Source organism: Vibrio sp. A1-b2, from assembly GCF_021726015.1.
Lineage (GTDB): Bacteria > Pseudomonadota > Gammaproteobacteria > Enterobacterales > Vibrionaceae > Vibrio > Vibrio diazotrophicus.
The window spans coordinates 173,015-284,865 of the sequence record NZ_JAKKCI010000003.1 but is presented as its reverse complement, the minus strand read 5'-3'; the positions used below and the strand labels follow the sequence as shown (position 1 = coordinate 284,865).

Below are 111,851 nucleotides of genomic sequence, written 5' to 3'. Positions count from 1 at the left end.
GGGCTTTTTTATGTTTTAACCATCTATGTTTTAAAGATGTACGTGAAGATGCTTTGTCTGCCGCTTTACGTATATAATCCGCCGCGTACTTTATTGAGGAGAGATTTTATGCAGCAAAACGAATTTGAAGCTTTAGTAAAAAGCTTATGTGAGAAAGAGAACCTGCCTCAGGCTCTGGAGCTGCTAAAAGCGAGCGAAGATAAAGAGGTTGCGGAAGCGGCTCAGTCGTTAACTGGTCAGTTTGCATTGGCGGAAGTTGATGGTGAGCAACGCATTTATCACGTCTTTTTGCAGCAGGATGAACAAGGCGAAGAGCAAGAGTTTGTCGAGCATATTATGAATGAAGGTGACGATGTGATTAAGTTTGTCGCTTGGTTCTTTGATATCCATTTTGATGTTAAACATAAAGATACTTACCAAGCAGCAGGAAAAACCTATCAGCAGCCGAAAAGAAGCTAACTGAGTTTTCGCAGACAGCTATGAATTTTCAATTAGCATCAGCCTATATGGTGGCGGGTGAAGTGGTTGTTAAACAAGTGATGAAAGAAACGCTTTACGGAAAAGCTAAAGCGAAGAAATCATCGCGTATAAAGATGTTTGTTAAGAAAATCTTTCAGTAATTAAAAAGCCCTGAGGTTAATAGTCTCAGGGCTTTTGCTTAATCGATTGGAGATGGTTTTAGCCAATCTCTTTGCGATGAATCGGATGAACATTTTCTCCGTTCGATAGGCCTTCTTGATTCAAATCTCGCTGCGCTAACCATGTTTCTAAATCGATGCATCCACCTATGTAGTTGCCTTCAATCCAAATTTGCGGAACCGTCACGGGCGTTTTTTCTCCGATAATGGCTTTCACCTCGGGAATCATTCTGTACAGCGCCGCGCCGTCTTTTACCACATCATGGTACTGGTAATTGATGCCAGATTTGTCCAGCAACTGTTTTGCTTTGGCACAGTAAGGGCAGGTCTCTTTACCAAACACGATATTGCCCTTCAACGAGTCACGCTTTGTCCATTCTTTAATCGCAGCTTGTACCAGCAGACCTCGGTTTAGGGCTTCTCCTTGGCTCACGACTTGCCCTTCAAGGATAACAATTGGCGCATGCCAAGCTCCGTGCTTCAAAGGTTCCCACCAATGCGATAGCCAGTCTTTCACTTCTAATTCAACAGGAACGTCTGCGAGTTCGTTTTTAAACGTATCGAGCAGTATGTCTTTTGTCAGTGTGCATTCACCGCACGGAATGTTCACTTTAAATGGGCCGAAGCTGCCTGCCCATCGATATAAAGTTATTTTAATTGGCTTTGTCATGGCTGATAGATACCCAGTTAACCTTCGTTTGATCACTTACAACATAAGAACGAACTCAGGCGGTTTTTATTTCAACGTGGCTCTTTTTTGCTTCCCACTGAGTAATGAAGGCGACAGACAAGATGATAATGATTGCCCCAAGCCATAGTCTACCCGGTGGAACCCAACCGAAAACCATCCAGCCAGCAAGAACATTCAACGGCAGTTTTGCATGGTCGAAAGGCTGTACGAAGGACGCATCCGCTACAGAGTATGCTTTAACTATCGACCACTGAGCTAAGGCTGTCATCGCGCCAGCAGCAATAAGTAATACCCATAACGTACCGCCGACAGGTGTTTGCCATTCAGGAATCGCCAAAAGTAAGTTAAAGGGTGTAATTAACAGCAACAGGTAAACAACCATAGTGGACGGGTTATCGACGGAAGAGAGTTTCTTTACCATCAGTGAATAACATGCCCAAAAAAACGCCGCGCCAACAGGAAGCAGTGTTGCCCAGCTAAAGTCTTCAGCCCACGGTTCAAGAATGATCATTGCGCCGATAAATCCTGTCAGCGTTGCACCCCAGCGAGCGATTCCTACTTTTTCTTTCAGAATTAAGCCAGAGCCGACGGTGGCAAATAGTGGAGATGTCATCAGCAAAGCAATGCCTTGCCAGATAGGCACAGGGTAGGCGAGTGCCCATAACCACAACTGAATACCGATTACGGCTAGGAAAACACGAAATACGTGCCAGCCAAAATGTTGGGTACGTAAAGATCGGCGAATGCCCAGCGTTTTGAGATAGGGAAGGATAACCACAATAGCGACTGCGTATTGAATCAAAGCCACCGTAGTTGAAGTAAGTCCGAACTTGATGGTCGCAATTTGCGTCACGCTGTTCACAACAGCAAAAGCTAACCCCGCTGTTAACATCCAAAAAGCGCCATGGATCGGCTGGTGTTTTCCGTTCATTTGAAATGCTTATACAAAGTAGATAATAGGGTGAATCATACGTTCTATTTATAGTGAAACCAATGTCGATTATCTGTTGAAGCTGTTCAGAATCTTTGAGGTAAGTTACAGATAAAAAAAGACCTCCTAGAAGGAGGTCGAAAGAACATGAAGTGACCAGTGATTTCTGCCTTATCACTGAAAAGAAGCACAAACGCTGCCTGCATTTGTATTTTCTATATAGCATTTACTGTGCCAACAATTATTTTTATTAATTTACAATAAGTTATGAAAATGTTGCGTGTTTGAGCAAGAACGTTATGTGCATCTTCATGGCGCACAACGCTGTGATGTGGTGCAAAAAAAAGACCAAACGAATGTTTGGTCAAAAGGATTTATCTTGGGAGTATTTAAACCAAGCAAACATTATGAGTGACAAATACATAGAGTATCTGACCCAATTTCATTGCTGCGTCTAAAGGTAGACGGATTACGTGACGGTTTGATTTCAACTTGTTGTCATTATTGTGACTTGCAAAAAAAAAGCTCGCACTTGGCGAGCTTGTTGAATACACATGCAAAAAATTAAGCGATTTTTATGCCATTCGCTGTCAGACCAACTGCGATATTGCCACGAGTTGCGTTTGAGTAAGGACATACTTGGTGAGCCGTTTTCACTAGTTCAACCGCTTGCGCGTCTTCAAGATCTAACTGAACATCTAGGCTAACAGTTAGAGCGAAACCACCAGTTTCGTTAGGACCAATACCCACTTCAGCGGTTACAGGAGCGGATTTAAGCGCTACTTTTGCTTCGCGAGCAACATGAAGAATCGCGTTTGAGAAACATGCTGAGTAGCCTGCTGCAAATAGTTGCTCTGGGTTTGTCGCTGTACCGTTACCGCCCATTTCTTTTGGGTAGCTCAAGTCTACAGACAGTAAACCGTCATCTGTTGAAACTTTACCGTTACGGCCTGCTAGTGCTGTTGCTTTAGTTGTGTAGATAGTCGCCATGTTTATCACCTTAATATATGTTGTGTGCAATCTAATTGTTTGCAATATTAAATCGATCTTTAGGTCGAATGCAAGTATATTGTGCACAATTTATTTTTGAGAGAGAGAAACATGAGTCATTGTGGAACAGGCAAGAGTACGGATTCACTTGCTACAGAAGAGCTGTTACTGCTTGATAAACAAGTGTGTTTTCCTTTGTATAGCGCAGCCAACGCTGTGATTCGTGCGTATCGACCATTGCTTGATGCTCTCGATCTTACCTATGCGCAATACTTGGTGATGATGGTACTGTGGGAGACAAACGGTATTAACGTAAAAATTCTTGGCGAGCGATTGCACCTCGATTCAGGCACATTGACTCCGCTGTTAAAGCGTCTTGAAAACAAAGGTATTGTGCTGCGCAAACGTGGTCAGTCTGACGAACGTGTGCGAGAGCTTTTCCTAACGGATGAAGGTTTTGCGCTAAAGCAAAAAGCATTATCGGTACCCAACGCTATGCTATGTAAGTTTGACCTTGAACTGGATGACCTGATTTCGTTAAAAACACTTTGCGAAAAGGTCATTGCGAAGTTGTCCTGAACTTGGAAAATCGGGTCAAAGATCTTAGTTCTAGTAACAGATCCATCAATTTAGTTGTTGAATTGTATGGATAAGATAAAATTTGTGCTCATTCAATGTTCAAGGAAGAAAAATGAACTCGGTTCGATTAGATGAGCAACTGATTTACCCGTCAAAAGTGGTGTGCATTGGACGTAATTATGTTGAGCATATTAAAGAGTTAAATAATGCCATCCCTGATCAAATGGTGGTGTTTAACAAGCCCAACAGCAGCGTAACCTCGATACTGAACTCTTTCCATCAGGAGACTCTGCATTACGAAACAGAGATCTGTTTCATGATTAAAGATGGTCAGTATGCTGCGGTTGGTTTGGGTTTGGATCTCACCAAGCGTGAACAGCAATCTGTATTGAAAAAACAAGGCCTACCTTGGGAACGAGCAAAGGCTTTTGACGGATCAGCAGTGTTCAGCCGTTTTATACCGCTAGAAGGGATTGATATCGCTTCTCTGCATCTGGAGCTACTGATCAACTGCGTTCGAGTACAGGCGGGTGGTGTTGAACAAATGATGTTCAAACCCGATGTCATTTTGCAGGAATTAAAGTCTTACACCACTTTATTTGATGGTGACATCATCATGACAGGCACTCCACAAGGTGTGGGAGAAGTTCATCGCGGCGATGTTTTTCTAGGTCGTCTAAAAAGCGGTGATACCACACTTATCGAGATTGAATGGCCTGCTGAATAATCGGCAGTTGATTTCCTTCTTACCTCTTATTCATATCGGTGATGTGAGAAGGGAAAACAGATTTCGTTTTCCCTTTTCTGGTTTATCCCCAAACAACCAAGTTAAGCACCAGAAATACCGCCATACTCACCACAGTAGTGAGCAGTACGTTGTTCGTTTTCCAAGCAATAATGCCAGCTAGAACCGCAGCCCAAAGATAGGGGTTGCTGACTGAGGTATTAAGCTGACTGTCGTGTGTAAAAACGATCGGTGCCCAAATTGCCGTTAATACCGCTGGGCTGGAATAGCTAAGTAGTTTCTGCACGCCCGGGCTAAGTCTTAGTGGCAGTCTGGGTTCAAGAAATAAATATCGACTGAGAAACACCAAACAGGTCATTGCCAAGATGGAGATAATAATCATGCTTTATCTCCCGTTTCTTTGTTGCTTGGCGTCTTTTTCGTTAAGGCTAGTTCGCTGAAATATCCGGCTAGCATAGCGCCAACGCTGGCATACATTAAGCTGCCGTTTACATTAAAGATTGTCAGAGTGACAGACAGTATTAACGCGGTAATTACGGAAATAAGAATCGGAATGCTCTTAACGTTTGGGATAACAATTGCAATAAAAGTCGCTGCAACTGCAAATTCTAAACCAATAGAATTGAGCGACGGAATGTAACTTCCCGCTACAATGCCGACCAAAGTGGCTAAGTTCCAGATTAAATAGAAACTGAAGCCAGCCCCCAATGCATACCAGCGGTTAAACTGTTTTTCACTTTGTTGACCACATAATGCAAACAGTTCATCAGTAAGCAGAAACCCGAGAATCACACGCCAACGGGTAGGTAGTGGGCTGATTTTTTCTCTCATCGAGACACTATAAAGAAAGTGCCGCGAAGTAATGAAGAAGGTGGTGATCAGCATGGTCATTAAGCCTGCGCCCGCTTTTATCATGCCTGTTGCGACCAATTGAGCGGAACCCGCAAATAAGATTGCCGACAAAGCTTGGCTTTCAAAGGGGTTAAGCCCAGCCTCAATTGCAAAGGAACCTGCGAGCAAGCCCCAAGGCAGAACCGCGACACTGAGAGGCAGCATGGCAACTGTGCCCTGCCAAAAAAGCCGTGGTTTGGAGTCTACTGCGTGGTGCGGCATCGCCGTACTATTCATAAATCGTCCTTAATATCATGGTTCCCCTGATTTATTTGAGTAGGTTGGGGAACCGTTAAATTCCATCTTATTGGTTAATGATCATTCGTCGAACAAAGGCGCTTCTTTCGGCTCAATCATGAGTGTGCGAGTTGGGTAGGCGATATCCGCACCATTTTGATGAATGATATCCATCACTTTCAGCATCACGTCCTGTTTCACTTCGTGAAAACGAACCCAGTTAATGGTTTCCGTGAAGGTATAGATAAAGAAATCGAGGGATGAAGCGCCAAATGCATTGAAATTAACTATTAAGGTTTGCTGCGCATCGATATCTTCGTGGTTTTCTAACATTTCACGAACTTGAGCCACAATCGTTGCCATCTTATCGGCATCTTGATAACGCAAACCGATGGTTTCATAGATGCGGCGGTTCTTCATGCGTGACGGGTTTTCAACAATAATGTTGCTGAATACAGAGTTCGGTACATACAGTGGTCGTTTGTCGAATGTACGTATGATGGTCATACGCCAACCAATACGCTCAACAGTGCCTTCAATTTCGCGGTCTGGAGAGCGAATCCATTCTCCTACTTTGAAAGGGCGATCGAAGTAAATCATCAGCCCGCCAAAGAAGTTCGAAAGTAGATCTTTTGCCGCAAGACCGACGATCAAACCACCTACACCACCAAAGGTTAGTAAGCCTCGTAAGCTCACACCCAGCGTTTGCATCACCGTGAGTAAACCTATCGTCAAGATGATGAGACGAGCCACTTTACTCGCGGCTTGTATGGTTGTTTCATCACGACTCTTGTCTTGAAGGAGGTATTGCTCGATATTGATGGCTAAGCGAATCAGAACCCAAATGAAAACAGCTGCCAGCATGAGCTTTTTACTTGTTGCTAACCAACTGAATTTACTTTGAATGTTATCATCCAGCAGCAATCCGAGAGATATGGTTGCAGGCCAGCACCAAATCAAAGTACTGATTGGGGTTTTTAAGGCATGTAGTATTAAGTCGTCCCAGTGAAACTTGGTTTTTTCACTGATATTGGATAGGTGGTTATAAACGAATCGCCAAATCACCCAAGCAATTAAACTTGCTAACGTGATGAAAATTACGCTGTTATCCCAGCCTTTGAGGTACTGTGAAGTTTGAAGCTGTGTTAATAATTCGTTCATAACCATCCAAATTTGATGTCATTTTTCTCATCTAAATTAACAGAAAGTGGGTTTGTTCTCTAGATTATGTGAGTTAAGTGGCGAATTTTTAAAGGCATTCTATGCTAACTAAAAAGTCGTCCAATAGTATTCAACAAGTTTGGTAATGGTTTAATTTGTTTGGTTAGCGCCAATAGCGCAGAGTAACCCTTTGAGTCAGTAAGGCCATAAAATGAAAATTCGTGATAAGCAATTTGCCGTTATCGGCTTAGGGCGTTTTGGTTTATCGGTTTGCCAAGAGTTGGCAGACGCTGGTGCACAAGTGCTGGCTGTTGATGTAAATGAAGACAAAGTCAAAGCTGCAACGCAGTTTGTCACTCAAGCGGTTGTCGCTAACTGTACGCTTGAAGATACCGCGGAAGAGTTAAAGCTCAGTGACTACGACATGGTGATGATTTCAATCGGTGAGGATGTGAATGCATCGATTCTTACCACGCTTGTGATGAAAGAGTCGGGTGTGAAGTCTGTTTGGGTAAAAGCGAACGACAAGTTTCACGCTAAGATTCTGCAAAAAATTGGCGCTGACCACATCATTATGCCCGAGCGCGATATGGGTGTTCGCGTTGCTCGCAAGATGTTGGATAAGCGAGTCTTAGAATTTCAGGAGTTAGGCAGCAATCTTGCCATGACCGAAGTGGTGATTGGTTCTCGCTTGATGGGTAAAACTCTTGGGCAACTGAGTTTATGTCAGAATGATGAGATTCAGGTTCTAGGCTTTAAACGTGGCCCAGAAATCATCAAAAATCCCGACCTTGATAAAGTGATGGAAATTGGGGACATGCTAATTGTCGCCGGCCCTAAAGACGTATTAATGGCTAAGTTGAAATCTTTATGAGTCTATTTCGCAGCGGTGTTTTCTATCCTCTAGATAAAAAACATAATGAAAAGAAAAGTTCTGAGCCGAAGATTATCTTGCTCAGCTTCCTTTGGGTTCTGATACCTTCCGCTATTTTGCTGACTCTCCCTGTCTTTTCTGTTTCCGGCTTAAGCTTTGCCGATGCGCTGTTCACCGCAACTTCGGCAATCAGTGTGACCGGTCTTGGTGTGGTTGATACAGGGCAACACTTTACCTTAGCGGGCAAAATTCTGTTGATGGCGTTAATGCAAGTTGGTGGGCTGGGGCAGATGACTCTGTCTGCGGTACTTCTGTATCTATTCGGTGTGCGCCTGAGCTTGTACCAACAGGCGTTGGCGAAAGATGCGTTGGGACAAGATCGAGCTATCAACCTACGCAGACTTGTGACCAGAATCATCACATTTGCTTTAATCGCAGAATTTATCGGGTTTGTGATTCTATCGTTTCGCTGGGTTCCCGAGTTAGGGTGGTCAACAGGGCTGTTTTACGCGCTTTTTCATGCCATATCAGCGTTTAATAACGCCGGTTTCTCCTTGTTTTCGGACAGCATGATGGGCTATGTGGGCGATCCTTTAGTGATTATTACTCTTGCCAGTTTATTTATCTTTGGCGGGTTGGGATTCACTGTTGTTGGTGATGTCTGGACGAATTGGCGTAAAGGCTTACATCGACTGAGTTTGCATACCAAAATAATGCTAACTGCAACGCCGACCTTGTTGTTTATAGGCACCGTGTTGTTCTGGTTGTTAGAACGGCACAATCCAAACACCATGCAAAATCTGGATTTAGAATCGCAATGGTTAGCGGCTTTTTTCCAGTCTGCAACCGCTCGAACCGCAGGTTTTAACAGTGTCGATTTAGCTCAATATACTCGTCCGGCATTGCTGGTGATGATCATTTTGATGCTTATTGGTGCGGGTTCCACATCAACGGGAGGCGGGATTAAAGTCTCGACTTTTGCTGTAGCGTTTGTCGCTACGTGGTCGTTTTTACGTCAGAAGAGACATGTAGTGATGTTCCGACGTACAGTTAACTGGCCAACGGTAACTAAGGCATTAGCGATTATTGTTGTCAGTGGTGCACTACTGACCATTGCTATGTTTCTATTAATGATTACTGAAAAAAATGCCAGCTTTGATCATATCTTGTTTGAAACGATTTCAGCTTTTGCCACCGTCGGGCTGTCAACAGGGTTAACGGCTGAACTTTCTGAAGCGGGTAAATACATTATGGTGGTAGTGATGATCATTGGTCGTATCGGGCCGCTAACATTGGCGTATATGCTTGCGACACCACAGCCAACGCTCTTGAAATATCCGGAAGATACAGTGTTGACTGGTTAGTTCTGATCGAAGTGACTGGTGATTGCGCTGCGTCGCGTTTCCGCTGCACTTTCTGAATCAACGGTATCTTCAAAGCCTTGTTTAATAAAACGTTGGATTGGAGATGCCGGCTGAATTCGCTTTAATTGTGGCGAGTTCTCTGTTCCGGCCAACGCATAAACAGAACGGCCTTTCCCCGTTTCTATCTTGATGTTTTTACCATCATATTCAAAACTTGTGCTGATTAAGCGGTGATTGCGGAACACACCTTGGTCACTCAATGTGAGTACTTCAGTACGATAGCCTGGTGCGTTAATTTCAATCCAAGAGCCATATACTTGGGATGGATTGGTATAAGCTTGGTAGCCAAAGTAAATGAGTGCCCCACACAGCAAAGCTGCGACGCCTAAGGTAGTGGCAAATACTGACTTAAATAATGCTTCTTTTGACATATGATTCTTAGGATCAACCGATCCTTACGACTCCGACTGCTTGTTCATTTTGTAAGTTCATTCTTACGGCTTGCTAAAAGTACCATCAAATAGCATGAGTTTGAAAGTGTGTGAACGGATTTCGCTTTTTCACTATTGTGGTTGGCGTGTATTACAGCACAGACAATAACCAAAAGTCACAACGTGGGTGACCAAGTGTGACACGTGAATGCGAGCTGGGTGACGCGCTTATTTATAATTCAATAAAAATAATCTGGGTATTTTGCGTCTTGAATCAAAACAGGTAATGCGTTAAAACAATACGCTGTCGCTGGATCAAGCATCAATTGATAATTTACAAGGAAGAACGATGATTAAGGAAAACACTTATTTTGAAGGCTCTGTTAAGTCTTTAGGTTTTACGCACGCAGATAAAGATGTCACTGTCGGAGTTATGTTGCCGGGAAGTTACACGTTTAGTACGGGTAACCCAGAATGTATGACAGTGGTAAAAGGCGCTCTCACAATTAAGCGAATTGGTGACAAAGACTGGACCACTTTTGAAAGTGGTGACGCATTTGAAGTGGCGGGCAATGCTTCATTTGAAGTCAAAGTTGACACTGATACTGCTTATCTGTGCGAATACTTATAATCAGAAAAAGCCACACTAGTTAAATCACTAGTGTGGCAAAGCAAAAAGGAATGGGCAGTGGATTATTCTCTTTTTGTTTGGGCGCTCGTTGCTTACAACACAAATTGCGGTAACCAACGAGCCATCGAAAAACCAAAGCAGTCTTTCAAATTGAATCATTAATAGGTTTGGAATAAGCCTGAGTTGTAATCATTAATCGCTTGTTCAATTTCTTGAATTGAGTTCATTACAAATGGGCCATAGTGAACCACAGGTTCATTGATTGGTTCGCCGCTGAAAATCAACACACCACTCGTATCGTTCGCCGTCATAGAAAATGATTCCCCGCTAGACAGTAACGCAAACTCGCCTTGCATTAGAACTCGTTCACCCACTTTAATACTGCCTTTGTAGGCGTAAAGCATAACATTGTGATGCTTAGGTGTTTGCAGTGTAACTGCACTGCCAGCATTTGTTTGCCAATCAGCAACCGTAGCTGGTACACCCGTTCTGGTCAGTGGGCCTTGCAAATCGGTACCATTAGCGGTGATATCACCTGCTAATACTCGCAATAAACCTAATTCTTCATCTCTGAATTCTGTAATGGTTTCAGGTTGGAAATCATGGTATTGCGCTGGTTTCATTTTGTCGCGCGCTGGCTGATTAATCCAAATTTGGAAACCGTGTAAATCGCCATCTTGCATAATAGGCATTTCACTATGGATCACACCTTGTCCTGCTGCCATCCATTGAGCGCCACCCGAGCGAAGCGAACCTACATTACCCATATGATCTTTATGCTCAAAATGGCCTTTTAGCATATAGGTCAGTGTTTCAATTCCGCGATGTGGGTGTGGAGGAAAGCCTCCGACATAATCTTTACGTTGGTCTGATTTAAGCTCATCCACCATCAAAAACGGAGAAAAAGAGGCGTTGTTGAAACCAGCTACGCGTTTGATTTTTACGCCATCACCGTCTGAAGTTGGTTGCGCTGGAATGATTTGGCGGATTTCACGTTGTGTACTCATAATTTTTATACCGTAACTTTATAGGGTAGATGAGGTCGGTTGACCTTTTGTTTCTATGCACGAATTGTAGTAGAGGATTAAACAAAGGATGAGAGGTGTTAGTCGAGGATGTCATTCAATAATTTCGAATGAGTGTTATATGGCCTCGCACTTTTCTAGTCGGTTTCACGTTTGGTCTATACTTTGATTGTAAGTGAAATGAACGAGGAGGTTGCAATGGCAGTTCTTCCTAAACATAACGACCAGAACCCTCGCTACGACCCTGATGACGACCTTACCGTCGATCAGTTACACAGATACACTCGTGCAGCAAATAAAGCACAGAAAAAGCGAGAGGCTATAGAAGAAAGCGAAGCGCCTTCTGTAATTGAAGTTGCTCGCAGAGCGCGTTTTGCTGAACAGAGAAAAGAAGCCAAACCGAAAACGGGTAAAAGAAGCTCGCATCAATATGCGATGTTTATGGTTCTTGTTGCGCTATTGGCGCTGGGGGTTATGTATTTAACTCAGTAGCTCTGTGTATCGGAGTGACTTTTCCATCTGGGTAGTTCAACAGCTGTGTTTGATAGTTACCGACATTTTGGTAGTAGCAGTATTGGTTTTTGCCATTGTGTTTGGCGGCATACATTGCTTTGTCAGCACAGCGGGTTAATTCTGAAAGGTTGTCTGCGTCTTGAGGGTAGAGTGCGGCACCCACGCTAATGGTTACATTACTAAGTAATTGTTTATCTTTGTATTTGCTATCAAAAAGATGGCATATCCGATACAGAATGTTATCGAGATCTTTTAGCGATTTCACATCATAAAGCAGTAATACAAACTCATCGCCAGCAAACCTCGCTATGGAGTAATCGACTTTGTGGGTTTCCCTGTCACGTGTACGGACGTTATTCTTGATTCGGTGTGCAAAGTTCTTAAGAATTTTGTCTCCCATTTCATGTCCATAACTGTCATTGATGTGTTTGAAATTATCAATATCCAGAAAAACTAATGCTGTAACTCTCCCGTCTTTGGGGATTTCTGATAGCTTCATTGTTGCCCAATTTTCAAAGCTCCAGCGATTAGCTAGACCTGTTAAATGATCTCGATAGGCGAGTTTTTCAATCCCTTCTAAGTAGAGTGAGGTGATGTAGTTTATGGCTTTGGAATAGAAGTAGGATGAAGTGTTACATACTGCGCACATGGCAATAAGGCTGATGAAAAAACGTTCAGCAGCTAGCATGTCACTGCTTACTAAGACAAGATGGCCGTAAATGGCGATGCCTGCCAATGTGCAGCAGGTACAACTAATGATCAATCCCACTACAAAGGTATTGATGAAGATAATTGCCGCAAGTATCGGATATACCCACAGTAGACGATTTTCTAGTTCTGCCCCATAGACAAAAACCATAAATGCCTGCGTCAACAACACTGAAGTGAGGATAACGTCTGTATATTTAGCGTCCTTTGCAATTAGCAGATAAATCAGATTAGTTGTTGTGACGAATAGACTAGCTACACACAGAAAACCAAAGATAAAGTTATTGTTCGTTAGATGGTGATAACCGTAAAGAGTAAAAACAATCATTGATAAAAGCGAACTTAATAATATTACTTTGTGTTTTCTGACTGAACTTATCTCCGCCATCTCCTTCAACTGATTTCCCATCAGTTTATTCATTATTAGAATCGTCCTAGATGCAAACCAACTCGGTTAAAGTCTAGGAGAAATAAATGGAAGCAAGGCCAAAAGAGTGAAAAATCTTGTGATGGCTTTCACTTTTCTAGCTAAACTTGGTTGTTTTAGCTCATCCTAAAGTTTGGGAAGGTCGCTACTCGCTGTCCAAATCTGTTTTATACATACATGAAATGGAAAATAAAAAGTACTTTGTTGAGCGGCTGAGTATGTGAAAAAAGGCGCAATAACTTGCGCCTTGGGTTGCTAGCTCTAAACCACTGCCTTGGGCGGTGGTGATTTTTATTTTGATACCAACCCGTATGGTAGGCTGGCAAATATTTGCGGCTGTTTTTCGATTGTTGGAATGGCGTTCACCTGTTGCCAGTCAAGTAACATAATAGCCAGCACATTGCGGTGTTCTCCATAACTCAAATCGAAATCACCGGAAGTGGAAGGAATCATGCCTTGATCGCGATTGATGGCATCTCTGATGTGCTGTCTGGTTTTTTCTACCACTGGGTCATTGTTTAGCCCTGCGAGAAGAAAAGATATCCCAACTTCCGCAATGATATCTTCTTTGGCCTTCAACAAAATCGTATCGATGTTGTTGCGAAAATAATCGTAGATCCATTGATACTCTGCTTCGGGGACAGCATGTTGATAGTACTGTGAATCAGCAAATATAATGTGTGTCATACCGTAGAGCTTATTGCCGAACTGTTGATTGGTGAGGTGTTCATCTTCACTGTCCGGATAGGTATTGCGGAAAGCTTCAATAAACGGCGCTACAACATCCTGCTCACCCAGTTGCTTCAGCCAGTACACCTGATTGGCGAGTTGCGCTGCCCACGCTTTGATCATGCCTTGGTCTGTCACATACTTGGTAAAGTCGTAACGACGAATAATTTCACGCAGTTTCGCATCTTGTTTGTGTTTTAAGCCATATTCATCAGCGCGAGCCATAGAGCCTAGGAGGCCAACACCCAAATAGAGGTATTCAGGATTGTGTTTGGTGACGGTATAGCGCAATTTTGATCGTTCATCTGTTTCGTCTAAGTAGCCGGTAAGCTTCTTTTGACTATGCATATAGATCTGTTCCGGAGTGTGAATTTCTTCTGCATAGCGGTTTAACCGACTCGCGACTCTAGCCAGATCACTCCATATCGCCGCTTGGTATTTTTCGTTGGAAGTTTGGCGATACATTCGCAGTGCATAGTGACCTTCCTTAAAAGCGGGCAATGTATAAAGCTGACTTTCGTAAGTATCTCGAATAACGTCGGCGAAATACTGATAGCTTTTTTCTTCTTGCTGAGTTTGAAGCTGTTTGGTTTCTGTGCAATTGGACAGAGCAGAAAGTAGAAGTAGTGAAGCACCGATACTAAACGCTATGTATTTCTTCCGTAATAACATGATGATTATGAAGTTGAAAAAATGATTGTCGCTAGTATCAATGGTGGCTAACCAATTTGTGTGAGCAATGAGTCAGTTGTATGTGAATTCCTAACGCAGTTTAACGGATGTGACGAAAAGTGAGATTAATGCGTTCTTCTTTGGGCTTTGCTGTTTTAGGAACGCTGTGCTGCCAGTAGTGTTGAGTTTCACCTGCCATAATCAATAAAGAACCGTGTCCAAGTTCGACTTCGTATTTCTCTTTGGTGGAGAGGTGACGCAAAACAAATCGGCGAGATTCACCCAGAGTAAGTGAGGCAATAACTGGATTGGTGCCCAACTCAGTTTCATTATCCTGATGCCAACCCATAGAGTCTTGTCCATCGCGATATAAATTGGCCAGCACAGAGTTGAAGGTATGTTTAGCGACGGCTTCACAACGAGATTTCAGTTCCAGCAGGGTAGGTGTCCATGGTTGAGGCTGCATAGATAATCCAGAGTAGGTGTAGGATTTGTCTCCATGCCAAGCCTGTAATCTGGGTTGTAGAACTTGTTTACCGAACAATTGGATCTTCTCTTGCTGCCAATCCAGTTCATTTCTGAGGTTGAGAAAACTTTGGTCTGCCTGTTGTTCCGATAGAAAATTGGGTGCATAAAATAGGCGCCCATTTTGCAGCTCTATCCAATTGTTGTCACTTTCGTTTAGGGGAAACAACGCAAATTCCATAAGTTATATCCATAATATTATTATTAAGATGTACGATTATTTGGCTTGGGATTGGTCAAACAGTATTACATTTAAAAGGCTCGTCGTCGTATCTACGTGCGACGTAATAATACTGTAGTTTTAATCACTGCACAGTTGAAGGAACGTTGCATGGGAGCTATCTCAGGCAAGCTATGGATAGTTAGAACGCTACTACTGACTTTTCTTTTGATTTTTGCTGGTTTGATTGAATCTTTCAATGTTAGCCAACGAAATTTCATGAGAGAAGGGCTGTACACTCGAGCTAAAGAAGAGCTGTTGTCGATTCGATTTCGTCTCGAGGCTTCTATTCTGTCCGACATATACGCTACCAATGGCCTACAGGCATTGGTCACATTGCGTCCAGATGCTGATATTGTTGATTGGCCTCAGGTCGCTGCGAGTGTGCTGCGTAAAGGGAAGCACGTTCAAGTTGTGGGTTTGGCGCCCAACGATGTCATTAAGTACATTTATCCGTTAGAAGGCAATCAAGCGGCTCTTGGCTTGGATTACAGAACGGTACCGCAACAGTGGGAATCCATAAATAAAGCCAGAGAAATCCAAGATATCTTCATTTCCGGACCGGTGAATCTAGTACAAGGTGGCAAAGCCATCGTAGCTCGCGTTCCAATCTTTACCGACCCGCCAATCAATAGCGAATATTGGGGGGTATGCAGCATTGTTATTAACTGGGATTCACTTTTTTCAGAATCAGGTGTTGAGACTTTCGGCTATTCCTACAATTTTGCTATTCGTGGCATTGAAAGTTCTGGAGATCAAGGTGACGTATTCTATGGTGAATTGAGTACTTTTGATAATGCGTTTGCAACAGAAGTAGTGAACTTTCCCTACGGAAGTTGGGTGATCGCAGCTTCAGAAAAGAGAGATTTCCTTGATCAGCTCCCTTGGTATCAAAGCAATATCATTCGTTTACAAGGTTACCCTTTCTTGCTGATATTGATAATTCTGGCATTCATCATTTATCGCCTTTACACAATTGCAAATGAACGCGCCATGTTTGACGAGCTGACCAAGTTACCAAACCGCCGTTATTTTATGTTCACACTACAACACTTTTTTGAGTTGGCAGAAAAATCGAAAGGGAAGAACAGCTTTGCCATTTTGAACATTGATTTGGATAAATTTAAATCCATCAATGATAAATACGGCCACGATGCGGGAGATAAAGTTCTTATTGCTTGTTCTGAGCGAATACTATCGGCGCTTCGCGCTTCGGATATTGTATCGAGAATGGGGGGAGATGAGTTCTTAATACTCCTACCGCGCATTAATCGGGTTTCAGATTTGGAGAGCATCAGCAAGAGCATAGAAAAGGCGATATCTGATTCTCCAGTTATTTACGATAAAACGCTTCTAAACATTCATGCCAGCGTTGGCTATACACTCTATCAGTCCAAATTTGTTGATATTGACGACATGCTCAAAGCGGCCGATGAAGCCATGTATGCTGTCAAGAATAGATTGGTTTAATCATTCGATTCTTACATCAATTTGCGTAACGTCTTACGTTGCAAATTGCAAAATTTCGCATTATGCAATTTCGTTATGACATTGGTTGTAATGAAACGGCATGTTTTATGTACTAAATGGGTTATTTTTGGTCAAAATAAAGTTGGCACACTATCTGCATTATGTAGTGTGATCCTTTTAAGCCAAGGATCACCTAGCCAACTGACGTTGTTAGTGAATTTATTTTGTTCACACATATCTATAGCCAATCACGGGCATTGTGATTGGCTTTTTTTTATCTGTTTTTTCATGTCGGAAGAAGAGATTTCATATCAAGTCTTCGTCTGAATCAGCGCATTTGGCATAACAGCTGGGTTTTCTAGGACACACTGCACCTCGTGAACAGATTAGCCTCGCATCTCCTTCAATACCTCTCTCAATCCAGTTTATATTGAGGATACGAGCGATAGTTCTTAAATCCTTTTTAATATGTGTTGGAATAATGGTTGTACCGCCTTGGCTGACACAAGAAGATTTCAACTCCTCCGCTATGGCGTTTGCATCTCCGCCCTGCGCCGCGATTGCTGGGTTTAAATCTACTCCGGCACAGAGCACGCGTGTATTTCCTGCAGCGTCTAACACGTTGATTGACTCACAGCAGTAGATTCTTGGTTCGTCACCCACATTGAGGATAGAGATCTGCGCGGAACTCCCTTCTTGAGGCTCGGCTAGACGTCTGAATACTGCCCAGTGCTGACAAGGGTCGTGAACCTTGCGCATGTTTCCCCAAGGCAGTGGAATACCATTACCGCGATAAACAGCTTTGAGTTTGCCCGGACCATAAGCATCAAAATAATGCCAGTGAGGGTATGGAGAAACCACCGTCATACGGCGCATCGCTACAGAAGGCGACACTCCCGCTTTCTTGTGCACATCGATTTCATAACCATTTCTATCCAGTAGCTGACGAAAAGGGACTTTCGGGCAAAGCAGTGCGCCAGCGAAAAAGCTGGATTCAAAATCACGCCATGCCTGAAGGATATCTTGAGAGTTAAGTTCAGAGCTGGACTGAGAATTAGGCTGCTCTTCCCAACGGTTTGAATGTCCGACCGACAAGACGTTTTTCAGCCCATCTTTGCTGTGCAGCACGTTATGACCGATATACACCGCTAAGTCGTATTTGAGGCGAGTCGGGTATTGTCGTAAGACTTCGTTGAGGTAAATGGTATCTGGTGGCTCAAAAAAAGAGGTAACGAGTTGCTTTGCGCTCACTCCAAGTTCATCAACAACGTCATGAGGTGTTCTCTTCACCCAGCGAATGTTGAGTCCTAAACTTTTGGCGATATCAAACAGGTCTTCAACCGCGAGATTAAGACGTTTCTGGCCTATCTCTTCTGCGGCTCTTTCTAAATCAGGGAAGTGGTTTTGTAGACTTTCCTGATGAGCTCGAATAAGCAAATGGGCGAACTGTTTGCCAGTTATCCCGGTTTGAGAAAGCATCTCTGGAATCGCAATCTGTAAAATATCGTTGGAAAACAAGAAGCTGGGCTCCAGAGCCATACCACTGATTCCACCTCGATTGCCTTTTTCTGGGGTGATGTCGGTTTGCTCGGGCTCATCATCAAGAAACCAAGCGGGATCTTTTTGGAAAACTTCCGCGATGACTTTCAACATTTCTACACTCGGAACACGCTTTCCCCTTTCAATCATTGAAAGGTAGGAAACCGAAGGCGCGTATTCTGAATTGATGCGAATACAGCGTGCAGAAAGATCTTCCATGGTTAAGTGGTTGCGTTTTCTCAGGTTTCTCACCTTGGTACCCAAAAAGTGAGATTGTCTAACTAAGCTTTTTGACACGGCCATTTTGTAAAATTCACATTGTAAAATTTTTGTTGTGAAATTGTATGTAAAATTGCGCTAGTCTACAAATTAACCCAGTCACAAACTTGAATAAAAATTAAACACAAGTTTGAGAAATATGAACTGGGACTATTTTTGAACAAAGACACCCAGTCGATTGGTTATCGCTAGCGAAAATAGGTAATAGCGTTGCCAAGCAGGAAGGGCTTAATCCAATAAGGAAAAGACGATGAATATGCTGACATTTGATAAAACTGAAATTCAAAAACAACATAAACCATTTATCGCTGAAGCAGTGTTCGCCGTCGAAACCGTCAGTGCGCACCAATCACGAGAGAAACAAGTGAAAGCGAAACAGTTGCTTGACCGTTTGTTCCCTCTGGAAAGTGGTTCTCACCAAGACGTGACCAGCTACATGATCGATTACAACCATGTACTGGCGTACTTTAAAGATGGCCGCCATAGTGGCTTGAAGCACCCTAAACATTTTGTTGCTTATATCGGCAACAAAGAAAAACCGTGCTCAATATTGTTCCGTGATGGCAGCGGTAGCCATGTAGAAGTGACGTTAGGTTGTCATCGAGGTACGGGTTGTATTGAGCTGGTGGAGATTGAAGATATCCAATTAGAAACATGTACAACGTTTATGCAAACCGACGAGACTTCTATTCCAACTGTAGCGATGCGCCACTGGATTAGTTTGGTAAAAGGTGATGAGCGTGGTAAACCTCAAGCGTGCAGTGAGGATAAAGAATACGTTTCGAAGTGTGGTGAAGAGTACGTATTGAGTTATAGCTTCAGTCTTTAACTCACCCAATCTCACTGTACTCTATCCAACCTGTCTTAAGCTCTGCGAGCACCTCCCGCTGTAACTCGGGAGGTTTTTTTTTGACTTAATGACTGGTTGCCTTTTTAGAAAGGCATGACTCGGTTTCTACCCATTTTTTTCGCTTCATAAAGCTTTCTGTCTGCACGCTCAACCAGTGTTTCAGGCGTGTCCTTGGACATTTTTTCTGCAACACCAAAAGAGGCGGTAATACTACTTACTTGCTCGCTTGTGCGGCGATCTTTCACGTTGAGCCTTTCAATCGATGTTCGAAGCATTTCAGCGAACTGACGCGCTACGCGCAAAGATTTGTGTGGAACCAGTAACGCGAACTCTTCGCCACCGTAGCGATAGGCCGTAATGCCACCCTGACAACTGGTTTGCAGCCGTTTTGCAATTGCGCGAATCACAGTATCGCCGAACAGATGACCATATTCATCGTTGAATACTTTGAAATGATCAATATCCAAAAAGATAAGACTGAGTGCCTGTTCAGACTGCATCAATGACGCCAAATCATCATCGAATGCTCGGCGGTTATATAAACCGGAAAGGCTATCAAACAAAGCCGCTTTGTGTACTTGAGCTAACTGTGATTTCAAACGAGAAATCTCTTGGCTAGCGCTGTTTAGCTGTTTATTGAGGAAGCGTGTCGAATGACGAATATCTTCGGATTCATTGACCAATTGACGAATAACGCCCATGACTTCATCAATGGAAAGGTTCTCGTTTTGCATTTTTTCTAAGTTAGAAAAACTTTTATCGATGACTTGCGAAAAAGCGCTCGCATCGGACAAGGTATCATCCATTGAGCTAGAAATTTCATGTACCAGCAATTCGACGTTTTGTCTTAGCTCGTGGATACTCGTTTCTGCTTTTGAAGCAATATAATCTTTATACAGCTGATCACCCGTGGCGGCTGGGCAAAACCCAAAACTCTCCAGAATATAATCCATTTCTTGGTTCAACTCTGGAATCGTATTATCCGCGTAGGTATACCACAAGGCGTAGTTCGATGGCGTCGCAGCGATGCGATGCTTCATCATAAGTGGTACTGCCTTTTTAAGATTAGAAGTGGCTCTTTTAAACTCGTCTTCGTTCATTTCTTAATATAAATAAATGCGTCGAAAGTAATACGCTAAGAGTAGCGGAATTCAACGCTTTGCGCTCCAAAAATAACGCCTATTTGAGCCTTTCCGCATAGAATACTTTAAGTATTTATTACTGAGGCAATGCACTTGTGTGATTGTTCATCAAATGGTTATAAAACAAGATGCAAGGCTCTGTGAATGTTTCTTAACGATTTATTTTTGTAACGCGAGTTGTGTGGCGTGACGTTTTTTCAGTAACACCACGAGTTGAGGCAGCAAAGATACGATAATCATTCCGCCCATAAGACCGTATTGATGAATTGAATACAGTTCATTCATCAGCAATCCACCACAGACAATTCCTGCAATTGGGTTAGCAATACCACCAAAGGTAAAATCGACAATCGACATACGCTGCAACAGCCACACGTACAAACTATAACTAAATGCGGTGTTAAGTAACGTTATCCAGACTAACCCACCAAGATTGGTTGTGGAGAAAGACTGTATTGCATCAACGTATGGCTGTGGATGCACGCTCGCGTGAATCAAGGCCACAATCGAGAGTGCTATGCCGCCTATGACGAGTTGCCATGTCAGTACTGTCCACCAGTCAATTTTCCCGCCCAAGGTTTTTGTCAGAGAGGAACCGTAAATAATACATGAGATAGCCGCCAACATGGCGATCAAACCAATGGGGCTTAATGTAATGGATTTCGGGTCAAACAGCAGCCATGCGAGAAACACCAACAATGCGCCGCTAGTTAACTGAATTTTCGATGGCGCACTGTGGTTAAACATCCAATGAAATGCCATAGCAAATACCGGTACTGAGATCATCCCGACACCAGCAATAGCAGAAGGTAGCGTCAGTGCCATAACAAATATCAGGCTAAAGAAAGCCGCAATATTAACAATGCCAATGGTAATCAAAGGCTTCCAGCTTTCTTTGGCCGGAAAAGTTGGCTTTAGAGCAAGCAAGATTAACCCTGCAGGCAAAGCTCGCAGAGCACCGAGCAGCAGCGGAGGCCAACCTGCTAGGGTGTATTGTGTGACAGCGTATGTGGTTCCCCAAAAAAAAGCGGGAATCATGGCAAATAAAATGTTCATGTTAAGTATCTTTATATCAAGATATCAATGGGAGGAAATCTAAAACAAAAATTAGTTATTGTAAAGTATCTTTACATTGAAGTATTTTAAGGCAATGAAAAAGAGAGAGTTATAAACAATGGATGCAATTGATAGAGCCGTATCCCAGTGGGGTAAAGAGAGGCCGGATCTCAACACGACGCCAATGGCTATGATAGGACGCCTGATGCGCCTGTCTAAGATTCTTGAAGGCCGGATAGCGGAAGTTCACAAGAAATATGATCTGAAAATGGGTGAGTTTGATGTTCTTGCGACTTTACGCAGAGCTGGTGCTCCTTATCGGCTAACACCTTCTGAGTTGCTTAGTTCTATGCTTTTAACATCGGGAGCTATGACAAACCGATTGGATAAGTTGGAAAGTAAAAACCTTATACTTCGCCAGCACAGCCAAGCCGATCGACGTAGTGTTGAAGTTGAATTGACCGAAAGTGGTTTGGCTTTGGTTGAAGCGTTGGTCACTGAGCACGTAACTGTTCAGGAAGAGCTTGTGGTTGGTTTATCAAAGGCAGAACAACAACAAATAGGTCAATGTTTGAAGCTGTGGCTCAAAACATTTGAAGAGTAACAGGATGGCTAAACCGATGGATATACGGCAATTAGAAGAGTATTTAAACAACCTACCGCAGGCTGAAGCGAGTAATCCTTTCGGGCCGGATCCTTTAGTTTTTAAGATACGCGATAAAATGTTTGCGTATCTAGCCTTCGATACTGAAAAACCGTTCGTTACCTTAAAATGCGAGCCTCAAGACGGCGCGTTTCTTACTGACCAGTTTGATGCGATTAAACCGGGTTATCATATGAATAAACGACACTGGATTTCTGTCATTTTGGACGGAGATGTTGAACCTGAAATGATAGAAGATCTGTGTTTGAGATCATTCCGATTAGTCGTGAGTAAGCTGAAAAAATCAGATAGGGAAGCGCTTCAATTATTGATGCCTTAATGTTTCCCGCTTTCTCTTTGACCAATAAAAAATGCAACGCACAGGTTGCATTTTTTATCTGTCTTTAGCATATCGGCGTATTAAGCCATTTGAGATTCTAACCGCTTTGCGCCTCGCAACATCGCCTCAATCAGTTCTGTTGCATTAAACTTCTCAAGTGCTTCATGTGCGCCAACCTGATGAGCTCTGTCGACACAAATTTCACTTGATAGTGAAGTGTGCAGAATGATGTAGGCATGGCTTAGTGATTTATCATTTTGTACTTCAAACGCAAGCTCATAGCCATCAAGGCCTGGCATTTCAATATCACTGACGAGTAGGTCGATAGCGTTGTTTTCGTTCGCCATCTTCTTCATAAACTCAGCCGCTTCATTTCCGTTCTTGCACACGTAGTATGGGATGTTAATTCGGTCTAACGCATCCGATAACTGTTTGCGGGCAATCGATGAATCGTCTACAAGTAAAATATTTAGTGCTTTAAGACGTTCACGTTCTACGTCTGTCAGCATTGGTACCTTGGTCGATTCATATTGTGGGTAAATTTTTGAAAGCAGTAATTCGACATCGAGCAACTGGACAATTTTGTCTTCGTAACGTGTAATCCCAGTAACAAAAACATTTTTACCAGCAGTGCTTGGCGCTGACTCAATAGCGCGCCAGTTACAGTCAATGATTTTTTCAATGCTGCGAACCATAAAAGCAACGACGGTACGTAAACAATCAGTAACGATTAAATAACTTTTTTCGTACTCGTTTGGGGCAATAGGTCGAAAACCAATCGCAGCAGCCATGTCGATCACTGGTATCGTTAAATTACGAAACGTGACCGTACCTATCACATGGTGATGTGAATAAGGGATCTGAGTCATCGGCATATAGGGCACAATTTCGCGAACTTTTAATGTTCCAATAGCGAACAGCTGCTTTTGCAGGTTCAAAGTGAACATTAACATCCCTTGTGACTGATTTGCCTTACTTATTGTCTTAGCCATAGTGGTACTACTTCAATAACTTTACTGGTAACTATACTAACGCATATTGCCATATCATCAACGGGTGGCATTGATTTAGACGCTTATTTTCTATTTTAGTTTTCAAAAAGTGGGGTGCGTGTCCCTTTAGCTTAGGTTAGACTTCGCGCTTTAGAAATGAGGAGAGAATGAAATGGCAAGAACCGCAGCAGCCCTTCACATTTTGGTTAAGCACAAAGAGCAAGCGGAAGATATCATTCAGCAGCTTAAAAAGGGCGCCAAATTTCAGGTGCTGGCAAAGAAGCACTCGCTATGCCCATCAGGTAAAAAAGGTGGAGACCTAGGTGAATTTCGTCAAGGGCAAATGGTGCCACAGTTTGATAAAGCTTGCTTTCAAGGTGAAGTTCTCACCCCTCAGCTAGTAAAAACGAAGTTCGGTTGGCATGTCTTAAAGGTGCTATATCGTACTTAAACAAGCATATGCCATGCATTATCGAGTGAACGAGCCCAGAATATTTTGTGTGATATTCTGGGCTCGTTTTTTTCAGTTGCCGCTTCTAAAGCTAACCTGTTTGCACGCTTAATCCATGTTGGAAAATTTTATTAATAACTAACGGCTTGGATTAAAACTGGTAGTTATATTCAATACGATGATCGCCATCGCCAAAGTTAACCTTCTCATTCCAGTTTGCAAAATAACGAATATTAGAACGAGGTGTGAGCTGGTAAGAAATGGCAAATTCGTGAGTCAGGATATTGTTGTCTCCAGCAAAGTTACCATTCTTGTAGGTATCCGAACCCGACAGTGTGTGCATATACATTGGGTTGTAGTTGATCCAAATTTTATCGGTTAATGCCACTTTAGAGTACATACCGACGACAGTAAAAGTCCCAGGGATTTCATAACCGTCATCTTCGGTGTTTTGAACCGTCACACCCGCACCTGCAAGAGGGTATAGGTTCAAAAAACCACCAATTTGAGGAAGTGCTTGAAGAATACTGTATGAGGCATTTAACGTTTCACTATCAACGTCATATGTCATGTCTAACTGACGACCTTGACCATTTTTGATGTTTGCTTGGAAGTTGCGTAGACGGAAAGAGTCAATACTGTCGTCAAGAGAACCATACATAGGTTCGTCGTTATCTCGAAAACCTAACATCTCGCCACCGATGCCTTTAAGCTCAAACACATTCATTGCGGCAACGTTTTCTTTACCAGAATCGTAGGTTTGACCCACTTTAAGGTTTAAACCTTTATCAGTAATACCAACACCACCTTGGGTAAACACCGCGAGTGGGTCTGACATATCTTGGACTTCACTAGCTTGCTCTTCTGCGATAGAGCTGAATGAGGTGATGGTGGCAACTAAACTGAGAAGAGAAAGAGGTAGCGCTTTGTTCATAGTTAATGTACTCGATAAATTGGTTTTCAGATAACTAGTAAGCATTGTTTTTGTATAAAGATATAACAACTCGCTTATAGGATGGATTGGATTTATTAGAACATCATATTTTATATATTAGCTTAAACGTGGGAGTATTAGATTAGGGATGTTGGGAAAGTCGCTCTTTCCTAATCGGAAAGACTAAAGAAGTAATTTTCTATTAAGTGATATTTTTAATTTTCCAATTTGGAATACCTTTTTATATTTAAGCGTACATCGCTCTTTAAACTACTCAAATGCATTCTTAAAAATAAGACAGATAATTAACCTTATGAATTTATTAAATTAATTGTCAGATTTTTATGATTATTAATTTAGGCGGATTTTGTCCCATTGACTTATTCTCTATCAACGTTAGTTTTACATAAGTCAGGTCTATGGTTAGGAGTTTTTATAATGACAGAAAGCAAAAAACTAAACGTACGATTACTTTCTGATGTCTGCATGCAATCACGTTTACTTAAAGATGCGCTGGAATCTAAGCTTCCAATAAAGATAGAAATTTCTCCTTTTTGCGATATGTGGATGCAGGAAAACAATCCTTCCTGTCAAGATACTCAGTTAGTCCTTATCGATTATGCTCGACTCGATGATCACGCTCTTTCTGACTATGCTTCTTTCAAGCACTTATGTTGTACGGAAGCTCGAGAAGTTGTACTAAATTGTCCTAGTGAGATTGAAGCCAAAGATTTATTTAAGTGGCAGTGTTTGGCGGGGGTGTTCTACGCTGATGATGACATTGATGTGTTAGTTAAGGGAATGGGGAAAATTATAAAAGGCGAAATGTGGTTAACTCGTCGTTTAGCACAAGAATATATTCTGCACTATCGTTCTGGAAACTCAGTTGTTACTTCACAAATGTTTTCAAAATTAACCAAGCGTGAACAGCAAATAATTAAGTTACTTGGTAGTGGAGCATCAAATATTGAGATAGCGGAACAGTTATTTGTTAGTGAAAATACAGTAAAAACACACCTTCACAACGTATTTAAGAAAATTAATGCCAAGAATCGTCTTCAAGCGTTAATTTGGGCAAAAAACAACATTGGAATTGAAGAAGTTAGTCAATAATAAAAACGTTTAATGAATTAAAAATAATCTAATAAAAAAGTTTATATTTTAGAAGGCAGCTAAGCTGCCTTCCATTTCTTAAACCACCATCTATGAAAATGGATTTTTACTCTACAGATATCTTATTCTACAAACACTGCCGTTCCGCTCACGGAAACCATTAACATTCCGTTAGTTTTACCAAAGGTTTCATAATCTAAGTCAATTCCGACAACAGCGTTTGCACCAAGCTCTTTTGCGCGAGCTTCAAGTTCGGCTAACGCTATAGTTCGTGCTTTTTGCAATTCGTGTTCGTAGGTCGCAGAGCGCCCACCAACGATATCACGAATGCCAGCGAATAGGTCTTTAAATATGTTAGCACCAAGAATGGCTTCACCAGCAATAACGCCGCAATAACGAACGATACGCTTGCCTTCTACGTTAGGCGTAGTAGTTACGATCATAGGAAGCTCCCAATGAATAATCTTGTGATCTGTTTTTGTTATACCACCTTCAACGTATTAATGCTTGACTATTTGGATTTATCACTTAATAACTTGATTTATAAGTAATAAGTTTAATAATTAATTTTGTTCCTTAAGATTAAGATGTTGATTTGCTGTTGTGGCAAAGGCTGGTTATAACGCTTTCTTTTTGCTCGTAGTGAAAAACTTATGGCGCTAGAACAGTTGTTAGACTCCATTGCCGAAAAAGGTTGGTACGTCTGGGATGATTTTCTACCCCTTGAACAAGTTAAGTTGCTCAAGAACTGTGCTTCAGATGATTGGCAGCGTGCGCGTATTGGTAGAAATGAAGATACTCAAAGAGCCAGTGAAATTCGTCGCGACAAAATTCAGTGGCTAGATTCCGATATGGGACAACCCGTACAGGATTACCTAGAGCGAATGGAGTTTATTCGTCGAGAGGTTAATCGGTCTCTATTCCTAGGGCTGTTTGAATATGAGGCTCATTTTGCACAGTATGAAGTTGGCGATTTTTACAAGAAGCATTTGGATGCTTTTCGGGGAAATGAAAGTCGTAAGCTGACAACCGTTTTCTATATGAACGAAGATTGGCGTGATACCAACGGTGGTGAACTGAAAGTTTATGACTTGAACGACCAACCAATTCAAACCATTGCTCCAATCGCTGGTCGGTTAGTTGTGTTTCTTTCAGAGCAATTCCCACATGAAGTACTTCCTGCTCATGCGAAACGTTACAGTATTGCAGGCTGGTTTCGAACTAATGGTGTCAGCGAAAGTCGGTTTGATATTCTCTCCTAAATAAAAGACAGGCATTTGCCTGTTTTTTATTGTCATCCCTAAACCACCGCCTTAGCGGTGGTGATTGTTTTATACAAGCGCCAATTAACTTCTAGTTTGTTTTAGGTACTGAGGTTGCAGTATATACATGCGTTTTACATCTCGGTATTGCCCGTTGATAAAGAATTCTTCGACCAAGTGTCCTTCTTCAATAAAGCCGCACTTTTGATAGAGGTGAAGCGCTTTGTCATTCTCAATCGCCACATGCAAGTAAATTTTGTGAAGATTAAGGATAGTGAATGAGTAATCTAACGCTTTGTTAATTAGCGTATTTGCGTACCCTTTTCCTTGGTGTTCAGGTGTAATAATGATCTGAAATTCAGCACTACGGTGAATGTAGTCAATTTCAATAATTTCAACCAAACCAATCAGGGATTTATTCTCATCTTCAACGACAAAGCGTCTTTCCGCGTTATCGTGAATGTGCTTGTTGTAAAGTTCTTCTAGCTCATCAAAAGACTCATATGGCTCTTCGAACCAATAAGACATGATGTTTCTGTTGTTATTTAAATTATGGATAAATCTAAGATCGCCACGTTCTAGCGCTCGAAGTGATAAATTCTGTTTCATGTTGATGTCTCGTACAGGTGATACGGATTTATATCATTGTTTTATTACAGTTTAATCTTCTACTCTTTGTCAAAACTATCTACCACAATCGCGCCCATGGAGGCGGGCATAGTGATAACGATGATGCGCTTGAACGCTAATATGGGATTATCGATGATGGGCAATTTGTTCAAGGCAAATAACACCAAACCGACCACTAAAGCAGCAAGCAAATAAGCGATAGCAATGCGAAAAATAAATACAGAGATTCGATGTTTAATATCTCGTTGAAACACGCTTTGATATGCGAATACGCCCAGAAAACACAAAGAAAGGCTCATTAGAAACAGCAAATTGGTCGTTGGCAATGTCGTACCCAGTTGCCAGGCTTCTTCTGAGAAGGAAATGGGAACGGCCAATGCGAAAGCTCCCACACACACTTGACTGGCATCTTCCATATTGAAGCTAAAATTCTTCATTCAAACTCCTTCTGTTTTAACTAACTGTACGCTTTGCCTAGCGTTTGTCCACGGGGATTTTATACAACACTAGGAAATTGCGTAACTTTTGTCATTGTTCTGCCCTGAAAACGTAACGGGTCTGACATATGCAAATTAAATACTGTTGTAAATGAATGGCAATAGCGGACAGTTGAATGAAAGTAACCATATTTGGCACTGGATACGTGGGGTTAGTTCAGGCCGCAGTACTGAGTGGTGCTGGACATAATGTGTGTTGTGTGGATGTTGACGCTGAAAAAATAGACAAACTGCAAAGAGGTGAAATCACCATCTATGAACCAGGCCTAGAGCAACTTGTTAACAACAACATTGCTGGTGGACATCTATGTTTTACCTCTTCTGCAAAAGAAGGCGTTGAGTTTGCGGATGTAATATTTATCGCTGTTGGAACGCCGCAAGACGAAGATGGTTCAGCAGATCTAAGCTATGTATTGGACGTGGCGAAAACAATCGCGACATTTTCTTGCCATAGGAAAATCGTCATCAATAAATCCACTGTCCCCGTTGGTACAGCACAACAAGTGAGCGATGTATTGAGGGTGACTCGAGGGAATTTAGGTTTACCGCCAATACATTTCTCAGTCGTATCCAATCCTGAATTCCTCAAAGAGGGAAGCGCCGTAACTGACTGTATGCGTCCAGATAGGATTGTGATTGGGCTCGATGAAACGGACAGACATTTCGCAGAAGTGAAAGATCTGATGCGAGAGCTGTATGCACCTTTCAATCGTAACCACGAGAAAATTCTGTTTATGACCGTGAAATCGGCGGAGCTCACCAAGTATGCAGCTAACTGTATGTTAGCGACCAAAATCAGTTTCATGAATGAAATTGCCAACATTGCTGATAAGCTTGGTGCGGACATTGAACAGATACGCAAAGGAATAGGCAGCGATGAAAGAATTGGTTATCACTTCATTTATCCCGGTTGCGGTTATGGTGGTTCTTGCTTTCCCAAAGATGTTCAAGCCCTGATCCGCTCGTCTGAGAAAATAGGTTATGAAAGTGAAATTCTCAAGGCAGTTGAAAACACCAACTATCATCAAAAAAGAAAACTCTTTGAGAAAATCTGTGCCCATTGGGAAGGGGAGGCCAACCTAAAGGGCAAAACGTTTGCACTATGGGGACTGGCTTTTAAGCCTAAAACCGATGATATGCGAGAAGCGCCCAGCCGTGTACTAATGGAAGCCTTGTGGTCTGCTGGAGCGACTGTACAAGCCTATGACCCCAAAGCGATGGAGGAAACTCAGAGGCTTTATTCTTTACGTAACGACCTTCTATTGATGGGAACCAAAGAAGCGACATTAAAAGGTGCAGATGCTTTGATTATTTGTACAGAGTGGCAGAATTTTAAAGCGCCCGACTTCAATTTAATTTATTCAGAGTTGAGTGAGCCTGTAATATTTGATGGGCGAAATCTGTTCGAACCGAGAAGGATGTCGGCGAGGGGATTCACTTATTGGTCTATTGGTAGAGAAGTTGCCCGCCCAGACTAACAAAGGCGGGCATAGATCTGGCTGGTTTAGAGAATCGTTGTGCTCTCTTGCATATAACGCTTCATTACTGGGCTCTCCATCTGTTTTTTATCGGCTGGTTCCCATAGACCTTTCTGTATGCCGTCAATAATCATATGTATTACAGCGGAGTCGATGGCTGACATTACAGCGATATTGACGGGTTCGTTATTGGTATAACCCGATTCCATTTCGAGTAAGTCTTGGTAAGCGATGTAACGGAAAACACTACCACTTAAAGCGTGAGAAAAAATGGTTTTGCTGGTAGTGACACTAAGTAAGATTTGTCCCGTTCGAACATCGACTGCACGTAAGTTAACGGTCACCTGATCCATGCGATACTCGCCATAAGTAGCAAGTCCGAAATAGCCGATACCGTGACCACCACTTTTCAAGTCGGACTCGTATCCAATAATGCCACCCTCAATGACTAAGTTTGCCGATTTTAACGCAGGTAAGTCGTCTCCAATATTAACCGGGGCTTCATCTTTCTTTTGCGCGGCTCGAATGATTTTCCGTTCTGTAAGTAAGTTCTGTAATCCCTCTCGCTCTAACGGCAAAAACCACTTGGAGTCCAACAATGAAGAGGTCAGCATTGATGTGCCTCCCTGTGGTACCGCAGTTGCAAAGGTACTTGAAGGGTAGTCTTTATATTGACCTGTTTGGTCGCGAAAATCATACACGGAGACCATAATCTTCCCTTTAGGGAGAGGGAGATTAATAAGGTCTTTGTATATAGCCCCTCTAGGCGCTAGTGTCGGATACTCCTCTGCATCGGGAGTATCCATAAAGTTTGAGCACCCTGTAAGTAAGAGCGCTAGAGTCACTGCTAGGTAAAGTCCTTTTTTCATTTTTTATCTTCCTGAACTACAAACCTGTAACTTCGATTGTGGTGGATTCACCCGTCGATTTATCTATAACGGTGATGGTTAAAAATCCGTCATTGTCGGTGATGGTTAGTGTGTAATCGTCGGTTTCTAGACTTCCCGGTTCTCCGCTGGAAATTAATTCACTTAACAGCCGTGATTGTAATGAGGAGAGGAGTGAAGATACCGATGAAGTACCGTTTTTCGTTTTATCGGGATCTTCGTAATCATTGATTGCTTCCGCTCTGGCAAACAAATGTGAAGTGTTTAGAGGGTTGCCGCCAAATGTTGGGTTTATCGGCTTGTAAGTCAGTTTGGATGCAAATACAGGTGAAGCCACTAAACTGCAACTGATTAAGCTAAGACTGATTATGAGTGCTTTTTTCAACCTGAAATTTGAATGTTCAGGCTGAAAACACTGTTTAGAAACAACCAGAGTTTTCATAATTTTCCCTTGTAAGCATTTATTATATTTCGTCATGTGCGAGATCGAATGTGTCGGAATACATCCGTTGTATTCTCCACTTGGTTAAATAGTCCTGTACGGTTCTTACCGCTTTTGCTGCCTGCTCTTTCGACTCCTTCATTTTTGGCGAAAGGCTGGTGCGAAAAACAACCTTTTGCGAATGCCAAATTGTCATGATGGTTCCAAACTTGGCTGTCGTTTTTTCGGTTATGGTTAAATTCTCTTTTAGGTTTTCTTCACTCTCGTTGAGCTGTTGTGCGAACTCTGAATAAAACATATTTCCGATTCGAGTCATGGTTCTGTCTATGATGAGGCCATTGACTTCATCTAAAGAGTCATGTTCTCCATCTTCTAATTGTTGCGAGTCTTCTATCGGAGATTGGTCGCCAGCACTTTCTTTTGCATGCAAATAGGAAGCATGCAATGAGAAATACACAAAAAAAATAATCAGAAACGTATTAATTTTAAGCGTCATAGATGACTCTTATAAAAGTGATTAAGACGAATTAATAATAAGAGTTAATTGTCAGTAATTGTATAAACCAAAGTATTAGAATTGCACAAATAAATTAGTATTTTTGTATTTGGCTTTACATAAATATAACAACCAAAAAATTAAAAAATAAATATCAATTTTAATTTAAAGTTGATGGTTTAAAATCATAGGCAGCTCTAACCTAATTAACGAGAACACGGTGTTCTCTAATGAAGGAGGAGTTATGTCCATCCGGAATAATGCCTGCTTCAGTATGCTAGTGATGGGTATCGCTTTGTATTTGGCAATGTCGAACCTAGCTTGGGCGAACAAGGATCTTGGTGGTCAAGCTTATTATCAGTCAGAGAGTAATCATGGAGGCGATGATCGTCACCATGAGAACTTTAACAATAGAAGACATACTCAAGTAGGTAAGTTCGGTTACGGCTTGGACTTAAGTAATTTCAACGAGTTAGACTCTATTCCAACTGACGATAATTATGCTGAAGTCGTCTTGGAAGACTCGATATTAGGAAATGTCTATATCGAGCAGGGTAGTTCTATTGCAGGTAATAAAGCGAAAGTAGTCCAGTCAGACGGCGTAGGGAGTGAGGCTGGGATTTGGCAATATGGTGGGGATAATACTGCTTTAATAACTCAAACGGGTAAGTTTAATAAAGCTTACATTGCTCAGTATGGTTATGGAAATAAAGCTTGGATTAATCAAGCTGGAAATAATAACACTGCAGCAATTATCCAATATGGATATGGAAGTTCTTTGAGTATTAATCAAACAGGTAGTAATAACAAAGCCATTATTGTCGACAACGGAGGTTCTAATTATGGCATTAGTCAAAATGGTAATGACTATGTGGCCATAGTTGGGGGCTATGGTATCAATGTGTATGTTACTCAAAATTAATCGACAACACATTTAGATACTTGTCTATTCAAATGTAACAATATGATATAAAGGAAATTGTCATGAAAACTAAATTGGCATTAATAATTGCAGCAACGTTGGCTTCAGGTAGTGTTCTTGCAAACAACACAGCAGACGTAGATTTATTTATGACTTCAGATTCTGAAGTCACTGTAGTCCAAGTGTCTCCTAACGCAGGTAACGCAGCCGTTATTGGATCTTACGGTGTAGATGACTCTACATTATCTATCTCTCAGGTCGGCGGTGAAAATGACGCCAAGATTTTCGCAGTAGGTGTGGATGACGGTAATTTCAGCATCAGCCAAACAGGTAACAGTAACGAAGCTCTTATTAAAACTGATAACAGTCCATGGGAGCATTATTCTTATGATCACGATACTGTTTCTATCACTCAAAATGGCGATAGCAACAATTCTAAAGTGTTATTGAAAGGTGGTACTGATGATGCAAATGTTTCGCTAGATGTTACTGGCACATTTAATGAAACTAGCGTTGTGTTGAACAGAGGCGATGGCAGCATCGTTACTGGTACAGTAAACGGAGCAAGCAACATGGCTGACGTTTACGTTGATGATAGCTTTGACAATAACATTACCTTTAAACAAACAGGCGACTCCAACAGCATTGATCTTGATGTAACTGGATGGAGTGACAACAACACCATTGATATCGACCAAAGAGGCTCGCTTGCGGCAGCTAATGTATCTGTGTACTGGGGTAGTACAGAAAACACTATCAATGTTACTCAGACATATGGTGATGTTGCGAATGTTAATGTAGGTGCTAGCACAAATAACACTGTTACCGTTGCTCAATACTAACCGTTGGTTATGTTAGTACGTTATTTAGCGGCGCTTTGCGCCGCTTTTCTAGTCTCATTAAGTGCGATAGCAATGGATAGTTCATCATTGAGTCTTTATGGTGGAGCGCTTCAGTTCGAATGTACTCAGGACGCGCAACGAGTCAAACTTATCGCGAAAACGGGCAAACAGTTTGCTGCAAAAATCGTAGCGAGTGCGGCTTCCGGTAACAAAATGAGTTATGGATTCTCTAATCGTAGTTCCTTGAATTTAGGCTTTGGCGTTAATGATTTACCCATTCGTTTTGAAGTGATTAGTGAAAGTGAAGGAACTGAATCTTTTACGCTTGAAGCTGGATGCCAACTGAAATCAAATACGTCCTCTTAAGATCTAATCGCCATAATTGAGTTTGCTCACTCGACATGCGTTGTGACCAAGTTGTTCAGATCTTCATTTGTGGATATCCAAATAGCACTATTACATTGGAGAATCGAGATGAACACACTCGAACAAACATTACAGGGTGTTGGGGCTGGCTTGATAACACTTTCAGTGTTTCTTGAATTCAACGTGTCAGCTCACGCTTTGCAATTAGTAGAACTAATAAAGTCAGTACTGTAATCGTTGCATCTAACCTTACTAGATAATTGTCGGCTGATGATAAGACTGATGATGGGGAAGATTACGCGTTAAAGCGCAGTTTTGTCTATTAATAGGCTTGTTGTTTTAAATATTCGTTATCCAATTCGCTCTACATGCCAAATAAAAGCGTCCTCTTAATGAGTAATTAAGAGGACGCTTAATAAGTCTGTCTTTAATGCATTTTATGCTTCTGGAAGCTCAACGCCTTTTTCTTTAAACAGACGGCGGCATGCGCGGCCATCACTATGGAACAGGTGACAACGGTGCGCTGGAATACCAATCGACAGCACATCATCTGTTTCAACATCTAGCGTATCTGGCTGACGATAGATCACATCTGAGTCAGAGCCTTTGAGGTTCATGTAAACCTGAGTTTCATTACCCAGCTTCTCAACCATCATCACTTTACCTTCAATGATAGCGTCACCTTCACTTGCAGTGAGCAAGTGTTCTGGGCGAACACCTAAAGACATGCGCTCACCACGGTTTACAGTTGTTCCATCTACAGGAATCCAGAATGTCGTGCCATTAGAAAGTTGGACCATTACTCGGTCTTTCTCTACCGCTTCAATGAATACGCTCATAAAGTTCATTTTTGGTGAGCCGATGAAGCCTGCGACAAAACGGTTTCTAGGGTAGTGGTAGAGCTCAAGAGGTTGACCTACTTGCGATACATATCCCGCATCAAGCACAACAATTTTGTCAGCCATTGTCATTGCTTCTACTTGGTCATGGGTAACATAAATCATGGTGCAACCCAGTTTGCGTTGCAGCTTAGTGATTTCTGAACGCATTTGCACTCGAAGTGCTGCGTCTAGGTTTGATAAAGGTTCATCAAGCAGGAATACGTTAGGTTGAGACACCAAAGTACGACCAATTGCAACACGTTGACGTTGGCCACCTGACAGTGCTTTTGGTTGGCGGTCAAGCAAATGTGTCAACTGTAGAATGTCTGCAGCATGATCGACACGTTTATGAATTTCTTCTTTATCAGCTTTTGCCAGTTTCAAACCAAAAGACATGTTGTCATAAAGGTTTAGGTGAGGGTAAAGAGCGTATGACTGGAACACCATACCCACCCCACGTTTAGAAGGCTCAACATCGTTCATGCGTTGGTCGCCGATGTACAAGTCACCGGATGTGATGTCTTCTAAGCCTGCAATGCAGCGAAGTAACGTCGATTTACCACAACCAGATGGACCTACGAATACAACGAATTCGCCTTCTTGAATGTCCAAATCAACATTCTTAGAAATCACTACATCGCCATAAGCTTTACAAACATTTTTTAACGTGACATTCGACATCTAGCTCGTCCTCGATCAACACTTTTTAATTACTATTGCTCATCATTGTACGACATTGTTTTGTGCAATGAACTACTAGCAATAATAGTAGGAATACATTTAAGTTTATGATTTCTCGACTTTGAGAAGAATCATTTAAGTGGCTAATAATTTGGTGTAATCCCAATTCGCTTTTAGCCTTTATCGGTAAGAAAAGAAAGGGTGATGTATTTTAGTAATATTTGGGTAAACGCTGCTCGAAATCATACATCACCCCTCATAGCCAAAATTAGATACTTATTAATGCAAATATGTGTTCCCCCCGGAACGACGAACTTGCGTCGTATGCACATTTGCTTAAGCAATCTAACCGGCAATGTAAACACCTAATGTTCGGTGCTAATAAAAGACTCTTACCATCCACTTTGGACGTAGTTAGTCTCTAAGATGTGAACCAAGATGACATCCTCCTAATCCATTTTTTTGTGGGGGTAGTAGACAGGGATGAGTAGGAGGAGGGGGAATAGGGCGTAGTTAGATCAAGCTCAAATAATTGATGCTTTTGAAGTTGAGCTCGCTCACAACAAAATACCTTTTTGTGACTTTCGTCTACCACTTGTGACGATGCAGATCACGAAAATAGTCCATAATAGCTAGGGCGTAGTGCGCAGGAGGATGAGTCGTAGTCTGTTTTTTCTGATGATATGTGACGAAATACGGCAAAACCTCTTGGTTAGCCCTACAACATAAATATTAAAAGGATATGAACATGAAAAACGCCCTAAGTACCGTAGCGCTTAGCACATTAGTAGCTCTTGGTTCATTTGGAGCTCACGCTGCAATCGAAGAAGGCCAACTGACTATCTGGATCAACGGAGACAAAGGCTACAATGGATTGGCTGAAGTTGGTAAGAAGTTTGAAGAAGACACGGGTATTAAAGTAACTGTTGCACACCCAGATGCGCTTCAAGATAAGTTCCCTCAAACCGCTTCAACTGGTGACGGTCCTGATATTGTATTTTGGGCGCACGACCGTTTTGGTGGCTATGCTGAAGCAGGTTTGCTAGCAGAAGTGAAACCATCTCAACAAGTTAAAGATGGCATTATCGATTTCGCTTGGGATGCGGTTAACTATAACGGCAAGCTTATTGGTTACCCAATCGCAGTTGAATCACTATCTCTTATCTACAACAAAGATCTTGTTCCAAATCCACCAAAATCTTGGGAAGAAGTTGCAGAGCTAAATGCTGAGCTTAAGAAACAAGGCAAATCTGCAATCATGTGGAACCTAAAAGAACCGTACTTCACTTGGCCTCTAATGGCAGCTGACGGTGGTTACGCGTTTAAATACACAGCTCAAGGTTACGATGTTAAAGATGCTGGTATCGCAAACAAAGGCGTTTCGGATGCTATGAACTTTGTGAAAGGTCTTGTTGATAAAGGCGTTATTTCTTCTGATATGGATTACTCAGTTTCTGAAGCTGAATTCAACAAAGGCAATACAGCAATGACAATCAATGGTCCTTGGTCATGGGGCAACATTGAGAAATCAGGTATTAACTACGGTGTGACTACTCTGCCTAAATTTAATGGTCACTCATCTAAACCGTTCGTTGGTGTACTAACTGCAGGTATCAGCACTGCATCTCCTAACAAAGACCTAGCAGTAGAGTTCCTAGAGAACTACCTACTAACTAACGACGGTCTACGTAAGATGAATGATGACAAGCCACTAGGCGCAGTTGCTTTGAACTCATTCCAACAAGAATTGGGTAATGACCCTCGCATTGCAGCAACAATGGATAACGCAATGAACGGTGAAATTATGCCAAACATCCCTCAGATGAATGCTTTCTGGGGCGCAGCTAAGAACGCAATCGTCAACATCGTTGATGGTCGTCAAACTGTAGATGCAGCACTTGCAGATGCAGAAAAGCAAATGGTTAAGTAATTTTTTAGTTCTACTTTTGGGGAGGGGGTAACTCCTCCCTACTTTCTCAGTTTATTTCGCTAGCAGGTTGTACTATGCAGTCAGTTCAAGGTTCAGAAGCGATGCCAACACCATCAACACCGTCATCTTCTAATAAGCGTGCACTACTTAAGTGGGCTGCGTTAGGGACTGTTGGTGTGGTCAATGGTTATGCATCCATTCTTATGTATTCGCGCGGTGAGTCTGCCTTTGCGTTACTTACTCTCTTTCTTACCGCATTAGCACTCTATATTTTTGGCAGTAAGAAAACTTACGCCCATCGCTATATCTACCCAGGTGTCGCGGGGATGATTCTGTTCATCCTTTTCCCTTTGGCGTACACCGTTAACTTGGCTTTCACTAACTATAGCGCTAAGAACCAACTCTCTTTAGAACGTGCTCAATCTGTATTGATGGATAGAACGTTCCAGAGCGGTCAAAGCTACTCATTTGACCTATATGAGACCGACTCAGGTTTTCAAATTACGATTCAAGATGGTGATACTCAATATGTGACGGAAGCATTTTCGTTGAATGCTGCAAGTCGAGAGTTAAACCTTACGCCTGCTGAACAGCCTGTATCAGGTAAAAAAGCACCAATTAAAACCATCATTAGCAATCGCTCTACTTTGAGTGAATTCGACCTCCATTTCCCTGATGGTAATGACATTCGCATGAGCGGCTTACGTAAGTTCGCTGCGGTATTACCGCTTTACAAAATGCACGAAGACGGCGTTACTCTGACTAACCAAGAAACTGGTGAAGTACTGCGTCCAAACATGGATGTCGGTTTCTACCAACCTGTAGATGAGAGTGGCCAGTTTGTTGGCTCAACGGTATCACCAGGTTTTGTTGTCTCTATCGGTACTCATAACTTTGAACGTGTATGGAAAGATGACGGTATTAAAGAACCCTTTATCAGCATCTTTATTTGGACGGTGATTTTCTCTCTATTGACTGTCGTGTTCACTCTGCTTATCGGCCTAGTGCTTGCGAGCGTTGTACAGTGGGAAGCGTTGAAAGGTCGAGCGATTTACCGAGTTCTATTAATTCTTCCATACGCAGTACCTGCTTTCATTTCGATTCTGATTTTTAAAGGTTTGTTTAACCAAAGCTTCGGTGAAATCAATATGGTACTCGAAGCGATGTTTGGTATCAGCCCGTCTTGGTTCTCTGAGCCGTTACTTGCTAAAACTATGGTGTTGATTGTTAACACATGGCTAGGTTTCCCTTACATGATGATCTTATGTATGGGGCTTCTAAAAGCAATACCAGATGATTTATACGAAGCATCGGCAATTGATGGTTCAAACTTTATGAGCAACTTTACTCGTATCACATTGCCTTTGATGATTAAGCCAATGACGCCGCTTCTCATTGCGAGTTTTGCATTCAACTTCAATAACTTTGTGATGATTCAACTGTTAACGCAAGGTGGTCCGAATATGATTGGTACTTCAGAGCCTGCGGGTTATACCGACCTATTGGTAAGTTATACCTATCGTATCGCGTTTGAAGGTGGCGGCGGTCAAGATTTCGGTCTGGCGAGCGCAATCGCAACATTGATCTTCTTGTTAGTAGGTGGTTTAGCACTACTCAACCTTCGTTTCACTAAGCTTGAGCAAGATTAAGGAGTCGCACAATGGCTATGGTTCAAGGTAAAACCTTAAAATACAGAGTGTTGGCGACGCATATTGCGTTGTGTACATTCTTAGCGTTAATCATCTTCCCACTGTTGATGATCGTGGCGATTTCTTTCCGTGAGGGTAACTTTGCAACAGGTAGTTTAATTCCTGAGAATCCGTCACTTGAGCACTGGAAACTGGCGCTCGGTTTCGCGGTAGAAAATGCGGATGGAACAGTAACACCGCCTCCATTCCCTGTTCTAACGTGGTTATGGAACTCAGTTAAAGTTGCAGCAATCAGTTCAGTGTTGATCGTCGCGCTATCTACAACTTCTGCTTATGCATTTGCTCGTATGAAGTTCAAAGGTAAGAGCACTATCTTGAAAGCAATGATGATTTTCCAGATGTTCCCTGCAGTATTGGCGCTGGTGGCTCTATACGCATTGTTTGATAAGTTGGGTCAATACATTCCATTCCTTGGTTTGAACACTCACGGCGGTTTGATTTTCTCTTACTTGGGCGGTATCGCGCTGCATGTTTGGACTATCAAAGGTTACTTTGAAACGATTGACCTTTCATTGGAAGAAGCGGCAGCACTTGACGGCGCAACACCATGGCAAGCATTCCGCCTAGTACTTTTACCGCTTTCCGTACCGATTCTGGCAGTTGTGTTTATTCTCTCATTTATCGGTGTTGTGGGTGAGGTTCCAGTGGCATCTTTGCTACTTTCTGATGTAAACTCATACACACTTGCGGTTGGTATGCAGCAGTATTTGTACCCTCAAAACTACTTATGGGGAGACTTTGCGGCAGCGGCAGTTTTATCTGCTTTACCAATTACTATCGTATTCTTGCTTGCGCAGCGTTGGCTAGTCGGAGGACTAACGGCCGGCGGTGTGAAAGGATAACAACGATAAGGGCGACTGTAAGGTCGCCCATTTTGTGTCTGCTTAACAACTTGGTTTGGCCGCTGATCAGTTAAGATAGATACATAACTTCTGGCGTTACGCATAGCTGGCTGTTAGCTCAATTCCTTACTGTAAATGACTAACGGTTTTTGTAACCATGACCTGAGCTCTGCTCAGGTTTTTTTATATCTGTGAATGTCAGATCACGATGCGCCTGTTAGGGCGCTGCTGGTAAGAAAGCCTTATAGGCGCATATGAAAAACCTCCGGCTATGCCGGAGGATATTAGTGGTACGAGAACCGGTATCGAGGGACTTATTTGGCAATACTACGCCAGTCGACGATTTTGAAGTTCTGATTCACAGAGTGATATTCCTTATCAACGTTGAAGCCGTCTTGCGCGATAAAAATGCCGTCCGGGTATTGGCTACCGAGTGGCGTCGAGACAGCATGAATACCATCTGTTTCGCTGGCACCATCAACACCGATACTGTCATCACCAATCACAGCAAATGAATACGCAAATTTACCATTTTGATTGAGGTCAAAGACCGCATAAGAGTGACTGCCTTGGCTTGACGCAATCAAAAGGTTGTCTTGACCGTTTTGGTACAGGCTTAACCCTTCTACATCATCTGTGATTTGCTTACCGTCTACTTTTGCGAAAAGCTTTGCTTCTGTTGAACCGTTTTCTCGTGCATCAAATTGCCATATCGCGTTGTCTTCTTCGCCGACATAAAGGGTTTGAGTTTTATCATCAACCACACAACCTTCGGGCTGAGTTGGCACTGATACCCTACGAACCATTTCTCCAGTGGCATAACCGTTGTTCAGAGTGATTTTCCACTGTTCTACAATGCCATTCTTGCCGTTAACGTAAACATAAGGTGTGCCTTCTGTGCTTTGCCCCATACATAGGCCATAAACCTCATCGACTTGAGAAACCAGTTCTGGTTCTTCCTGATGTACGTTTTTACCTTTAGCTGGAAGTACTTTAATTGGTTCGTCACCCTCAGTGATCGTGTATAGCGCGATGGTATTGAGTTCTCGGTTCGATGCAGCGGCTAAATCTACGTTATTGCCTTTGCTATCAATCAGATTCTGACGAATATCGATGTTGTTTGGTTTACCTGCTTTCAAGAACTGTACTTCTTCGCCGTTGAGACGATAAGCCATTAAGCCTTTTTTCTTGTTGGTTGCAATAATGAGGCTCTGCTCGGGGTTGTTCACGTTGAGCCAAAACGCTGGATCGTCTGCCGCATCACCACTTTTGTTGACAGGTTGAGTTTCAGCGCTCGCTTTAACAATTCGGATCCCCTCAACCTTCATTTCTTTGGGTGGGACTGTGTTTGCAACGTTGTAACCTACAATTTTTGAGAGTTCATCAAAGTTTACAGATTGATACACAGGCTCATCGGCTTCAGTGTTGCCAATCCAAAGCTCGTTTTTACCTACACTGACCAACTTCGCTTCCTCAACACCTTCGATGTTGAATGAAGCCAACTGCTTATGAGTTTGTGAATCGAATAGGAAGAAACCGTTACCTTCATCCGCAACAACTAGAGTAGCTTTGCCACCGGCGTGATTGATGATGTCTATGTTTTCGATCTCTTTCAAAGAACCCAGTGGTTCAACAACATTGACCAATTGACGCTCTGTAACGTTTTCAGGGTCGTTGCCATAAGACCAGATACCTAGATCCTGCTCCAAAACGTATAGCTTGCCATTAACATCATCAGATACACAGCCACTTAACTCTCCACCAATTTGCAGTTCACGGACTGGAGAAGCTTTGCCTTCGATATTAAATAGGCTAGTCACCCGATTATCGTCGTACATCAGTTTAAACTGAGCCACTAATCCACTTTCTGAGTAACCAATCACGCTCACCGTGCCCGTGGTTACATTCTTAATTAAACACACACCTTCCGGTTTAAAGCTAAGTGGAATTCGACCGACTTCTTTAAGAGGTTGTGCGCTATTAGCATCGATAGCGTAAAGTGCAATAGCATCACTATCAGGAAGGCCAATAGCAGCGATATCAATACTTTTGCCTGAATCTGATTGCAACTCGTAACGAACATCTACCCCTAATGCGGGTTCAGAATCAATACGCTGAATTTCCATTCCTTTGTCATTATAAACGGCCACACCATCATCTTCTAAGCTCGCAATAAGCAGCGAAGCTGACTTCGACTGCCATACTGCGCTGTCAGCAATATCCTCGTAACTCGTTTGTGTTGAGTTAGCAGCATAGCTGCTGGTTGCTAGTGTCAGCGCTGTTGCGATAACCGAATATTTAAAAAAAGACATTACTAATCCTCAATATGAATGAACGTCAGCGAAGTTAAGCGCGAAATATAAAGGTTTTGTGACGGGAAACTTTAATTAAATTGAAAATCAATAAGTTACCTTTTGGTTTGGGTGGCTGTGAGCTCATTGGCTGAGACGGAATTTAAGCTTTATCAAGGCATGAAAGCGGTTGAGTTTCGTTATTTCACGAATTTTGGACTGAAAACAAGAGAATAGGTGAGCTAATTGGACTTTTAATGTCACAAATTCGTCATACATGCTGGGTAAAACTGACGAGGTAAACTAGGGAGAAACTATGAATCGTTGGTTCCAACAACAACTGTGGAAAATTGGTCAATTTACTTATTGTCTTATTCCTCATCGTCACTGGTTATATTTATGGGCTATTGCAACTATCAGCTTATGGTATTTTAACTTTAGCCAGGGTGAGATTAAGGATTCACAACAGTGGATATGGCTCGATATTCTCGGTGAAGGTTCAATGACGTTGTTTATCAGCATCTGGCTGGTGGTCATTTTGGCTTGTCGAGAGGCTGGTAGAGTGACACAGTTTTTGGCATTAGGTCTTCTTGGTGTGTACATATCTTGTTTGCAGGATTTGCTAGACGAGTTTTATGAGCTTGGCGATGCAGCGTATTATTGGGATAGCTTGGTTGAATCTCTTCCTATCGGGGTTATCTTTTTAACTATCGGCTGGATGGGCTGGTATCGCGAGCAGAGCCAATTAAGACAATACCTACTGCAACGCAGACACCAGTTTCAGAACAGTTCCAAGCTGCATATGGATAGTTTTCTTCCCCGATTTGATCAATTACAAGCATTTATGAACTCACAGCCGGACGAATTTTTGTCAGGTGAGATTATGGGTTTTATTCTCGATGAGAGTGACGTGAAGGATGCCGCTCAGCTTAAAGTACTGCGCCGACGTTTTGCCGATTTAATGATGCTCAATTTGCCTGAATCTACCCAGCTTTATCATTTGTCCGGTGAGCATTATGTTTTATTCATGCCTCACCGTGATAGCTTCTCAATCAAATGTGAACGCTTGCTCATGCAACATCTGCGCAGCGCTCAAATTTATTCTGATTCGGGTCTGTTACCCATAACATTCGGTGTGACTTTAACGCGACGCGAGCTTTGTAAAAGCTGTAACAGCAATAATCTCTCTAGCTACATACGTGATCTATTCAATGCTCATCAAAGGACAGAGCGTGCTGCTGAATTGAAGACTCGAAATCAAGAAATACCACTGGGTTGATGGATATGGATGCTCCCAAGTGGAAGACTCTGAACTCACCCTTTGTTTCTCCTTGTTCTGGGGCTGCGCAATTACACGATTTACTGTGTGCCAATGGCGAACATTCAGACATAGTGTTGCGAAAAACTAAGCTGTTTCATTCCGATCTTCTGAAGTTGGATAAACAGATTTCTCCCAAGCAGTATGCCCAATTGTGCTTTAATGCAACCTTAAGCAGTGGTTGTGCTGAGTTAGCGATAAAGCTTGGTCGACAAGTGTTACCCAGTGCTCTCGGACCTTGGGCAAGCGGCCTTATTCACGCACCGGATTTGGGTCGAGCGCTCGATTTTCTTATATCGACAACCTATCGTTGGTCGCCGCTTATTGATATACAGCGGCGCATTGAGAATGGGAAAGCGCATTACTTGGTATACGATGCGTACGGACTTCTAGACGATTCTCTGCTTAAACAGTTTGTTATGTTGTCTACATTTGAGGCTGTTCGTCAAAGCTGCGAATGGTTGGCGGGGAAAAATGTTTGTGCTCACTGGCAGTATACGTTTGAAGGCAGTAGAGAAAAACTGCAATGGGAGGCCTTTTCTTCGTTGGGTGAACTTGCTTTGTTTAATCAACCTTATTCCGCGTTCTCAATCTCAGAAATGTTGTTAGCAACACCACTAAATCAGTCATGCAGTTCCATCTACCACGCTACTCAGAAAAAGGTATTGCACGAAAAATCCAACTCCACAGGTATTGTTGAAATTGTTCGAGTCAAAGTAAACGACTCGATTCAGAATATCCCCAGTATGGAAGACATTGCTCGTAGCATGAGTATCAGTACAGCAACATTAAAACGTAACTTAAAGCAGCATAACACCAGCTATCAGAGTATCGTCGATGATTGCAGAGCTAAGACAACATACTTCTTACTCAACAATAAAAACATGAGTGAGAAAGAGGTGGCTCAACACCTTAATTTTTATGATGTGAGCAACCTAAGACGAGCCATGAAAAAATGGCTCGTCTTTGGCTAACCACTGGAAGCTGAGTTCTAAACGCGATTATCGCCTGTACTGTATGCAATGATCTGACTTATCTCGCTTAGGCTACGTCCTGACTCTTCACGCCATTGACAGAATGCTTGATTGGAAGCGGTCATTGCACGTTTAGTTGTCTTAGCGCTATCAATGATGCCGGTGTTACGAAGGTACGCTTCAACATCGGTAGACAAGATAAAAGTATCGGCTCCCATCGTACGCAGTGTGTATGGCCCTGTATTGCCACCTAAGCGGTCACCGTGTTTTTTCAAGTGCTCCCAAAGACCGGTAATGTTGTCTAGCGGCCAGTTTGCTACCATTTCACTGAAAGAACCGTGTTCAGCTCTGGCTTCATAAATCATACGGGCATTGCGCGGAATCGACATGACTTTGATTAAATGGCGGATGATGCGCGGATCTTGCGCTTTTTCTTCCCACACTTCGTCAGATAGCATCAGCAAAGGCTCAATTTTGAAGCCGAAGAAAAGCTCTTCGAAGTTTGGCCATTTCTTTCTCACTACATCCCAAGAGATGCCAGATTGAAACACTTTCATGCTGAACGCAGATAACCAACGATCTTCAGGTACTGCTGCAAGTTCGGTTTTACTTAATGGCGTACTAAGCAGTTTTTCTAATTGGTCTTCGCCACCTTTACGATCGACCGCTCGTTGATAAATGGATGAAAATTTCTCGATTGTCATGTTTGAAGACTCTTGTTTAGTTTTAGAAATAAATACTAGCAAAGGGATAACCGATCGGCACGCGAAAGAAGGATTGGACGTGTTGCGAGTCATTTTAAAAATTTTGAAATCAGACCATAGTTTTGACTATCGATTGGAATACTATCTATGGTAAGCTGGCGCTAAATTGGTATAACAAGTGGTTTAAGAGATTAATATGGAACCGAATATTAAGCTTTATCAAAAAATCGCCAATCACTTTAAAACGGAAATCTTTAATGGCGTTTACAAAGTAGGGGATATGCTTCCTGCTGAACGAGTGATCGCTGAGCAGATGGAAGTGAGTCGAACCGTGATTCGCGAAGCAATGATAATGCTTGAAGTTGAAGGCTACGTTGAGGTGCGTAAAGGCTCGGGTATCCGAGTAATTAACACGCAGGTTGACAACGTAGTACCGGACATCGCGCAGGCGGTGGGCGATTTCGGTTTCATGCTCACCTGTGGCCCGTTTGAACTGCTACAGGCTCGTCAGTTGTTTGAAAGCAATATCGCTGAATTTGCCGCGACTCAAGCGACCAAACAAGATCTGGTTGCTCTGATGAAGATTCAAGAACAAGCGAAGCAAGACGATTACTCGCGTGATTCCTACTGGGATATTGAATTTCATATTCAGATGGCCCGCTGTACACAAAACTCAGTCGTGGTACATATTGCGGAGATGTTGTCGAAACATCGTGAAAACAACCCATATTGGAAGAAGCTTCACGAGCACATTGAAGACAATAAGATTCGCAGCTGGTGCAGCGATCATGATGAAATTGTAAAAGCGTTAATCAAGCGAGATGCGGTAGCTGCACGTCAGGCTGCTTGGCAGCACATTGAAAATACTAAGATCATGCTGTTTGATGCTTCAAATGATGATTATGACCGTTTCTTGTTCTCAGAAAGCCCGATTACGACGTCATAGAAGTCGCGTTCTTCGACTTGAAACGCAATAAAAGCACTGAAAAACAAAGGCTACCCGAAGGTAGCCTTTTTCGTCTTTCAATACATCTTACTAAAGCGTTACGCCGCTTTTGAATACGGCGATTTCTCGGAACTCATTGATTTCATTACGTGTCGGCTCACCATTTACGAAGCTGGTAACTTTATCGACAAACTCTTCAAGCAAGGTATCCATTGATGTGCCTTCTACTAGCGTACCGGCATTAAAGTCAATCCAGTGTGGCTTGCGGCGGGCTAAGTCACTGTTGGTTGCCAGTTTCAAAGTCGGTACAGGGCCGCCATAAGGTGTGCCACGACCAGTACTGAACAGCACCATATGACAACCAGCCATCGCAAGAGCCGAGGTCGCGATAGCATCGTTACCCGGCGCACTCAGTAGGTTTAGACCTGGTTTGGTCAAGCGTTCACCGTATTTCAAGACATCCATTACCTGACTTGAGCCAGCCTTTTGCGTACAACCCAAAGATTTCTCTTCTAAAGTTGAAATGCCGCCTGCCTTGTTACCCGGAGATGGATTTTCATAAATAGGCTGTTTGTGATCGATAAAATACTGTTTGAAGTTATTGATCATGGATACTGTATCGTCGAACACGCTTCTATCTGCGCAGCGGCTCATCAGGATATGCTCTGCACCAAACATCTCTGGCACTTCAGTCAGTACTGTGGTGCCGCCATGGGTGACAAGGTAATCCGAGAAACGACCAAGCAGAGGGTTAGCAGTGATGCCTGAAAAGCCATCAGATCCGCCACATTCCAAACCAAAACGAACTTCGCTCAGGTTGCCCGCAACTCGCTGGTCTTTAGACATCACTTCATACAGCTTTTTCATCAGCTCAACGCCGTATTCCACTTCATCATCTTGCTTTTGACAGATCATGAACTGAACACGTTGTTCGTCGTATTCACCGAGCGTGTCTTTAAACGCGTTCACTTGGTTGTTTTCACACCCTAATCCCACCACTAAAACACCACCAGAGTTTGGATGTTTCACCAAGTTCTGCAGCAGAATCTTAGTGTTGTTGTGGTCGTCCCCAAGTTGTGAACAGCCATATTGGTGAGTGAACACTTGCACGCCGTCGATAGCAGACATGTCGACTTCAGACTCAAACTGCTTTTTCATCATATTAGCCATAGCGTTTACACAGCCAACGGTTGGGATGATCCACAGCTCGTTACGAATACCTATATCACCGTTTGAGCGACGGTAGATATTTACTGGCTTATTTTCCAATGCGCTATGTACGTTTTGGAATTCAGGTTGGTATTGGTATTCGTTTAAATCGCTCAAGTTGGTGCGAATGTTATCCTGATAAACACGGTGGCCTAGCTCTATGGTTTGCAACGCATGTCCGATAGGACAACCATATTTAATTATCTGGTCATTTTGAGCAAAAGTTTGCAGCGCCACTTTGTGTGCTTGAGGAATATCCTCTTGCAACGTTATTTCCTGCTCATCCACAACTAATGTTGTGCCAGCACTTAAGTCTTTTAATGCAACGGCAACATTGTCGGCTGGATGTATTTTGATAAGAGAGTTCATGCTATTTCCTTAGCAGCGATTTAACGCTCGTCGCATGCCCACTAGGCAAATTTGTTCGACGTACGCGGTTACGCATTCAGTCAGTCCCGGCACTTGATTGAGGTCTTGTCCCCAGTGCGCAGTGTTACCCAACACGGCTTCAACTAACGCGCCATAGCTTTGCTCACCTGATGACACCTTAGGCCACTCGGAAGCAAAGAAATCTAGCCATGGTTGGTCGTCATTAAGAGGGTAATTTCCGTCCTCACGTTCGCCGCGATAGAAGGTAATTAACGCTGCGAGTGCAAAGCTCATGTGACGAGGTAAATGCTCGGTCTTTTGTTGATACGCGAGTAACTGCGGCAAAATTCGGGTTTTGAATTTTGTCATACCATTAAGCGAAATAGATAACAGCAGGTGCTTGATGTAAGGGTTCTTAAAGCGATACTCCACATCTTGAGCAAAAGTTTGCAGTTCATCTTTTGGCAATGAAAGAGTAGGGATGATCTCAGAGAACATCAGTTCTTTGAGATAAGCTGCCATCTGCTCGTCAGCCATGCTTTCGCCAACCGTATCAATACCAGATTGGAATGCCACTGGTACTAGCGCGGTATGTGCACCGTTAAGAATCGCGACTTTACGCTCTTTATATGGCTTGATGTCATCAACAATCTTAATGTTGAGCGAGTGTTCTGTACTGAGCTGATCCAGACACAGTGCTTGATTTAACCACTGTGGGCCTTGAATAACAAACAGATAGAAGTTCTCGGCACTGACCATAAAGGTATCTTTGTAGCCTAGCTCCGCTTCCAGCGTGCTCACTTCATCTTTTGGATAGCCAGTAACGATACGGTCTACCAAGGTTGAGCAGAATGTATTTGCGGCTTCTACCCAATGTTTAAATTCAACAGGAAGAGCCCAAGCCTCAATGTAGCGCCCGATAATCTCTTTCAAGCATTCGCCGTTGTAATCGATGAGTTCACAAGGAACAATGATCCAACCTTTGTCTTCATCGGCTTCAAAGTGGTTGTAGCGTTCCCATAGCATACGCGTCAGCTTGGCTGGGTAGCTGCTTGGTGGCAAATCATCAAGCTGATCGCTTTCCACAAATGCAATCCCCGCTTCCGTTGTGTTTGAGAACACAAACTGAATGTCTGGGTTACGAGCAAGTTCAAGAATGGTTTGAAAATCTTGGTAAGCAGACAGCTCTTCGTTCACAGAGTAGATAACACGGGATTGTGAGATCGCTTGGCCTGTTTCATCCAGACCACGAATCAAAGTGGTATACACACCCTGTTGAGTGTTGAGACTTGGCGGAAAATCGGTATCGATTGGACGAATAATGCTGACACCAGCATTGAGATCCGTGTGTTCGTTGAGTTGGTCAATTTGCCAGTCTAAAAATGCGCGTAAAAAATTACCTTCGCCAAATTGAATGATCTTGGTTGGGTAAGAAGGGCCGGGAAAGGTATCTCGGTTTAGCTGTTTCATAAAAGTTACCTATCGATAGGCTGCGGCTGAAACTCGGTGAAGAACATCTTTGTCAGTAGATCTTCACCAATAAGCAACGGCCGCAGAGCGTCAGATTATTTAGCTGTGATACCGAAATAGTTTTTCGCGTTGTAATAACAGATATCGCGAACCATACGGCTAAGTAGTTCGAAGTCCGCAGGTGCTTCACCATCTTCAACCCATTTGCCAATCATTTGGCAAAGGATGCGGCGGAAGTACTCGTGTCGGGTATATGACAAGAAGCTGCGGCTATCGGTTAACATACCCACGAAGCGGCTTAACAGACCAAGCTGTGCAAGCTGAGTCATTTGACGCTCCATGCCGTCTTTTTGGTCGTTGAACCACCAACCAGAACCAAATTGGATTTTGCCGGCGATACTGCCGTCCTGGAAGTTGCCACACATGGTTGCCAGAACTTCGTTGTCACGTGGGTTTAGACCGTAAAGAATGGTTTTCGGTAATGCATTGTCACGGTCAAGCGCATCAAGCAGACGTGATAAAGGCAAGGCAACTAAACCATCATGGATAGAGTCAAAACCAACGTCTGGACCAAGAAGCTTGAACATACGCTGATTGTTATTACGCAAAGCGCCAATATGGTATTGCTGAACCCAGCCGCGTTTCGCGTACTGTTTACCTAGGTATACCAATACTGCCGTTTTGAACTGTGCAGTTTCAATTTCGGAGACTGTTCCGCCGCTTAAACGTTTGCTGAGGATCGCATCAAGTTCTTGCTCGGTTGAATCTTCATAGCAGACCGTATCTAGAGCGTGGTCTGATATACAACAGCCGTGGTCTGCAAAGTGTTGTAAACGTTTATCTAAAGCGGAACACAAATCTGTAAAGCGAGAGATTTCAACATCCGCAGCTTTTGATAATGCCTCTATATAAGCAGGGAAGGTGTCCTGATGAATGTTGAATGCTTTATCTGGACGCCAGCTTGGAAGCATTTGTACTGGGAAGTCTTTGTCGTCTGCCACTTTTTTATGTGCGGCGAGGTCATCGATTGGGTCATCGGTTGTACCCACCATTTCTACATTCATCTTCTGCATGATCGAACGAGCAGAAAACTCAGGTGTTGCTAGCATCTCATTGGTTTCGTTCCACACACGCTCAGCGGTGTCTTCATTTAATACGATGTCTGAGATACCAAACGGACGGCGTAACTCTAGATGAGCCCAGTGATAAATTGGGTTACCAATTGTATAGGGAACTGTACGTGCGAATGCCAAGAACTTCTCTTTATCTGTTGCATCACCCGTACAGAAGCGCTCATCCACACCGTTAATACGCATAGCACGCCATTTATAGTGGTCACCGCGAAGCCAGATATCGGTTAAATTTTGAAATTTGTAATCCTCAGAAACCTGATGTGGCAGCAGGTGGCAGTGGTAGTCGATGATAGGTAAATCGGCTGCTACTTCGTGATATAGGCGTTTAGCGAAATCGCTACGGAGTAAGAAATCCTCCGAAAGAAAAGATGTCATACAAGTTGTCCTTATGTGTTCTACCATTTGTGTGTGATATTAAACTCATAAAAGCCAAATAAACACGATTTAAGTAGAGTTTTGATTGATTTTTAAACGGAATTAGAGTGATTTTTGTCAAAAGTTTAAAGGTGATCATACTTTAAGTAAAAAAATGAAAGCCCGTTTCGTTTTATGATCTAGACCAATTTTTTATTGTTATACCAAATGTAGGATTACTTCGTTGTCGGAACAACCGATGATTAAGTTTACGAATAACGAACTGTGAAGATTGCAAGCGACACACGTTGTTCAGGGAAACGTCACCAACGGAATGGGAATGTAATGGATTATTTGTTCTGTCTGGTGGCACAAAAAACTAATTAGAGATTAATTACTATGATAATTAAGTCTATCAACTCATATATTAATAGCTTATTGCGTGTTGTTTTGAGCATGTTTATGACCGTAATGATTGTTGCGGTTGTTTGGCAAGTATTTACTCGCTTTGTCTTACAAGATCCTTCTGCCTTTACAGATGAACTGTCACGTTACTTATTAATTTGGATTGGTGTGTTAGGTGGAGCTTACACCTTCGCAATCAAACGTCATTTAGCGTTGGAACTCTTAGCGCCAAGAATGGGCCATAACGGACAATTGGTGTTAGGTATCATCATTAACCTAGTCATCATTGCTTTCGCTGCTGTCACCTTTATTTATGGCGGAACGGCGCTAGTCACAAACACACTTAAACATGGTCAGATTTCTCCAGGGATCGTGATTGGTGGTCACCACCTGTTGATTGGTTATGTTTATGTTGTTGTACCACTTGCGGGCTACATTATTTCTTACTTCGGTACTGTCGACGTTATTTCTTCAGTTCTTTCGCTTGTAAATAAAGAAGAGCGAGTGGCAGCAGAAGGATATTCAAAATGACTCTGATTGATTTACTGTTTTCACAAGACTTTCTAGCGAACGCTCCTGATGCATTTTACGATTTCTTTCCTGCGGTAGTGTTGTTTGGCGTATTGGGTGTTTTGCTGATTATTGGTGTACCTATTGCCTTTGCTATCGGTATTGCTGCACTACTGACCGTTTTCATTGATTTCCCAATTGAACAGGTGACCATTCTTGTTTCGCAGAAGTTAGCCAACGGGTTAGACAACTTCGGTCTGTTAGCACTGCCATTCTTCATCGTGGCTGGTAACTTGATGAACCGCGGTGGTCTTGCTTCGCGTTTGATTAACTTTGCCATGATCTTTGGTGGCCGTTTACCGGGTTCACTGTCGCATGTAAACGTTATGGCGAACATGTTGTTCGGTTCATTGTCAGGCTCTGCGGCTGCGTCTGCTGCTGCGGTTGGCGGCATCATGAAACCGCTACAAGAGAAACACAAATACCCAATGGATTTCTCAACTGCGGTTAACGTGGCATCTTGTCCGTCTGGCCTACTTATTCCGCCGTCAAACATTCTTATACTGTTTGCGTTGGTAAGTAGCACTTCAGTTCAGTACCTTTTTATTGCTGGTTATATCCCAGGCATCTTAATGGGCCTAAGTGTGATGTTGGGTATCTTCTTACTTGGAAAACGTTACAACATTCCTCGCGAGAAAATTATTTCAACAGAGAAGAAACGCAAAGTTATCTGGGACGCTATCCCAAGCTTAACGCTGGTTATCATCATCATGGGTGGTATCTTGGGCGGTATCTTCACGGCAACTGAAGCATCTGCAATTGCAGTTGTCTACGCTCTAATCCTTGGTTTTGCTTACCGCGAACTGAAAATGAGCGATATGTTCCCAGTGCTTGTGGACAGTGTGATCACCACTTCAATCGTATTGCTGATGGTAGCGACTTCTTCTGCAATGTCATGGGCAATGGCGAACGCCGATATTCCTACTTACATTGCTGAGTTTGTACTTGAAACCTCAACCAATCCAATCATGGTTATTCTTTTGATGAACCTGATTCTGTTGGTAGTAGGCACCTTCATGGACATGACGCCAGCAGTACTGATTTTTACACCTATTTTCTTACCAATTGCTATCACGCTTGGTATTGACCCAATTCACTTTGGGATCATCTTAGTATTCAACTTATGTATCGGTATCTGTACACCACCAGTCGGCACTGCCTTGTTTGTTGGTTGTAGTGTTACAGGCTCGAAGTTGGGTGCTGTTGTTCCTAAATTGGCACCGCTATTCGTCCTCATGGTTATCACGTTGACGATAGTGACCTTGTTCCCTTCACTTTCATTATGGCTACCGGAACTAGCTGGTTATAAACCTCAATAATTGATAGGACTATAAAATGAAAACAACAAATAAACTTTTACTTGCTTGTACTCTTTCTACACTGATGGCAGGCAACGTTTATGCAGCTACTGTTAAGCTAGCTCATGCGTTACCAACAGAGCACCCAGTTCACGCATCCTTGGATTGGTTTGCAGCTAAAGTCACAAAAGAAACTAAGATGCGTGTAAAAGTGTATCCAAACGGTACTTTAGGTAATGAAACTGAACTACTGCAAATGGTACAAGGTGGCACTATCGGCTTCACTAAAGTGAGTGCGGCGCCACTGACTGCATTCGCGTCAGATTACAAACTACTTTCTCTACCTTACCTATACCGTGATCGCGCACAATATGATGCTGTACTTCAAGGTCCAATTGGTGAGCAAATCCTGATGTCTTCTAAAGACTCTGGCTTTATCGGTCTTGCATTCCTAGATGCAGGTGCGCGTAGCTTCTACACCGACAAACCAATTCGTACTCCAGAAGACTTGAAAGGTCTGAAAATCCGTGTACAAAACTCAGCACTTTCTATTGACACTATCAAAGCGCTAGGCGGTACTCCGGTTCCACTACCATACGGTGAGCTTTACTCTGCATTGCAACAAGGTGTTGTTGATGGTGCGGAGAACAACATTCCGTCTTACTACTCTTCTCGTCATTACGAAGTGAAGAAAACATTCTCTTACGACAAGCACACTATGGTTCCTGACGTACTAGTAGTGTCAACGGGTGTATGGGATAGCCTATCTGCAGAAGACCAAGCGAAAATTCGTGAAATCGCGAAAGAGACAGTTAAGCAGCAAGACACTAACTGGGCAAACTACGTAGAAAAAGCGAAAGCGGAACTGGTTAATCAAAATGTAACGTTTGTTGAAAGTGATATTCCTAAGTTCCAAGAAGCGGTTAAGCCTGTGTATGAAAAATTCCGTAAGGAAAATCCAGACCTAGTACCTCTTCTAGACAAGATTCAATCTATGTAATTAGAGATGTCTCTATAGCGCGGGGAATTCTCCCTGCGCTATGAGTCACTTTCTCACGCAAAATTTCCTACGCAACGAGTTCGTTTTGCGTCTACTAACATCATTTGGTTCGAATAATTATGAGATTAAGTCAAGCTCACTTATCTGCGGCTAATGCCCTAGTTCAGCCCAACGAAAATAACAAGAATGCAAAAGTTGGGATTGTACATTTGGGCTTTGGCGCTTTTCACCGCGCTCATCAGGCACTCATTACAGATGCTGTGATAAAAGAAATTGGCGGTAACTGGAAAATTGTTGGTGTTACTTGGAGCGACGCTGGTTTACAGAAAGAGTTGATCGCACAAGACAGCCTCTATTCGGTCGGTGTCGGATACAACGATCAATTAGATATCAATATTGTTGGCTCTATTGAAACTGTGTTGATGTCAGCTCAGACAGAGCAAGTGTTAAGTTATATGTGTGACCCCGAGGTGAAAGTCGTCTCGCTGACCGTCACAGAAAAGGGCTATTGCCACAACCCTGCGACGGGTGATTTAGACCTTTCACATCCACTGATTCAGCATGATTTAGAAAATATGGATACACCAAAATCTGCGATCGGATTTTTGGTCTCAGCTATGCGTTGTCGTTACCTAAAAGGTGTTCAACCGTTTACACCGTTGACCTGTGACAACTTGCCAGAAAACGGTCATGTATTAGAAAAAGTGGTGTTGCAGTTTGCTAAGCAGCTGGATGCAGAGCTGTACCAATGGATTAAAGAGCACATTACTTTCCCTTGTACCATGGTCGACCGCATTGTTCCTCGTACCACAGAAAACGATATTGCTCGTGTTGAGAAAGTTTTAGGTTTAGAAGACAAAGCCAGCGTGATTACCGAACCTTTTTTACAGTGGGTAATTGAAGACAAATTTGTCAATGAACGCCCTGCGTGGGAAAAGACGTCGATTGCCAATGTTGAGGTAACGGACAACGTTGTGCCGTTTGAAGAAATGAAACTGCGTCTGCTTAATGGCACCCATTCAACGATGGCTTATCTTGGTTATTTGTCTGGTTATGAAACCATTGCGGAAACTATTCAAGATCCGAATTTTAAGACCTTTGTTCGCTATCTGATGGACGAAGAAATTACGCCATCGCTAAGCATTGAAGGCATTGACCTCGATAAGTACAAAGATCAGTTGATCGAGCGTTACGAGAACAAAGGGCTGCAACACCGTACATGGCAGATTGCAATGGACGGAACGCAGAAGATCCCACAACGTTTCTTACAAACCATTCGCTATTCACTAAACAACGGCATTTCAATCAAAGGCTTATGCCTAGCGTTGGCGGGCTGGATTCGTTATGTCAGCGGTGTGAATGAACAAGGGCAGGAGATTGATGTTCAAGATCCGCTCAAACAGCAGCTTGCTCAAGTTTGGCAGCAAGCTGGCTCAGATTTAGAAAAAGCCTTAGATGGCTTCTTATCTCTTCGCAGTGTCTTTGAACAAGATCTAGCGACTAATCAAACATTTAGAGTAGAGCTGCAATCCGCGTTAGAAACACTGTTTGCAAACGGTGCCAAAGCATCGGTAGCCAGCTTCGTAGCGCAGAGGAAATAATAGATGAAAATGACATTCCGTTGGTACGGAGAAGGTAACGATAAAGTTACTCTCGGCAACATTAAACAGATCCCTGGTGTAGAAGGTATCGTCTGGTCACTGCATGATATGGCGGCGGGTGAGCTATGGAGCGAAGAGCGTATCGCGAAAGAAAAAGCGATCATCGAAGCTGCGGGTTTTCATATTGATGTCGTTGAGAGTGTCAACGTTCACGAAGATATCAAACTTGGTTTGCCAACTCGTGACAAATACATCGAGAACTATAAAGAAACACTGCGTCGTCTTGCGAAAGTGGGCGTAAAAGTGGTGTGTTACAACTTTATGCCAGTGTTTGACTGGACTCGTACTGAGCTCTACAAAGAGATGGAAGACGGTTCGAATGCACTTTTCTTCGAGAAGAGCAAAATCGAAAATATCGATCCAATCGAGTTGATTGAAAAACTGTCGACCAACGTTGATGTGACTATGCCGGGTTGGGAGCCAGAGCGCTTAGCTCGCTTGAAGGAAACCTTTAAGCTGTACGAGAACTTCACGGCTGAAGATTTGTGGCGCAACCTACAATACTTCCTTGAACAAGTGATACCAGTGTGTGAAGAAGTGGGGATTAAGATGGGTATTCACCCTGACGATCCTGCATTCCCAATTTTTGGTCTGCCTCGCCTGATCATCAATAAAGAAAACATTGGCCGTTTCCTTAACCTAGTCGATAGCCCTTACAACGGTTTGAGCTTGTGTACTGGTTCATTAGGTTCTGCAAATAACGATATTCCAGACATCATTGATGCCTACCACGATCGCATTCATTTTATGCACATTCGTAACGTTAAACGTTATGACAATGGTGACTTTATTGAAGCGTCGCACCGTGCTTGTGATGGTTCTGTGGATACAGTAAAAGTCGTTCAGACTTTGCATAAATACGGTTACGATGGCTACGTGCGTCCGGATCATGGTCGTCATATTTGGGGCGAAGAAAAATGGGCGCGTCCGGGATACGGGCTTTACGACCGTGCGCTAGGAATTATGTATATTCTTGGTGTGTGGGACAGCGTAGAAAAGAACGCGAAACAATCTTAAGAAAAGGAACAGACAGTGATTGAAGTGATGAAATGATTGTCTGTTTTGTAAGTGTGTCATTTCACTCATCGTGAAACACTAGCGGTGAAATGACACCTTGTTTGGGTTATCTGAACTCAAGCAAACCATCAAAACTCTCCATTAGAACCTGCATTTGTATATCAGCGAAGGTTCGTTCTCTCGATTTTTCTCTGTGTCGCTGGGATTAATTCAGAATTAAAAATTTACCCAAGTTTGGCTTAGCAGTAGCACGGTCAGTGATGATACTGAGAATAGTGCAAGGATGCCGCCTAGTTCGCGAATGTTGCTTAGTAACGTTTTTTTGCTATCAAACATGATCTCACCTTTTAAATAGTCAAGTTAACGAGATATTGGTCACACTTTACTCTTCAATATGATATAGATCAATATTGTTTGTGGTTATTTTTAGTCATTTTTGGCGTATCTAGGATTTGTCTTAGTTGTGGTGTAATTAAATTACAATCATAGGTGTGAGCTATGCTAAACAAACAGAAAGCAGCCTGACAGTTTAACTAGCAGGCTGCTTTAAATATCTAACTAAATAAATTGGTTAGCGAGAGTGTCGAGAAAATAACATGCTTTTCACGTAGGCGCGTTTCGTCCAGTGAGTCATAAATATGACCGCACTAATATGAATCGCTACAGCGAACATGGTGAGATTGGCAAATAGCTCGTGAATTTCTTCCACCCATTCCTCTCCCCAAAACATATTCAGTTGAGTTGACCACCCAGATAAACCTGTAATGATGAGAAGTATCCACATTGTCCATATCATCACTGCGCCAGCAGGATTGTGCCCTTGGTGATCATCGGACTTGGTGTGTAAAACCTGTTGTAAATGCGCTACAGCTTGAGACACCGAAGGTTTGAATGCAGATAAACGTGCAGGAGAGCGAGTGAGAAAACCCCATAAGAGCCGAACTGCTATCGCTGCCAGAACGATGTATCCCACCCATTCGTGAGTTTCACTGCCTTCTTCTGTGACAAAGTAGTTGGCGAGAAACATCGCGGCTACCGTCCAGTGTGTGAGACGAACGACAATGTCCCAAACGTAAGGTTTAGTCATCTTGTTCCTCTTTCACTTTACTCATATCCACTGGGTTGAAATAGATTTCAGTTTTTTTGCCTTCAGCGTTATATCCATATAGCTCGTAACAGCCAGTACTGGTTTTTTTGAACTTCTTAATCTTGTAGCCCATGTCTTGAACTTGTTGTTTAGCTTGGTCAAACGACATCCATTTGGACTCAGGTTCTTTGGTACATACTGGGTCAGAAGCCATTGCCAATGAAGACACTGCCATCAATGTTGCGAGTAAGCCAGAACGGATCATTGTGTTAGTAGTCATGTTCTCTCCTTGAGAATCTCGGTTAACGATCAAAACTAAGTTTGGAGAAGATTTCTTAAGGAATGCTTAAGAATAAATTCGCTCGTATTAACCATGCGCCAAAGGTCGGTTAGATCTCATATCGTTAGAATTTTTATCGCAAATTTTTGTATCAGCTATTCTTAATTTGTTTGCTAACAATGAAGAGGCGTCTATGAGTTGGCTTAGAAACCTAACAATTACAAAAAAACTGATCGGGTTAATCGTCACTTTACTTACTTTGACCTTAATTGTTTCTTCTTATGCAGTAATAAAGATGGAGCGTGTTGCCAAAGAGATAAATGGTATTGCCCATGAAAATTTACCTTTGGTAAAGCTGGCAAGTAATATCACCATAAAACAGTTGGAAGGAGCAGTGTTGTTAGAAAAAGCCTTTCGCTTAGCGGAGATCCCTTCGGGAGAAAACCAGCAATCGATGGCTAAGTTTATCTCCCAAGTCAGGCAATCATCATTGTATTTTGACGAGGAAATCGTCGGTGCTAAGTCACTGCTTATGGAAGCAAAAAACCACGCCATTACCCCCAAGCAGTTAAACCATCTTACTCAATTAACGAGTGATTTGGCCCAGCTCGAAGAACATCATAAAAGCTATGAGAAAACCTTATTTTCTATTTTGGATGCATTGTTAGAGAAACAAGACAATGCGGCAATGGCTTCTACCGTCCATCAATTTGAGCAGACTCAACAATTACTCAACAAAGAATTGGCCGATTTTTTAGTCGGTTTAGAAAATGCGACAGAGAACGCTGTATTAATAACGGAAGAAGAAGAACACGAAGCGTTGATTGGTATGGCAACGCTTTCTGTCGCTTCGATTATTTTTGGCTTAACTGTCGGCATATTATTTAGTCGCAGAATTGTCAGTTCCATGAGTCGGGCGCGAAATGTTGCAGCGAGTATGGCGCAAGGTAACTTTGATCAAGTAATCGAAGTGAAGTCGAATGATGAAATTGGTCAACTGATGTCGAGTATGAATGTGATGGCCAATTCATTAAGCAAAATGATTGGGGAAGTAATGAGCCGAACCGATGCAATTGCCGCTACCGTGACACAGCTATCTGCTGTGGCAGAGAGTAATCGGCAGGCAATGCAAGTTCAGCAAGAAAACACCGAACAAGTCGCTTCGGCCATGACTGAAATGGCCGCAACCATCACTGAGGTGGCGAGTAACGCTGACAGTGCTGCATTTGCTACTTCTCGTGCTGAAACTAATGTGAAAGAAGGCTGTTCAACTATTGATATGACACAAGAGCTGTCCGTAATGCTGGTGGAGCAAGCAAGCCAATCGCAGAACATGATTCTTGATTTAAAAAACAGCACGCAAAAGATACAAGAATTTGTGAAAGTCGTAGACGGAATATCGGAGCAGACTAACCTATTAGCTTTGAATGCCGCCATCGAATCTGCGCGAGCAGGGGAGCAAGGACGTGGGTTTGCCGTTGTCGCTGATGAAGTTCGAGCACTTGCGTCTCGCAGTCAACAAGCCACGAATGAAATAGGCAACTTGATCGACATGTTAGTTAAGAGCTCAGAACACGCCCACAATGCGATGAATCAAAGTAATGAGAAAGTGCATCAAACTTCCGACTGTATTCAACAAGCAAGGGATCAACTGAATCATATTGCCACGGCTTTGGCTGAACTTGCTGAATCCAATACTCAAGTCGCTGCTGCGAGTGAAGAACAAGCTGTTACTGCGGATGAAATAAGTCAGAATCTGATTGGAATTAAAGATTCCGGCGATAGGGTGCTAGAAAGCACTGAAGAAACGGCAATGGCTAGCGAAGGATTAGCCGTACAGGCTAATGCCTTGCGTACTCTAATGTCTTCCTTCCAAGTAAGAGCGGAGTACGTTTCATAGCAGGCAAATGGGCGTGTATTCAATTCTCATGAATATATGCCTGACTTCGAAGCAGTCGTGTCAGTTATATAGAGGCTGCTTCGAGTCTTATCTATTAGTGGCGATGGTTTATGACTGAATTACATCTGCTCAAACCGAATCAATATGGTTATAGCGCAGGAGAGGAGGATATTCTTGAACAGATATCATTGCCTCTGAACCATTGCAATGTCCCGTCTAAGTTATTGGCGAGTTTAGGCTATCAGCAAAATCCTATTTTGTTGGAAATTGATGGTTTACATCTCTGGTACCCTGCACTGCATGAGTTGCTTCAAAAGGCTGGTAATTATGAACAAAGAGCCAAGAACTTCATAAACTTCATGTCTCAACACTTTCATCTCTCATGTGTGGATGAAAGTGTGAACGAAAAGACAGACCCTCCACCAAGGCCAAAACTCAACTATCGCCGGCTAGTTTTAGGCTGGCTGTTTGACTCTGACAATGAACAGGGAGCAGCTTGGCGAAGTTGGGTGGAGTCCAGATTTGGCTTGCTCACCTGTTTTCATAAAGTTTCATTACATGGACCTGATACATCTGAGTATTTAGATTTCAGGAAGGTGTGTTCTCGCGCCACTTATAACACCAATGAGCTCTATGCCCAGCTCGATCTGTTGTATTTCTTTTGCCAGCAAGAACTGCGCTTACGTTATCTAGGAACTGAACACTTAACTTTGTTCCGAGGTTGTCGCGAACAGGCAGAGTACAGAATTAATGGCGAAAATGTGAAACTGTTTAATAACCTGAGTTCGTTCACTACGGACCCTGAAAGTGCCTTGCGTTTCGGTTCAAAAGTGTTTGCTGTGTCTGTTCCTCTCTACAAAATTGTTTACTTCGATTCCCTCCTGCCTTGCAGCCTGCAAGGGGAGCAGGAGTTTATGGTTTTAGGGGGGCTTTACAGAGTGGATAGTCATACTCTCTAGAAGAGGCACGTAATGTGTGAGCTGCTATACAGAATTCCGATCATACTTGGTTAATATATGTACGGTTATCTAAAGTAATATTACTGATTGAAAAATAAAGGATTTGAGTTTCTGATATTTTTGTTAACTGGAGTAATTGTTCTAATGATACAAACCCTAATAAAATAATGTTTTATTGGGTAACGTGTTGTATTTTAAGTAATATACTCCATTCAGGATACGCATGTACGCTCGAAAGTTATTGCGGATTATTGTGAAGTGCTTCAAAATTAACGAATTAGTATTTCTTCTTAGTTAAGAATGAGGTTTTGATGAAAGTTGCGGATATTTTTAAACATCATGCTGAGAACTTAGTTAAGCATAATGAGTTTAAACAATTGATGCCTCCTACAGTGCGTGAGTACTGGGGGGAGTTATTGGATAAAACCAATAGCCGCCAGCTTTTTTCATGGGTGAAGGATTTTCACCAGCCAGCAAATGAAGATGTTCCTGTTGTTGAACCTATCGTATTAAAGCCAGAAGCTCAGGCGGTATATAACCAACTTGAGTCAAAGTTAGGTGAAGTTATTCATACAGGGGATTGGTTATTGGTTGATCAGAACAGAATCAACCAGTTTGGCGCAATTACGGAAGATATGCAGTGGATTCATACGGATCCTGAAAGAGCTGAAGCAGAGTCACCATTTAAAACCACGATCGCACACGGTTTTCTTACATTAGCACTATTGCCTAAATTGACCGATAGCGTTGATGAAGACAAGTTGTTATTTCCGACCGCGAAAATGATGGTGAACATTGGCCTAAACTCAGTGCGTTTCCCTTATCCAATTAAAGTGGATAGCCGTGTAAGAGCGGTAAGCACACTGTCAAAAGTGACGCCAATTAAGAAAGGTTTGGAAATTGAACGTGAAATAAAAGTTGAAATTGAAGGTGTTCGCCGCCCGGGGTGTGTCGTAACATCTGTTATTCAACTGCACTTTTAACGTATTGATTGATATAAAAAAGGAGAGCTTCGGCTCTCCTTTTTTGTCATGCTTATTTGTATTTAGCTGTCGGAATATAACCATACTCTTCAATCAGTTTTTTCACTTTGTTTGACTGAATAAATTTGAACAGTTCTTTAGTTTCTTGCTTATCTTTCTCTGGGTAGTGAAGTAGCAAGAATGGACGAGATAACTGGTATTCATGGTTAGCGATGTTTTCTGCGGTTGCTTCTACACCTTCAAATTTAATTGCTTTTATAGAGCGATCAACCGAGCCTGTTGAAATAAAACCAATTGCTTGTGAATTATGGTTTACCAGTGTTTTCACCATACTGTTGCTATTGACCACTAGGTTGTTTGGACTGATGTCTGAAACCAATCTGTCTTTAATCACTTTAGTTAACCCAAGTAGACTTTCGAAACTAAAGCGTGAACCAGAAGATGCTTCGCGTGTTACTACTGCGATTTTTTGATCGTGACCACCCACTTGTTTCCAGTTAGTGATTTTACCCTTGTAGATGTCGTAAAGTTGTTCTCTGGTTAAGTTACCTACTGGGTTTGACTGGTTGACGACAACCGCGAGACCATCAAATGCGATGATGAATGTCTGCAATGACTCTTCTACTTCATCGTTCGTCAAGTAGCGAGAGCTCATTGCTACGTCAGCAACACCTTTCTTTAGCAAAGTAATACCAGCGGTAGAACCCACTCCTTGAACCGCAATATAGGTGTCTTTATGGCTAGCATTATATTCTTCTGCAATCACATCCATGATGCGTGCAACAGAAGTCGATCCAGACACGTTGATTTCGCTAGCGTGCGCGAAAGGTGTCACTAAAAAAAGCGAGCAAAGAGTGGCTAGCGCAACTCGAAACATAATGGAACTCCAAGCAAAAATAAGGACAGAACTGTGGAATATCATATTGCGAATAAATGACAGTTTTATGAAAGTGTTTGATAGTACGCATAGAAATGTGGGGGGAATAGCTTTAGTGTGTTGTTGAGTCTGTTTATCTTTTGAAGTTTAGTTGTGTTCGCATTATAAATGTTCTCTTCACAGCAAAAAGTCGCAAAAGGATAAACAGACTCTATTGAGTTATACTGAGTTAACTTTAAGAGACTTGGATTGATTTGCTCTTAATGCTGTATTCGGTCACAAGATAATGGGGTATCCAAGGTCATGACGGTCGTAAACTTGTTACAGCGTCAAATTGAACGCAGGGCAGAACTTGTGTGCCATAGCCGCAATCGCAGTCTTCCTGTGGATTTAGGAAAGTCGAGTTTTGAACCGATAGATAATGGTGTGCAATTCATACAGCAGCACTACAAGCTGGACTCTGTACATAGTGAGTATTCAAGTCCGGTTGCTCGTATCGTTTGGGATGCGGATGCACGCCACTGGGAACTTTATATTCCAACCCGCGAGGATAATAGTGAAATGTGGGTTCCTTACCCGTTTCTCTCCAAAAGCTCTGATTTAACGGCAGTGATGCGTGAAATTGAGAAAGATCCGAAATCCTACTTCTGGTCGTGAGTCGAGCAAATTTTATAAATGAAAAAGGCATTCCAATGGAATGCCTTTTCTGTTTGAAACGAATGCGTTGTCGAAACTGATTATTCTGTTTTCTCTTCCTGGCTTATTTCAGCCTGTTGAGTGTTTTCAGTTTGCGCTTCAGCTTCTTGTTTCGGTTCATCTGCAAATACTTGAGTCGGTTTAGCTACAATACTGCGGTTTTCCTGACTGACTTCTGCCAATACCACTTCAAGCGCATCACCAAGACGGTATACCACTTCTTTATCGATAGTGATAATGCCTTGTTCGGCGTTGCATTCTAAACGTTCTTTGTTTGCAAGGATCAATGAAGCGGGAATAAACGCTGCAGCACCGTTTTCAAGTAAACGAACGCGAGCACCTGCGCGGTTAATGTCAAAGATCTCAGCGTTAAACAGGGTTTGCTTACTTGGCTCTTCTGCTAGTGTTCTTGCGTACAGCCAATCAGCAACGTTGCGTTCAGCAATCTTGTGATGTTTGCGGTGCAGTGCAAGTTCTTCACCCACAGTTTCATCCGGCTGCTGTACAGGCTCTTTGTTTAAGATATGAGCCTTTAACATACGGTGGTTAATCATGTCGCCGTACTTACGAATTGGTGAAGTCCAAGTCGCGTATACGTCTAAGCCCATAGCATAGTGAGGAAGTGGCTGGTTACCAATTTCACTGTAGCTCTGACATTTGCGGATACGATTATCCAAGTACGATGTTTCCTGATCGCACAACCAACGACGCAGTGCAGCAAAACCTTCAAGTGTTGCTAAGCTCTCCGCATCACACTGAGCACCGTTCGATGTCATCAGTTCAACCACATCCGCCATTTTATCGGCTTTAAAGCCTGCGTGGGTGTTAAATACGCCGGTATTAAAGGTCGACTGAAGAATTTTACCTGCACAGATGTTGGCAGTAATCATGGCTTCTTCAACAAGGCGGTTTGCTGTGCGGCGCATATCAGCATGAATAGCTATAACGTCGTTGTCTTCGCTCAGTTCGAAACGGTAATCTGGGCGATCTGGAAATACTACCGCATTATTTTCACGCCAGTTTGCGCGTGCTTGAGAGAACTCATACAGAGTTCGCACAACGTCGGCGATAACATCTGTTGGTTGCCAATCTTGTGATGAGCCGTTTTCCAACCAGTCGGATACGTGATCGTAAACGAGGCGAGCATGAGACTGGATGTTCGCAGCAAAGAAACGAATGTCGTCAGCAATAACGCCATCTTCGCTGACTGTTACAGTACAGCAAAGGGCAGGGCGCACTTGATTCTCAATCAGAGAGCATAAATCGTCAGCTAAATCTCGTGGCAACATTGGAATGTTGCGACCTGGCAGGTAAATAGTGAAACCACGCTCACGTGCCACTTTATCCATCTCATCATCTGGAGTGATGTAGGCGGTAGGGTCGGCAATCGCAATCGTTAGCTCAAAGTTACCGTTATCCAGTTTTCTCGCGTGTAGCGCATCGTCCATATCTTTGGTTGATGCGCCATCGATGGTCACAAACGGGATATGGGTTAAGTCACAACGCTCAAGTTCAGCATCGTCTTTAAGTTGCCAGTTCTCGATACCTGCAGGTTCACTGTTAGGCAGATCATTCTCTGCCAATGTGACCCACCAAGGTGCGATTTTATCGTCAGAATCTGTAATTTTTTCTGAGATTTCTGCGAGGAAGTTGTCTTCGCCTTTTAAAGGATGGCTAACGAGATGTGCAACAACCCAATCACCTTCTTGGAAGTGTTCCGGATTCAAACCTTTCTTAACTTTTGCTTTTAGCGGCAGTTTTTTCAGTTGTGGATGATCAGGTGCAACGTTGAGTTTGCCTTTGAATAACTTCACTCGGCCAATAAAGCGTGTCAGAGATTGTTCAACAAGTTCTTGTGGTTCTGCAACTTCCCGCTCTTTTTCGGTGCGGATAATGGCAATCACTTTGTCTCCGTGCATACATTTTTTCATGTATGGTGGCGGAATAAAGAAACTGTTTTTACTATCGACTTCTAAGAATCCAAAACCTTTATCGGTGGCTTTAATTACCCCTTCTTTCTTTGGCAGGTTTTCTTGAATTTGTTGCTTTAGTTGAGCAAGTAACGGGTTATCTTGGAACATGTCTTCTATTTCTAGCTTAGTGAATTGCGCACACTATAATCATTACAGGCAATTATTACTACCCAGCGAAGACCTTTCTCAGGCAATTTGATGAATGCTATTTGTGCGTTTGTAGGTGCAAATTGCTTACGAATAAGAGGGTTGGAATCGGGTTTTGATGATTTTTTATCCTTTAAGAGAATAAATTGTGATGAATTTCAATTTTTTCTGGCTTTTTTTATGCTTTTAAGGAATAATCCGCCTCCCTTATATGTCCCTAGTGGCTTGATGCGTTACAAAACTTATCCGTATCTGAACGGAATCAGACAATCGCAGGATTGGTTGGAAATGGTGGAGCACATGGGACCTTGGTTATTTATTATTTTAGTGGGATCCCCATGTCTGAAACTGTGATTCAATTCAGTGACTTAGCACTTAATAGTGCTGTTCTTTCTGCCCTTAACTCAATGGGCTTCGTTTCTCCAACTCCAATCCAAGCTGCTGCTATTCCTTTCCTTTTGGAAGGTCGTGACGCACTAGGTAAAGCGCAAACGGGTACAGGTAAAACTGCTGCATTCTCGTTACCGCTATTAAACAAAATCGATTTATCTCAGCATAAACCTCAAGCAATCATCATGGCTCCGACTCGTGAGCTGGCGATTCAGGTTGCTGCTGAAATTAAAAACTTAGGTCAAAATATCACTGGCCTTAAAGTTCTAGAGATCTACGGTGGTGCATCTATCGTTGATCAAATGCGTTCTCTACGTTCAGGTGCTCACGTTGTTGTTGGTACTCCTGGTCGTGTGAAAGATTTGATCACTCGTGAGCGCCTACACCTAGACGAATGTCATACTTTCGTTCTTGATGAAGCTGACGAAATGTTGAAGATGGGCTTCGTTGACGACGTTACCTGGATCATGGAGCAAGCTCCTGAGTCAGCGCAACGCGTACTGTTCTCTGCAACTATGCCTCCAATGGTTAAAACCATTGTTGACCGCTTCCTACGTGATCCTGCTCGTGTAGACGTTGCTGGTTCAAACCAAACTGTTGCAAAAGTAGAACAACAATTCTGGGTTGTGAAAGGCGTAGAAAAAGACGAAGCAATGGCTCGTCTTCTAGAAACTGAAGAAACTGATGCTTCAATCGTGTTCGTTCGTACTCGTCAAGATACTGAGCGTCTTGCAGACTGGTTAAGCTCTCGTGGCTTCAAGGCAGCTGCACTGCACGGTGATATCCCTCAGTCTCTACGTGAGCGTACTGTAGACCATATCAAACAAGGTGTAATTGACATCCTTGTTGCTACTGACGTGGTTGCACGTGGTCTTGATGTGCCACGAATCACTCACGTATTTAACTACGATATTCCATTCGATGTTGAGTCGTACATTCACCGTATCGGTCGTACAGGTCGTGCTGGCCGTAAAGGTAAAGCAATCCTGTTAGTACGTACTAACCAACTTCGTATGCTTCGCACTATTGAGCGCGTTACTCGTTCATCAATGGAAGAAATTCAACTTCCACACCGTGACAAAGTAGCTGAAGCTCGTCTATCTCTACTTGCTACAGAACTAGAAGCAGAGAAAGAAAGCGCGGTACTGGATAAGTTTTCTGAGCTAGTTGAAAAGCTACAAACTTCTCTTGAAATCGACGCGGCAACACTATGTGCAATCTTGTTGAAACGTCAACAAGGTAAGCGTCCACTGTTCTACACTGGTGAAGATCCAATGATCGCAGCAGTAGAGCGTGATAAGCAACGTCGTCGTGACCGTCGTGATGATCGCAGTGAGCGCGGTGAGCGTAGCGAAGGTGGTCGTCGTGAATTCGGTAGCCGTGACAAAGCTGATTGGGAAACTTACCAACTTCAGGTTGGTCGTGACCAAGGCGTACAAGTTAAAGACATCGTTGGTGCTCTTGCAAACGAATTAGGCCTAACTAAAGGTTCTATCGGTGCGATTAAACTGGCTCAAGGTCATACATTTGTTCAGCTTCCTAAGACTATGTCTTCTGAAGTAACTGGCAAACTACGTAAACTGCGTATCCGTCAAAAAGAAGTGGGCGCTGTAGTGTGTGATTTCGATGATTTCCGCGAATCTCGTGGTCGTCGTGAAGGTGGTAACCGCGATGGCTTCCGTGGCAATCGTGATGGCGCACCTCGCCGTGAAGGTGGTGGTTTCCGTGGTAACCGCGAAGGTGGTAGTCGTGAAGGCGGTGAGCGTCGTTTTGACCGCAACCGTGGTGGCGACAACCGTGGAAACTTCCGTGGTGAACGTGGCCACAGCCGTCGTAGCCAAGAAGCTTAATTGACTGCTGCTAAAGCTTGATTGAGTAAACCCATGGTGAACGCCATGGGTTTCTTTTTTTGGATTGAGTTAAAAAACACAGTCTAATCAGGCTTGAACGCAATGATTGCTTGAGATTTCACCCATATCCGTTAGAATGCTCAGCTCGTGTTAACGATAGTGCATCCGTATTTGCGCTTTGAGTTAATACAGTAAGAAAAAATTTATCGAGTGCTTGTTTTCTATCATTCTGATTTTTAAGCACAATATTTAAACAAGTGTTGCTTGGTGTGCAACACCACTGTAAGGACAATTCATGCCTATTATTACTCTTCCTGACGGTAGCCAACGTCAATTTGATAACCCAATTTCTACAATGGATGTCGCTCTATCTATCGGTCCTGGTCTTGCTAAAGCAACGATTGCAGGTCGCGTTGATGGCGTTCGTGTTGATGCTTGTGATTTGATCGAAAACGATGCAAGTCTTGAAATCATCACGGTTAAAGACGAAGTTGATGGCTTAGAAATTGTTCGTCACTCTTGTGCTCACTTGCTTGGTCATGCTCTTAAGCAGCTATACCCAGAAGCAAAAATGGCGATTGGTCCTACGATCGACAGCGGCTTCTACTACGATATCGATGTAGAACAACCTCTATCTCAAGAAGATTTAGAGAAGATCGAAGCTCGCATGCAAGATTTGGCGAAAACCAAATATCAAGTTGTGAAAAAGAACGTTAGCTGGCAGGAAGCTCGCGATACATTTGAATCTCGTCAAGAACCATACAAGATGGAAATCTTAGATGAGAACGTATCTCGCGATGATCGTCCAGGTCTTTATCACCATGAAGAATACATCGACATGTGTCGTGGTCCACACGTACCGCACATGGGCTTCTGCCAACACTTCAAACTGTTGAACGTTGCAGGTGCATACTGGCGCGGTAACAGCGACAACAAGATGCTACAACGTATCTACGGTACTGCTTTCCACGATAAGAAAGCACTTAAGGCTCACCTAACTCGCCTTGAAGAAGCAGCGAAGCGTGACCACCGTAAATTGGGTAAGCAGCTTGACCTGTTCCACATGCAGCAAGAAGCACCGGGTATGGTGTTCTGGCACCACAATGGTTGGTCAGTATTCCGTGATTTAGAAGTATTCATTCGTCATAAACTGACTGAATACGGCTATCAAGAAGTGAAAGGTCCACTCATGATGGATCGCGTTCTATGGGAACGTTCTGGTCACTGGGACAAATATGCAGATGCAATGTTCACAACGTCTTCTGAGAACCGTGAATACGCTATTAAACCAATGAACTGTCCTGGTCACGTTCAAATCTTTAACCAAGGTTTGAAATCATACCGTGATTTGCCATTACGTATGGCTGAGTTCGGTTCATGTCACCGTAACGAACCATCAGGTTCTCTACACGGTATCATGCGTGTTCGTGGCTTCACTCAGGATGATGCTCACATCTTCTGTACTGAAGACCAAATTCAGCAAGAAGTAACATCGTGCATTAAGATGGTATATGACACATACACCACTTTTGGCTTCGATAACATTGCAGTAAAACTTTCTACACGTCCTGAACAGCGTGTAGGTAGCGATGAAATCTGGGATCGCTCTGAAGAAGCACTAAAACTCTCACTTGAAGCTATGGGCATTGCTTATGAGATTCAAGAAGGTGAAGGCGCATTCTACGGTCCGAAAATTGAGTTCACGCTACACGACTGTCTAGATCGCGCGTGGCAGTGTGGTACTGTTCAGCTTGATTTCAACCTACCTTCTCGCCTTGGTGCGACATATGTAGGTGAAAATAATGAGCGTTTAGTACCAGTAATGATTCACCGCGCTATTTTAGGCTCTCTTGAGCGCTTCATCGGTATTCTGATTGAAGAGTATGCTGGTTTCTTCCCAACTTGGTTGGCGCCAGAACAGGCTGTTGTCATGAATATTACTGACAAACAAGCTGATTACGCTCAAGAAGTAGCACAAAAGCTACAAAAAAGTGGCATTAGAGCAAAAGCGGACTTGAGAAATGAGAAGATAGGCTTTAAAATCCGCGAACATACTTTGAAGCGTGTACCGTATATGCTTGTTTGTGGCGACCAGGAAATGGAAGCTGGCGAAATTGCAGTACGTACTCGTAAGGGCAAAGACCTAGGCAAATTTAAGTTGGATGACTTTATTTCATACATCCACGCCGAAGTTGAAAGCCGTAAGCTTAATCTGGAGGAATAAACTATTAAAGGCGGAAGACGTGGCCAAGTTCCGGCCAAGCAGAACCAGCACCGTTTAAACGGTGAAATTCGTGGCGTTCGTGAAGTTCGTTTAACAGGCGCTGATGGTGAATCAGTTGGCGTTGTGTCAATCCAAGAAGCACTAGCTGCTGCCGAAGAAGCTGGTATGGATCTCGTAGAGATCAGCCCTAACGCCGAGCCACCAGTTTGTCGTGTGATGGACTATGGCAAGTTCCTCTTCGAGAAGAGTAAAGCTGCGAAAGAGCAGAAGAAGAAGCAAAAACAGATCCAGATTAAGGAAGTAAAATTCCGTCCTGGGACTGATATCGGAGACTATCAGGTAAAACTACGCAACCTGACCGGTTTCCTTGAAGAAGGCAACAAAGTGAAGGTAACAATTCGCTTCCGTGGCCGAGAAATGGCTCACCAAGAGATCGGTGTTGACGTTCTAAATCGTTTGAAAGAAGACACTGCAGAAATTGCTGTGGTTGAATCTTTCCCAACGAGAATTGAAGGTCGCCAAATGATCATGGTGCTTGCCCCTAAGAAGAAGTAATTAACGGCTTACAAGTAATGAACTTAGCCACGTCCCTTTCAAGTAAAGGCACATGGCTGGGTTTTATTCGCCCTAATTACGTTGTTTATTAAACTACTACAATGCGGAGTTATTCATCATGCCTAAGATGAAAAACAACAAAGGTGCTGCTAAGCGTTTCAAGAAAACTGCTGGTGGTATTAAATACAAGCACGCGACTAAACGTCACATTCTGACTAAGCGTACTACTAAGAACAAGCGTCAACTACGTCCAAATGCAATCCTTCCTAAATGTGAAGTGGCTGCAGTACTACGTATGTTGCCATACGCTTAATTCTTTTTAGTTTATTTATCGTTTAGTTTAGGAGAAGCATAATGCCTCGCGTAAAACGTGGTGTACAAGCTCGTGCACGTCATAAGAAAGTTCTAAAACAAGCTAAAGGTTACTACGGAGCACGTTCACGTGTTTACCGCGTAGCTTTCCAAGCTGTTACAAAAGCTGGTCAATACGCATACCGTGACCGTCGTACTAAGAAACGTCAATTCCGTCAACTATGGATTGCACGTATCAATGCGGCATCTCGTCAAAATGGTCTATCTTACAGCCGTTTCATCAACGGTCTTAAGAAAGCATCTATCGAGATCGATCGTAAGATCCTTGCGGACATCGCAGTATTCGACAAAGCAGCATTTACTGTTTTAGTTGAAAAAGCGAAAGCTGCTCTTTAATTAGCAGTCAAGTTTTGAAAAAGGAGAGCATTAGCTCTCCTTTTTTTATGCCTGAAATTTGTGCTTGTATAAAATTTTTGTCGTGTTATTAGTATGTTAAATAATAGGAATGGGTTGCTAGTACCTTTATAAAAACGTCGATGAGGAAGAATAATGGAATTTTCATTGAGAAAAGCAGTTGAAACGGATGTCGAATTCCTGCTCGAGCTACGTGAAACCACTATGGGCCAGTACTTAAGAGAAGTTGGTATGCCTGCCGGCAGAGAAGCTTATCTTGAAAGAGTTCATTACGCCTTTGACCAAGCTGAAATTATCGTTATCAATGATGCTCCTGCTGGCTTGTTTAAAGCCCAATTCAACCCAGAAATCAACGAGAGGTATCTGGTTCAGATCCAACTTCATCCCGATTACCAAGGCAAAGGGATTGCACATCGTCTTATTTCAACGCTGATCAATAAAGCCGACTCATCAGGCTCAACGGTTGGTCTAAGTGTCATTAAAACGAATCCGGCGCAGCGACTCTATTCGAGACTTGGATTTGAGCGAGTAGGGGAAACGGATTTCGAGTACTTGATGCAATATACCCCCGCCAAAACAGCGTAAAGAATGACTCATATTGACCCTGTGACGCATTTGTCTCACACAAACTAACACTATGGAGAAATGTGTGATTACCATTCGAGACTACAGAGAAGAAGATGCTCCGACGCTTTGGGCTATCCATCACTACACGATCCGAAACATTAACGTCCGTGACTATTCTCAGGCGCAAATTGAAGCATGGGCTCCAGATAATTTAGACCTACAAGTGTGGCAGAAGCGTGTGGATGCTTTGAACCCGTTTATTGCGACGATAGATGGTGTCATCGTGGGTTATACAGACTTGCAACTGGATGGATTAATTGACCATTTTTTCTGCCATCATGAGTTTCAGGGCAGAGGGGTTGGCAAGGCTCTGATGAATCATGTCTTTAATGTGGGAAAACAGAAAGATATCAAACGCTTCTATTCTCACGTCAGTATTACCGCTCGCCCATTTTACGAACGTATGGGATTTTCCGTTGCGAAAGAGCAACTGATGGAAGTGCGCGGTCAAAAACTCAAGAACTTCCTAATGATTAAAAACATCGATTAAGAATTAATCTTAGTTATTTCACCCTCTTTTTAGTTGAGTACAGTGAATTATGGAAAGCAGAAGCCAGTTGTTTCTGGAGCAGTACCTAAACTCTTTGCCTGTCGAAATAGCACAGCAATATACCTCTTTTAGTTGTGATTATTTTTGTGCGGATGAGTACAACGCGAATGTCTGTGCAGATTTGATTTTAAAGGGAGAGAAGACCGCATCGTGCAGTATGGATTATTGGTATAGCCACAAAGGCGAAACCAAGCCTGAAACAGGACATCTTCTGGTGGTGACAGACTGGGAAGGTGAGCCCAAATGTATTGTTGAAATAATTTCAGTTGAAAAATGTCGATATAAAGATGTTACTCAAGAATTCGCAGCAGCAGAAGGTGAAGGGGATAAAACTTTGGCTTGGTGGCGTGAAGCTCACTGGCATTTCTTCTCATTGGAATGTGAAGAGTTAGGCATTGAGCCAACTGAAGACATGCTTCTGGTCTTGGAGCGTTTTAAGGTGATCTATCCTTAAGCTTATCAGGGGGGAGTCACCACCGATCTTGGATATGGGCTAAGTATCTCGTCTGAATAAATAATAAGGAAAGAGTAGTGAAAATAGCCATACTGGATGATTACCAAAATGTGGTTAAAGCTCTGAATTGCTTTACGTTGCTCGCTCATCACGAAGTGACGGTTTTTACGCAGACGTATTCAGAGTCGGATCTTGCCGCGAAGTTGATCGATGTCGAGGCGATTGTTCTTATTCGTGAACGCACCGTAATCACAGAGTCTCTGCTCAGTCAGCTACCCAATTTGAAGCTGATTAGCCAGACGGGAAAGGTCAGCAATCATATCGACCCGAATACGTGCACCAAGTTCGGAGTTGAAGTCTTAGAAGGGAGAGGTTCTCCTATCGCACCCTCTGAGCTTTGCTGGGCGCTCATAATGGCAGCATCAAGGCACATACCGACCTATACACGCAACTTGCACAATAACGTGTGGCAAAGTTCAGACGGTCTGGGTTTAGGTCGAACTTTAAATGGCTTAAAACTGGGTATCTGGGGGTATGGCAATATTGGGCAACGCATCGCGCAGTATGCCAAGGCGTTTGAAATGTCTGTACTGGTATGGGGAAGCGAAAAGTCGCGCCTACTTGCCATTGAGCATGGCTTCGAAGCGGCAGAAACGAAACAAGCACTCTTCGCTGATTCGGATATCGTTTCTCTTCACTTACGACTTAATGATGTCACCCGATTTTGTGTTACCGAAGACGATCTTAAACGGATGAAGCCTGATTCGTTGTTTGTGAATATCAGCCGTGCCGAATTGGTAGTAGATTCGGCTTTGTATAACGAGTTACTAGCCGTTCCGACCAAGCGAGCTGCGGTCGATGTGTTTAATATCGAGCCTGCACTTCCTGACAATGAACCTCTGTTGACTCTACCTAATGTCACCGCAACTCCGCATTTAGGATATGTCGAGAAAAATAGCTGTGAGCTCTACTTCCGTCTCGCTTTTGAAAACATCCTAAACTTTGTGAAAGATCGAACTGAACTGAAATGAATTAACTAGCCATCGACGCATAGCTACGAGCAACATTATTAAAAAGGAACATAATTTGCCTCATTGTATTATTGAACATGCTCCAACTATTCCAAACGACGAACTGAATCAAAGAGTATTTGCTGGTGCGATGGCATCGAATCTTTTTGCTCCCGATGGCAGTGATATTAAAGTCCGCAGTATTGCGTATGAGTATTATCAAACGGGTTCAAAGCGTGAAGATTTTATTCACGTGACAATACGTATTCTCTCTGGGAGAAATGAAGAGAGTAAGATGAAGCTGTCGCATTCTGTGTTAGAGCAGTTAAAGTCTTTATCTCTTTCTGAGGCATCTTTGACGGTAGAGATCGTTGATATAGACAGAGACAGTTATGCCAAGTGTTTAGTGTAACCAGTTATTGAGAACTATCAGGAGGTTATATGACTGAAGCGAAGACAAAAACGTACAAAGGTTCATGCTTATGTTCGGCGGTGAAATTTGAACTCATCGGAGAGTTTCAGTCGTTTTTCCTCTGTCATTGTTCACGCTGCCAAAAAGATACAGGATCCGCACATGCTGCAAACTTGTTCGCGCCTTCAGCTAAGTTGGTTTGGACGCAGGGAGAAAACGATGTGAAAACGTATCTTCATCCCAACAGCAGACACGCCAAAAGTTTCTGCCGACACTGCGGTTCAGCATTACCTATGGTAGCGGACAGCATAAAAAGTGTCGTCGTTCCCGCTGGTAGTTTAGATGAGGCACCGTCCATATTGCCGACAGCAAAAATATTTGTAGGCAGTTGTGCAAGTTGGTCTAAAGACCTTTCAGACATTCCATCGTTTGAGACTTTCCCTAATGCTTAATCACACAGAAAACACAGTAGGATGTTTATCTCCATCAATGTACCAGCAAGATCTTGGCTGTCACGAAATTGCCCCATTGTTCATTAAAGCGAAACCTCACTAGAAAATGATACCAGTGAGGTTTCATATATTTTCTTATGACAATTTCTATAACGCCTCGGAAAACGTTACTAGATGTACGCGAGGTGATGCGGCATTCAAAGCCATTTTATGAATCATCGCATCTGTCGTTGTGCAACAATCTTCAATAATTGAAACTTTATATTTTTCTGCTTTCTTTGATATAGCGGTATGCGTAACGCAATTTTGTGTCATCATCCCGCATATCAGTAAGTCTTCAATATCAAACTTTTCCAGTAATTTCTCCAAATGAGTTTGATAAAAGCTATCTGCATGCTGTTTCTGTATGACTTCTGCATTAGGGCACATCGCCATTATTTCTGGGTGGATATTCGCTCCTTCACTACCTTTTTCAAAGAAAGGTGCCATTCCTTTAGGGGCGGAAGATAAGTGTTGGATAAGAAAGACGGGAACATGCTTTTGGTTAGCTTTAGCAATTAATTCTTTAATATTTATCAGTATTTTATCTGTCTTCCATAATGGAAACTTACCTCCTGGGAAGTAATCATTTTGTATGTCAATTACAAGTAATGCAGTTTTGTTCATTTTTGATCTCCTGTTTCTTTAACTTTTGGTTCAAGAAAATTATGAGCAATTTGCTGTACTCTTTTTAGAGGCTAAAATGACATAAAAAAGGCTAAAAACGACAAGTTCGGAGGCAGTTATGACAAAAATATCCGTTGGAATTTGTGAGTATCCTTCAGCGTTGAAGTCTGCGGTTTATGGTCTTGAAGAAATGTTTTTACTTGCGAACCGAGTTTGTAGGGAACAAGGGATTGAGGTTTTATTTGAACCAGTCATTATTCCGCATGATGAGCTTATAGAGGATAGTTTTACAGTTGTTTTGCTACCGCCAGCTTCAATAGATGATTATTACTTAGTCCCTGAAGCCAAACTTATTGAATGGCTTAGAAAGCAGTATTCCCAAGGTGCAGTTCTATCATCTGCTTGCGCGGGGGGATTTATTTTGGCCGCAACTAACTTACTTGGTAAAAGAGAAGTGACAACTCATTGGGCGCTAGCAGAAACATTTACCCGAATGTTTACGGAGATTCCTCTTAACAGCAATAAGATATTGGTCGATCACGGTGACATAATTACGGCAGGCGGGATGATGTCGTGGCTGGATCTCGGGTTTGAGCTGGTCTCTAAATATGCGTCTCCTAGGGTTGTACGCCAACTTGGTAAAACACTTGTTGTCGACACCGCGCAGAGAGAACAGAGCTATTATCAACAGTTCAAACCATCGTTCGCTCATGGTGATTTGGTGATAGTTTCTGTTCAACAAATAATGCATCAGAGTTATACGGAACAGTTGTCGATACAGCAATTAGCAAAGCTGGCAAACCTTACTGAACGTACTATGCAAAGGCGATTCCTAAAGGCCACAGGTTACAACCCAAATCAGTATTTACAGCGTCTCAGAGTACAGAATGCATGTGACTACCTGGAAAGTACAAAACGTTCATTTGAATGGATAGCTAACCAAGTCGGTTACGAGGATATCAGTGCATGTCGAAAGGTCTTTATCAATATCGTTGGATTAACTCCACGAGAGTTTCGAAAGAGATTTTCCTGATTCAGATTTTCAAGATTCAAACTCAGCCTCTTATGGCTGAATTGATTTTGTTCAAATGCTTGCTGCGTGCCCGATTTGGGATAGTAGCGCCTTAGTGTAATCACCCTAAAACGTTTGTGACCCATTTGTCAGTCAGTGCAAATGACTACTCCACGAAGTTAATGAAATCTTGACCAAAAGAACTTATCCGATGGGTTTTGGCATATATAGTTGTTGGCTTATTCTCAAGGCTAATGGCTGCTAGAGGTTTCTCTTTCGTACAAACTGTTTTGGAGTCATTCGCGCAATCTGCTTACATTCTCTCGTCATGTGCGCTTGATCGGCAAAGCCCTGATCCAGCGCCAGATCCGACAAAGCAACATCTGGTTGCGCTCGAAGCTGTTCTAAAGTCTGTTTCACTCGTTTAATACGTTGGTAGTGTTTGGGCGTAATCCCTAACCATTTTTGAAAATTACGTTCTCTCTGCCGCTGACTGATCGTCCCTAGTGGTTCGTCAATAATATGGCCGACTTCCTGAGGCTCGCATTCTGCGATCAGAGTTTGTATCCAGCGATATAACGCAGAAATTCTTGCCGACGGCGAACGCGTTGCTTGCAGATATGCAAATGTTGGAAGCGTCGAAGAAGCCAGAGAGTGGTCATTTTCAATCCGCAACGGCTGTTCTAAGCGTTGACCAAACAACTGATATCCAACAGCTGGATGAAAGCGTACACCGGCCATCACTGCGCCCGGAGTAAGACTAACCTGATGTGCAATAGTGCTGACTGGCAGTAGCAGAACACCCGGAACCTGCCACTTGTCGTCCGTCTGCACTTCATTTTGCAAAATGAACACCACGCCTGTGCCAGCGTCGCTAAGTAGTTGCTTACGCACGGTTTGTGCTGTATCAGGCTTTACGGAAACCGACCAGATTGCCTGAACATAACCAGCTAACATTCCTTGTGGTTTGAAAATCTCAAATTCTAAATTCAAACGGATTATCCTTCTTAACCTCAACTTAAATAAGAAAGTTAGTTGTATAGATTCACTTCCATCGTTTTAAGTTGAGGTGCAAGCAGTGGCGTACGGTTCAAAACAGCCGGAGTGGAATTACTTTGGCTGATACACTCCGACCTGCGGCTTAAATGCCTTCACTATTCTGTTCCAACTGTTGATGGCATTGACAGCAATTGTCAGATTGACCATAGCTGTTTCTCCAAAGGTATTCAAGGTAAGCTCATAGGCATCATCATCTACTGGCATACCCGCCGTCAGCAGTTCAGCCCAGCTCAGTGCAACCCGTTCTGCATCGCTATAGAGCGGCATGTCTTTCCATGCACTGAGTCCCCATATACGTTCAGGTTTTTCGCCCAGCTTAAGGGCATCTTTACTGTGCATATCGATACAAAATGCACACTGATTGATTTGCGAAACACGCAGTTTAACCAGTTCCCATATCGTCATGTTCATGGTGTCTGACTGGTGAAATTGCTCGTGGAAGTAAGCTTCCTGAGCATACAAAATGTTGATTGCCTTTGGTGCTATGTCAATGTAGTTGAGTCGTTTTTGCATGGTCTTTCTCCCTTGTTTTTTCACATGATAAAAAACGCGTTTAGCAAAAGATTGAAGATTTTCGACATATGCTTGAGCAAGCTAGACGCGCGGCTGAGATGTGTTCTCAGCCAACCGACGTAGTAGGAGCAAATGAATAAGCTGGAGCAGTTGACCTAGCTCGCTTGTGGGCCAGCCTTTCTATTCAAGCCATCGCGGCCTAACTATAGATATCTCTGTACTCTATACTTTGTTAAACTCCGCCCTTTGATGAGCAAGGTCCCTAAAATGATGACTGACGAAGAGAGAATCGAACTGCAACAAAACAACCCTTTGCACGGGTTAAAGCTAGAGACTATGTTGCAAGAGTTGGTGGATTTTTATGGCTGGGACATTCTAGATACAGCCATGCGTTTTAATTGCTTTAATACCAAACCTTCGATTGCAAGTAGTGTGAAGTATTTAAAGAAAACCGACTGGGCGAGAGAAAAGTTAGAAAACTTTTACCTTTATCGCTTTAAACGCATGCCTCGTGCGAGCGAAGACGAATACAATTTGCCACCAAGAGCTCGCACTTTCCCTCATGGTCTTGAACCTAAAGAGCCAATGCCGCTAACCATTGACTCTATTCTCAACTCACAAGCGAAAGCAGCATCTGAATTTAAAAAACGCTCACCTCGCGGGCGTCCGACACGTCGCTAGTACACTTTCTTGGAAAGCAATAGAGCCCTGCTGATGCAACCAGTAAGGCTCTATTGTTCTTTAAATGGGTCAGCGGCAGATGTGTCCAAGAAATTTTCGCAATGAAACTAACTTGTGGTTTACGTCTTCTACTGATTGCGCGTTTTCTTGTTTTTACCCGTACCTGCTGGCTTTGCCCGTGGCTTCATTGGTAAAAAGTATGCTTCACTTTGATCGTCATTCACTTCAAAGCCCTCGACCTTTTCGCGTTCAAGCTGGAACTTATTTTTCTTTTCTATCACTTTAAAATGGTGGTAGTCATCATAATCGATAAGAGATAGGCCCAGACCCACTTCGCCCGCTCGGCCACTACGCCCGATTCGATGCATATAGTCAGCAGGACTACGCGGAAGATCGAAGTTAATCACCACTGGCAGTTTTTCAATATCAAGACCGCGAGCAGCGATATCAGTAGCAATTAGTACTTGAATCTCACCAGACTTGAAACCCTCAAGGACACGAGTACGCGCACCTTGTCCTTTATCACCATGGAAAACTTCCGCAGTGATGCCTCGTTTTGACAGTTTTTGCGCTAAGTGGTTACAGGCATTCTTAGCATTAACAAAGATTAAAGTTTGTCGCCATTGATGCTGTTTGATTAGATGGGCGAGTACCGCAGTTTTCTCACCTTTATTCACACTAAACACGCGTTGTACCAACGTGCTAGCTTCGGCACTCTGCAGCTGAACTTCAACAGGATCGTTAAGTAAGTGCTGAGCCAAAGCTGTGACTTTGTCAGGGAAAGTGGCAGAAAATAGCAGTGTCTGTTTCTTCTTTGGTAGTAAGGCAAGAATCTTATTGAGTTCTTCTGTAAATCCCAAGCTCAACATACGGTCGGCTTCATCGAGCACGAGCGTTTTTACTTGGTCTAACTTAATCGCGTTACTCGATACCAGATCAAGTAGTCGTCCTGGCGTTGCAACAACGATGTCACTACCACCACGCAGTGCTAGCATTTGAGGGTTCACTGATACGCCACCAAATACGGCAACCGTTTTGATTTTATCTCTAAGATGATATGAGTAGGATTTGACACTGTATGCTACCTGCGATGCCAGTTCACGAGTAGGAACCAAAATTAAATGAGAAACGAAGTTGCCACGACGATCATTTGATTCACCTTGCTGAAGAATTTTCTGCAGAATTGGCAGCGAGAAAGCGGCAGTTTTACCTGAGCCTGTATTGGCCCCACCTATCATATCCCGCCCGGCAAGAACATGAGGGATTGCATGAGATTGAATAGGTGTGGGTTGGTTATATTCTAATGCTTCTAGTCTCTCGACTAAGGTAGGAATCAGGCCAAGATCGGCGAATGTCGCTTGCTGTGTTTTGTCTGTCATTACGAAGAGTGGCTCAGTACTGGGTAAAGGCCGTGTATTTTATGCTATTTAACACGAGGGTGTTAGCGATAATAAACCAACTAGATTATTGACTGTCGCAACAGAACGCTGGTAATCCCTACCAGAAATAACCTAGCTATCGCTAGTGGCAGATCGCGTAATACCTCTGCGCGGAATCTCCCATTAACACGCGTTGTACAACAAACTACGTTTGACCATGTAGTTAAAATAGACGGAGACTGTTTAGGGATGTTTGGAACATTCCACTACTTAAGAAAGTAATCAAAGGGCTATTTAAAAATGGTTAACCCGCAAGAAAAAACTATCTCAATAGACTTTGCTTATATTATATAGGTGGAAAAACGGGTGGTATGTGCAAATTGATGGTATCGCGTATATAGGGAATTGAACTTGAGAGTGTCTATCTTCGTTTCAGCCAGTTCGGGCTGAAGCATTTCTGCCTCATTCCGCGTTAACGAAGATATCTCCTTAATCTGGGCGTAAGGCTATTTTGAGTAAATTTAGCTAATCCATGGTAAAGGCTGCTACTTACTAACACTCTGACTAAAAATTGAAGTGACTAAATAAACGAGGCATGATGGTTACAATCTAACCGGTTCGTTTTGTAACGTTCCAGAAAAATGCTTAGATTTATGGAGATTAAATAATGGACTATTTGTTATTTGTACTGATATGCATTGTAGCCACATTTACGCCCGGCCCAGCAGTTTTTCTAGCTGTAAAGAATACCGCTATCTACGGATTAAAAAAGGCACTTTCGGGTATGTTTGGCAACGTGTTGGCTATGTTGAGTATGGCTGCATTATCGGCTGCGGGATTGAGTACGGTGATTCTCACTTCCGAATATCTGTATTTGGCTATAAAAATACTAGGTGGTTCGTATCTTATTTATCTTGGAATTCAGTATTGGATTTCTGATAAAAGTAAAGTTATTACCGATGGAATTTATACTACTAATAAAAGCAACCTTCGCTTATTTTTAGAGTCCTACCTTGTAGGAGTAACAAATCCCAAAGCAATCGCATTTTACACAGCTTTATTTCCTCAGTTTTTAGACGTAGAACAACCAATTATGCAGCAATTTTTTGCGCTTTCGCTGACGTTTGCTTGTTTTTCTTTCTCAGCTCTTTTTTCTTATGCTCTTGTTACCTCTAAATTTTCAAGTTTGTTCTCCAGAAGTCATTTGAGCAGATTAATTAACAGGGCTGCGGGTACAATATTTATTGGCTTTGGTATCTCATTGCTATCGAGCAACAAAGCATAGCTAGGCATTTAAATCACGTTTTTCTCGTTTGAGAAAGTCCAGTATTACCGCTAAGCGTTTTTTAACTCATAGATGTTTAACGCTGAGCCAGTTGATCAGGCTAGCTCATATTTGCCCCTTTGTGTGTTAGCGTAAACATTAGTTCGCATTCTGTTATTTGGTGTTTGATCTATAAGAAGTCATCCTTGTAAAAAGTAAAGGCCTGATGTTAGTAGTCGTGTTTACTTGCTCTTATTAATGAGCTAACCAATCGCTCTATTGGAGAGATAAATTTAACCCAATTATTATTTTTCAAATCAATCTAGAGCATAGGTGACGCGGGAACCTCACTCATACCAATATCTTTTATATATTTCTCAGGGAGTTTGTTCAGTGCCACTTTTAGCGCATTAAAGCACAATGGGTCGATGGCTGTACCCACATTTTCTTCCATGATTTCTAACGTTTTCGGAATCGGAATGGCGCTTCGATACGGGCGCTCAGCCGTAATAGCATCAAAGATATCAGCGGTGGTAATAATCCGTGTCATCATAGAAATTTCATCGGCAAGCAGTCCGTCGGGGTAGCCTGTACCATCTAATTTTTCATGATGAGCCGCTGCCATTTTGGCAAATTGTTTTAGGGGAGATATCTTATCGATGATCTCTCTGGTAAACACTGCATGATTTTGTATCTGTGCCCACTCGTCATCATCCAATTTTCCTGGTTTATCTAAGATAGTGTTACTTACCCCAAGTTTTCCGAGATCATGTAACAGTGCCGCACGTTTTAGCCAGCGTCGATCTTCTTGGTCTAAATTGAGTTCTTCAGCAATGAGCGTACTGAAAACAGCTACTCTGGAACTGTGTCCGGAGGTAAAAGGACTCTTAGCATCGATGATTTTGCCAAAGGCAGTTACTATTCGATCAAAATAGTCATCATCTAGTGGAATCATCGCTTGGGCGGGAGACATGGCAAGCACAAAAGGGACTATGGATGGTGCATTAAGTGCCTTAATAAAATCAGGACTGCCTTTCAACTGTTTAGAGATGGCCACTAAGTTTGGGTCCAGCCAGTTTCCAGAACGACTTTCTAGTTCAGCAAATGCACTATTCAAGTCATGTTCACGTTGAAAAACATCCATCACTTGAGCAAGAAGAGCAATTCTTGAAAACAATGGAATTTGATCATACATCAATCCATCAGGACGCCCTGAGCCATCCCAGTGCTCATCCAAATGTTTGATGCCCTGTGCTACATTTTCACTGAACAAAAGCTCACGAGCAACGTCTGCGCCTTTGGTACAACGTGTTTGAATCAGTTCTTGTGCGTAATCTGTGCCATTTTTCAAAATATCAATCGTGGTCGAGATACGCTTGCGCCAATGTTCTCCTGAACCTGCATTTTTTAAGACGAAATTAATCGCACTGGTCAGGCTAGTACCGACCGTTTTATAACGTTGTTTAAAAATGAGATCATCTGTGGCGTAAAGCTCACAAATACGCGCAGCATTGCTACTGCAGCCAGCGTCCTTGAGAAGTAACGTAAAATAAAGATCATGAAGCTCTGATGATGAAAGGTTCATTCGTTCACCAATATGCATTCCAATCCAGCAGCAACGCATACTGTGTTCATAGGGCTGCCCCTCTGTCATGTCTAATGCTACTGTCAGTGAAGAAATCAGCTCGGCTAGGGGCATATTGAGATTCGAACCTTGTAGTAACATCGCACTCTACTTATCAATATTTAAACAAAAATTATAGTGCAACCTTACACTCTAATCTAATGACAAATAACAACAAAAATACTGTGGTGGATGAGTAATTTTGACCCGTTAGAAAGGGGGGCGCAATATCTCAAATAAAACCTCAAACGCTTAGCTAGTAAAGACGCTAACAAACTTCTGTCCAAAAATGTGACAAAACAAAAAGGTCGGTTGTGTGTGATCACCGAGCGATTCTGTCGGCCAAAAGGTAGTCTGTAACATTCAGCTGCAGAAAAGTTCTAATCTTTAATGTCACAGTTTTAAATTTAACTCTCAGAGTTTCAGTCTTAGTTGTTCACCAACACCCTATGGTAAATCGAGCTATCCCGACAAGGTATTGTGGCAAAAACCTATGATGGGCAATCATGTTTGACGATTTTAAGGGATAGAGAAGAGTAAAAGTGGTTTCGTGTAATGGCTTAGCTATGATATTGATGCGTATAGACTAGGCTTAGCTGAACGCTAAATCAGAAACTTTAACCTCATTCACCATTATGGCTTATGAGAATGAGCTGGAAGGAAACCTTATGATTAATATTGCTTTTTTTAGTACGAAGTCTTACGACCAAGTGAGTTTTGAGCAAGTAAAAAACCGTGAAGATATATCCTATCATTTTCATGATTTTTTACTCACCAGCAAAACCGCGCAAATTGCAAAGGGTTGCGAGGTGGTGTGTGCTTTCGTTAATGACGATTTGTCCCGCGAGGTTATCGAGCAATTGGCGAGTTATGGCGTGAAAATGATTGCCATGCGCTGTGCGGGTTTTAACAACGTCGATTTAGACGCTGCTAAAGAGTTCAATATTGCAGTTGCACGCGTACCAGCCTATTCACCAGAGGCGATCGCTGAGCATGCTGTTGGGCTAATGATGACCTTAAACCGACGTTTTCATAAGGCCTATCAACGTACAAGAGAAGCAAATTTTTCGCTAGAAGGTCTCGTTGGTTTTAATTTTCATGGTAGGACAGCGGGCATTATTGGTACTGGAAAAATTGGCTTAGCCACGATAAGAATCTTAAAAGGCCTTGGAATGAATGTGTTGTGCTACGACCCTTTCCCAAGCGACGTTGCTCGAGAACTTGGTGCCAGTTATTGCAGCTTGAATGATTTAATTGAACAGTCTGATGTCATTTCACTTCACTGCCCAATGACACCAGATAATTACCACCTTCTAGATAAAGCAGCCTTTGATAATATGAAGCATGGCGTGATGATCATCAATACTAGTCGTGGAGAGTTATTAGATTCCTCTGCGGCAATTGAATCGCTTAAAGAAGGACATATCGGGGCACTTGGTCTTGATGTCTATGAAGCTGAAAAAGATCTATTCTTCCAAGATAAATCGAATGATGTCATCGTGGATGATGTATTCCGCAGGCTGTCAGCCTGCCACAACGTTATTTTCACCGGGCATCAAGCTTTTCTAACCTCCGATGCACTAGATAATATTGCTGTAACCACATTAAATAATATTGACGCATTCATCCATTCAAAGCCGAACTCAAATTTTTTGTAGACAGGTTTTTTATTTTACGGGTCGCTTTAATTGTTTAAACACACTGAATAAATCATTTCACCTATTACTGGTTTAATGGGCTCAGCGCTGTTTTTTGATGATTAAGGCTCTATATAGCATGTAACTCAAATGCTCCATTACTGTGCAACTCGACCATCGGTTAAAAGTGGTGGTCGGTCCGTTTTGGAATATCTGAAGTTATCCGAAGGCTTGATTATGCGAGATACTCCCAACACTTTTTTGTCTAAAGTCGTTTTAAAAGGTTTTATAATTGTTCCTGAAGCGGATTTGGATGCCGTTAAACAAGAATTGATCAATCACAAAAGGCTGACGCTGGAAGAGCAAGGGTGTTTAGTCTTTAATGTGGTTGAAAACTCTGATAACCCTTTACGGTTTGATGTTTATGAAGAGTTTTTAGATAAAGCTTCGTTTGAATATCATCAGCAGCGTGTTAAAGCGTCTTATTGGGGTGAAGTTACGCGAAATGTCGAGCGTTACTATGAGATTGTTGAATAATTTCCCGGGGAATTTTGAGATAGATAAGGTCTTGTTTGACCTTTCTGTTAAACTGCCCCTCCAATTTTTCTGTTACTGAGAAGCACCAAATGAGCCAACCGCAAGCTAACAATCCATTACACGGTCTAACCCTAGAGAAAATTCTCACTCAGTTGGTCGAACACTATGGCTGGGAAGGTTTAGATGCTGAAATTCATTTGAATTGTTTTTATAACGATCCTTCAATCAAATCATCGCTGAAGTTTTTACGCCGCACTCAATGGGCGAGAGACAAGGTAGAAGCTCTTTATATTCGAACCTTCAGTTAAGACATCTGCTAATGGACTTAATGTGATTGGGTAACGTACCTATATGACTTCGTCAATGGGTTTTGATGCAGGTAAGCGCGGGTCTTGATTCCTCCTACGTTCATAATTCACGGCATGCTTCTTACCTTGGCGTCGTTCAATGACGATCCTGCGCTCAGCTTGATATACACCATCAACCAAGACGGTTTCCGTGATGTAAGGCATCTTCAGTTTTTCCACCATAAAGCGGTCCTCACTACTTATGAGATCACAAGCATAGTTGAGGTTAAGGTCTTTGTTGAACCAACAGCCGAAAATACTATGTTAAATAAGTAAGATTTGTTTAAAATTGAGCAAATATTGTTTATCAGTTGAAGCGCAGATCAACAACAAGATGACGTCATGGAGGACGTATGCTCATTCGTAAAGTATCGAGTTCAGATATTGATTCAATGGCTCGGATCTATAATCACTATATTGCTACTACCACCATATCTTTCGAAGAATTGCCTGTAAGCACAGAAGAAATGATCAACCGCGTTGAAAACGTGTTGAGTCTGGGGCTACCTTGGATCGTCCTAGAGCAAGACGGCGAGGTGAGAGGTTATGCTTATGCTAACCAGTGGAAAGCCCGCAGTGCATACCGATATACCGTTGAACCTTCTATATACGTTGCCCATCAAATGAAAGGTAAAGGTATCGGTCGTTTACTTTATGGCGAGCTATTGGAGATATTGAAAAGCGCGGGTTTCAAAAATGCTGTTGGTTCTATCGCTCTTCCTAACCCTTCAAGTGTGGCTTTGCATGAGCGCATGGGGTTTAAGAAAGTTGGTGAGTTTAACAATATAGGATTTAAATTTGATCAACAGATCTCAGTAGGTTACTGGCAGCTAGAATTTAACAGCTAGAGCGACAATCACGTTAGTGAAGATAAGATTGCTGATCCTATTAACCACAGTGTCATGTCGGGTGTTATTTGTTGAGCCTGTGGCTCGCTTTGTTTAAAATGGCCTACTTTTTTTATATCAGGTCATAAAAATGAGCGAAAACAACTCTAAACCAGCTTTACCAGATCATCTATCAGGCAATCCACGCAGCCCACATTTCGTTGCTGAGTGTTTTGAACACCATATTGGTATTCGTCTTAACGGTAAAGAGCGTACTGATGTTGAAGAATACTGCATCAGTGAAGGTTGGGTAAAAATTCCTTCACCAAAAGCGAAAGACCGTTGGGGTAACCCAATGCTAATCACTTTAAAAGGTGAAGTAGAAGCTTTCTACAAGTAAGCCGCTCTTCTCTTTGGCGAATATTCACTATTCGCCACTTGAATTCGATACATGGAGTGCAAGCTCTATGTATCTTTCTCCTCTGTTTTCATTTCCTATATAACCTCCTAGTTCGAAACTCGCCTCTGGTGTGAATAGTTATCGTGACATTGTCACTTGCTGTTTGTTGTTACCTTCGAATGATCGCCGTGTTTGTTGACTCAACTGACTAAAGCAATCCCAACCATTTTTATATCACTGATCTTAAACTGTAATTTTCCAAGAGTTTCGCTTGCTGAAACTTCCCGAAATCCAATAGAGTGCTAGGCTTAAATAAAGTATGGAATCAAGTTATTGCCAACTGTTGTTTGAGAATATGGCTTGATAACAAGCATTTATTGAAGGAAGTGAAAACAATGAAACAACATGAAAAAATCAATTACGTTGAATATGCCGCGAAAGATTTAGTTGCCACTAAGACTTTTTTCTCTATGGTTTTCGGCTGGGAGTTTATTGATTACGGACCAGACTACGCTGCGTTTTCAGATCAAGGGATTGATGGTGGCTTTTACAAAGCAGATGCTTGCAGCCTAAGCGCCAATGGCGGTGCACTACTGATCTTCTACAGTGCCAACATTGAGGAGACATTAGAGAAAGTACTGCTCAATGGGGGAGATGTCGTACGACCTATCTTTGAGTTTCCTGGAGGTTGCCGTTTTCACTTTACAGAACCTAGTGGCAATGAGTTTGCTGTTTGGTCTGAAGGTTTAGGCGAACAATAACGGCTAAACGCTGGTAGTGAAGTCATGCACAAATGATTGGTTTTACAAAATCAGGGCCAAGCAACTGGGCAGAAAACTATCTCTTCGACTTCTTATGAATAACGGTAAATCAACAGGTTAATTTATTTTCTTGTTGAATCTTTGTTGCATAACTATTACGTTCAGTAAACGATGATGTTCTCCCTATAAAGAGAGAACATCTGTCTCGCTTACAAAAAGTAAAAAGGGTCAGGGATAGTTGTGGTAACGATTGAAAAATACAGCCCAATTAGGGAAGAAGAAGCCAGCCTATTGAGTGTTCTAAGCGACCAAGCTCAGTTTACGGTCAGTAATGTTCCCAAAGTGGTTGAACAGTTAAAAGAGACCGAACATCCCCACCTTATTATTTTTGAAGATAAAGCAGTCGGCTTCTTTTTGCTCGATCTGGATTACTCTGAGAAATATCAGTTTGGACAGCATAGGGCGATAGGCGTAAGAGCTTTGTTGGTCGACCAAAAATATCAAGGCAAAGGTATTGCGACCCAAGCCATTAAAGCGTTACCAAGCTATGTGACGAAGCACTATCCCGATTATGAAGTCATGCAGTTAACGGTAAATTGCCGCAATAAGGCCGCTTATGCGTGTTATTTGAAATGTGGTTTTGTGGATAGTGGTGAGTTGTATATGGGTGGACCTGTCGGCCCACAACACATCATGCAGTTTAGTTTATAGATAAAAGCGTTAAGTATCGTGTTTAATAAATCGTTGGAGCCAATCAGATGGAATTAACAGTCTTTGTGGTGGATGCGTTCACTGATAAGAAGTTTCAGGGAAATTCAGCCGCAGTCGTGCCCGTAGCTGAATGGCTTTCTAGCGAACTTATGCAAAATATCGCGGCGGAGAACAACTTATCAGAGACGGCATTTATCAAAGCTCTGGCACCCAATAGATACCAAATACGTTGGTTTTCGCCACTCACGGAAATTGATTTCTGTGGGCACGCAACGCTAGCCGCATCTTATGTTCTTTTCCAATTTTTAGGCTGTGAAGGACAGATTGAATTTGTTACCTCACAAGTTGGTGAGCTTCAGGTTAACCAACGGGATGACGGACGAATTGAAATGAGCTTTCCGAATCAGATCCCACAAATCATTGAAGATATCCCAGCTGCATTGCTGGAGGGTTTATCGATTAAGCCAGTAAAAGTGCTCAGAAACAGGCAAGCGTATTTCGCTATTTTGCCGAGCGAGCAAGATGTGCGAAATGTGGAATATTACAGCGAACAACTTAAGTTATTAGAACCCTATGATGCAGTGGTGACGGCTCAATCGGAAGGCGAGTTCGATTTCATTTCACGATACTTTTGGCCAGCAAACGGCGGAGATGAAGACCCTGTTACCGGTTCGATTCACTCAGGACTTGCTCCTTACTGGGCTGAGCAACTCGGAAAGCGTGAACTTGTCGCCTATCAGGCATCAAAACGTGGTGGAGTGCTTTATTGCCAAGTGACTGATGAGCGAGTGCTCGTGTCCGGATTTGGTGTGCTTTACTCTCGTGGAACTATTTACATTTAGCTCTCAGAGAAATACGTGGCAGAGCTAGGAAGAGAAAGATGAATTCGAAAGCAGACAAAGTGGCGGGGAGTTCTCCAGCATCACCTTGTATTCGTCAATGTTGTTTGGATGAACAAGATATTTGTGTTGGGTGTTTTCGAACGATAGAAGAAATCATTCATTGGAGTGCGTCTTCCGACGCGGAAAAAACTCAGATTATAGAACGATGTAAACAGAGAAAAGTACAACGCAAACGTTGTTAATAAAAGAGAGTGTTGGAGTATTTATGACAGTTGAAATTCGAAGGGCTGAGCCATCAGATGCAAGAGCCATCAAACAAATTTATGAATGTAAAAATGCCTATTCGAGTACACTCCAACTCCCTCATCCATCGCTGACTTTGTGGGAAAAGCGTACGACGGATGTGCCAGACAATGTGTTTGTCTATGTCGCGTTAGTGGATGGAGAAATTGTTGGCAACTTGGGTTTTGAAGTTTGCACCAGCCCACGCAGGCGTCATGTGGCTTCTCTGGGTATGGGAGTGAAAGACGATGTTCAAGGCCGTGGCGTTGGTAGCGCTTTGCTTGCCACTGTGATTGATCTGGCGGACAACTGGCTGAATCTAAAACGGATTGAGCTGACGGTATACAGTGACAATGATCGGGCGATTAACCTGTATAAGAAGTTTGGTTTTGCTGTTGAAGGTGAATCGAAGGCGTATGCATTTCGTAATGGTGGATACGTTTCTGCCTACCATATGGCGCGGGTATTGGATTGATTGTGAGGATGTATGATGATCACCATACGAGAAATGGATATTTCTGATTATCAAGCCGTAATTGAGTTATGGGGACAAACCGATAATTTGTCACTCAGAGACGCCGATTCTGAGCAAAACATCGCGGCGTATTTAGAGCGAAATCCTGCACTCAGCTTTGTCGCTCTTGATGGCGATACCATTGTTGGTGCAGTGCTTGTGGGCACAGATGGCCGCCGCGGATATTTACAACACCTAGCGGTAGATGATCGCTATCGTGGGCAGAGAATTGGACAGGGGTTGGTTGACCAGTCCATTCGCGCATTGGCGGAGCTCGGCATCTCGAAAACCCATTTATTTGTCTTGAATGAAAATCACAGTGCCAAAGGGTTCTACGACAAACTGGGTTGGTATCCGCGCAATGAGATAACTATGTATTCGTTTAATAGTTCAGACAACTTAAACGTCTAGCCAATATCTGCTCAAACTGAAATAGAAACGGCGCCAGTAGCGCCGTTTTTTAATGCTTTCGAACTTAATACAACTGTCGTGATTACCACATCAAGTCATCAGGTACGACGAAATCTGCATACGGATCATCTTCTGCTGGAATATCCGCTTCAAGTGCTTTTTGTTCGATGACAGTGTTGTCATCACGCATGGCGATCTTGTTTGCCACACCACTTGGAATAACTGCGTAAGTCTCTTCGTAACGAGCAATCGCGACAATACCTTTGATCAGTTGATCGCGGATCAGTGATGTTACATACAGAGACTTCACAAGCGTTCCGTCAGTGAAGTTGTACTTGATATCGCCATCAGCAATATCAATTTTGTTCATTTCTACTAACTGCTTAATTTGAGCGCTGATTTCTTTGCTTAGACGCTGCTCTTTTTGTTGCAGACTCAGTTCCTTATCACGTTCTAATTGAGCGCGTTTGTTCTCTTCAACCGCCGCTTTAATTTCACGCGCCTGTACACGAGATTTCTTCGAACCTTTTTTTGCTTTTTTTAATTTTTTCTCATTAACCAAGCCTGCTTTTAGCATCTGTTCTTGGAGAGTTAGCTTTGCCATCGATATGTCCAGTTCCTCAAATTTGTGCCATTTTAGCGGCTCAGGCCAAGCAAATAAAGCATCGACTGACATTGTTAGCTTTTAGCTTCAACTGAGTGAATGGCGTCACCTCCCAATACCGCATCTTATTGTTCGAGATGTGATATTTATGCATTGCGAGTCCATGCACTGGACGTTATATTCAAATTTTGGCTCGTACCATTTAATAAATTTCCACGTGGATCTGAGATATGGAATTAGAGTTATTAGAAGAAAAACATTTCCAATCACTTTTTGAGTTTGAGAAGAACAACCGTGACTGGTTTGAGCAATTTGTGCCTCCAAGGCCACCAAGTTATGAGAGCTTTGCTAGCTTTCGCGATATCACGAATAGTTTGATTGAGCAGCATGAGGAAGGCACCGGATACTTCTACGTGGTTGTTGAAGACGGCGAGGTGATTGCCCGCGCAAATATCATTGATGTAACGGATGACGAATGCGAAATCGGTTATCGGGTTTGCCAAAAGTGGAGCGGTAAAGGTGTTGCCAGCTTTGCTGTGAAACAACTGATTGAAATTGCTCGTGATGAGTTGGATCTTAGATTGCTAACGGCAAAAGCCGCTACTAATAACCCTGCCTCTATGCGTGTGCTAGAAAAAGCGGAATTTGTTCGCGTAGGACAAGAGAAGAATGCGTTTGTGCTTAATGGCAAAACGTTGACTCTTGCCTGCTATGAGAAAACCCTAAATTAATCAACTCAATTCGTCTCAACATGGTGGCTGTTTAGGAGTTATTCAGCCACTTGATCATGAGAGTATTCCAACTTCACTTCTGAATAAGCATCGATGATGTGCTGAACATCTGCTGAGTTACCACTTTGGATGCGTCGATAGTGGTTTAATGTAGCCTTCAGGTATTCGTCTGCTGAAGCGGCTTGTTGTTCACTGTTGCAATGCCAAATACGGCTGCCCGTTATCGCGACTGGTATTCTTTCTTCCGCTTTGGTTGAGACGTATATGATTTCGTAGAAACGACTATTCTCTTCAAGCAGCACTTCATCTATCAGTCCGAAATCGAGCTCAATCAGTTTTTGCCGTAAGGCGAATTGGTGGTGGACTGGGCACAACAAGAAGTCGATTGTTAGATTTGAATACTGACGGCGTATTTCACTGATGAAGTGCATCATCAAATCACCACCCACACCGGCAATAATTACCAGATGTTTACCTGAGTACTCTTCTAGAGGTAGTTTGGCGACATCTAAGCAGTGGGTATGCCATTTAGACGATGAATGGGCATAAAAGCGCTGTAGTTTACTTTCTACCTCTGACATTAGGCTTGGGACAATATCGACAAAATGAATATTGGCTGCCGCTTGTCTGTTTAGTAAGGAAGCACCAAGAAAACCGTGGTCACAACAGCAATCCCAAATATGGTCGTAAGATGCCGTGATCATCTGGTCAATTTGTTTGAGTCGTTTGCTGAGTTTCAATCAATGTACCTAAAACCTGTTTCAACGGGCGCATTCTAGAGGTTTTTCAGCCGTTAGAAAACCGATAACAAGGCATGGAGTTCAGCGTAGGTATGTGACCAGAGGACGAAGCTAATTCGGGGCATCTGTGTGCCCCGAATTCTGTCTTTGAAGGTTATTCGAGTTCGACTGGTGGACGGAAGACCATCTCATGCATCACCACATCTTCTGGAAGTTCTAAGATCTGGTTAATGGTGTAGGCAACACTCTTAGCACTCATATATTGAGGACGTTCTACTTCGCGGAAGTTAGTGTCCGTGCCGCCCGGAAATAGCGTTGTTACTTTAATGCCGTGAGGCTGAGCTTCCTTCATGAGTATTGAGCTGAAACCAGCAAAGCCTTGTTTCATCGCTGTATAGACGCTCATGGTTTCGTTGGCGCGTTTTGCCACTGTGCTAACGACATTAATAATGAATCCCTTCTTCAACGGTTTCATTACGGCCAACGCTTCTCGGCTCAACAGAGCAGGAGCACGCAGATTTACTGCATACTGGTGATCAAATTCTTCCAGAGTGAACTCTTCAATGGCACATTTTCTCGAGTTCATGCCAGCGTTGTTGATTAACACATCCAGTTTACCTAGCTGATGATAGGCTTTGTTAAACATCTCGACCGTTTGAGTGGCACAACTTAAATCTGCCTCAATGGTTAAGCATTGAGTCTCCGCTTGTAACTCGGCAAGTTTGTCGGTGTTTCTGCCAGTCGCAACAATCTTATGGCCTTTCGAAGCCAGTAATTTTGTGAGTTCATAGCCGATGCCGCTAGTCGCTCCGGTGATTAGGATATTCATAGCTATTCGCTTTTATAGACAAGGTGAGTGATGTATAGATAGTGTCAGTATCCAGCTTCTTCGTAAAGAGAGATACGTACCGTAACAAAGTGATTATGGTGTGAAATTAAGGGTACTGCGCGGAAATGTATATGGTTGAAGTCCTGTTTAGTAAGGAATACGATGGTTGAGTTCTCAACTCAATGATTTGATGAATGATTAACTCTACGGGCTATCTTGTCTCTTCACTTCTCGCTACTTGATTGAAGGCAAATCCATACTTGAGTAATCAGTACAGGTTTGTTTAGCAACAACATAAGGAAATGAAATGTCTTCGATTTATCTTTTCGATTGGGGTGATACGCTGATGGTCGATTATGTCGACGTACCAGGAAAAATGTGTGATTGGCCGATCGTAAAAGCGGTTGATGGCGCATTAGAAACACTGGAGATACTTTCTCGCAAACATGAAATCTACGTTGCAACAAACGCAGCGGATTCTCGTGAACAGGATATAAAAGCCGCTTTCCAACGGGTAGGGTTAGCAACATTCATCACAGGTTATTTTTGCTTTGAAAATATAGGTTTAAACAAACAAGACCCTAACTTCTATATAAGAATTGCCAACAAGCTAGGTGTACCTCCAGAGAGCATCACTATGGTTGGTGATAACGAAGTCAATGATGTTGCAACAGCAGTTAAAGCGGGCTTGAATGCAGTTTGGCTCAGTCATTCGGGCGTCAAGCACTCATCCTATAAAACGATTACCTCGTTAACCGAGTTAACTCATATTTAAGCCGTAACAATAAAAGGAGCACACAGTGAAAACCATTGGAATGTTGGGTGGAATGTCGTGGGAATCTACGGTGAGCTACTACAAAGCGATTAATGAAGGTGTCAAGCAGGCGTTGGGGGGGTTGCACTCTGCGAAGATAGCGCTTTACAGTGTGAATTTCGATGAAATTGAGCAATTACAACGAGTTGGCGATTGGGATCAAGCGGGTGTTATTTTAGGTGACGCGGCTAAATCCATACAGGCGGGTGGAGCAGATTTTTTGCTGATCTGCACCAATACTATGCACAAGGTTCTCCCGCAAATTGAAGAGCAAATCGATATTCCTGTTCTTCATATTGCTGACGCAACGGCAAACAAGCTCATTGAAGATGGCATTTCAAAAGTAGGATTGCTTGGTACCGCTTTTACTATGGAACAGGATTTCTACAAACGTAGGATCAGCGAAAAATTTGGTATTGAGGTGATCGTGCCTGAGCATGAAGAGCGTGAAGTCGTACACCGAGTGATTTATGATGAGTTGTGTCAGGGACAGATCCTTTCCGAATCCAGAGAACACTACATTACCATTATTGATAATTTACGCCGAGCAGGTGCCGAAGCGGTGATTCTGGGCTGTACGGAAATCGCCCTGTTGGTTGAACAACAACACACACAAGTAAAGCTTTACGACACGACAAAAATACACGCTGAAGAAGCCGTAAAGCTAGCGCTTTCCAACTAAAGAATCCCCCATCTAAGAAGCCGCCAGTACAATGTGCATCTTGGAGTGGTTTGCGAAAAGAGGATGTAAATACAAAGCTATGTTTGAAGGTTCTTCTAGGTATAGTCTGCCTATCATGGTCGTCATTGCATTGATGTCGGCGTCGATTGGGCTGGTGTCTTCTATACCTCTCGCTGAGCTTTTTATGTCAGCAGCGGCAATTATTGTTTTAAGAAAGCGCTTTGATGTGCAAATCGTCATTCCCAATTCGCTTCTGATGTTTATCCAAGTGATATTAGGTATCAGTGTTGGCGCGACGATCTCATTAGGCGAACTTTCCCATACCTTGAATCCAGCGGTGATTCTTGGTTTAGTGATTTGCCTAATATTGCAAACAAGCTGTAGCTATTGGTGGCTTCATCACAAAGAAAAATGGAATCCGTTTGAATCCTTACTTGGCGCTGTCCCCGGAGCCATGGCTGCCATTTTGGTCATTAGTGAATCGGGAAATAAACCGTCGCCAAGAGTGGTGTATTCTCACTCGGTTCGTTTGATCATACTGATTGTTTTAGCGGGCTTTATTTCAAACACTACAGCTGACGTAGCGATTGAGCATACGATGATTGGTTGGCAACAGTGGGCGTTACTTATGGGCGTCATTGCCGTGAGTATGGTTTGCGGTAAGCTCTCGCTACGATTCGGTATACCAGCACCGTATATGATTGCATCGCTAGTGATTGCTGCTTTCTGTAACAGTTATATCACGACGATAGATTTATCTGTGCCGTCGTTCATTGTCATCTTTGCCACTGGTCTGCTCGGCTCATTGATTGGCGCTCGTTTAGCTGAAACCACTTTGCGTGAGGCGATGTCCTATTCAAAGGCGGGTGTGTTTGTCACTGCCATTGGTCTGTTTGTTGCAGCCGTGACGTCTTATGTTGCATCTCATCTATTAGGCTTAAGCTGGGTCGTTGTGCTGTTGGCCTGGGTGCCGGGAAGTGTGGAAGCAATGACGGCCGTTGCTCTGCTGCTTGGATTGGAACCTGCGTTCGTCATGGTGAATCATGCGATTCGACTGTTACTGCTTTACACCTTGCCTGTTGTGTTGAAAAAACGATTGGAGCAGTTGAGAGAACAGCAGTAGTGTTTTGAACATTATTGTGGGACTTAAAAGCTCAGTTGTAAAAAAGCCCGCTATTGCTAGCGGGCTTTTGCCTGTATGACGCTAAATTATTTAGCGAATACGTCTTTAAAGTCACGCTTCAGGATTGGGTCACGACGAGCTTTCTTAAGCTGTTTCGCCATGTCTTTCACACAATCGTAAAGAACTTTGTCAAGTAACTGAGCGCGGTACTGTTCTTTGTCTTCTTCTGTCATATCTTTTGGTAGTTGAATGCTTGGAAACTCTTCCATCACATTGATACCTGCAAATGCTTGGCTAACAGAAATAAGTGCATGAAACTGCTCAAAATTATCCAAAATGTTTTGCGCACTCGCTGGAAGTTCATCCCAAGCTTCACGAACCGCTTCTTCAGAAACTTCGTGGATAGATGTCACCATTTGGTACATCTCTTCTGGTACTTGGTCGAATTCGATTACTTGGCGTAACTCTGGAGAGATGGCTTCTAAGTCCACTGTCGTTACTTCGTTTTGAGTTGTCTCAGACATGAAAAAATTCTCGGTAAGAAAAACTGTAATGCTAGAAATTTTGGGTGAAATGTCAACATAAGCTTTTCATTATTAAGCGGTGAAAGGCTATGAAAGTTATGCTATACGTAACTATATGATTGTAATAGAACGAGATTAGCATGGTAGCTTCCGGTTCCTCGATGCGGATTTTGTTGGTTGATGATGTTCAACTAGACAGAATGCAGCTTGCGATTCGCTTAAAACAACTTGGTCATAATGTCGAAGCTGTTTCCAGTGGACGCGAAGCTTTATTGCTTTACCCGCAGTTTGATCCCGAGCTTGTGCTGTTAGATATATCAATGCCTGACATGGATGGTTTTCAACTGTCACAGGCAATACGCTCAAGTTATCCTAATGACTGGATTCCAATTATTTTTCTCAGTGGGCATGATGAACCCGCTATCATCGCGCAAGCGATAGAGGCTGGTGGCGATGATTACCTGACTAAGCCCGTTGATAAGCTGGTTCTTAACTCAAAACTTCTTGCTATGCAGCGCATTGCCAATATGAGAAGGGAACTGAAACGCACCAGTGCGAAGTTAGAAGAGCTCAACAGAGTGTTGCAGCATCAAGCCAATGAAGATGGTTTGACTCAGGTGTTTAACCGTCGTTTTATGGATGAGAAGCTCAAAGAGATGATCTCTTGGCATGGTCGCCATGGTGGGGCTTTTACGGTCATCCTGTTTGATGTCGACCAATTTAAGCCGTATAACGACAACTATGGTCATATAGAAGGCGATCGTTGCTTGTACACTATAGCGCAAGTTGCCAATAGACTGTTTTGTCGCAGCGGTGAATATGTTGGTCGTTATGGTGGTGAAGAGTTTGTGGTCATGCTTTCTCATAACGAAGAGTGTGAGACTGCTGCGGAACGAATTCAAATGGCAATTCATGAACTGTGTTACCCACATGCCTTTAGCACTATTTCCAATTTTGTCACGGTTTCCCAAGGGGTAGCTTCCGTTACTCCAACGGGAAGAGAAACGTTATCAAATATCTATGAAGTGGTAGATAAAGCCTTGTATCAAGCCAAAATACAAGGCCGAGATCGTTATGTGATCAAGCAAATTGACTATAACTGAGAGCTAGGACTTATAGTTTGCTAGTTTTTGTTTGATATTTTCTCGCAAAGCTTTGTGGGCTGGGTTCTTCAGCTCTCTTTTGTGATAGACCAAGTGATAAGGAGCTAGGTCTGTTTTTATTGGGCACTCTAAAACTTGCAGATCCAATTTGTCCGCCCACTTTTGTGCAAAAGACTGATTCACAAATGCCAGTGCGTCGCTTTGTGAAGCATGAAGGACAAGCCCTGCGATAGACCCACTAATGATATTGGTTTTTCTTTCTTCAATGGGCTCTTGAGTAATTTGTTCAAATCCGCGCAGATTTTCCCACATAGCGGAATTAAGGACGTGAAGCTCCTGATAGTACTCCTGCTTGGTTATAGAACCTCTTATTCGTGGATGATTTTTTCGGCAAACCACCACAAGAGGTTCCCGATGTACTTCTTCTATCACGAATGAACTGTCTTTCATCAAAATAGTGTCGATGATTAGATCGGCTTTTTGCTGACGCATGTGTTCAAACAAGACATTTTTATCTTGTGGAGATTCAGTAAAAGTAATGTTCTCCATTGGCCAAAGGCAGTGAAGTATCGCTTCATTACAGTAGACACTAAAGTGTTCTCGCATGTGCATCGCATTTTCGATAATGTCTAAAGCCTGACGGAAAAACGGTATCAGTTGATAACCTTTTGTCGTTAATTCTATTCCTCGTCCATTTTTAACGAACAAAGTTTGTCCGTATTCTTTTTCTAACCGCTTTATTGCAGAACTGACAGCAGGTTGGGTGAGGTTCATCTGTTCAGCTGCTTTTGTATACGAGAGGTTTTCAGCAACAACCAAAAATGTACGTACTAAATTGAGGTCCATAATCCAACCATGCATAAATTTGATTTATGCATTATAAAACAAAAGGTGGATTGTTTCTCGTTTAAATTAGGTTTAGTCTACCTTTGATATGTGCATGTTTGAATAGACATTTCTAATTCACTAACCGTCAAATGGAGTCTTTATGAGTACAGGTGCTAAAAAGCGCTCAAGCAAGTTGCTGCTAAATGCATGTACACTTGCTATCGGAGCTGCTTCCGCAACCGCCTACGCGGCAGAAAAGCCAAACATTTTAGTTATCTTTGGTGACGATGTTGGTTACTGGAACTTAAGTACTTACAACCAAGGTATGTTGGGCTACACAACTCCGAACATCGACAGCATTGCAAAAGATGGTGCGAAGTTCACTAACTTCTATGCTCAGCAAAGTTCTACTGCTGGCCGTAGTGCTTTCATTACAGGTCAAATGCCAAAACGTACAGGCTTAAGTAAAGTAGGTTTGCCTGGGGCAAAAGAAGGTATTTCTGAGAAAGATCCAACGATTGCTACTATCTTGAGAGACATGGGTTATGCAACCGGTCAATTCGGTAAAAACCACTTAGGTGACCGAGATGAACACTTGCCAACTAACCACGGCTTTGATGAGTTCTTTGGTAACCTTTACCACTTGAACGCAGAAGAAGAACCAGAAAATGTGGACTACCCACAAGATCCTGAGTTTAAGAAGAAGTTCGGTCCTCGTGGTGTGATTCACTCATATGCTGACGGTAAGATTGAAGATACTGGTGCTTTGACCCGTAAGCGAATGGAAAACGTGGATGGTGAGTTCCTTGAAGCTGCTGAAGGCTTTATGGAGAAACAGGTAAAAGCGAAGAAACCGTTCTTTACATGGTTTAACACCACTCGTATGCACAACTTTACTCACCTTCCAGATGAGTACAAAGGTGCTACTGGCCATGGCTTCTATGCTGATGGTGTGAAACAGCATGATGACCAAATTGGTCAAATTCTGCAGAAAGTTAAAGATCTAGGCATCGAAGACAACACTATCATCGTGTATACCACTGATAACGGCCCTATGATCAACCTATGGCCAGAAGCAGGTATGAGCCCATTCCGTAGTGAGAAAAATACGGGTTGGGAAGGCGGCTTCCGTGTTCCAATGATGATTAAATGGCCTGGCCACATTGAAGCAGGTCAGACTCTAAATGGTATTACTTCCCTAGAAGATTTCTTCCCTACATTAGTTGCTGCGGCTGGTAACGACAAAGTGAAAGACGAGCTTCTAAAAGGTAAGAAAGCGGACGGCAAGTCATACAAGGTTCACCTAGATGGCTATAACCAACTTTCTTACTGGACTGGTAAATCTGAAGAGTCAGCACGTAATGAGTTCTTCTACTGGAGTGATGACGGTGACTTATTTGCTTTGCGTCAAGGCAAGATGAAGTTCCACTTCAATATCCAAGAGAACGAAACTGGTCTGGCAATCTGGCAGAAACCGCTGACTAAACTGCGTGTTCCAATGATGTATGATTTAAGTATCGACCCATTTGAACGTGGTGATACAGGTATTGGTTACGGCCAATGGCAGTACGAGCGTTCATACTTTATGGCTCCTGCTGTGGCTAAAGTGGCAGAGATGATGGAAACGTTTAAAGAGTTCCCACCACGTATGGAAGCGGGTTCTTTCGTTCCAAAATAAGCCAATTGGTTGTAATTTAATGGTGGCGCTCTAAGGAGCGCCCTATTTTGAAATAAGGACGTATAAATGACAAAAACCTCAATGCGCGCTTCAACAATGCTGGATGTGGTGGCGTTAAAGTCAGCGTATAAAGATTTAAGTGACAAACCTCAATACCAACGTCGTTTTCACGTGATGGCAAAACCGGGTGGCGCGAAATGTAACATTGACTGCCAATATTGCTTTTACTTGCATAAAGAAGATCTGCTTCATCAGCCAAAACAACCCAAAATGGATGATGAAACCTTAGAAGCCTTTGTGAAGAGCTATATTGAGAGTCAAGATGGCGAAGAAGTTGTCTTTTCTTGGCAGGGTGGGGAGCCGACTTTACTTGGTCTGGACTATTTTCGCCAAATCGTATCTTTGCAAAAGAAGTATCAACCGCAAGGTGTTCGTATTGAAAACGACCTGCAAACTAACGGCATCTTGCTGAATGATGAATGGTGTGAGTTTCTTGCGCAGAACAACTTCCTTGTTGGTCTTTCAATCGATGGCCCAGAAGAGATCCACAATAAATATCGCGTCACACGCAGCGGTAAACCAACCTTTCATTTGGTGATGAATGCCGTCGAGAAAATGAAACAGCATGGTGTGCGTTTCAATGCGTTGGTTACCGTGAACAATCACAACGTCAAATATCCGCTTGAAGTGTATCGCTTTTTAACTCAAGAACTCGGAGTTACCTACATTCAGTACAATCCCGTTGTTGAACCAAGCGATTTCAAAACCACGGCGCCACAATTCTGGAATGAGAGCATGATTCCAGCGGTAGGCAGTGAACTGGCTAAGCCGGGACACCCTATGTCGGTGGTAACGGATTGGTCTGTAGATGCTGACGACTGGGGGCAGTTCCTGATTGCGACGTTTGAAGAGTGGGTGAACAACGATCTTGGTCGAGTGTTGGTTAACCTGTTTGAAACGGCTGTTGCTCAAGTGATGGGTAAACCTTCCCAGTTATGTATTACCGCAGAATTCTGTGGTAAGGGGCTGGCTATTGAACACAATGGTGATGTGTTTAGCTGTGACCACTATGTTTACCCAGAATACAAACTCGCCAATGTTAAAGAACGCCCGTTGAATGAGATGGCTTTCTCTGTTCGACAACAAGCCTTTGGTACCGCAAAACGTGACTCTTTACCCCAATATTGTAAAGAGTGTCCATACCTCAAGTTGTGTTGGGGTGAATGTCCGAAAAACCGCCTGTTAAAAACTCCTGACGGCGAAGAAGGGCTGAACTATCTTTGCCCGGGTATTAAGGCCTTCTTTGACTACTCATTACCGATCTTAACGGGCATTTCTGTCTTACTTGGGCAAAATAACAAATAGATTGAACAACATATTGGCTTGGACGAAACGACTTAGTAGGGAACAACAATGGCAGCAACTGACGATATGACTAATCAAGCCCACTCTGATGTGGTGAAATTATTAAACTATTTAGATTCACAAGTTGTTGGTCAGAAATCGGTCGTCAAAGGAATTTTGCTTGGCCTATTGAGTAGCGGGCACGTTCTGTTGGAAGGTTTACCGGGAACGGCGAAAACTCGTTCCGTTAAAGCGCTGGCGAATGCCCTGTCTATTTCATTTGGCCGAATCCAGTTCACACCCGATTTGTTGCCCTCTGACGTAACAGGCACTGAGGTGCTGCAGGAATCAGAAGGTAAATCGTCACTGCATTTCCAACCGGGGCCAGTGTTTAACCAGATTGTTCTGGCGGATGAAATTAACCGAGCCCCTGCCAAAGTTCAGGCGGCACTGCTTGAAGCAATGGCAGAAGGCACTATTACGGTTGCAGGTGAGACTCACTCCTTACCTGAGTTGTTCATGGTTCTGGCTACTCAAAACCCAATAGAGCAAGAAGGTACGTATCCTCTGCCTGAAGCTCAGATGGACCGTTTCCTACTCAAGGTGTGTGTCGATTACCCAACCCATAGTGCTGAACGCGATATTATCCGTTTAGTACGTCAAGAAGAGACGGGGGAGTGGTTTTCTTCAGGCATTGAACGAGTCTCTATTGATCCTGCTTGTATTACTCAGGCTCGAAAAGAAATTACAAAAATTGAGCTGTCCGAGCTGGTGGAAACCTATATCGTCAATTTGGTGATGGCGACACGTGAGCCGGAGCAGTATCCAGAGTCGAAGTTGTCTAACTGGCTTGCCATTGGTGCAAGCCCTCGTGCTTCGATTGCTTTAGACAAGTGTTCACGAGCACTCGCTTGGTTAGAAGGTCGTGACCATGTGATTGTTGACGACGTACGAGCCGTGGCACCGATGGTAATGGGACATAGATTGAGCTTGTCTTATGAAGCACTCGCCGATGGTATCAGTCAGCAAGATTTGGTCATGGAACTACTGGACGTCGTCAATATTGGGTAATTGATATGGATGATAAGCAAGATCGCTTAGACCCACGGATTTACGTTGACATCAAACAGCTCAATCGTACGCAAAGCCACGTATCCAGCATTAATTTATTAGGTGCTCGTTACTCTCGCGCACAAATGTCAGGGCGCTATCAGTCCCATGCTCGCGGTCGAGGTCTGAATTTTGAAGAGTTACGTCACTACCAAAAAGGTGATGATATTCGTCAGATGGACTGGAAAGTGACCCAACGAACGGGAAAACCGCACGTCCGTAGTTATACCGAAGAAAAAGATCGGCAAATTATCCTCTGTGTTGATCAACGCAGCGCTATGTACTTTGGTTCGGTAAGTCATATGAAGTCTGTGGTGGCAGCTGAAATTGCAGCACTGATGGGTTGGATGGCGTTAGCACAGAATGACCGTGTGGGTTTTCTCATTTGTGACCATCAACGATTTCATTGGCGTTCAGCAAAACGAGGTGGTAAATCGTATCTACTCGGTCTGAATGAACTGGTGGAAGCTAACCATAAGCTTAATGTCGACGTGCAAAACTCTGCCACTGTCGGTATGAGCCACTGGCTCAAAGCGCTACAGGCGAAAAAATTAAAATCAGCCACTTTCATCATCATCAGCGACTTTACCGATGCCGATGACCAGACGCTTCGCCAACTGCAATATTTGCATCAACACAACGATGTAATCAGTGTCTTTGTCTCTGATCCTCTAGAATCGTCTATGCCTACACATAACTCGGGTTCACCTTGGGTTATCGGAGATGGCGAATATCAGTTTGCTTTGGAGCAAGGAAAACAGAGCGAAAAGGCTTACGAAACCTTGCAACAACGTCATGAAGAAAAACGTGCACAACTGAAAAAGCTGATGGCTGCTCAAAAACTGCCTTGTATAGAAATTGGTACTCATGGTGATCACTTTGTTGAGCTCGCCAAATTTCTGGAGGTGATGAAGTGATCCCTAAACCGCCAGACAGCTACATGCTAAGAAACATTCGCGATGTTGAGTTGCCGGAAGTATTCAGTTGGTTTCCTCAGACGATAGGCTGGAAAATCGTCTTTACCTTGATTGCGTTGTACGCTGCTTATCGCATCTATCGCTACGCAAAGCACTGGTGGCACAACCGTTATCGTCAAGAAGCGATAGATGCACTTTTGTCTCTCACTCCTGATGACGCCAATTGGCCCTATCAAATGGTTAAGATAGTGAAAGCTGTAATTGTGTATCTGGACAAAGGAAACGCGGCTTTGTATGGGGTGAAACTACTGGCTCAAATGGATTACTTATCTACAGATAGCTCGTCTGAAAAACACAGTTCTGCTGGAACACAAACGGTTTTTCAACATGATGATATATGTCTTCAATGGTTGGCTTGTGTCGAAAATTCCAAGTTGGAAAAGCCGAATTTTGACCGTTTGCGCAGTGGCTTAGTTGTTTGGCTCAAAACGCATCAAGTGAAACCGGAAGGTGAGCATGAGTAGTATTGAATTTGCGCACCCTTGGTATTTTTTATTGTTGCCACTTCCTTTGCTGGTGTACTGGCTGGTGCCGGCTTATCACAGCCGTGAAAGCGCAATTAAAGTGCCTTTCTTTTCTCAGATCCTTGAAGCATTAAACGAATCACCGAGAGAAGCCGCAGGTTTGCTTACTTCCCAGTGGTGGCAAAAAGCCACGCTGTTTATTTCATGGTTATTGATTGTGACGGCTTTGGCGCATCCAAGTATTTTGGGAGAAGTTCAAACCAGAGAAGAGTTTGGCCGTGATGTCATGGTGGTGGTCGACTTGTCCGGTTCGATGGCAGAACAAGATTTTACAACAGATGGAAAAAGCTTAACGCGTTTGCAAGCGGCAAAACAGGTATTGAAAGAGTTTGTGGCTAACCGAGAAGGTGACCGTTTTGGTTTGATTTTGTTTGGAGATTCCGCATTTGTACAAACGCCATTTACCGCAGACCGATCCGTGTGGCTGAGTTTACTCAACGAATCCGATGTCGCCATGGCAGGACAGAGCACTAACCTTGGTGATGCAATGGGGCTTGGTATTAAAGTGTTTGAGCAGAATCGCGATCCAGAACAGCAAAAAGTAATGATTGTACTGACTGACGGCAATGATACAGGCAGCTTCGTTGAACCTATTGATGCAGCCAAAATCGCTGCTGCTAAAGGCATTAAAATCTACATGATTGCAATGGGTGACCCTGAAACTGTCGGTGAGCAACCGCTGGATATGGACGTGATAGAACGGGTATCCGCTCTGACCAAAGCACGCTCGTTTACTGCGATTGATCAACAAGCACTAATTGATGCCTATAAGCTGATTGATGAACTGGAACCGCAAACTTATAGCACGGCAACCTACCGGCCTAAAATCAGTCTTCATCATTATTTGATTATTGCTTTAGTCGTTATGCATCTGTTGGTGTTTGGCGCACTCACCATCAAACGTATTCGAGAGGTGCCAAATGAGTGATTGGCAGCTTGAATGGCAATATCTTTTGCAGTTTCATTTTTTACGCCCTTGGTGGTTACTGGCTTTGATACCATTGGCAGTGATTTTCTATTTGCGCTGGAAAGTGAGCTCTGACGAAAATCGCTTTGCTTTTTTCCCACCTCATCTGCGCAATGCGTTAACCGTGCAACGTTCAGGATGGACAAATCAACTGCCGCTCAAAATGCTTATGCTGTTGCTTGTCCTGTCTGTTGTGATCTGTGCTGGCCCTGCATGGCAAAGACAAGCTTCTCCATTTGGTGAAGATTCCGCGTCGTTGATGATTCTGCTTGATAATAGCGAAAGTATGCAGCAGAAAGATGTCGCACCGAGCAGGTTGGAGCGAGCAAAACACAAGATCACTGATTTAACCGAGCTACGTGCTGGTGGTAAGACAGGACTGATGGTGTATGCGGGCAGCTCTCATGTGGCGATGCCGCTTACCAAAGATAATCAGGTGATATTTCCATATTTGTCGGCGTTAAACCCAGACATCATGCCACTTGCGGGGAAGGCTCCTCAAACAGCGTTACCTTTGTTATCACAGCAGATTGAAGCCAACAAAGGCAACTCAATCCTATTAGTGACGGATGGCGTTGATGCCAATGCGGTCAACGAATTTGAACGCTATTTTGAAACTCAGCCTTATCAGCTACTCATTCTCGCAATAGGTAACTCAGATGTTACCGTTGATTCACCAATGGATTTGGCATCTTTGCGCAAACTGGCAGCAAAGAGCAATGGTAAGTTGATTGAAATGAGCATTGATGAAACAGATGTAACGCAGCTTAATAGCCAAATAGAACGATTTATGCTGATTAACAGTGATTCATCGATGCCTTGGCAAGATGAAGGTTATCGCCTGTTATATCCACTAGTATTGCTGATGTTGCTGTGGTTCCGTAAAGGCTGGCTGGTGAAGTGGAGCTTGGTGTTGGTAGTGAGTATGCCCTCACTTATGCCAAATGCTGCGAACGCTGCTGGTATGGTATCGAGCAAAACAGAATCGACAGTTACCACAGAGCAAACGACGTTATGGGACAAAACCGAACAGTGGTGGATGGATTTATGGCTAACGCCTGATCAACAAGCCCAGCGATTGTTTAATCGTGGTGATTACAAGCAAGCGGCTGCTCACTATCAAAAGCCTCTGAACAAAGGCATTGCTTACTACTACGCGGGTGAATTCAAACTGGCGCATTCTGCCTTTATGCAAGATAACACCCCACAAGGGCTTTATTACGCGGCTAGTGCACTAGCCAGACAGCGTGAATATGTAGCGGCTCGTGCTCTGTTAAGGCAATTGAACGAGTTGCCCGATCTCGATAGTGTTTTGCAACAGAATATCGCTCACAACCTTAAAGCTATCAGTGCAATTATTGATGAAATCAACATCATGAGTGAATCTCAGGCTAACAGCATGGATATGGATCAGGAAGTTTCCATTGAACTGCCTGATGGCCAACCTCAAACTGCTGAAGGCGCAGATGAAAACACGTCTGAAGAGAATATGAAAAAGCAGCAGCTCAGTGCAGACGATATCTTAGGTGACCCAAAGCTTGCGGAAGTATGGTTGAAACGTGTAGAAGCCGATCCAAGCCGCTTTTTACAGTCCAAGTTTCAGATTCAGTACAACCAAGCAGGTTCTGAAGTGAACAGAGCGGAGGGTACGGGAAATGATTAAGTGGACTCAGCAACGCATTTCAGAATTTATGCGTGCGATGACATTAGTGTTGTTGCTGATTTTGAGCGGAGTGACATTCGCTGACGAGTCGCAGCCTACACAAGTGACAGTGAAAACCTGGCTTGGTCGCAAACCGACAGATGAACTGCAAGTGTTTGCACCTACTCAACAAATCATCCTCAATATCGAAGTGTCTACTAACACTTGGTATACCGCAGGCACAAAAATTTCATCGTTAGAAATACCCGATGTATTGGCCAAACGTCGCAACCCTTTTGCTGTGAACTCTACGCAGCGCGACAAAGGACAAACATGGTCTCGTCAGTTGTGGGAAGTGGTTCTGTATCCGCAGAAAAGTGGCGACTTTATTGTTCCTCCGGTCTCTCTAGAGGTACAAGTTGCCGGTTCAAACGGCGACAAGCAAAAAGTTATTTTAGAGACAACGCCTCAGCAATTCAGAGTGGAACTTCCGAATGCTGAACTTGGCGGGACGCAAAGTTGGTTTGCCGCCAGTGATGTTAAGGTCAAACAAGATTGGCAAGTTTCTTCAGATGAACCTAAAGTTGGCGACGCTATCACTCGCGTAATTGAAGTTCAGGCGCAAGATTCGCTATCAGTTTTATTGCCGAATTTAATGACTAACTCAGTCAATGACGCATGGCAGGGGTACCTGAATCCACCTGAACTAACGGATACTCAAAGCCGTGATGGTTACTTATCAAAACGTAAAGACAGTCTCACTTATGTTTTGCAGCAAGGTGGGGACATTACTTGGCCGAGCTATGAAATTTGGTGGTGGAATTCGAAAAAGCAAAGCTTGGAGAAAATCACGATAGAAGGATACAAGGTGCATGTTAAGCACACGTTAGCCTCATGGTTAAAAGCCTATCGTTATATGATCCTTGTTACTGCTTTGGTTCTGGTTACGTTGGTAATGCTTATGCTTGCTGCCCGCCGTTATTACCGTACGCATCCATCTCCTGCATGGGTGAAGTATTACTTATCTGTGTTTAAAGGACAGTGGCCGCTTGCGCGCACTTTGCTATACAGAAAAGTACGCAAGACGTCTGGCAGTTTAGAGATTGCCAATACAATGCCAGAACACTTACAAACCAAGTCTTTGCAAGTTCAGGCTGGTGGCGTTAACCGTGTTGTTATGTCGAAGTTATGGCTGAACATAAAACGCAAAGTGAAACGCAAAAGAATGATACCGAAAGCGTTGCCGGAGTTGGATTGCATTAAGAAATAGACAATTTTCTAAGAGATTAACGTCCTGTAATAGGTATGATAGAAGTATATATTTTTCATATATAAAATTAATAAGAAATAAATATTAGAGAGATGGTATGTAGGTTAATTCTTCATTTTTCTAAATTTAGATTTTTTTACATTCATGGATAAGAATCTAGATTAATATGTAATTATTAATTCTAATCAGTCTCTTATATTTTATTTGTGTGAAAAATGAACAATGTTTTCATGCGTTAAGAAAGTTGTATGAAAAGAAGCTTAAAGTCAGCAATACTTATTCCGTTTATTGTCGTGTTTTTTATAACGTTTATCGGGATAACCTCGATTCAGATATATAAGTTTGAACAACAAAGTCGAATGTTGGGTGAGAAGAAAATATTATCTATCACTAACAACATAAAGACGAAACTGGATAACTTCCTTAAAGAAACGATGCATTTTGGAATGGTGATTGGCAATGTAATCGCTTCCAATGAATATAATAAAGGTCATGACATTTCTAATGTCCAAGACTATCTCCACTCCACAGTGACAGATGTTTATCACCTTCTTCCACAAGTTGAAGTGGTTGGGTTTGGTTCAAGTTCAGCAGACTATGTGGGCTTTAGAAAAGGTGAAAATGGCGATAACCAATTGATACTAAAAGATAGCCGAACCAAAGGTCGTTTAACTTTCTATTCTGGAGATTCTGTTTCTAGCGATGCATTGATGACAGTGAACAACTATGACCCAAGAAATAGGCCTTGGTATCTCTCTGTACTAGAAGCTAAAAATCCAATCTGGTCTACGCTATATACAAGTATTGATGTCTACAATAAAACGAATTCGACTATTTCTGCGTCTATCCCTATTAATAATAAATCAGGTGATATAGATGGCGTTGTTTCATTAGATATTAATATCGAACAGTTAATAAACTTCATGCTCAAATTGAAAAGTGAATATGATGCGACGGTTTATATTTTCAATGATAACGGTGAGCTGATTTCAAATAGTGGTTCAGACAATATAAGTAATGTGAATTATTCAAGAGGTGGTATTACTTTAGACCCCGTTATTATTAAAAGTTTGCAACATATTTCAGATTTTAAAAATCATACTTTTGACAAAGTAGTTAAATACAAAACACATGTTGGTGACGAAGGGTTTTACAACAGCATTACCCCTTATGCCGCAGAAGGAACAGAAGACTTTCGTTGGTATATCGGTGTTTCAGTTTCGCAAAGCTCATTGTTAGAAGTTTCGGTTGAAAATCGAATCTTAAGTTGGTTGATAGGTTTAAGTATCTGCACTATCGGTTTATGGATCGTTGCTTACCACATAAACAAAATTATATACCCGATTGAATTAACCATTGAAGCTGCTGACATGCTGGCTTCAGGGCACAAAATTGGAAAAATCAAAAATGATGGCGAAATCAAGGAAATCCAGACGTTAGTAAACAGTTTTAACAGAATGTCGTTAAAAATTGAGAGAACAATAGATAAGTTAAAAAATCAGGCCTTTCATGATGATTTAACAAAGCTATATAGCAAGGCAGGGCTAATTGATAGCTATCAGAAAATCAAAGACAAAAAAGGAACTCTACTAGTATTCAGTATTAGTACGTTCAAAAATATCAATGACTCCCTCGGTTATGAAAAAGGCGATTTAGTATTAAAAGAAGTGGCAAATCGTTTAACAAAATTTTCTGAAGAAGACAGCCTGATTGCCAGAATTGATGGAGGTAAATTTGCTCTACTGTCTCCAAGAGAACTGGATTTCAGGCAATCAAAAACGTATGCCAAAAGCATTAAGCAGTTTTTAACAGAACGTTTAATTATTGATGGGGTCGAGGTCGCTTTTAGAATTTCAGTTGGTGTTGTCACTGATATCCAAGATTATTCAGGAATTGAACAGTGTCTGAGAAATGCAAGTGTTGCACTGTCCGACGGTCAAAAAGGCCAAGGTAGAATTTCCCATTTTAGTCGTGAAATGCTGGAGAAAATTGAGCACAAAACTCAGATGTGTGCTGATATTAAGCATGGAATAGATAATCATGAATTCACTCCGTTTTACCAACCTATTGTAGAGTTGAAAACTGGCGAAGTCGTTGGTGCAGAGGCTCTTGCGCGCTGGATTTCACCTAAGCTTGGCATGGTGCCGCCGGATAGGTTTATTCCTATAGCTGAAGAAAGTGGTTTTATTGACCAATTGGGAGAGTTGATCCTACTTCAGGCTTGTTCAGATATAACGAATGGGATTGCTGAAGGTAAATGGACTGACGATTTCAAAATGCATGTCAATATTTCAGTATTACAGCTTTCTCGCTCTTCGTTTTTGACAAGCTTGCAAGACATCATGAATAGCACTCAAGTGAATCCCAATAATCTGTCTTTGGAGATCACGGAGTCTGGGCTTGCGGAAAACAAAGGTATTTTTAATCGTAACCTAGAAGCAATTATCGCAATGGGAATTCATGTTTCAATTGACGACTTTGGCACCGGGTACAGCTCTTTATCCTATTTGCAAGAACTGGATTTTGACTGTTTGAAAATTGACCGTGCTTTTATCAGTACCTTAACTGAAGATAATTTTGATTCATCATTAACGGCAATGATTTTGAATATCTCAAAGACGATTGATACCTATGTGGTTGCGGAAGGTATAGAGACAGAAACTCAAGCTAAGCTATTAAACCGTTTAGATTGCCAATTTGGGCAGGGGTATTTCTTTGGTAAGCCTGCACCTTATGAATGCTGGAACTATTAAATTGACAGAAACAAAAGCAATTGGTTGTATATGTATCGTGTCTTTTGGTGCTATGTTGTTATTTGTTGGTCGTGTAAGTACTAGTAGCTAGTAAAGAATAATTATGAACAAGGAGAACGTCGTGAAGTTGGCTCATTTAAAAAAATATGCCTTAGCAATTTTGTTTAGCTTAGCTTCTCTAAACTTTGCTTGGGCTGCTGAAGACCCTCTTCCGTCATGGAACTCTGGTCCTTCAAAAACAGCGATCATTAAGTTTGTTCAGTCAGTAACGAATGCGGACTCTCCAGACTTTGTGCCAGTTGCTGAACGTATTGCCACGTTTGATAACGATGGAACTTTGTGGTCTGAGCAACCTATGTATTTCCAGCTTCAGTTTGCACTTGACCGTGTGAAAGCATTAGCGCCTTCGCACCCTAATTGGCAGACAGAAGAGCCGTTTGCCAGCGTTTTGAAGGGTGATTTGAAGAACCTGCATACAGAAGACTTGATGAAGGTGTTGTATGTCACTCACACTGGCATGAACAGTGACGAATTTGATGCGATTGCGAAAGAGTGGATTGCGACAGCGAAGCACCCAATTACGGGTAAGAAGTACACTGAACTGGTATTCCAACCGATGTTGGAACTGCTTGATTACTTACGCGCAAACGACTTCAAAACATTCATTGTTTCGGGCGGTGGTACTGGATTTATGCGAGCGTGGGTTGAGTCTGTATACGGTATTCCGCCAGAGCAAGTGGTAGGCACAACCTTTAAAACTGAGTTTGTTATAAATAACGGCGTACCAGAGATCAAACGTTTACCTGAAATCTTGGTGAACGACGATAAAGAGATGAAAGCTCTGGAAATTTACGAGCGTATTGGTCGTCGTCCTATCGCTGCGTTTGGTAACTCAGACGGTGATTTGGCGATGCTGCAATGGACGTACGCAGGTAAAGGCTTACGCTTCCCAATGTACATTCATCACACGGACGAGAAACGCGAATACAAATACGATCGCGAATCCCATATCGGTCGCTTAGATAAAGGCCTAGATGAAGCGAAAGCAAAAGGCTGGGCTGTGGTGGATATGGCGAAAGAGTGGAAAACTATCTATCCAAACTAACCGTAATCGTTAAAAGAAAAATGTTCTGAAAGAAGCCGCAATTTAAAAGATTGCGGCTTTTTATCTATGCCCGATTTTATTTATGCCCGTACCAATTTCATCAGCTTCACAGCATCTCGTCTTTTATGTACATCTAGCTTTTTGTAGATCTTGTAGATGTGTGTTTTTACAGTACTTTCAGCCAGAAACAATGCTTTGGCGATTTCGCTGTTTGAGCTGCCGTTAGACATTAAATTCAGTATCTGCCTTTCCCTGTTAGTGAGTTGCTCTAAGCATTGATGGCTTGAGCAGCCTGGAATGCGGTATATATTGATCATTCTTTCTAAACAGTCGCGAGGAAGCCATAATCCTCCGTTTAAAATGCATTCAACGCTTTCTGGTAAGTGCTCTATTTTTGCTTCTTCTAGCAGTAGCCCTTTGAGCGATTTCCAGCGTATACACATATCATTTTGTTTGTGTTCGGGAACATTGAAAACCAGAACTCCTAAGTTAAGTACATCAAAATCAGG

At 42.7% G+C, this 111,851-nt stretch carries 118 protein-coding genes (1 of these 118 cut by a window edge); 74 read left to right on the top strand and 44 right to left on the bottom strand.

Annotated elements, in window-relative coordinates; all coding sequences use genetic code 11:
* Positions 1 to 108: 108 nt before the first annotated feature.
* Complete coding sequence (locus L3V23_RS08840) at positions 109 to 459, top strand: hypothetical protein (protein WP_042485511.1); 351 nt, start codon at positions 109 to 111, stop codon at positions 457 to 459.
* Positions 460 to 479: 20 nt separating this feature from the next.
* Entirely contained in the window at positions 480 to 620 is a 141-nt protein-coding gene (locus tag L3V23_RS08835) for a hypothetical protein (RefSeq protein WP_171136917.1), read from the top strand.
* A 58-nt stretch (positions 621 to 678) separates the two neighbouring features.
* Here the strand turns inward: L3V23_RS08835 and L3V23_RS08830 are convergent, their stop codons facing one another.
* The 3 genes from L3V23_RS08830 to L3V23_RS08820 form a co-directional block, all read right to left on the bottom strand.
* Complete coding sequence (locus tag L3V23_RS08830; RefSeq protein ID WP_237292204.1) at positions 679 to 1,308, bottom strand: glutaredoxin; 630 nt, start codon at positions 1,306 to 1,308, stop codon at positions 679 to 681.
* Positions 1,309 to 1,363: 55 nt separating this feature from the next.
* Positions 1,364 to 2,260, bottom strand: a complete 897-nt coding sequence (locus L3V23_RS08825; protein WP_102953684.1) for a DMT family transporter — start codon at positions 2,258 to 2,260, stop codon at positions 1,364 to 1,366.
* 564 nt (positions 2,261 to 2,824) lie between these two features.
* Complete coding sequence (locus tag L3V23_RS08820) at positions 2,825 to 3,250, bottom strand: organic hydroperoxide resistance protein (protein WP_237292203.1); 426 nt, start codon at positions 3,248 to 3,250, stop codon at positions 2,825 to 2,827.
* 111 nt (positions 3,251 to 3,361) lie between these two features.
* Between L3V23_RS08820 and L3V23_RS08815 the strand changes: the two genes are divergently transcribed.
* Together L3V23_RS08815 and L3V23_RS08810 are read left to right on the top strand one after the other, a co-directional pair.
* Entirely contained in the window at positions 3,362 to 3,829 is a 468-nt protein-coding gene (locus L3V23_RS08815; RefSeq protein ID WP_102962419.1) for a MarR family transcriptional regulator, read from the top strand.
* A gap of 112 nt (positions 3,830 to 3,941) precedes the next feature.
* A complete protein-coding gene (locus L3V23_RS08810) occupies positions 3,942 to 4,556 on the top strand; it encodes a fumarylacetoacetate hydrolase family protein (RefSeq protein ID WP_237292202.1) in 615 nt (204 codons plus the stop codon).
* Between the two features lie 82 nt (positions 4,557 to 4,638).
* Here the strand turns inward: L3V23_RS08810 and L3V23_RS08805 are convergent, their stop codons facing one another.
* The 3 genes from L3V23_RS08805 to L3V23_RS08795 form a co-directional block, all read right to left on the bottom strand.
* Complete coding sequence (locus L3V23_RS08805) at positions 4,639 to 4,956, bottom strand: AzlD domain-containing protein (protein WP_102987166.1); 318 nt, start codon at positions 4,954 to 4,956, stop codon at positions 4,639 to 4,641.
* A complete protein-coding gene (locus tag L3V23_RS08800) occupies positions 4,953 to 5,702 on the bottom strand; it encodes an AzlC family ABC transporter permease (protein WP_102987167.1) in 750 nt (249 codons plus the stop codon). Before L3V23_RS08800 ends, L3V23_RS08805 begins: the two co-directional genes overlap by 4 nt.
* 81 nt (positions 5,703 to 5,783) lie before the next feature.
* The gene (locus L3V23_RS08795; RefSeq protein WP_180980393.1) at positions 5,784 to 6,863 is read right to left on the bottom strand and encodes a mechanosensitive ion channel family protein; all 1,080 of its coding nucleotides are present in this window, start codon (positions 6,861 to 6,863) and stop codon (positions 5,784 to 5,786) included.
* A 211-nt stretch (positions 6,864 to 7,074) separates the two neighbouring features.
* On the opposite strand from L3V23_RS08795, the gene L3V23_RS08790 reads away from it, so the two are divergent.
* On the top strand, positions 7,075 to 7,737 hold the full coding sequence (locus tag L3V23_RS08790) for a TrkA family potassium uptake protein (RefSeq protein ID WP_042485535.1): 663 nt from the start codon (positions 7,075 to 7,077) through the stop codon (positions 7,735 to 7,737).
* Positions 7,734 to 9,101, top strand: a complete 1,368-nt coding sequence (locus L3V23_RS08785) for a TrkH family potassium uptake protein (RefSeq protein WP_102962424.1) — start codon at positions 7,734 to 7,736, stop codon at positions 9,099 to 9,101. The genes L3V23_RS08790 and L3V23_RS08785 overlap by 4 nt, the downstream gene beginning before the upstream one ends.
* On the opposite strand, the gene L3V23_RS08780 is transcribed toward L3V23_RS08785, so the two are convergent.
* A complete protein-coding gene (locus tag L3V23_RS08780) occupies positions 9,098 to 9,532 on the bottom strand; it encodes a DUF2850 domain-containing protein (RefSeq protein ID WP_042485539.1) in 435 nt (144 codons plus the stop codon). The genes L3V23_RS08785 and L3V23_RS08780 overlap by 4 nt on opposite strands.
* A gap of 349 nt (positions 9,533 to 9,881) precedes the next feature.
* Between L3V23_RS08780 and L3V23_RS08775 the strand changes: the two genes are divergently transcribed.
* Positions 9,882 to 10,163, top strand: coding sequence for a pyrimidine/purine nucleoside phosphorylase (locus L3V23_RS08775; protein ID WP_042485543.1), 282 nt, complete (start codon positions 9,882 to 9,884; stop codon positions 10,161 to 10,163).
* Positions 10,164 to 10,321: 158 nt separating this feature from the next.
* On the opposite strand, the gene L3V23_RS08770 is transcribed toward L3V23_RS08775, so the two are convergent.
* Complete coding sequence (locus L3V23_RS08770) at positions 10,322 to 11,170, bottom strand: pirin family protein (protein WP_042485544.1); 849 nt, start codon at positions 11,168 to 11,170, stop codon at positions 10,322 to 10,324.
* 216 nt (positions 11,171 to 11,386) lie between these two features.
* Between L3V23_RS08770 and L3V23_RS08765 the strand changes: the two genes are divergently transcribed.
* Complete coding sequence (locus L3V23_RS08765) at positions 11,387 to 11,680, top strand: hypothetical protein (RefSeq protein WP_042485547.1); 294 nt, start codon at positions 11,387 to 11,389, stop codon at positions 11,678 to 11,680.
* Here the strand turns inward: L3V23_RS08765 and L3V23_RS08760 are convergent.
* The 3 genes from L3V23_RS08760 to L3V23_RS08750 form a co-directional block, all read right to left on the bottom strand.
* Positions 11,661 to 12,830: a GGDEF domain-containing protein gene (locus L3V23_RS08760; protein ID WP_102953675.1), complete on the bottom strand. Its 1,170-nt coding sequence runs from the start codon at positions 12,828 to 12,830 to the stop codon at positions 11,661 to 11,663. The genes L3V23_RS08765 and L3V23_RS08760 overlap by 20 nt on opposite strands.
* Positions 12,831 to 13,127: 297 nt before the next feature.
* Positions 13,128 to 14,237, bottom strand: coding sequence for a DUF3541 domain-containing protein (locus tag L3V23_RS08755; protein WP_102965188.1), 1,110 nt, complete (start codon positions 14,235 to 14,237; stop codon positions 13,128 to 13,130).
* Positions 14,238 to 14,337: 100 nt separating this feature from the next.
* On the bottom strand, positions 14,338 to 14,943 hold the full coding sequence (locus L3V23_RS08750) for an alpha-ketoglutarate-dependent dioxygenase AlkB (protein ID WP_102965189.1): 606 nt from the start codon (positions 14,941 to 14,943) through the stop codon (positions 14,338 to 14,340).
* Positions 14,944 to 15,093: 150 nt separating this feature from the next.
* Here L3V23_RS08750 and L3V23_RS08745 point away from each other — a divergent pair, with 150 nt between their 5' ends.
* Positions 15,094 to 16,452, top strand: a complete 1,359-nt coding sequence (locus L3V23_RS08745; protein ID WP_102965190.1) for a diguanylate cyclase — start codon at positions 15,094 to 15,096, stop codon at positions 16,450 to 16,452.
* A gap of 306 nt (positions 16,453 to 16,758) precedes the next feature.
* Here L3V23_RS08745 and L3V23_RS08740 read toward each other — a convergent pair whose 3' ends face one another.
* Entirely contained in the window at positions 16,759 to 18,294 is a 1,536-nt protein-coding gene (locus L3V23_RS08740; protein WP_102965191.1) for a DUF3612 domain-containing protein, read from the bottom strand.
* A 226-nt stretch (positions 18,295 to 18,520) separates the two neighbouring features.
* Here L3V23_RS08740 and L3V23_RS08735 point away from each other — a divergent pair, with 226 nt between their 5' ends.
* Positions 18,521 to 19,099, top strand: a complete 579-nt coding sequence (locus L3V23_RS08735) for a malate synthase (protein ID WP_042485562.1) — start codon at positions 18,521 to 18,523, stop codon at positions 19,097 to 19,099.
* Between the two features lie 104 nt (positions 19,100 to 19,203).
* Here the strand turns inward: L3V23_RS08735 and L3V23_RS08730 are convergent, their stop codons facing one another.
* Together L3V23_RS08730 and L3V23_RS08725 are read right to left on the bottom strand one after the other, a co-directional pair.
* Positions 19,204 to 20,220, bottom strand: a complete 1,017-nt coding sequence (locus tag L3V23_RS08730) for a diguanylate cyclase (protein WP_102965192.1) — start codon at positions 20,218 to 20,220, stop codon at positions 19,204 to 19,206.
* Positions 20,221 to 20,421: 201 nt separating this feature from the next.
* The gene (locus tag L3V23_RS08725) at positions 20,422 to 21,318 is read right to left on the bottom strand and encodes an EamA family transporter (RefSeq protein WP_102965193.1); all 897 of its coding nucleotides are present in this window, start codon (positions 21,316 to 21,318) and stop codon (positions 20,422 to 20,424) included.
* 118 nt (positions 21,319 to 21,436) lie between these two features.
* Between L3V23_RS08725 and L3V23_RS08720 the strand changes: the two genes are divergently transcribed.
* On the top strand, positions 21,437 to 21,922 hold the full coding sequence (locus L3V23_RS08720; protein WP_102953668.1) for a MarR family transcriptional regulator: 486 nt from the start codon (positions 21,437 to 21,439) through the stop codon (positions 21,920 to 21,922).
* Positions 21,923 to 21,938: 16 nt separating this feature from the next.
* Entirely contained in the window at positions 21,939 to 22,301 is a 363-nt protein-coding gene (locus tag L3V23_RS08715) for an MmcQ/YjbR family DNA-binding protein (RefSeq protein WP_102953712.1), read from the top strand.
* 80 nt (positions 22,302 to 22,381) lie between these two features.
* On the opposite strand, the gene L3V23_RS08710 is transcribed toward L3V23_RS08715, so the two are convergent.
* Positions 22,382 to 23,293 carry a chemotaxis protein gene (locus L3V23_RS08710; RefSeq protein ID WP_042485579.1) on the bottom strand — a complete coding sequence of 304 codons (912 nt, stop codon included), beginning with the start codon at positions 23,291 to 23,293 and terminating at the stop codon, positions 22,382 to 22,384.
* A gap of 172 nt (positions 23,294 to 23,465) precedes the next feature.
* Here L3V23_RS08710 and ppiC point away from each other — a divergent pair, with 172 nt between their 5' ends.
* Positions 23,466 to 23,744 carry a peptidylprolyl isomerase PpiC gene (gene ppiC / locus L3V23_RS08705; protein ID WP_102962430.1) on the top strand — a complete coding sequence of 93 codons (279 nt, stop codon included), beginning with the start codon at positions 23,466 to 23,468 and terminating at the stop codon, positions 23,742 to 23,744.
* Between the two features lie 151 nt (positions 23,745 to 23,895).
* Here the strand turns inward: ppiC and L3V23_RS08700 are convergent, their stop codons facing one another.
* Positions 23,896 to 24,678 (bottom strand): hypothetical protein, encoded by a 783-nt coding sequence (locus L3V23_RS08700; RefSeq protein WP_102965194.1) that lies wholly within the window; start codon positions 24,676 to 24,678, stop codon positions 23,896 to 23,898.
* A gap of 438 nt (positions 24,679 to 25,116) precedes the next feature.
* Here L3V23_RS08700 and L3V23_RS08695 point away from each other — a divergent pair, with 438 nt between their 5' ends.
* A complete protein-coding gene (locus tag L3V23_RS08695; protein ID WP_042485584.1) occupies positions 25,117 to 25,791 on the top strand; it encodes a LuxR C-terminal-related transcriptional regulator in 675 nt (224 codons plus the stop codon).
* A gap of 122 nt (positions 25,792 to 25,913) precedes the next feature.
* Here the strand turns inward: L3V23_RS08695 and L3V23_RS08690 are convergent, their stop codons facing one another.
* The gene (locus L3V23_RS08690; RefSeq protein WP_042485586.1) at positions 25,914 to 26,234 is read right to left on the bottom strand and encodes a heavy metal-binding domain-containing protein; all 321 of its coding nucleotides are present in this window, start codon (positions 26,232 to 26,234) and stop codon (positions 25,914 to 25,916) included.
* 210 nt (positions 26,235 to 26,444) lie between these two features.
* On the opposite strand from L3V23_RS08690, the gene L3V23_RS08685 reads away from it, so the two are divergent.
* Positions 26,445 to 27,053: a 2OG-Fe(II) oxygenase gene (locus L3V23_RS08685; RefSeq protein WP_102953664.1), complete on the top strand. Its 609-nt coding sequence runs from the start codon at positions 26,445 to 26,447 to the stop codon at positions 27,051 to 27,053.
* An 84-nt stretch (positions 27,054 to 27,137) separates the two neighbouring features.
* On the opposite strand, the gene speG is transcribed toward L3V23_RS08685, so the two are convergent.
* Both speG and L3V23_RS08675 read right to left on the bottom strand, forming a co-directional pair.
* Positions 27,138 to 27,662, bottom strand: a complete 525-nt coding sequence (speG, locus tag L3V23_RS08680) for a spermidine N1-acetyltransferase (RefSeq protein ID WP_102965195.1) — start codon at positions 27,660 to 27,662, stop codon at positions 27,138 to 27,140.
* 59 nt (positions 27,663 to 27,721) lie between these two features.
* Positions 27,722 to 28,120: a DUF2391 family protein gene (locus L3V23_RS08675; protein WP_042485593.1), complete on the bottom strand. Its 399-nt coding sequence runs from the start codon at positions 28,118 to 28,120 to the stop codon at positions 27,722 to 27,724.
* 176 nt (positions 28,121 to 28,296) lie between these two features.
* Between L3V23_RS08675 and L3V23_RS08670 the strand changes: the two genes are divergently transcribed.
* Complete coding sequence (locus L3V23_RS08670) at positions 28,297 to 29,658, top strand: UDP-glucose/GDP-mannose dehydrogenase family protein (RefSeq protein WP_102965196.1); 1,362 nt, start codon at positions 28,297 to 28,299, stop codon at positions 29,656 to 29,658.
* A gap of 26 nt (positions 29,659 to 29,684) precedes the next feature.
* On the opposite strand, the gene L3V23_RS08665 is transcribed toward L3V23_RS08670, so the two are convergent.
* Genes L3V23_RS08665 through L3V23_RS08655 form a run of 3 tightly spaced genes read right to left on the bottom strand, consistent with a single transcriptional unit; the run spans position 29,685 to position 31,483 of the window.
* Positions 29,685 to 30,527, bottom strand: coding sequence for a CsgG/HfaB family protein (locus tag L3V23_RS08665; protein ID WP_042485599.1), 843 nt, complete (start codon positions 30,525 to 30,527; stop codon positions 29,685 to 29,687).
* A 16-nt stretch (positions 30,528 to 30,543) separates the two neighbouring features.
* Positions 30,544 to 30,987, bottom strand: coding sequence for a curli assembly protein CsgF (locus L3V23_RS08660; protein WP_102953662.1), 444 nt, complete (start codon positions 30,985 to 30,987; stop codon positions 30,544 to 30,546).
* Between the two features lie 22 nt (positions 30,988 to 31,009).
* A complete protein-coding gene (locus L3V23_RS08655; protein WP_237292201.1) occupies positions 31,010 to 31,483 on the bottom strand; it encodes a CsgE family curli-type amyloid fiber assembly protein in 474 nt (157 codons plus the stop codon).
* 244 nt (positions 31,484 to 31,727) lie between these two features.
* Here L3V23_RS08655 and L3V23_RS08650 point away from each other — a divergent pair, with 244 nt between their 5' ends.
* From L3V23_RS08650 to L3V23_RS08640, 3 genes are all read left to right on the top strand, one after another.
* Entirely contained in the window at positions 31,728 to 32,405 is a 678-nt protein-coding gene (locus tag L3V23_RS08650) for a curlin subunit CsgB (RefSeq protein ID WP_237292200.1), read from the top strand.
* Between the two features lie 62 nt (positions 32,406 to 32,467).
* Positions 32,468 to 33,247, top strand: a complete 780-nt coding sequence (locus L3V23_RS08645; protein WP_102965197.1) for a curlin — start codon at positions 32,468 to 32,470, stop codon at positions 33,245 to 33,247.
* A 72-nt stretch (positions 33,248 to 33,319) separates the two neighbouring features.
* Entirely contained in the window at positions 33,320 to 33,613 is a 294-nt protein-coding gene (locus L3V23_RS08640) for a hypothetical protein (protein ID WP_102962436.1), read from the top strand.
* Positions 33,614 to 34,050: 437 nt separating this feature from the next.
* On the opposite strand, the gene malK is transcribed toward L3V23_RS08640, so the two are convergent.
* On the bottom strand, positions 34,051 to 35,175 hold the full coding sequence (gene malK / locus L3V23_RS08635) for a maltose/maltodextrin ABC transporter ATP-binding protein MalK (protein WP_042485609.1): 1,125 nt from the start codon (positions 35,173 to 35,175) through the stop codon (positions 34,051 to 34,053).
* Positions 35,176 to 35,923: 748 nt separating this feature from the next.
* Here malK and malE point away from each other — a divergent pair.
* The 3 genes from malE (at position 35,924) to malG (ending at position 39,656) form a co-directional block, all read left to right on the top strand.
* Positions 35,924 to 37,105 (top strand): maltose/maltodextrin ABC transporter substrate-binding protein MalE, encoded by a 1,182-nt coding sequence (gene malE / locus L3V23_RS08630; RefSeq protein WP_102962437.1) that lies wholly within the window; start codon positions 35,924 to 35,926, stop codon positions 37,103 to 37,105.
* A gap of 74 nt (positions 37,106 to 37,179) precedes the next feature.
* Positions 37,180 to 38,754, top strand: coding sequence for a maltose ABC transporter permease MalF (gene malF / locus L3V23_RS08625; protein ID WP_102953658.1), 1,575 nt, complete (start codon positions 37,180 to 37,182; stop codon positions 38,752 to 38,754).
* Between the two features lie 11 nt (positions 38,755 to 38,765).
* Entirely contained in the window at positions 38,766 to 39,656 is an 891-nt protein-coding gene (malG, locus tag L3V23_RS08620; protein ID WP_102953657.1) for a maltose ABC transporter permease MalG, read from the top strand.
* A 314-nt stretch (positions 39,657 to 39,970) separates the two neighbouring features.
* Here the strand turns inward: malG and L3V23_RS08615 are convergent, their stop codons facing one another.
* On the bottom strand, positions 39,971 to 41,968 hold the full coding sequence (locus L3V23_RS08615; RefSeq protein WP_102965199.1) for a phytase: 1,998 nt from the start codon (positions 41,966 to 41,968) through the stop codon (positions 39,971 to 39,973).
* A gap of 295 nt (positions 41,969 to 42,263) precedes the next feature.
* Between L3V23_RS08615 and L3V23_RS08610 the strand changes: the two genes are divergently transcribed.
* Positions 42,264 to 43,226 carry a hypothetical protein gene (locus tag L3V23_RS08610; RefSeq protein WP_102965200.1) on the top strand — a complete coding sequence of 321 codons (963 nt, stop codon included), beginning with the start codon at positions 42,264 to 42,266 and terminating at the stop codon, positions 43,224 to 43,226.
* A 5-nt stretch (positions 43,227 to 43,231) separates the two neighbouring features.
* On the top strand, positions 43,232 to 44,239 hold the full coding sequence (locus tag L3V23_RS08605; protein ID WP_180980251.1) for an AraC family transcriptional regulator: 1,008 nt from the start codon (positions 43,232 to 43,234) through the stop codon (positions 44,237 to 44,239).
* 17 nt (positions 44,240 to 44,256) lie between these two features.
* On the opposite strand, the gene L3V23_RS08600 is transcribed toward L3V23_RS08605, so the two are convergent.
* Complete coding sequence (locus L3V23_RS08600) at positions 44,257 to 44,943, bottom strand: DNA-3-methyladenine glycosylase I (protein ID WP_102965202.1); 687 nt, start codon at positions 44,941 to 44,943, stop codon at positions 44,257 to 44,259.
* 196 nt (positions 44,944 to 45,139) lie between these two features.
* Here L3V23_RS08600 and L3V23_RS08595 point away from each other — a divergent pair, with 196 nt between their 5' ends.
* The gene (locus L3V23_RS08595) at positions 45,140 to 45,889 is read left to right on the top strand and encodes a GntR family transcriptional regulator (protein ID WP_042485629.1); all 750 of its coding nucleotides are present in this window, start codon (positions 45,140 to 45,142) and stop codon (positions 45,887 to 45,889) included.
* Between the two features lie 90 nt (positions 45,890 to 45,979).
* Here L3V23_RS08595 and L3V23_RS08590 read toward each other — a convergent pair whose 3' ends face one another.
* The 3 genes from L3V23_RS08590 to uxaC all read right to left on the bottom strand — a co-directional run bounded on the left by L3V23_RS08590 (position 45,980) and on the right by uxaC (position 50,445).
* Positions 45,980 to 47,467: an altronate dehydratase family protein gene (locus L3V23_RS08590; RefSeq protein WP_102965203.1), complete on the bottom strand. Its 1,488-nt coding sequence runs from the start codon at positions 47,465 to 47,467 to the stop codon at positions 45,980 to 45,982.
* A 9-nt stretch (positions 47,468 to 47,476) separates the two neighbouring features.
* On the bottom strand, positions 47,477 to 48,937 hold the full coding sequence (locus tag L3V23_RS08585) for a tagaturonate reductase (RefSeq protein WP_042485637.1): 1,461 nt from the start codon (positions 48,935 to 48,937) through the stop codon (positions 47,477 to 47,479).
* A 95-nt stretch (positions 48,938 to 49,032) separates the two neighbouring features.
* Entirely contained in the window at positions 49,033 to 50,445 is a 1,413-nt protein-coding gene (uxaC, locus tag L3V23_RS08580; RefSeq protein ID WP_102965204.1) for a glucuronate isomerase, read from the bottom strand.
* Between the two features lie 441 nt (positions 50,446 to 50,886).
* On the opposite strand from uxaC, the gene L3V23_RS08575 reads away from it, so the two are divergent.
* The 5 genes from L3V23_RS08575 (at position 50,887) to uxuA (ending at position 56,375) form a co-directional block, all read left to right on the top strand.
* Positions 50,887 to 51,360: a TRAP transporter small permease gene (locus L3V23_RS08575; protein WP_102965322.1), complete on the top strand. Its 474-nt coding sequence runs from the start codon at positions 50,887 to 50,889 to the stop codon at positions 51,358 to 51,360.
* Positions 51,357 to 52,718: a TRAP transporter large permease subunit gene (locus L3V23_RS08570; protein ID WP_081878707.1), complete on the top strand. Its 1,362-nt coding sequence runs from the start codon at positions 51,357 to 51,359 to the stop codon at positions 52,716 to 52,718. Before L3V23_RS08575 ends, L3V23_RS08570 begins: the two co-directional genes overlap by 4 nt.
* Positions 52,719 to 52,734: 16 nt before the next feature.
* Positions 52,735 to 53,697: a TRAP transporter substrate-binding protein gene (locus tag L3V23_RS08565; protein WP_042485647.1), complete on the top strand. Its 963-nt coding sequence runs from the start codon at positions 52,735 to 52,737 to the stop codon at positions 53,695 to 53,697.
* A 119-nt stretch (positions 53,698 to 53,816) separates the two neighbouring features.
* The gene (locus L3V23_RS08560) at positions 53,817 to 55,298 is read left to right on the top strand and encodes a mannitol dehydrogenase family protein (RefSeq protein ID WP_102965205.1); all 1,482 of its coding nucleotides are present in this window, start codon (positions 53,817 to 53,819) and stop codon (positions 55,296 to 55,298) included.
* A 3-nt stretch (positions 55,299 to 55,301) separates the two neighbouring features.
* Positions 55,302 to 56,375 carry a mannonate dehydratase gene (uxuA, locus tag L3V23_RS08555; RefSeq protein WP_102965206.1) on the top strand — a complete coding sequence of 358 codons (1,074 nt, stop codon included), beginning with the start codon at positions 55,302 to 55,304 and terminating at the stop codon, positions 56,373 to 56,375.
* A 571-nt stretch (positions 56,376 to 56,946) separates the two neighbouring features.
* On the opposite strand, the gene L3V23_RS08550 is transcribed toward uxuA, so the two are convergent.
* Together L3V23_RS08550 and L3V23_RS08545 are read right to left on the bottom strand one after the other, a co-directional pair.
* The gene (locus tag L3V23_RS08550) at positions 56,947 to 57,462 is read right to left on the bottom strand and encodes a cytochrome b/b6 domain-containing protein (protein WP_102965207.1); all 516 of its coding nucleotides are present in this window, start codon (positions 57,460 to 57,462) and stop codon (positions 56,947 to 56,949) included.
* Positions 57,455 to 57,742, bottom strand: coding sequence for a PepSY domain-containing protein (locus L3V23_RS08545; RefSeq protein ID WP_042485659.1), 288 nt, complete (start codon positions 57,740 to 57,742; stop codon positions 57,455 to 57,457). Before L3V23_RS08545 ends, L3V23_RS08550 begins: the two co-directional genes overlap by 8 nt.
* Positions 57,743 to 57,935: 193 nt before the next feature.
* On the opposite strand from L3V23_RS08545, the gene L3V23_RS08540 reads away from it, so the two are divergent.
* The 3 genes from L3V23_RS08540 to L3V23_RS08530 all read left to right on the top strand — a co-directional run bounded on the left by L3V23_RS08540 (position 57,936) and on the right by L3V23_RS08530 (position 61,584).
* A complete protein-coding gene (locus L3V23_RS08540; protein ID WP_102965208.1) occupies positions 57,936 to 59,642 on the top strand; it encodes a methyl-accepting chemotaxis protein in 1,707 nt (568 codons plus the stop codon).
* Positions 59,643 to 59,752: 110 nt separating this feature from the next.
* Positions 59,753 to 60,601: an NAD(+)--dinitrogen-reductase ADP-D-ribosyltransferase gene (locus L3V23_RS08535; protein ID WP_102965209.1), complete on the top strand. Its 849-nt coding sequence runs from the start codon at positions 59,753 to 59,755 to the stop codon at positions 60,599 to 60,601.
* A gap of 311 nt (positions 60,602 to 60,912) precedes the next feature.
* Complete coding sequence (locus L3V23_RS08530; RefSeq protein WP_042485663.1) at positions 60,913 to 61,584, top strand: MaoC family dehydratase; 672 nt, start codon at positions 60,913 to 60,915, stop codon at positions 61,582 to 61,584.
* 52 nt (positions 61,585 to 61,636) lie between these two features.
* On the opposite strand, the gene L3V23_RS08525 is transcribed toward L3V23_RS08530, so the two are convergent.
* Positions 61,637 to 62,461, bottom strand: a complete 825-nt coding sequence (locus L3V23_RS08525) for a phosphate ABC transporter substrate-binding protein (protein ID WP_081878708.1) — start codon at positions 62,459 to 62,461, stop codon at positions 61,637 to 61,639.
* A gap of 303 nt (positions 62,462 to 62,764) precedes the next feature.
* Here L3V23_RS08525 and L3V23_RS08520 point away from each other — a divergent pair, with 303 nt between their 5' ends.
* Positions 62,765 to 63,118, top strand: a complete 354-nt coding sequence (locus L3V23_RS08520) for a DUF3024 domain-containing protein (protein ID WP_042485671.1) — start codon at positions 62,765 to 62,767, stop codon at positions 63,116 to 63,118.
* Between the two features lie 80 nt (positions 63,119 to 63,198).
* Here the strand turns inward: L3V23_RS08520 and rnb are convergent, their stop codons facing one another.
* Positions 63,199 to 65,238: an exoribonuclease II gene (rnb, locus tag L3V23_RS08515; RefSeq protein ID WP_102965210.1), complete on the bottom strand. Its 2,040-nt coding sequence runs from the start codon at positions 65,236 to 65,238 to the stop codon at positions 63,199 to 63,201.
* Between the two features lie 377 nt (positions 65,239 to 65,615).
* Here rnb and L3V23_RS08510 point away from each other — a divergent pair, with 377 nt between their 5' ends.
* The 11 genes from L3V23_RS08510 to L3V23_RS08460 all read left to right on the top strand — a co-directional run bounded on the left by L3V23_RS08510 (position 65,616) and on the right by L3V23_RS08460 (position 74,527).
* The gene (locus L3V23_RS08510; protein WP_180980254.1) at positions 65,616 to 67,517 is read left to right on the top strand and encodes a DEAD/DEAH box helicase; all 1,902 of its coding nucleotides are present in this window, start codon (positions 65,616 to 65,618) and stop codon (positions 67,515 to 67,517) included.
* Positions 67,518 to 67,812: 295 nt separating this feature from the next.
* Positions 67,813 to 69,741 carry a threonine--tRNA ligase gene (gene thrS, locus L3V23_RS08505; RefSeq protein ID WP_102962454.1) on the top strand — a complete coding sequence of 643 codons (1,929 nt, stop codon included), beginning with the start codon at positions 67,813 to 67,815 and terminating at the stop codon, positions 69,739 to 69,741.
* A 3-nt stretch (positions 69,742 to 69,744) separates the two neighbouring features.
* Positions 69,745 to 70,296, top strand: coding sequence for a translation initiation factor IF-3 (gene infC / locus L3V23_RS08500; RefSeq protein WP_081878709.1), 552 nt, complete (start codon positions 69,745 to 69,747; stop codon positions 70,294 to 70,296).
* Between the two features lie 118 nt (positions 70,297 to 70,414).
* A complete protein-coding gene (rpmI, locus tag L3V23_RS08495; RefSeq protein WP_042485685.1) occupies positions 70,415 to 70,609 on the top strand; it encodes a 50S ribosomal protein L35 in 195 nt (64 codons plus the stop codon).
* 41 nt (positions 70,610 to 70,650) lie between these two features.
* Positions 70,651 to 71,004, top strand: a complete 354-nt coding sequence (gene rplT / locus L3V23_RS08490; RefSeq protein ID WP_042485688.1) for a 50S ribosomal protein L20 — start codon at positions 70,651 to 70,653, stop codon at positions 71,002 to 71,004.
* A 153-nt stretch (positions 71,005 to 71,157) separates the two neighbouring features.
* On the top strand, positions 71,158 to 71,607 hold the full coding sequence (locus L3V23_RS08485; protein WP_102965212.1) for a GNAT family N-acetyltransferase: 450 nt from the start codon (positions 71,158 to 71,160) through the stop codon (positions 71,605 to 71,607).
* Between the two features lie 64 nt (positions 71,608 to 71,671).
* Positions 71,672 to 72,139: a GNAT family N-acetyltransferase gene (locus L3V23_RS08480; RefSeq protein ID WP_102965213.1), complete on the top strand. Its 468-nt coding sequence runs from the start codon at positions 71,672 to 71,674 to the stop codon at positions 72,137 to 72,139.
* A gap of 49 nt (positions 72,140 to 72,188) precedes the next feature.
* Entirely contained in the window at positions 72,189 to 72,653 is a 465-nt protein-coding gene (locus L3V23_RS08475) for an ASCH domain-containing protein (RefSeq protein WP_102965214.1), read from the top strand.
* A 77-nt stretch (positions 72,654 to 72,730) separates the two neighbouring features.
* Complete coding sequence (locus L3V23_RS08470) at positions 72,731 to 73,684, top strand: D-2-hydroxyacid dehydrogenase family protein (protein ID WP_102965215.1); 954 nt, start codon at positions 72,731 to 72,733, stop codon at positions 73,682 to 73,684.
* Positions 73,685 to 73,739: 55 nt separating this feature from the next.
* Positions 73,740 to 74,075: a 5-carboxymethyl-2-hydroxymuconate isomerase gene (locus L3V23_RS08465; protein ID WP_102965216.1), complete on the top strand. Its 336-nt coding sequence runs from the start codon at positions 73,740 to 73,742 to the stop codon at positions 74,073 to 74,075.
* 29 nt (positions 74,076 to 74,104) lie between these two features.
* On the top strand, positions 74,105 to 74,527 hold the full coding sequence (locus tag L3V23_RS08460; RefSeq protein ID WP_102954223.1) for a GFA family protein: 423 nt from the start codon (positions 74,105 to 74,107) through the stop codon (positions 74,525 to 74,527).
* A gap of 147 nt (positions 74,528 to 74,674) precedes the next feature.
* On the opposite strand, the gene L3V23_RS08455 is transcribed toward L3V23_RS08460, so the two are convergent.
* Positions 74,675 to 75,193, bottom strand: a complete 519-nt coding sequence (locus L3V23_RS08455; protein WP_102965217.1) for a cysteine hydrolase family protein — start codon at positions 75,191 to 75,193, stop codon at positions 74,675 to 74,677.
* A gap of 118 nt (positions 75,194 to 75,311) precedes the next feature.
* On the opposite strand from L3V23_RS08455, the gene L3V23_RS08450 reads away from it, so the two are divergent.
* Positions 75,312 to 76,226 carry a helix-turn-helix domain-containing protein gene (locus L3V23_RS08450; protein WP_102965218.1) on the top strand — a complete coding sequence of 305 codons (915 nt, stop codon included), beginning with the start codon at positions 75,312 to 75,314 and terminating at the stop codon, positions 76,224 to 76,226.
* A 240-nt stretch (positions 76,227 to 76,466) separates the two neighbouring features.
* Here the strand turns inward: L3V23_RS08450 and L3V23_RS08445 are convergent, their stop codons facing one another.
* The gene (locus tag L3V23_RS08445; protein WP_102965219.1) at positions 76,467 to 77,198 is read right to left on the bottom strand and encodes a helix-turn-helix domain-containing protein; all 732 of its coding nucleotides are present in this window, start codon (positions 77,196 to 77,198) and stop codon (positions 76,467 to 76,469) included.
* 117 nt (positions 77,199 to 77,315) lie between these two features.
* Positions 77,316 to 77,777 (bottom strand): carboxymuconolactone decarboxylase family protein, encoded by a 462-nt coding sequence (locus L3V23_RS08440; protein WP_042485784.1) that lies wholly within the window; start codon positions 77,775 to 77,777, stop codon positions 77,316 to 77,318.
* A gap of 267 nt (positions 77,778 to 78,044) precedes the next feature.
* On the opposite strand from L3V23_RS08440, the gene L3V23_RS08435 reads away from it, so the two are divergent.
* The gene (locus L3V23_RS08435; protein ID WP_180980255.1) at positions 78,045 to 78,458 is read left to right on the top strand and encodes a VF530 family DNA-binding protein; all 414 of its coding nucleotides are present in this window, start codon (positions 78,045 to 78,047) and stop codon (positions 78,456 to 78,458) included.
* A 128-nt stretch (positions 78,459 to 78,586) separates the two neighbouring features.
* Here L3V23_RS08435 and L3V23_RS08430 read toward each other — a convergent pair whose 3' ends face one another.
* Complete coding sequence (locus L3V23_RS08430; RefSeq protein ID WP_102965220.1) at positions 78,587 to 79,837, bottom strand: DEAD/DEAH box helicase; 1,251 nt, start codon at positions 79,835 to 79,837, stop codon at positions 78,587 to 78,589.
* A gap of 667 nt (positions 79,838 to 80,504) precedes the next feature.
* Between L3V23_RS08430 and L3V23_RS08425 the strand changes: the two genes are divergently transcribed.
* Complete coding sequence (locus L3V23_RS08425) at positions 80,505 to 81,122, top strand: LysE family translocator (RefSeq protein WP_042485793.1); 618 nt, start codon at positions 80,505 to 80,507, stop codon at positions 81,120 to 81,122.
* A gap of 301 nt (positions 81,123 to 81,423) precedes the next feature.
* Here the strand turns inward: L3V23_RS08425 and L3V23_RS08420 are convergent, their stop codons facing one another.
* Complete coding sequence (locus tag L3V23_RS08420; RefSeq protein ID WP_042482348.1) at positions 81,424 to 82,827, bottom strand: HD-GYP domain-containing protein; 1,404 nt, start codon at positions 82,825 to 82,827, stop codon at positions 81,424 to 81,426.
* A gap of 566 nt (positions 82,828 to 83,393) precedes the next feature.
* On the opposite strand from L3V23_RS08420, the gene L3V23_RS08415 reads away from it, so the two are divergent.
* The 3 genes from L3V23_RS08415 (at position 83,394) to L3V23_RS08405 (ending at position 85,207) form a co-directional block, all read left to right on the top strand.
* Positions 83,394 to 84,383 carry a 2-hydroxyacid dehydrogenase gene (locus tag L3V23_RS08415; RefSeq protein WP_102965221.1) on the top strand — a complete coding sequence of 330 codons (990 nt, stop codon included), beginning with the start codon at positions 83,394 to 83,396 and terminating at the stop codon, positions 84,381 to 84,383.
* A gap of 240 nt (positions 84,384 to 84,623) precedes the next feature.
* Positions 84,624 to 84,899, top strand: a complete 276-nt coding sequence (locus tag L3V23_RS08410) for an antibiotic biosynthesis monooxygenase (protein ID WP_102965324.1) — start codon at positions 84,624 to 84,626, stop codon at positions 84,897 to 84,899.
* Between the two features lie 89 nt (positions 84,900 to 84,988).
* Positions 84,989 to 85,207 (top strand): VF530 family protein, encoded by a 219-nt coding sequence (locus L3V23_RS08405; RefSeq protein WP_042485806.1) that lies wholly within the window; start codon positions 84,989 to 84,991, stop codon positions 85,205 to 85,207.
* Positions 85,208 to 85,246: 39 nt separating this feature from the next.
* On the opposite strand, the gene L3V23_RS08400 is transcribed toward L3V23_RS08405, so the two are convergent.
* Complete coding sequence (locus tag L3V23_RS08400; RefSeq protein ID WP_102954230.1) at positions 85,247 to 85,429, bottom strand: hypothetical protein; 183 nt, start codon at positions 85,427 to 85,429, stop codon at positions 85,247 to 85,249.
* A gap of 170 nt (positions 85,430 to 85,599) precedes the next feature.
* Here L3V23_RS08400 and L3V23_RS08395 point away from each other — a divergent pair, with 170 nt between their 5' ends.
* The 8 genes from L3V23_RS08395 to L3V23_RS08360 all read left to right on the top strand — a co-directional run bounded on the left by L3V23_RS08395 (position 85,600) and on the right by L3V23_RS08360 (position 89,994).
* Complete coding sequence (locus tag L3V23_RS08395) at positions 85,600 to 86,094, top strand: GNAT family N-acetyltransferase (protein WP_102965222.1); 495 nt, start codon at positions 85,600 to 85,602, stop codon at positions 86,092 to 86,094.
* 130 nt (positions 86,095 to 86,224) lie between these two features.
* The gene (locus L3V23_RS08390; RefSeq protein WP_042485816.1) at positions 86,225 to 86,473 is read left to right on the top strand and encodes a DUF3297 family protein; all 249 of its coding nucleotides are present in this window, start codon (positions 86,225 to 86,227) and stop codon (positions 86,471 to 86,473) included.
* A 395-nt stretch (positions 86,474 to 86,868) separates the two neighbouring features.
* Positions 86,869 to 87,234, top strand: coding sequence for a VOC family protein (locus tag L3V23_RS08385; RefSeq protein WP_102954232.1), 366 nt, complete (start codon positions 86,869 to 86,871; stop codon positions 87,232 to 87,234).
* Between the two features lie 240 nt (positions 87,235 to 87,474).
* Positions 87,475 to 87,945 carry a GNAT family N-acetyltransferase gene (locus tag L3V23_RS08380; protein WP_102965223.1) on the top strand — a complete coding sequence of 157 codons (471 nt, stop codon included), beginning with the start codon at positions 87,475 to 87,477 and terminating at the stop codon, positions 87,943 to 87,945.
* A gap of 47 nt (positions 87,946 to 87,992) precedes the next feature.
* Complete coding sequence (locus L3V23_RS08375) at positions 87,993 to 88,787, top strand: PhzF family phenazine biosynthesis protein (RefSeq protein ID WP_102962473.1); 795 nt, start codon at positions 87,993 to 87,995, stop codon at positions 88,785 to 88,787.
* A 38-nt stretch (positions 88,788 to 88,825) separates the two neighbouring features.
* Positions 88,826 to 89,029: a DUF1289 domain-containing protein gene (locus tag L3V23_RS08370; protein WP_042485825.1), complete on the top strand. Its 204-nt coding sequence runs from the start codon at positions 88,826 to 88,828 to the stop codon at positions 89,027 to 89,029.
* A 23-nt stretch (positions 89,030 to 89,052) separates the two neighbouring features.
* Entirely contained in the window at positions 89,053 to 89,544 is a 492-nt protein-coding gene (locus tag L3V23_RS08365; RefSeq protein WP_102965224.1) for a GNAT family N-acetyltransferase, read from the top strand.
* Positions 89,545 to 89,559: 15 nt separating this feature from the next.
* Positions 89,560 to 89,994, top strand: coding sequence for a GNAT family N-acetyltransferase (locus tag L3V23_RS08360; RefSeq protein ID WP_102965225.1), 435 nt, complete (start codon positions 89,560 to 89,562; stop codon positions 89,992 to 89,994).
* 82 nt (positions 89,995 to 90,076) lie between these two features.
* Here the strand turns inward: L3V23_RS08360 and L3V23_RS08355 are convergent, their stop codons facing one another.
* Complete coding sequence (locus L3V23_RS08355) at positions 90,077 to 90,598, bottom strand: DUF2058 domain-containing protein (RefSeq protein WP_102965325.1); 522 nt, start codon at positions 90,596 to 90,598, stop codon at positions 90,077 to 90,079.
* Positions 90,599 to 90,828: 230 nt separating this feature from the next.
* On the opposite strand from L3V23_RS08355, the gene L3V23_RS08350 reads away from it, so the two are divergent.
* Positions 90,829 to 91,329, top strand: coding sequence for a GNAT family protein (locus L3V23_RS08350; protein WP_042485830.1), 501 nt, complete (start codon positions 90,829 to 90,831; stop codon positions 91,327 to 91,329).
* Positions 91,330 to 91,367: 38 nt separating this feature from the next.
* On the opposite strand, the gene L3V23_RS08345 is transcribed toward L3V23_RS08350, so the two are convergent.
* Both L3V23_RS08345 and L3V23_RS08340 read right to left on the bottom strand, forming a co-directional pair.
* The gene (locus L3V23_RS08345) at positions 91,368 to 92,069 is read right to left on the bottom strand and encodes a tRNA (adenine(22)-N(1))-methyltransferase TrmK (RefSeq protein WP_102965226.1); all 702 of its coding nucleotides are present in this window, start codon (positions 92,067 to 92,069) and stop codon (positions 91,368 to 91,370) included.
* A 154-nt stretch (positions 92,070 to 92,223) separates the two neighbouring features.
* Entirely contained in the window at positions 92,224 to 92,898 is a 675-nt protein-coding gene (locus L3V23_RS08340; protein WP_102965227.1) for an SDR family oxidoreductase, read from the bottom strand.
* A 307-nt stretch (positions 92,899 to 93,205) separates the two neighbouring features.
* Here L3V23_RS08340 and L3V23_RS08335 point away from each other — a divergent pair, with 307 nt between their 5' ends.
* The 3 genes from L3V23_RS08335 to L3V23_RS08325 all read left to right on the top strand — a co-directional run bounded on the left by L3V23_RS08335 (position 93,206) and on the right by L3V23_RS08325 (position 95,517).
* Positions 93,206 to 93,673, top strand: coding sequence for an HAD family hydrolase (locus tag L3V23_RS08335; RefSeq protein ID WP_102965228.1), 468 nt, complete (start codon positions 93,206 to 93,208; stop codon positions 93,671 to 93,673).
* A gap of 25 nt (positions 93,674 to 93,698) precedes the next feature.
* A complete protein-coding gene (locus L3V23_RS08330) occupies positions 93,699 to 94,394 on the top strand; it encodes an aspartate/glutamate racemase family protein (protein WP_042485840.1) in 696 nt (231 codons plus the stop codon).
* A gap of 79 nt (positions 94,395 to 94,473) precedes the next feature.
* Positions 94,474 to 95,517, top strand: coding sequence for an AbrB family transcriptional regulator (locus tag L3V23_RS08325; RefSeq protein WP_102965229.1), 1,044 nt, complete (start codon positions 94,474 to 94,476; stop codon positions 95,515 to 95,517).
* Positions 95,518 to 95,603: 86 nt separating this feature from the next.
* Here L3V23_RS08325 and L3V23_RS08320 read toward each other — a convergent pair whose 3' ends face one another.
* Positions 95,604 to 96,041 (bottom strand): DUF3069 domain-containing protein, encoded by a 438-nt coding sequence (locus L3V23_RS08320; protein WP_042485846.1) that lies wholly within the window; start codon positions 96,039 to 96,041, stop codon positions 95,604 to 95,606.
* A gap of 140 nt (positions 96,042 to 96,181) precedes the next feature.
* Here L3V23_RS08320 and L3V23_RS08315 point away from each other — a divergent pair, with 140 nt between their 5' ends.
* Positions 96,182 to 97,144: a diguanylate cyclase gene (locus tag L3V23_RS08315; RefSeq protein ID WP_042485849.1), complete on the top strand. Its 963-nt coding sequence runs from the start codon at positions 96,182 to 96,184 to the stop codon at positions 97,142 to 97,144.
* A 3-nt stretch (positions 97,145 to 97,147) separates the two neighbouring features.
* Here L3V23_RS08315 and L3V23_RS08310 read toward each other — a convergent pair whose 3' ends face one another.
* Positions 97,148 to 97,990 (bottom strand): LysR family transcriptional regulator, encoded by an 843-nt coding sequence (locus tag L3V23_RS08310; protein WP_237292199.1) that lies wholly within the window; start codon positions 97,988 to 97,990, stop codon positions 97,148 to 97,150.
* A gap of 142 nt (positions 97,991 to 98,132) precedes the next feature.
* Here L3V23_RS08310 and L3V23_RS08305 point away from each other — a divergent pair, with 142 nt between their 5' ends.
* The 10 genes from L3V23_RS08305 (at position 98,133) to L3V23_RS08260 (ending at position 111,342) form a co-directional block, all read left to right on the top strand.
* Positions 98,133 to 99,650, top strand: a complete 1,518-nt coding sequence (locus L3V23_RS08305) for an arylsulfatase (RefSeq protein ID WP_102965230.1) — start codon at positions 98,133 to 98,135, stop codon at positions 99,648 to 99,650.
* 66 nt (positions 99,651 to 99,716) lie between these two features.
* Positions 99,717 to 101,015: an anaerobic sulfatase maturase gene (locus tag L3V23_RS08300; RefSeq protein WP_237292198.1), complete on the top strand. Its 1,299-nt coding sequence runs from the start codon at positions 99,717 to 99,719 to the stop codon at positions 101,013 to 101,015.
* Between the two features lie 66 nt (positions 101,016 to 101,081).
* Positions 101,082 to 102,065, top strand: coding sequence for a MoxR family ATPase (locus tag L3V23_RS08295; RefSeq protein WP_181461007.1), 984 nt, complete (start codon positions 101,082 to 101,084; stop codon positions 102,063 to 102,065).
* Between the two features lie 5 nt (positions 102,066 to 102,070).
* Complete coding sequence (locus L3V23_RS08290) at positions 102,071 to 103,021, top strand: DUF58 domain-containing protein (protein WP_237292197.1); 951 nt, start codon at positions 102,071 to 102,073, stop codon at positions 103,019 to 103,021.
* Positions 103,018 to 103,545 (top strand): DUF4381 domain-containing protein, encoded by a 528-nt coding sequence (locus L3V23_RS08285; protein ID WP_102965233.1) that lies wholly within the window; start codon positions 103,018 to 103,020, stop codon positions 103,543 to 103,545. Before L3V23_RS08290 ends, L3V23_RS08285 begins: the two co-directional genes overlap by 4 nt.
* Complete coding sequence (locus L3V23_RS08280) at positions 103,538 to 104,533, top strand: VWA domain-containing protein (protein WP_237292196.1); 996 nt, start codon at positions 103,538 to 103,540, stop codon at positions 104,531 to 104,533. The genes L3V23_RS08285 and L3V23_RS08280 overlap by 8 nt, the downstream gene beginning before the upstream one ends.
* The gene (locus tag L3V23_RS08275; protein ID WP_237292195.1) at positions 104,526 to 106,235 is read left to right on the top strand and encodes a VWA domain-containing protein; all 1,710 of its coding nucleotides are present in this window, start codon (positions 104,526 to 104,528) and stop codon (positions 106,233 to 106,235) included. Before L3V23_RS08280 ends, L3V23_RS08275 begins: the two co-directional genes overlap by 8 nt.
* Complete coding sequence (locus tag L3V23_RS08270) at positions 106,228 to 107,484, top strand: BatD family protein (RefSeq protein WP_237292194.1); 1,257 nt, start codon at positions 106,228 to 106,230, stop codon at positions 107,482 to 107,484. Before L3V23_RS08275 ends, L3V23_RS08270 begins: the two co-directional genes overlap by 8 nt.
* Before the next feature lie 248 nt (positions 107,485 to 107,732).
* Positions 107,733 to 110,237, top strand: a complete 2,505-nt coding sequence (locus L3V23_RS08265) for an EAL domain-containing protein (RefSeq protein ID WP_102965236.1) — start codon at positions 107,733 to 107,735, stop codon at positions 110,235 to 110,237.
* Positions 110,238 to 110,358: 121 nt separating this feature from the next.
* Entirely contained in the window at positions 110,359 to 111,342 is a 984-nt protein-coding gene (locus tag L3V23_RS08260) for an HAD family hydrolase (RefSeq protein ID WP_102965327.1), read from the top strand.
* Between the two features lie 80 nt (positions 111,343 to 111,422).
* Here the strand turns inward: L3V23_RS08260 and L3V23_RS08255 are convergent, their stop codons facing one another.
* Positions 111,423 to 111,851: the 3' portion of a response regulator transcription factor gene (locus tag L3V23_RS08255; protein WP_102962489.1), read on the bottom strand. 192 nt of this gene lie beyond the right edge of the window; only the last 429 of its 621 coding nucleotides appear in the window; the start codon falls outside the window, past its right edge; it ends in the stop codon at positions 111,423 to 111,425.

What these genes read in the sequence shown, in the direction of transcription:
- L3V23_RS08840 (WP_042485511.1), top strand. Translation starts at nt 109, where the DNA reads ATGCAGCAAAACGAATTTGAAGCTTTAGTAAAAAGCTTATGTGAGAAA.
- L3V23_RS08835 (WP_171136917.1), top strand. Translation starts at nt 480, where the DNA reads ATGAATTTTCAATTAGCATCAGCCTATATGGTGGCGGGTGAAGTGGTT.
- L3V23_RS08830 (WP_237292204.1), bottom strand. Translation starts at nt 1,308, where the DNA reads ATGACAAAGCCAATTAAAATAACTTTATATCGATGGGCAGGCAGCTTC.
- L3V23_RS08825 (WP_102953684.1), bottom strand. Translation starts at nt 2,260, where the DNA reads ATGAACGGAAAACACCAGCCGATCCATGGCGCTTTTTGGATGTTAACA.
- L3V23_RS08820 (WP_237292203.1), bottom strand. Translation starts at nt 3,250, where the DNA reads ATGGCGACTATCTACACAACTAAAGCAACAGCACTAGCAGGCCGTAAC.
- L3V23_RS08815 (WP_102962419.1), top strand. Translation starts at nt 3,362, where the DNA reads ATGAGTCATTGTGGAACAGGCAAGAGTACGGATTCACTTGCTACAGAA.
- L3V23_RS08810 (WP_237292202.1), top strand. Translation starts at nt 3,942, where the DNA reads ATGAACTCGGTTCGATTAGATGAGCAACTGATTTACCCGTCAAAAGTG.
- L3V23_RS08805 (WP_102987166.1), bottom strand. Translation starts at nt 4,956, where the DNA reads ATGATTATTATCTCCATCTTGGCAATGACCTGTTTGGTGTTTCTCAGT.
- L3V23_RS08800 (WP_102987167.1), bottom strand. Translation starts at nt 5,702, where the DNA reads ATGAATAGTACGGCGATGCCGCACCACGCAGTAGACTCCAAACCACGG.
- L3V23_RS08795 (WP_180980393.1), bottom strand. Translation starts at nt 6,863, where the DNA reads ATGAACGAATTATTAACACAGCTTCAAACTTCACAGTACCTCAAAGGC.
- L3V23_RS08790 (WP_042485535.1), top strand. Translation starts at nt 7,075, where the DNA reads ATGAAAATTCGTGATAAGCAATTTGCCGTTATCGGCTTAGGGCGTTTT.
- L3V23_RS08785 (WP_102962424.1), top strand. Translation starts at nt 7,734, where the DNA reads ATGAGTCTATTTCGCAGCGGTGTTTTCTATCCTCTAGATAAAAAACAT.
- L3V23_RS08780 (WP_042485539.1), bottom strand. Translation starts at nt 9,532, where the DNA reads ATGTCAAAAGAAGCATTATTTAAGTCAGTATTTGCCACTACCTTAGGC.
- L3V23_RS08775 (WP_042485543.1), top strand. Translation starts at nt 9,882, where the DNA reads ATGATTAAGGAAAACACTTATTTTGAAGGCTCTGTTAAGTCTTTAGGT.
- L3V23_RS08770 (WP_042485544.1), bottom strand. Translation starts at nt 11,170, where the DNA reads ATGAGTACACAACGTGAAATCCGCCAAATCATTCCAGCGCAACCAACT.
- L3V23_RS08765 (WP_042485547.1), top strand. Translation starts at nt 11,387, where the DNA reads ATGGCAGTTCTTCCTAAACATAACGACCAGAACCCTCGCTACGACCCT.
- L3V23_RS08760 (WP_102953675.1), bottom strand. Translation starts at nt 12,830, where the DNA reads ATGAATAAACTGATGGGAAATCAGTTGAAGGAGATGGCGGAGATAAGT.
- L3V23_RS08755 (WP_102965188.1), bottom strand. Translation starts at nt 14,237, where the DNA reads ATGTTATTACGGAAGAAATACATAGCGTTTAGTATCGGTGCTTCACTA.
- L3V23_RS08750 (WP_102965189.1), bottom strand. Translation starts at nt 14,943, where the DNA reads ATGGAATTTGCGTTGTTTCCCCTAAACGAAAGTGACAACAATTGGATA.
- L3V23_RS08745 (WP_102965190.1), top strand. Translation starts at nt 15,094, where the DNA reads ATGGGAGCTATCTCAGGCAAGCTATGGATAGTTAGAACGCTACTACTG.
- L3V23_RS08740 (WP_102965191.1), bottom strand. Translation starts at nt 18,294, where the DNA reads ATGGCCGTGTCAAAAAGCTTAGTTAGACAATCTCACTTTTTGGGTACC.
- L3V23_RS08735 (WP_042485562.1), top strand. Translation starts at nt 18,521, where the DNA reads ATGAATATGCTGACATTTGATAAAACTGAAATTCAAAAACAACATAAA.
- L3V23_RS08730 (WP_102965192.1), bottom strand. Translation starts at nt 20,220, where the DNA reads ATGAACGAAGACGAGTTTAAAAGAGCCACTTCTAATCTTAAAAAGGCA.
- L3V23_RS08725 (WP_102965193.1), bottom strand. Translation starts at nt 21,318, where the DNA reads ATGAACATTTTATTTGCCATGATTCCCGCTTTTTTTTGGGGAACCACA.
- L3V23_RS08720 (WP_102953668.1), top strand. Translation starts at nt 21,437, where the DNA reads ATGGATGCAATTGATAGAGCCGTATCCCAGTGGGGTAAAGAGAGGCCG.
- L3V23_RS08715 (WP_102953712.1), top strand. Translation starts at nt 21,939, where the DNA reads ATGGATATACGGCAATTAGAAGAGTATTTAAACAACCTACCGCAGGCT.
- L3V23_RS08710 (WP_042485579.1), bottom strand. Translation starts at nt 23,293, where the DNA reads ATGGCTAAGACAATAAGTAAGGCAAATCAGTCACAAGGGATGTTAATG.
- ppiC (WP_102962430.1), top strand. Translation starts at nt 23,466, where the DNA reads ATGGCAAGAACCGCAGCAGCCCTTCACATTTTGGTTAAGCACAAAGAG.
- L3V23_RS08700 (WP_102965194.1), bottom strand. Translation starts at nt 24,678, where the DNA reads ATGAACAAAGCGCTACCTCTTTCTCTTCTCAGTTTAGTTGCCACCATC.
- L3V23_RS08695 (WP_042485584.1), top strand. Translation starts at nt 25,117, where the DNA reads ATGACAGAAAGCAAAAAACTAAACGTACGATTACTTTCTGATGTCTGC.
- L3V23_RS08690 (WP_042485586.1), bottom strand. Translation starts at nt 26,234, where the DNA reads ATGATCGTAACTACTACGCCTAACGTAGAAGGCAAGCGTATCGTTCGT.
- L3V23_RS08685 (WP_102953664.1), top strand. Translation starts at nt 26,445, where the DNA reads ATGGCGCTAGAACAGTTGTTAGACTCCATTGCCGAAAAAGGTTGGTAC.
- speG (WP_102965195.1), bottom strand. Translation starts at nt 27,662, where the DNA reads ATGAAACAGAATTTATCACTTCGAGCGCTAGAACGTGGCGATCTTAGA.
- L3V23_RS08675 (WP_042485593.1), bottom strand. Translation starts at nt 28,120, where the DNA reads ATGAAGAATTTTAGCTTCAATATGGAAGATGCCAGTCAAGTGTGTGTG.
- L3V23_RS08670 (WP_102965196.1), top strand. Translation starts at nt 28,297, where the DNA reads ATGAAAGTAACCATATTTGGCACTGGATACGTGGGGTTAGTTCAGGCC.
- L3V23_RS08665 (WP_042485599.1), bottom strand. Translation starts at nt 30,527, where the DNA reads ATGAAAAAAGGACTTTACCTAGCAGTGACTCTAGCGCTCTTACTTACA.
- L3V23_RS08660 (WP_102953662.1), bottom strand. Translation starts at nt 30,987, where the DNA reads ATGAAAACTCTGGTTGTTTCTAAACAGTGTTTTCAGCCTGAACATTCA.
- L3V23_RS08655 (WP_237292201.1), bottom strand. Translation starts at nt 31,483, where the DNA reads ATGACGCTTAAAATTAATACGTTTCTGATTATTTTTTTTGTGTATTTC.
- L3V23_RS08650 (WP_237292200.1), top strand. Translation starts at nt 31,728, where the DNA reads ATGTCCATCCGGAATAATGCCTGCTTCAGTATGCTAGTGATGGGTATC.
- L3V23_RS08645 (WP_102965197.1), top strand. Translation starts at nt 32,468, where the DNA reads ATGAAAACTAAATTGGCATTAATAATTGCAGCAACGTTGGCTTCAGGT.
- L3V23_RS08640 (WP_102962436.1), top strand. Translation starts at nt 33,320, where the DNA reads ATGGATAGTTCATCATTGAGTCTTTATGGTGGAGCGCTTCAGTTCGAA.
- malK (WP_042485609.1), bottom strand. Translation starts at nt 35,175, where the DNA reads ATGTCGAATGTCACGTTAAAAAATGTTTGTAAAGCTTATGGCGATGTA.
- malE (WP_102962437.1), top strand. Translation starts at nt 35,924, where the DNA reads ATGAAAAACGCCCTAAGTACCGTAGCGCTTAGCACATTAGTAGCTCTT.
- malF (WP_102953658.1), top strand. Translation starts at nt 37,180, where the DNA reads ATGCAGTCAGTTCAAGGTTCAGAAGCGATGCCAACACCATCAACACCG.
- malG (WP_102953657.1), top strand. Translation starts at nt 38,766, where the DNA reads ATGGCTATGGTTCAAGGTAAAACCTTAAAATACAGAGTGTTGGCGACG.
- L3V23_RS08615 (WP_102965199.1), bottom strand. Translation starts at nt 41,968, where the DNA reads ATGTCTTTTTTTAAATATTCGGTTATCGCAACAGCGCTGACACTAGCA.
- L3V23_RS08610 (WP_102965200.1), top strand. Translation starts at nt 42,264, where the DNA reads ATGAATCGTTGGTTCCAACAACAACTGTGGAAAATTGGTCAATTTACT.
- L3V23_RS08605 (WP_180980251.1), top strand. Translation starts at nt 43,232, where the DNA reads ATGGATGCTCCCAAGTGGAAGACTCTGAACTCACCCTTTGTTTCTCCT.
- L3V23_RS08600 (WP_102965202.1), bottom strand. Translation starts at nt 44,943, where the DNA reads ATGACAATCGAGAAATTTTCATCCATTTATCAACGAGCGGTCGATCGT.
- L3V23_RS08595 (WP_042485629.1), top strand. Translation starts at nt 45,140, where the DNA reads ATGGAACCGAATATTAAGCTTTATCAAAAAATCGCCAATCACTTTAAA.
- L3V23_RS08590 (WP_102965203.1), bottom strand. Translation starts at nt 47,467, where the DNA reads ATGAACTCTCTTATCAAAATACATCCAGCCGACAATGTTGCCGTTGCA.
- L3V23_RS08585 (WP_042485637.1), bottom strand. Translation starts at nt 48,937, where the DNA reads ATGAAACAGCTAAACCGAGATACCTTTCCCGGCCCTTCTTACCCAACC.
- uxaC (WP_102965204.1), bottom strand. Translation starts at nt 50,445, where the DNA reads ATGACATCTTTTCTTTCGGAGGATTTCTTACTCCGTAGCGATTTCGCT.
- L3V23_RS08575 (WP_102965322.1), top strand. Translation starts at nt 50,887, where the DNA reads ATGACCGTAATGATTGTTGCGGTTGTTTGGCAAGTATTTACTCGCTTT.
- L3V23_RS08570 (WP_081878707.1), top strand. Translation starts at nt 51,357, where the DNA reads ATGACTCTGATTGATTTACTGTTTTCACAAGACTTTCTAGCGAACGCT.
- L3V23_RS08565 (WP_042485647.1), top strand. Translation starts at nt 52,735, where the DNA reads ATGAAAACAACAAATAAACTTTTACTTGCTTGTACTCTTTCTACACTG.
- L3V23_RS08560 (WP_102965205.1), top strand. Translation starts at nt 53,817, where the DNA reads ATGAGATTAAGTCAAGCTCACTTATCTGCGGCTAATGCCCTAGTTCAG.
- uxuA (WP_102965206.1), top strand. Translation starts at nt 55,302, where the DNA reads ATGAAAATGACATTCCGTTGGTACGGAGAAGGTAACGATAAAGTTACT.
- L3V23_RS08550 (WP_102965207.1), bottom strand. Translation starts at nt 57,462, where the DNA reads ATGACTAAACCTTACGTTTGGGACATTGTCGTTCGTCTCACACACTGG.
- L3V23_RS08545 (WP_042485659.1), bottom strand. Translation starts at nt 57,742, where the DNA reads ATGACTACTAACACAATGATCCGTTCTGGCTTACTCGCAACATTGATG.
- L3V23_RS08540 (WP_102965208.1), top strand. Translation starts at nt 57,936, where the DNA reads ATGAGTTGGCTTAGAAACCTAACAATTACAAAAAAACTGATCGGGTTA.
- L3V23_RS08535 (WP_102965209.1), top strand. Translation starts at nt 59,753, where the DNA reads ATGACTGAATTACATCTGCTCAAACCGAATCAATATGGTTATAGCGCA.
- L3V23_RS08530 (WP_042485663.1), top strand. Translation starts at nt 60,913, where the DNA reads ATGAAAGTTGCGGATATTTTTAAACATCATGCTGAGAACTTAGTTAAG.
- L3V23_RS08525 (WP_081878708.1), bottom strand. Translation starts at nt 62,461, where the DNA reads ATGTTTCGAGTTGCGCTAGCCACTCTTTGCTCGCTTTTTTTAGTGACA.
- L3V23_RS08520 (WP_042485671.1), top strand. Translation starts at nt 62,765, where the DNA reads ATGACGGTCGTAAACTTGTTACAGCGTCAAATTGAACGCAGGGCAGAA.
- rnb (WP_102965210.1), bottom strand. Translation starts at nt 65,238, where the DNA reads ATGTTCCAAGATAACCCGTTACTTGCTCAACTAAAGCAACAAATTCAA.
- L3V23_RS08510 (WP_180980254.1), top strand. Translation starts at nt 65,616, where the DNA reads ATGTCTGAAACTGTGATTCAATTCAGTGACTTAGCACTTAATAGTGCT.
- thrS (WP_102962454.1), top strand. Translation starts at nt 67,813, where the DNA reads ATGCCTATTATTACTCTTCCTGACGGTAGCCAACGTCAATTTGATAAC.
- rpmI (WP_042485685.1), top strand. Translation starts at nt 70,415, where the DNA reads ATGCCTAAGATGAAAAACAACAAAGGTGCTGCTAAGCGTTTCAAGAAA.
- rplT (WP_042485688.1), top strand. Translation starts at nt 70,651, where the DNA reads ATGCCTCGCGTAAAACGTGGTGTACAAGCTCGTGCACGTCATAAGAAA.
- L3V23_RS08485 (WP_102965212.1), top strand. Translation starts at nt 71,158, where the DNA reads ATGGAATTTTCATTGAGAAAAGCAGTTGAAACGGATGTCGAATTCCTG.
- L3V23_RS08475 (WP_102965214.1), top strand. Translation starts at nt 72,189, where the DNA reads ATGGAAAGCAGAAGCCAGTTGTTTCTGGAGCAGTACCTAAACTCTTTG.
- L3V23_RS08460 (WP_102954223.1), top strand. Translation starts at nt 74,105, where the DNA reads ATGACTGAAGCGAAGACAAAAACGTACAAAGGTTCATGCTTATGTTCG.
- L3V23_RS08455 (WP_102965217.1), bottom strand. Translation starts at nt 75,193, where the DNA reads ATGAACAAAACTGCATTACTTGTAATTGACATACAAAATGATTACTTC.
- L3V23_RS08450 (WP_102965218.1), top strand. Translation starts at nt 75,312, where the DNA reads ATGACAAAAATATCCGTTGGAATTTGTGAGTATCCTTCAGCGTTGAAG.
- L3V23_RS08440 (WP_042485784.1), bottom strand. Translation starts at nt 77,777, where the DNA reads ATGCAAAAACGACTCAACTACATTGACATAGCACCAAAGGCAATCAAC.
- L3V23_RS08435 (WP_180980255.1), top strand. Translation starts at nt 78,045, where the DNA reads ATGATGACTGACGAAGAGAGAATCGAACTGCAACAAAACAACCCTTTG.
- L3V23_RS08430 (WP_102965220.1), bottom strand. Translation starts at nt 79,837, where the DNA reads ATGACAGACAAAACACAGCAAGCGACATTCGCCGATCTTGGCCTGATT.
- L3V23_RS08425 (WP_042485793.1), top strand. Translation starts at nt 80,505, where the DNA reads ATGGACTATTTGTTATTTGTACTGATATGCATTGTAGCCACATTTACG.
- L3V23_RS08420 (WP_042482348.1), bottom strand. Translation starts at nt 82,827, where the DNA reads ATGTTACTACAAGGTTCGAATCTCAATATGCCCCTAGCCGAGCTGATT.
- L3V23_RS08415 (WP_102965221.1), top strand. Translation starts at nt 83,394, where the DNA reads ATGATTAATATTGCTTTTTTTAGTACGAAGTCTTACGACCAAGTGAGT.
- L3V23_RS08405 (WP_042485806.1), top strand. Translation starts at nt 84,989, where the DNA reads ATGAGCCAACCGCAAGCTAACAATCCATTACACGGTCTAACCCTAGAG.
- L3V23_RS08400 (WP_102954230.1), bottom strand. Translation starts at nt 85,429, where the DNA reads ATGGTGGAAAAACTGAAGATGCCTTACATCACGGAAACCGTCTTGGTT.
- L3V23_RS08395 (WP_102965222.1), top strand. Translation starts at nt 85,600, where the DNA reads ATGCTCATTCGTAAAGTATCGAGTTCAGATATTGATTCAATGGCTCGG.
- L3V23_RS08390 (WP_042485816.1), top strand. Translation starts at nt 86,225, where the DNA reads ATGAGCGAAAACAACTCTAAACCAGCTTTACCAGATCATCTATCAGGC.
- L3V23_RS08385 (WP_102954232.1), top strand. Translation starts at nt 86,869, where the DNA reads ATGAAACAACATGAAAAAATCAATTACGTTGAATATGCCGCGAAAGAT.
- L3V23_RS08375 (WP_102962473.1), top strand. Translation starts at nt 87,993, where the DNA reads ATGGAATTAACAGTCTTTGTGGTGGATGCGTTCACTGATAAGAAGTTT.
- L3V23_RS08370 (WP_042485825.1), top strand. Translation starts at nt 88,826, where the DNA reads ATGAATTCGAAAGCAGACAAAGTGGCGGGGAGTTCTCCAGCATCACCT.
- L3V23_RS08365 (WP_102965224.1), top strand. Translation starts at nt 89,053, where the DNA reads ATGACAGTTGAAATTCGAAGGGCTGAGCCATCAGATGCAAGAGCCATC.
- L3V23_RS08360 (WP_102965225.1), top strand. Translation starts at nt 89,560, where the DNA reads ATGATCACCATACGAGAAATGGATATTTCTGATTATCAAGCCGTAATT.
- L3V23_RS08355 (WP_102965325.1), bottom strand. Translation starts at nt 90,598, where the DNA reads ATGGCAAAGCTAACTCTCCAAGAACAGATGCTAAAAGCAGGCTTGGTT.
- L3V23_RS08350 (WP_042485830.1), top strand. Translation starts at nt 90,829, where the DNA reads ATGGAATTAGAGTTATTAGAAGAAAAACATTTCCAATCACTTTTTGAG.
- L3V23_RS08340 (WP_102965227.1), bottom strand. Translation starts at nt 92,898, where the DNA reads ATGAATATCCTAATCACCGGAGCGACTAGCGGCATCGGCTATGAACTC.
- L3V23_RS08335 (WP_102965228.1), top strand. Translation starts at nt 93,206, where the DNA reads ATGTCTTCGATTTATCTTTTCGATTGGGGTGATACGCTGATGGTCGAT.
- L3V23_RS08325 (WP_102965229.1), top strand. Translation starts at nt 94,474, where the DNA reads ATGTTTGAAGGTTCTTCTAGGTATAGTCTGCCTATCATGGTCGTCATT.
- L3V23_RS08320 (WP_042485846.1), bottom strand. Translation starts at nt 96,041, where the DNA reads ATGTCTGAGACAACTCAAAACGAAGTAACGACAGTGGACTTAGAAGCC.
- L3V23_RS08315 (WP_042485849.1), top strand. Translation starts at nt 96,182, where the DNA reads ATGGTAGCTTCCGGTTCCTCGATGCGGATTTTGTTGGTTGATGATGTT.
- L3V23_RS08310 (WP_237292199.1), bottom strand. Translation starts at nt 97,990, where the DNA reads ATGGACCTCAATTTAGTACGTACATTTTTGGTTGTTGCTGAAAACCTC.
- L3V23_RS08305 (WP_102965230.1), top strand. Translation starts at nt 98,133, where the DNA reads ATGAGTACAGGTGCTAAAAAGCGCTCAAGCAAGTTGCTGCTAAATGCA.
- L3V23_RS08300 (WP_237292198.1), top strand. Translation starts at nt 99,717, where the DNA reads ATGACAAAAACCTCAATGCGCGCTTCAACAATGCTGGATGTGGTGGCG.
- L3V23_RS08295 (WP_181461007.1), top strand. Translation starts at nt 101,082, where the DNA reads ATGACTAATCAAGCCCACTCTGATGTGGTGAAATTATTAAACTATTTA.
- L3V23_RS08290 (WP_237292197.1), top strand. Translation starts at nt 102,071, where the DNA reads ATGGATGATAAGCAAGATCGCTTAGACCCACGGATTTACGTTGACATC.
- L3V23_RS08280 (WP_237292196.1), top strand. Translation starts at nt 103,538, where the DNA reads ATGAGTAGTATTGAATTTGCGCACCCTTGGTATTTTTTATTGTTGCCA.
- L3V23_RS08275 (WP_237292195.1), top strand. Translation starts at nt 104,526, where the DNA reads ATGAGTGATTGGCAGCTTGAATGGCAATATCTTTTGCAGTTTCATTTT.
- L3V23_RS08270 (WP_237292194.1), top strand. Translation starts at nt 106,228, where the DNA reads ATGATTAAGTGGACTCAGCAACGCATTTCAGAATTTATGCGTGCGATG.
- L3V23_RS08265 (WP_102965236.1), top strand. Translation starts at nt 107,733, where the DNA reads ATGAAAAGAAGCTTAAAGTCAGCAATACTTATTCCGTTTATTGTCGTG.